Genomic DNA, 108,500 nt, shown 5'->3' on the forward strand with positions numbered 1-108,500 from the left:
CGCCCCGGCGCGGCGGGCGGCGGTGGCCGCGGTGAACGCGGCCGAGGGGGTCGAGGTTCTGGAGGTGGGGGTCGGCACCGGGCTGGCCCTGCCGCATTACCGCCCGGAAAAACGGATCACCGGCATCGACCTTTCCACCGACATGCTGGAGCGCGCCCGCGCGCGGGTGGCCCGCGAGGGGCTGGGCAATGTGCGCCAGCTGCTGGAGCTGGACGCCGAGGCGACCGGGTTCGAGGATCACCGCTTCGACATCGCGGTGGCGATGTTCGTGGCCTCCGTGGTGCCGAACCCGCGCCGGCTGGCGGCCGAGCTGCGGCGGGTGGTGCGGCCGGGCGGGCTGATCCTGTTCGTCAATCATTTCGCCGCCGAATCGGGGCCGATGGCGCTGGTCGAGCGGGCGCTGGCGCCGGCCTCGCGGGCGTTGGGATGGCACCCGGATTTCGCCATCGAGCGGCTGATCCCGGCGGAGCAGCGCAAGGCGGCGACGGCGGTGCCGATGTGGCCGTTCGGGCTGTTCCGGCTGGTCTCGCTGAGCAACCCTGATCCCGCATCGGTGCGGCCGGGTTAATCGCACAGATGGCTTGATCGCGCGATGCGTGTGTTATATCCCATTCGTTGAATGCGCGTGAACCGGGCGTAATCCGCTCCGTGTGCGCCATGGCTTGTTTTTCACCCAACTGACCTGGACGGTCGCGCTGAACGCGGCCCGAGCACACGGAATTGGCGGAGCTGATGAAACGATCCAATCAATATCTGTTCATGGGCCTGATCGGCCTCGCGGTGGCGATCGCCGCGACGCAGCCGGCCCTCGCCGACGCGAAGAACGCCGTGGGCTTTCCGGTTCACGCGCCGCGGCCGTGGGAGTGGTGGTTCCAGCCGGCGGCCAGCCCGATCCAGAAGAATATCGACTGGCTGATGCAGTTCGTGCTCTGGCTCATGGCGGGCGTGGTCGGGCTGGTCGGCCTGCTGCTGGGGATCGTGATCGTGCGGTTCCGTGCCTCCAAGAACCCGGTGGCCTCGACGACGACGCACAACACGCTGATCGAGGTGGTCTGGACGGTGGTGCCGGCGCTGCTGCTGATCGTGATCTTCGTGCCCTCGCTCAACCTGATCTACGAGCAGTCGAACTACAAGCATTCCTACATGACCGTGAAGGTGACCGGTCACCAGTGGTACTGGGAATACGACTACCCCACCGCCAAGGGGGTCGATTTCACCTCGTATCCGGTGCCGGACAACCAGATCAAGCCGGGGCAGATCGCGCGGCTCTCGGTCGATCATCCGCTGGTGGTGCCGGCGAACAAGAAGATCGTGTTCAAGATCACCAGCTCCGACGTGCTGCACTCGTTCTTCATCCCCTCGCTCGGCGTCCAGCGCTATGCGATTCCGGGGCAGTACTGGAAGCAGTGGACGCAGATCGACGCGCCGGGTGTATATTATGGAGAATGTAACCAGATCTGTGGCATGAACCACGATAACATGCCGATCGAGATCGTTGCGTTGCCGATGAAGGAATTTCAGGCGTGGCTGGCCGAGGCGAAAGCCGATGCCGCCCAGGGCAATGTGCCGCCGGTGCACAAGTATGAGGTGCTGGCCCTGAAGGCGGCGGCGCAGAAGGCGGCTTCGGCCGGCACCGCGGGGATCGCGCTGGCGAGCGCGGGCCCGGCGGAAACCACGCGATAAATCGTAGTCGGCGAATCAGGAGCATATGACAATGTCCGCGACCGCACTGCACGATGCCCATGGTGAGCATGCCCACCACCAGCCCGGCTTCTTCCGCCGCTGGGTGATGAGCACGAACCACAAGGATATCGGCACTCTCTACATCACCTGGGCGATCATCGCCGCGATCGAGGGGGGTGTCCTCTCGATGATCATGCGCGCGCAGCTCGCGCATCCGAACAATACGCTGGTCACCTCCGGCCAGGCGTGGAACGCGATCGTCACCGCGCACGGGCTGCTGATGATCTTCTTCTTCGTCATGCCGGCGCTGATCGGCGGGTTTGGCAACTGGATGGTGCCGATGATGATCGGCGCGCCGGACATGGCCTTCCCGCGGCTCAACAACATGAGCTTCTGGTTCCTGTTCATGGCGTTCATCTTCGTCAATCTCGGCTTGCTGGTCGGCGCCGGGTCGGGCGTGGGCTGGACGCTGTATCCGCCGCTCTCCGACATTACCTATCAGCCGGGCGTCGCGACCGACTTCACCCTGTTCTCGCTGCATCTGGCCGGTATTTCCTCGCTGCTGGGCGCGATCAACTTCATCGCCACCATCCTGAACATGCGCGCGCCGGGCATGACCATGCACAAGATGCCGCTGTTCGTGTGGTCGATGCTGGTGACGGCGTTCCTGCTGCTGCTGGCGATTCCGGTGCTGGCCGGCGCGATCACCATGCTGATCATGGACCGCAATTTCGGCACCTCGTTCTTCGAGCCGGCCGGCGGCGGCGACCCGGTGCTGTTCCAGCACCTGTTCTGGTTCTTCGGCCATCCTGAAGTTTACATCATGATCCTGCCGGCCTTCGGCGTGATCAGCCACGTGGTCTCGACCTTCTCGAAGAAGCCGATTTTCGGTTATCTGGGCATGGTCTACGCGATGGTGGCGATCGGGTTCGTCGGCTTCGTGGTCTGGGCGCATCACATGTTCGTCTCCGGCGTCTCGATGGACAGCAAAGTCTATTTCGAGGCGGCGACGCTGGTGATCGCGGTGCCGACGGGTGTGAAGGTGTTCTCGTGGATCGCGACGATGTGGGGCGGCTCGATCGAGCTGAAGACCCCGATGATCTGGGCGATCGGCTTCATCTTCATGTTCGTGCTCGGCGGTGCGACCGGCGTGGTGCTGGCCAATGCCGGCCTCGATACCGAGCTGCACAACACGTATTTCGTGATCGCGCACTTCCATTACGTGCTGTCGATGGGGTCGGTCTTCGCGATCTTCGCCGGGTTCTACTACTGGATCGGCAAGATGTACGGGCAGCCTTATCCGGAAGCGGCGGCGAAGCTGCATTTCTGGCTGTTCTTCATCGGCGTGAACCTGACCTTCTTCCCGCAGCATTTCCTTGGCCTCGCCGGGATGCCGCGCCGCTATCCGGATTATCCGGTGGCCTTCGCGGGGTGGAACTATGTCTCGTCGGTCGGGGCGATGATCTCGGGTGTGAGCACGCTGGTGTTCTTCTACATCCTGTTCAAGATCTTCACCGGCAAGCAGACCCTCGCCGCGAATTACTGGGGTGAGGGGGCGACGACCCTGGAGTGGACGGTGCCCTCGCCGGCGCCGCACCATACCTTCGAAGACGTTCCGGTGATCCGCTGACGCGGATCGCCCGGATCTGGCAGGGATTGCAGGGTCTCTCCGGCGGAGAGGCCCTCATCCTCGCGACACCGGCAATACCGGCCACGGCCATGCCGTGCCGGCAGGATTGATGGAATGAGCGATACGATCCTGCGGACCTCCGCTTCCGCCGCACCCGAACAAGCGCTGCTCGACCAGTCGATCCTCGGCGCGACGGCGGGGGACTGGCTGGCGCTGCTCAAGCCGCGGGTGCTGTATCTCGTGGTATATTCGGGTGCTGCGGGGCTGCTGGTCGCGCCGGGCGGGATCAACCCGGTGCTCGGCTTCACCGCGGTATTGTGCATCGCCATGGCCGCGGGTGCGGCCGGGGCGATCAACATGTGGTATGACCGCGACATCGACGCGGTGATGCGGCGGACGTCGCGCCGGCCGATCCCGGCCGGGCGGATCGCGCCGGAGGGAGCGCTGGCCTACGGGGTCGCGCTGTCGGCCCTCTCGGTCCTGCTCATGTGGCTGTCGACCAACCTGCTGGCGGCGATGCTGCTGGCCGGGTCGATCGCGTTCTACGTGTTCATCTACACGATGTGGCTGAAGCGGCGGACGCCGCAGAACATCGTGATCGGCGGGGCGGCGGGCGCGTTTCCGCCGCTGATCGGCTGGGCGGCGGTGACCGGACATGTCGCGCTGCTGCCGGTGGTGCTGTTCGCCATCATATTTTTCTGGACGCCGCCGCATTTCTGGGCGCTGTCGCTGTTCGCCTCGGGCGATTACGCCAACGCTGGCGTGCCGATGCTGCCGGTTGTGGCGGGGCAGAAGGCGACGCGGTTGGCGGTGATGCGCTACACGCTGTGGCTCGTGCCGCTCTCGCTGCTGCCCTATGTGCTGCACCTGACCGGGCCGGTCTATGGCGCGAGCGCCATGGTGCTCGGGCTGATGTTCGTCTGGCATGCGTGGCGGGTGCTGCGCGACCGGCAGGACGAGGCGGGCAACAGCCTGACTCGCGACGCGCCGGCCAAGGCGGCATTCAAGTTCTCCATCCTGTACCTGTTCCTGATGTTTGGCGCGCTGGTGGTGGACCACCTGATATGACCGAGCAGCGGCCGACCAGCAGCAGGGACTGGAGTCCGGAGGCGCGACAGGAATTCTATCGCCGCCGGCGGGGGCGGAACTGGGCATTGCTCGCCGCGCTCATCGCGCTGTGCGGGCTGCTTTACGCGGTGTCCGTGGTGAAACTGTATCACGCCGGGCAGATGTGGTGAAACATACCTGGGCCTTCGCGGCCGGCTTCTATCGGGAGAGAGTGTCTCATGAGCGCTGAAAGTCATACTGCCGAAGGGCAGATCGCGGGTCGGGTGCCCCACCCGTATCATCTGGTGGAGCCCAGCGTCTGGCCGCTGACCGGTGCGATGTCCGCCATCCTGATCGCGACGGGGATCATCTTCGTCGCGCATTTCAACGATTACTGGTTCCTGATCGCCGGCTTCCTCGGCGCGGTCAGCACGATGTTCGTCTGGTGGCGCGACGTGGTGCGCGAGAGCCGCACGCCGGGGCTGCACAAGCTCGTCACCCAGATCGGCCTGCGCTACGGCATGGCGCTGTTCATCTCCTCCGAGGTGATGTTCTTCGTCTCGTTCTTCTGGGCGTATTTCAACTTCTTCTTCTTCCCCGAGCACCAGGGCTACATGCACCAGGCGGTGTGGCCGCCGGCGCATGTCACGACGATCGATCCGTTCGCGGTGCCGCTGTTCAACACCATGGTCCTGCTGCTCTCCGGCACCACCATCACCTGGGCGCATCACGCGCTGATCGAGGGTGACCGGCGCGGGCTGATCCAGGGGCTCGGTGTGACCGTGCTGCTCGGCCTCGCCTTCCTTTGCGGGCAGACCTACGAATACACGCACTCGCCGTTCAATTTCTATCATGGCGGCATCTTCCCCTCGGTGTTCTTCATCGCCACCGGGTTCCACGGGTTCCACGTGATCGTCGGCACCACCTTCCTGATCGTGAATTTCTTCCGCGCGCTCAGGAACCAGTTCACCGTGAAGCGGCATTTCGGCTTCGAGGCCGCCGCGTGGTACTGGCATTTCGTTGACGTGGTGTGGCTGTTCCTGTTCGTCTGCATCTACTATTTCGGCCGCAGCGCCATTACCGCCGCCTGACGCATGACCGGTCAGGCTCTGCCGCGCGCGCGCTGGCGGCGCCTGATCGGGATGGGCGTGTTCAGCCTGGTGATGCTGGTCCTGCTCCTCGCCCTCGGCGTCTGGCAGGTGCATCGCTGGCATTACAAGGACCGCATCCAGCAGGAGATCCGCGCCGCCCAGCTGCGCGCGCCGGTGCCGCTCGGGCCGAAACCCTCGCCGTATGAGAAGGTCGCGCTGCGCGGCGCCTGGGTTTCCGGCAAGGTGGCGTTCTATGGCGACCAGATCCGCAATTCCCCGAAAGGCCCGTTGCAGGGCGGGCAGCTGATCGTCCCGTTCCGGGGCGAGGACGGGGTTGTCGTGCTGGTCGATCTCGGCTGGGTGCAGGGAAGGGCGCCGCACGCGGTGCCGCTGCCGGAGGGGAAGGCGGTGGTGTCGGGCTACGTGCAGGCGCCGCAGAAATTCGGGCCTTTCGCGCCGGCGCCGAACCTTGCGCGGATGGTGTTCTACAAGCTCGATCCCGCGGCGATCGGGGCGGCGTTCGGGTTTCACCGGGTCGCGCCGTTCACGCTGGTCGCGGTGGGGCCGAAGCCGGTGGCGGGCGGGCCGATTCCGGCGCCGAGCCTGCCGCTGCCGCCCAACAATTCCGAGCAATACGCGCTGACCTGGTTCGGCCTCGCGCTGGTCGTCGTGCTCGAATATATTTTCTATGTCCGTAAAGTGCTGCTGGAGCCCGCGTGAACGATCTGTCGGTGATGTCGGCGTATCAACGGCTGGAAGCCCGGTTCGGGCGGATGGCGGTGGTCGAGGAGGCGAGCGCGATGCTCGGCTGGGACCAGGCGGCGATGATGCCGGATGGCGGCGCGCCGGCGCGGGGCGACCAGCTCGCTACCCTCGCCGGGATTGCGCACGAGATGCTGGTCGCACCGCAGACCGGGGCCGATCTCGATGAAGCCGAGGCGGCGCCGCCGGCCGGAGAGCTGGCGCGGCGCAACCTCGCGCTGATGCGCCGCGCGCACCGGCGGGCCACGGTGCTGCCGGCCGCACTGGTCGAGGCGCTGGCGCGGGAATCGGCCGCTTGCGAGGCGGCCTGGCGCGGGGCGCGGCGGGAGGCGGATTTCGCCGCGGTGAAGGCGCCGCTCGCCCGGCTGCTCTCGCTGGTGCGCGAACAGGCGGCGGCGCTCTCCGGCGCGCTCGGGCTTTCGCCCTATGATGCGCTGATCGATTCCTACCAGCCGGGCGTGACCTCGGCGGAGATCGCACCGGTATTCGCGCGGTACGAGGCGTTCCTGCGGGAAAACCTGCCCGCCGCCGAGGCGCGGCAGCGCCGCGCGCCGGCACCGCCGCCGGGCGCACCGCCCTTTGCCGAGGCGGCGCAGGAGGCGCTGTGCCGCCAGCTCGCCGCGCAGGCGGGGCTCGATTTCAAGGCGGCGCGGCTCGACCGCTCGCTGCACCCGTTCTGCGGCGGCACGCCGAGCGACATCCGCATCACCACCCGTTATGACGAGGGCGATTTCGCCTCGGCGCTGATGGGCGTGCTGCACGAGACCGGGCACGGGCTGTACGAGGCCGGGTTACCCAGGGACTGGGCGCGCCAGCCGCTCGGGGCGGCGGCGGGGATGGCGGTGCATGAAAGCCAGTCGCTGATCGTCGAGTTGCAGGCGGCGCGGTCCGACGCGTTTCTCGGCTGGCTCGGGCCGCGCCTTGCCGAGGCCTTTGGACAGGCGGCGGCGGCGTTCGCGCCGGCGCGGCTGGCGGCACGGCTGCGGCGGGTCGAGCGGAGTTTCATCCGCGTCGAGGCCGACGAGATGACCTATCCCGCCCATGTGATCCTGCGCTTCCGGCTGGAGGCGGCGATGGTGGCGGGGGATCTCGCGGTGGCGGACCTGCCGGGGGCGTGGAACGAGGGGATGATGGCGCTGCTCGGCATCGTGCCGCCGGACGACGCCAAGGGGTGTTTGCAGGACATTCACTGGTATGCCGGGCTGTTCGGCTATTTTCCCTCCTACACGCTGGGGGCGATGGCGGCGGCGCAGCTGATGGGCGCGGCGCGGCGGGCGCGGCCGGAGATCGACACCGCGCTGGGCGAGGGGGATTTCACGCCGCTGCGCGACTGGCTGCGGGCGAATGTGCATGGGCACGGGGCGCGGTTCGGCTTCAACGAGCTGCTGGTGGAGGCGACCGGCAAGAGGCTGGACCCCACGGATTTCGAGGCGCATCTGCGGGCGCGCTATCTCGACTGAGGCGATCCCGTTCGGGATGTGACCATGCGGCGTCCCGCCGGGGGATATGACTATGCGGCGTCCCGCCGCAGGCCGGCCTTGAGCGAGGCGCGCGAGGTGGCGAGATGGGTTTCGAGACCCTGGCGGGCGCGCGACATGCTGCCGGCGCGCATGGCATCGAGCACGGCCAGATGTTCGGTGATGGCGATCGCGGTGCGCTCGATCTCGTGATGCCGGTCCCACTGGTAATGATAGTGGAACAGGAAGGACACGATGTCGTAGAAATCGTGGGCGAACCGGTTGTTGAGGAAGCCGATGATCCAGAGGTGGAAATCGCGGTCGAGCGCGGCGAATTCGGTGTAGCGGCGGGCGATGGCGGCCTCGATCTCGCGGTGGCGGAGGATCAGCGCCTCGGCTGCCTCGGCGATGGCCGGATCGCCGCCGCGGGGCATCCGCGCGATGGCGGCAAGCTCGATCAGCTCGCGCATGTCGGCCACCTCGGCGGCGAAACCGTCGTGAAATTCGCGCAGCACCCAGCCGCCGCGCGGCTGCTTGGCGATCAGGCCGAAGCGGGAGAAGCCGATCAGGAATTCGCGGACCGAGACGGTGCTGGCGTTGCTGTCGCGCGCCAGCTCGGCCTCGGAGAACATGTGGCCGGGCCGCCAGTCCCCGAGCAGGACGCGCTGCATGAAGACGCGCTCGATCTGGTCCTGCGGGCCGTCGGTCTCGGATTCGGCGTAGTAATCGGCGCGTTCCGGGCGGCGCAGCACTTCCAGCCCCTCGGCCCCGCGGGCGAGGATGCCCTGGGCGATCATCGCCTCGACGGCGGCGCGGACGGTGGTGCGGCTCACGCCGAAATGGCGGGCGAGGGCGCTGTCGGAGCCGAGCGAGGTGTCGCCGGTATCGAGTGTGGCGATATGATCGAGCAGGGCGTTGCTCGTTCGTTTCAGCAGCGTATTCGGTTTGGCCATCCCGCTCCGGCGTGTCCCCTGGTCGATGCGGCCGGCAGCGATGCCGCCGGCCGATCTGTCATGTGGTCGTAATTTATTTTGTGGCGAGCTTCGCCGCGTTGGCAAGCCCGGACTCGTAGATTCCGGAGATCGCCTTCACCGCGGTGGCGTTGTCCTCGCCCTTCTTCGGGTGGGCGGAGAGGTCGAGCCGGCGGAAATGACCGCTCCAGACCAGCTTCGTCTCGTCGGCGCCGAGGCGGTGGACCGAGATGGTCGAGACATAGTCGCGCACCGGCAGGATCTTCATGTTGTTGGCGGTGTGCTGGATCTCGTAGGTGTAGTTCGTATGTTTCGGGTTGTAGTGCAGGAGCTGCTCGGTCAGGACCGGGCCGCCGAGATCGAGATGGCGGACCGAGCCGGGGTGGTTGCCCTTGCTCGCCTTGCTGCCCTTGACCGCGGGAACCCAGGTGAGATCGCCGAAATTGTGGACGACCGACCAGACCTTCGCGGCCGGCGCCTTGATGACGACGCTGCGGGTGACGTGAAGGACGGGCGCCTTGGCCTGGGCCGGGCTGGCGGCGAAAGCGACGAGGGCGAGCGGCAGGCCGGCCAGGGCGGCGCGGCGGGCGATTGTGATTTTCAAGACATTCCTCCTGTTGACGGTCCGGTTGTCCCGGCCGTCACGATTTACACGCAGGCGTGAGCGAAAGCCATAGAGCATTGTCGGGTCGGTAAACGCCTGCGCGAACGGGGGCCTGCGCGCACTGATGCCTGCGCGCATTGGGGCCTGCAAGCATGGGGGCCTGCGCGCATTAGAGCATCATCCGATCAGATGGAATCGTCTGATCGGATAAAGATGCTCGACTTATCAATATGCTAGAGCACTACATCCGATCCAATCGGATCGGAAAGTGCTCTAGGCGGGGTGGATGTGCAAAATTCCGCGCCGCCCGGTATCCTCGCCGCGATACCCGTCCGCCGGACGGGATGGAGGCGCCCGGGGACATGACGTTCGAACAGTTGCGGATCTTCATTGCGGTGGCGGAGCGCGAGCATGTGACGCGGGCGGCCGAGGCGCTGGGGCTGACGCAGTCCGCCGCGTCGGGGGCGGTGGCGGCGCTGGAGCGGGAGTTCGGCACCAGGCTGTTTCACCGGGTCGGCCGCGGCATCGCGCTGACCGAGGCGGGGCATGTGTTCATTACCGAGGCGCGGGCGATCCTGAACCGGGCGGAGCAGGCGGCGCTGACGATGCGCGAGATCGCCGGGCTCGCGCGCGGGCGGCTCGCCATCAAGGCCAGCCAGACCATCGCCAATCATTTCCTGCCGCTGCGGCTCGTCGCGTTCCGCCATGCCTATCCGGGCGTCGGGCTTGCGGTGTCGATCGGCAATTCGGCCGAGGTGGCGCGGGCGATCCTGGAGGGGGATGCGGAGCTGGGCTTCGTCGAGGGGCCGGGCGAGACGCTGATCCAGCCAAGGCTCGCGGCCGAGCCGATCGCGCAGGACCGGCTGGTGATGGTGGTCGCGCCCGATCATCCCTGGGCGGGGCGGGGGACGCCGGACGCAGCCGCGCTGGCGGCGGGGAGCTGGGTGCTGCGGGAGGACGGCTCGGGCACGCGGGCGATGTTCTTCGAGGCGCTGGCCGGGCTCGGGATCGACCATGCGGCGGTGGATGTTGCGATCGAGCTGCCGGCGAACAATTCGGTGCTGACGGCGGTGAGCGGCGGGGCGGGGGCGACGATCCTGTCGGAGCTGGTCTGCGCCGATGCGCTGGCCGCGGGCAAGGTGGTCGAGGTGCCGGTGCAACTGCCGCGCCGGACCTATTTCGCGGTCCAGCACCAGGACCGCACCCGCACCCGGGCGGCGGCGGCGCTGCTCGCCTTGCTGCGCGAGGCCCCGCAGTAGCGGGGCGGCGGTAGCTTTGCCAGCCGCCGTGAGGCGGCGGTAGCTTTGCCCGCCGCCATAGGGCGGCGATAGTCTGGCGGCCGCAGGAGGGCGGAAATAGTCTGGCGGCCGCAGGACGGCGGCCGCGACTGACGCCGCTTCCGCCGCCCCCTTGTTTCAGGCGGCGTCCAGATCCTTCATCGTCTGCACGATGCGGCTGACCATGCCGTAGGCGATCGCCTCGTCGGCACCCATCCAGTAATTGCGGTCGGTGTCCTTTTCGACGCGGGCATAGTCCTGACCGGTCTCGCGGGCGATGATGCGGTTGATCCGCTCGCGCATCTTGATGATTTCGCGGGCCTCGATGTCGATATCGGTGGCCGGGCCGCGCACGCCGCCCATCGGCTGGTGCAGCAGGAAGCGGGTGTTGGGCAGGCAGAAGCGGCGGTCCTTGTGGCCGGCGAGATAGATCAGCGCGCCGGCGCTGGCGACCCAGCCGGTGCCGATGATGCGGACCGGGGCGGTGGCGTCGACGAAGCGGATCACGTCGTGGATCGTGTCGCCGCTCTCGACATGGCCGCCGGGGGAGTTCACGAAAACGTCGATTGGCTCGTCGCTCGCGCCGGCGAGAGCGAGGAGCTGGCCGGTGACGGCGCGGGCGATGCGGTCGTGGATCTCGCCGAAGATCAAGACCTTGCGCTGCTTGAACAGACGGTTCTCAAGCTCGCCGCCGCGGGAAGCGCGGGCGGTTTCCGGCGTTTCGGTCGCCGGCGCGTCCTTTTCCGGCGCGTCCTCGTCGTCTGCGCGGGGGCGATGCGGTTGCTGCTGTCGGGTGTCATGCCTGCTCCTCAAATCCGGTTACCTTATTGTGGTGTATGCGGCTTCCCCTGTCGAGACGACGGGCGGCGCAAGGCTGACGTCTTGACAGCGCGGCCCGCTCATGGTGCGAGCTTGGCAGGCCGGCTTCACGATTGTGGCATAATTGCCGCTTTGTAAGGATACGGTGCGACACAATATTTCCGAACATGGGGGGCCAGGATGGCGCCCGGTGTTGAACGAGGGGATGGACAATATGCGTCTTGCGGTTTTGAAGGAGCGCCTGCCGGGCGAGACCCGCGTCGCCGCCGTGCCGGATTCGATCAAGAAGCTGAAGGCACTCGGGCTTGACGTGGTGATCGAGGCAGGGGCCGGCGAGCGGGCTTCGGTGTCCGACGCGGCGCTGCGCGAGGCTGGCGCGGAGATCGCGCCGGATGCGGCTTCGGCGCTCAAGGGGGCCGGGATCGTGTTCACGGTGCAGCCGCCCGGCGACGAGATTCTGGCACAGATCGAGCGCGGCGCGCTGCTGGTCGGCACGCTCGGCGCGATGGGGAACCAGGAGCGGGTGCAGGCCTATGCCAAGGCCGGCGTCGATGCCTGCTCGATGGAGCTGCTGCCGCGCATCACCCGCGCGCAGTCGATGGACGTGCTGTCGAGCCAGGCGAATCTCGCCGGGTATCGCGCCGTGATCGAGGCGGCGGAGGCGTTTCCGCGCGGCTTCGCGATGATGATGACGGCGGCCGGCACGGTGCCGCCGGCGCGCGTGTTCGTGGTGGGCGCGGGGGTTGCCGGGTTGCAGGCGATCGCCACCGCCCGCCGGCTCGGCGCCATCGTCTCGGCGACCGATGTGCGGCCGGCGGCGAAGGAGGAGATCAAGTCGCTCGGTGCGACCTTCGTCGGCGTCGAGGACGAGGAGAGCAAGGCACAGACCGGCGCCTATGCCAAGGAGATGAGTGCGGAGTTCCGCGCCAAGCAGGCCGCGCTGATCGCCGAGACGGTGGCCAAGAACGACATCGTGATCTGCACCGCGCTGGTGATGGGCCGCAAGGCGCCGACCATCGTCACCGCCGATGCGGTGGCGAAGATGCGCATGGGCAGCGTGATCGTGGATATCGCGGCGGATGCCGGCGGCAATTGCGAGGCGACGGTGCCGGGCGAGCGGATCGTGACGGAGAACGGCGTGATCGTGCTCGGGCACAAGAACTGGCCGTCGCGGATCGGCGTCGCCGCCAGCACGCTCTATGCGCGCAATCTCTCGACCTTCCTCACCGGGTTCTGGGACAAGGAGGCCGGGCGGCCGAAACTGCCCGCCGATGACGACATCGTGAAGGGCGTCCTGCTCACGCGGGATGGCGCCATCGTCCATCCGAATTTCCAGCCGCAAGCCGCCGCCTAGGAGCCACATCATGACCCCTGCACAACTCGCGGACCAGGCCGCAGCCCTGGCCCACAAGGCCACGATCCTCGCCCAGAACGCCGCCGGCTTCGCCGCCCAGGCGGCGGCGCACGCGCCGCACGGCGCGCCGCTGATCGACCTGTTCGCCATTTTCGTGATGGCGGTGTTCGTCGGCTATTACGTGATCTGGAGCGTGACCCCGGCCCTGCACTCGCCGCTGCTGGCGGTGACCAACGCCATCTCGTCGGTGATCATCGTCGGCGCCATGCTCGCGACCGGGCTGAAGGGCGGCTATGCCGCGCATGCCTTCGGCTTCATCGCGGTGCTGCTCGCCAGCGTGAACATCGTGGGCGGCTTCCTCGTGACCCAGCGCATGCTGGCCATGTTCAAGAAAAAAGCGAAGTAAGGGCGGCGCGAAAATGAATTACGCAACTGATCCCGGGATCACGCTCGCCTATCTGGTGGCGGCCGTCCTGTTCATCCTCGCCCTGCGCGGGCTTTCGCATCCCGAGACCGCGCGGCGCGGCAACCTGCTCGGCATGGCCGGCATGGCGATCGCCGCGCTGGCGACGCTGGCGCATCCGGCGATGCTGCTCTCGGGCGTGGGGCTCATCGTGCTCGGCGTCGTCCTCGGCGGCGCGATCGGCGCCGTGGTGGCGCGGCGGGTCAACATGACCGCGCTGCCGCAGCTCGTCGCCGCGTTCCACTCGCTGGTGGGTCTTGCCGCCGTGTTCGTCGCCGCCTCGGCGCTGAACGCGCCGCAGAGCTTCGGCATCGGCACGCCGGGGCACCTGCATCTCGAAAGCCTGATCGAGATGTCGCTCGGCCTGTCGATCGGTGCGGTCACCTTCACCGGCGCGGTCATCGCGTTTGCCAAGCTCCAGGCGCTGATGAGCGGCGCGCCGATCAACTTCCCCGGCCAGCACAAGCTCAATCTCGGCCTCGGCATCCTGCTCGTGGTGCTGATCATCGCCTTCGTCGCCTCGGGCGGCTCGCAGGTGCTGTTCTGGATCATCGCGGCGCTGGCGCTGGCGCTCGGCGTGCTGCTGATCATCCCGATCGGCGGTGCGGACATGCCGGTGGTGATCTCGATGCTGAACTCCTATTCCGGCTGGGCGGCCGCGGGCATCGGCTTCACCATCAGCAATATCGCGCTGATCGTGACCGGCGCGCTGGTCGGCTCGTCGGGTGCGATTCTCTCCTACATCATGTGCAAGGGGATGAACCGCTCGATCATCAACGTGCTGCTCGGCGGCTTCGGCACCGATGCCGCCGCTGCCGCGGGCCCCGCGGGGGCTGCCGGCGACAAGGCGGTGAAGATCGGCTCGGCCGAGGATGCGAGCTTCATCATGAGCAACGCCTCGAAGGTGATCATTGTGCCGGGTTACGGCATGGCGGTGGCCCAGGCGCAGCACGCGGTGCGCGAGATGTCCGACCTGCTGAAGGGCGCGGGCGTCGAGGTGAAATACGCGATCCATCCGGTTGCCGGCCGCATGCCGGGGCACATGAACGTGCTGCTCGCCGAGGCGCAGGTGCCGTATGACGAGGTGTTCGAGCTCGAGGAGATCAACAACGAGTTCTCGACCGCCGACGTGGTCTATGTGATCGGCGCCAATGACGTGACCAACCCGGCGGCGAAGACCAATTCGGCGAGCCCGATCTATGGCATGCCGATCCTTGAGGTCGACAAGGCGAAGACGGTGCTGTTCGTCAAGCGCTCGATGGCCTCGGGTTATGCCGGCGTCGACAACGAGCTGTTCTTCCGCGACAACACAATGATGCTGTTCGGCGACGCGAAGAAGATGACCGAGGAGATCGTGCAGTCGCTCGGCAAGTAAGCCGGGCGAAGGCGGAGCGATCCGGCGGCGGGGCCACTGGCTCCGCCGCTTTCGTTTGGGGGGTGTTCTTGCCAGCGGCGGGAAATTCGGCCATAGGCGGGGGAGGTAAGGCCGTCGCGCTGCGAGTTTCGCACCGCGGCGCGTTTTTCGTTGATGGAGCGGGTTGCGATGTTTGACGCCCTGTCGGGCAAGCTCGGGGATGTTTTCGACCGGTTGCGCCGGCGCGGCGCGCTGTCCGAAAGCGATGTGATCGAGGCGATGCGGGATATCCGCCTCGCGTTGCTCGAAGCCGACGTCGCTTTGCCGGTGGTGCGGGATTTCATCGCCAAGGTGCGGTTGCAGGCGGTGGGCGCGGACGTGCTGCGGGCGGTCTCGCCGGGGCAGCAGGTCGTCAAGATCGTCAATGACGCGCTGGTCGACGCGCTCGGCGGCGAGGGGGCGGTGCCGCTCAACCTCAACGCGGCATCACCGATCCCGTTCCTGATGGTCGGGTTGCAGGGGTCGGGCAAGACCACGACCTCGGGCAAGATCGCGCTCCTGCTCAAGGAGAAGCAGCGCAAGAAGGTGCTGCTGGCGAGCCTCGATACCCAGCGCCCGGCGGCGCAGCTCCAGCTCGCGCAGCTGGCCGAGCGCGCCGGGGTGGCGAGCCTGCCGATCGTGCCGGGGGAGAATCCGGTAGAGATCGCGCGGCGGGCGATGGAGACCGGGCGGCGCGAAGTGTTCGACGTCGTCATCCTCGATACCGCCGGGCGGCTCGCGATCGACCAGGCGCTGATGGACGAGGTCAAGGCGATCCGCGACGTGACGGCGCCGGCGGAGACGCTGCTGGTGGTCGACGCGATGACCGGCCAGGACGCGCTCGCCACGGCGACGGCCTTCAACGAGGCGGTGAGCGTCACCGGCATCGTCATGACAAGGCTCGATGGCGACGCGCGCGGCGGCGCCGCGCTGTCGATGCGGGCGGTGACGGGCGCGCCGATCAAGCTGATGGGCATGGGCGAGAAGCTCGATGCGCTGGAGCCGTTCCATCCCGAGCGCATCGCCGGGCGCATCCTCGGCATGGGCGACATTGTCAGCCTGGTCGAGAAGGCGGCGGAAAACGTCGACCAGCAGAAGGCCGAACAGCTCGCCAAGAAGATGGCGCGCGGCAAGTTCGACCTCGAGGATTATGCCGAGCAGCTCAAGCAGATCACCAAGATGGGGTCGCTGTCGGGGATCATGGGCATGCTGCCCGGCGTGGGGAAGATCAAGCAGCAGCTCGCCGAGGCGGATCTCGACACTTCGATCCTGAAGCGGCAGGCGGCGATCATCGCCTCGATGACCAAGGCCGAGCGGGCCAATCCGGACATCATGAAGGCGAGCCGGAAAAAGCGCGTGGCGGCGGGTTCGGGCACCTCGGTGCAGGAGGTCAACCGGCTGCTCAAGCAGTTCGAGCAGATGAAGGACATGATGAAGCGGGCGCAGAAGCTGGGCCAGAAGGGCCTCGCGCGCGGCGGGCTGGCCGCGCTGCTGCCGCAGGGAGGCGGGCGCCGCCCGTTCTGAGATCGCGGGTGCTTGCCCGTTTCGGGATCGCGGGCTGCGGCTCGTTTTGAGACCGCGGGCTTCGGCCCTGACTGAAACCGCGGGCTTCGGCCCGGAGCGAAATAACGGGCTTCGGCCCGGACTGACACCACGGCGGCCGGGTTGGCCGCCACCGAGACTACTGACCAGGAGACAATGGAATGTCGTTGAAGATCAGACTGGCCCGCGCGGGTGCGAAGAAGCGGCCGTTCTACCATATCGTCGTCGCCGACTCGCGCAGCCCGCGCGATGGCAAGTTCATCGAGCGCATCGGCACCTACAACCCGATGCTGCCGGCCGATCACGAGGATCGCATCCGCCTCGTGACCGATCGCGTGACGCACTGGCTGAGCCAGGGCGCGCAGGCGACCGATCGCGTTGCCCGCTTCATCGGCAAGGCCGGCCTCGCGCCGATGCCGGCGTTCCGCGAGCAGCCGGTGCAGTCCGCGCCGAAGAAGAAGGCGCAGGAGCGCGCCGCCGAGCGCGCCAAGGCCGCCGAGGCCTGATCCAGCGGCCGAGCGATGGATGATCGCCTGATCCTGATGGGCGTGATCGGCCGGCCCCACGGTGTGCGCGGGGCCGTGCATGTCACCACCTATTCGCCGGACCCGGAGGGGCTGGCCGAGCTGCCGTTGCGCGATGAGCGCGGCCGGCGGGTCGGGCTCGCCTGGACCGGGGCGGGGATCGCGCGCGTCACCATCGGCGAGGGTGACGAGACCGCCGCGATCGCCGATCGCGATGCGGCGGCGAAGCTGACCAATCTCCGGCTCTATGTGCGCCGGGCCGACCTGCCGCCGCCCGAGGACGAGGACGAATTCTATTTCGCCGACCTCATCGGGCTGCATGCCGTCGCACCGGATGGCGCGGCACTCGGCACGATCCGCGCGGTGCATGATTTCGGCGCGGGGGCGAGCATCGAACTTTCCGACGGCTCGCTGCTGCCCTTCACCCGCGCGGTGGTGCCGGAGATCGACCTGCACGGCGGCCGCGCCGTGGTGGTGCGGCCGGCCGAGGTGGAGATGCGGGAATGAGCTTCCGCGCCACCATCATCACCCTGTTCCCCGAGATGTTTCCGGGGCCGCTCGGCCAGTCGCTGGCCGGACGCGCGCTGGAGACGGGAATCTGGGCGCTGGACTGCGTGAACCTGCGCGATTTCGGCCTCGGCCGGCATCGCGCGGTGGACGACACGCCGTTTGGCGGCGGCGCGGGCATGGTGCTGCGGCCGGACGTGCTGGATGCCGCGATCGGCCAGGCGCGGGACGGGCGGCCGCTATTGGCGCTTACCCCACGCGGCGCGCCGCTGACCCAGGCGCGCATCCGCCGGCTTGCCGAAGGGCCGGGTGCGGTATTGCTCTGCGGCCGGTTCGAGGGGTTCGACCAGCGCGCCCTCGATGCCAACGAGGCCGAGGAGATCAGCCTTGGCGATTTCGTGCTCTCGGGCGGCGAGATCGCGGCGCTCGCGCTGCTCGATGCGACCATCCGCCTGCTGCCGGGCGTGATGGGGGCGGCGGAGAGCGCCGAGGAGGAAAGCTTCTCGGAGGATACGCTGCTCGAATATCCGCATTATACCCGCCCTGCCGTGTGGCAGGGGCGGGCGGTGCCGGAGGCGCTGCTCTCCGGCCATCATGCCGCCATCGCCGCCTGGCGCCGCGCCGAGGCCGAGGCCGTGACCAGGCGGCGCAGACCAGATCTATGGGCCCGGCACATTGCCAGCCAGCCGGCTCTTCCGTAAATGAACTCCCCCGAAAGGATGCCAGACATGAACGTGATCCAGACCATCGACGCCGAGCAGATCGGCAAGCTCGCGGAAGCCCGCGCCGTGCCGGATTTCAAGCCGGGCGACAATCTCCGCGTCTCGGTCCGGGTGACCGAGGGTGAGCGCACCCGTATCCAGGCGTTCGAGGGCGTGTGCATCGCGCGGTCGAATCGCGGCATCAACTCGAACTTCACCGTGCGGAAGATTTCGTATGGCGAGGGCGTCGAGCGCGTGTTCCCGCTCTATTCGCCGAACGTGACCGAGATCGCCGTCACCCGCCGGGGCGTGGTGCGTCGGGCGAAGCTGTATTACCTGCGCGGCCGCCGCGGCAAGTCCGCCCGCATCGCCGAGGCCGCGCGCGAGACCAACGCCGGCTGATACGCGCCGGGGGAGCGCCAGGGGGCCTCACGCCCCCTGCCATCCCCGCCGGGCGGCGCGCCGCCCGCGCAGCACGGTTTCGGCCGGAGGGGCATCACGCGGGCGCCTCTGCGTCTGCCGTCCGATGCCGCTCTGACTGAAACCCCCAAGGTGTCAGGGCCCGCACGCTCATGCCTTGTGCGGAGCGGATATCCGGCCCGTGCCGACACCTGGAGCATCAAAATGATAGAGCACGTTCCGATCCAATCGGATCGGAACGTGCTCTAGACCCGGAGGACGCACGCATGGCTTCGACATTGTTCGACAAGATCTGGGCGGCGCATGTCGTCGATCGCATGCCCGACGGCACGGCGGTTCTCTATATCGACCGGCATCTCGTCCATGAGGTGACCAGCCCGCAGGCCTTCGAGGGGCTGCGGATGGCCGGGCGCAAGGTGCGGCGGGTGGATGCGACCATCGCGGTCGCCGATCACAACGTGCCGACCGAGGACCGCGCCGCCGGCATCGCCGAGCCGGAGAGCGCGTTGCAGGTCGCCACCCTCGAACAGAATGTCGCCGCCTTCGGCGTGCCCTATATCCCGGTGACCGACGCGCGGCAGGGCATCGTTCACGTGATCGGGCCGGAGCAGGGGATTTCGCTGCCGGGGATGACGATCGTCTGCGGCGATTCCCACACCTCGACCCATGGCGCGATGGGCGCGCTGGCCTTCGGCATCGGCACCTCCGAGGTCGAGCATGTGCTGGCGACGCAGACGCTGTTGCAGAAGCCGGCGAAGAACATGCTGGTGCGGGTGGATGGCACGCTGCCGCCGGGCTGCTCGGCGAAGGATATCGTGCTGGCGATCATCGGCGAGATCGGCACCGCCGGCGGCAACGGGCATGTGATCGAATATGCCGGCGCTGCGATCCGCGCGCTCGACATGGCCGGGCGGATGACCGTCTGCAACATGTCGATCGAGGCGGGGGCGCGGGCCGGGCTGATCGCGCCGGACGAGACGACGTTCGCGTATGTGCGCGGCCGGCCCTACGCGCCGAAGGGCGAGGCGCTGGAGCGGGCGATCGAATACTGGAAGACGCTCGTCTCCGACGAGGGCGCGCAGTACGACCGGGTGGTGACGATCGATGCGTCGACCCTCGTGCCGCAGGTGACCTGGGGGACCAGCCCGGAGACGGTGGTGCCGATCACCGGCCATGTGCCCGACCCCGCGGCCGAGCCGGATGCCGGCCGCCGGGCGCAGATGGAGCGGATGTTGCACTACATGGATCTCGCACCGGGGCAGGCGCTGAAGGGCACGAAGATCGACGCCGTGTTCATCGGCTCCTGCACCAATTCGCGGATCGAGGATTTGCGGGTGGCCGCCGGGATCGTGCGGGGCAGGCGGGTCGCCGGCCATGTGCGGGCCATGGTGGTGCCGGGTTCCGGCCTGGTGAAGGCTCAGGCCGAAGCCGAGGGCCTCGCCCAGGTGTTTCTCGATGCCGGGTTCGAATGGCGCGAGGCGGGGTGTTCGATGTGCCTTGGCATGAACCCCGACAAGCTGAAGCCCGGCGAGCGCTGCGCCAGCACCTCGAACCGGAATTTCGAGGGCCGGCAGGGGCCGGGCGGACGCACGCATCTGGTGTCGCCGGCGATGGCGGCGGCCTCGGCGATTACCGGCGCGCTCGCCGATCCACGGGAGATGGCATGATGGACAGGTTCGAACGGCTGGAGGCGGTCGCCGCCCCGCTCAGGATGGCGAATGTCGATACCGACAAGATCATCCCGGCGCGCTTCCTCAAGACGATCAAGCGCTCGGGGCTTGGCAAGCACGCCTTCGCCGGGCTGCGCTACAACGAGGATGGCAGCGAGAACCCGGATTTCGTGCTGAACCGCGAGCCCTACCGGCAGGCGCATATCCTTGTCGCCGGGGAGAATTTCGGCTGCGGCTCGTCGCGCGAGCACGCGCCCTGGGCGCTGCTGGATTTCGGCATCCGCTGCGTGATCGCGCCGAGCTTCGCCGACATTTTCTTCAACAACTGTTTCAAGAACGGCATCCTGCCGATCGTGCTGCCGCGCGAACAATGCGAGGCGCTGATGGAGGATGCGGAATCGGGGGCGAATGCGCGGATCATCGTCGATCTCGCGGCGCAGACCGTCTCGCGGCCGGATGGCGAGGCCTATGGTTTCGAGATCGATCCGTTCCGCAAGCGCTGCCTGCTGGAGGGGCTCGACGATATCGGCCTGACGCTGGAGAAGGCGCCCTCGATCGACGCTTATGAGGCGAAGCTGGACGGCGCGGCCTGGCGGCCGCGGATCGAGTCCGTCTGATCCGCCTGCCCGACCGGTGATACGCCGCACAGACCCCAAGGGAGAGACGACCATGATTGCGAACCGGAAATTGCTGCTCCTGCCGGGGGACGGCATCGGCCCCGAGGTGATGGCCGAAGCCCGCCGGGTGATCGACTGGCTGGCGCGCAGCGGCCGGGCGCGGTTCGAACTCGCCGAGGATCTCGTTGGCGGCGCCTCGATCGAGGTGACGGGCAAGCCGATCACCGCACCGGTGATCGGGCGGGCGCTGGAGGCGGATGCCGTGCTGTTCGGCGCCGTGGGCGGGCCGCAATGGGACAACCAGCCTTTCGACAACCGGCCGGAACTCGCCATTCTCGAATTGCGCAAGCAGCTCGGCCTGTTCGCCAATCTGCGCCCGGCGCCGGTGTTCGATGCGCTGATCGACGCGAGCCCGCTGAAGGCGGAGATCGTGCGCGGGCTCGATATCATGATCGTCCGGGAATCGACGGGCGGGATCTATTTCGGCGAGCCGCGCGGGGTCGAGACCCTGCCGGATGGCACCAAGCGCGGGATCAATACCGAGGTCTACACCACGCCGGAGATCGAGCGGGTGGCGCGGGTCGCTTTCGAGCTGGCGCGCAAGCGGCAGGGGCGGCTGACCAGCGTGGAGAAGGCGAACGTGATGGAATCCGGCCTGCTCTGGCGGCAGACGGTTGCGGCCCTCGGGGCAGCGGAGTATCCGGACGTGCAGCTCTCGCACATGTATGCCGATAATTGCGCGATGCAGCTGGCGAAGAATCCGCGCCAGTTCGACGTGATCGTGACCGGCAACCTGTTCGGCGACCTGCTCTCCGACCTCGCCTCGATGCTGACCGGCTCGCTCGGGATGCTGCCCTCGGCGACGCTCGGCGCGCCGGATGCGGCGGGACGGCGGCATGCACTCTACGAGCCGATCCACGGTTCGGCGCCGGATATCGCAGGCAAGGGCATCGCCAATCCGCTGGCGCAGATCCTCAGCCTCGCGATGCTGCTGCGCTATTCCTTCGACATGCAGGACGATGCGGCGGCGATCGAGGCGGCGGTGTCCAGCGTGCTGGCGAGCGGCATGCGCACCGCGGATATCGAGCAGAAGGGCACGGCGCGGATCGGCACCCGCACGATGGGCGACGCTGTGCTGCGCGAGCTGGACCGCATCGGCGGCTGAAGCAAGATCCGATCCTTCTGGATCGGAAAGTGCTCCAGGATCGGACCATGGAAAGGGGCGGCAGGAGATATCCTGCCGCCCCTTTTTCATGCCGTGCGCGTGCTGATAACCTGAGCATCCTGATCCGATCAGATGTCACCATCCGATCGGATCAGGCGCCAGTCAGTCGCCGGCCGCGGTGCGCGCGCTGATCGGCATGCGCGAGCGGGGGAGGATCGCCGGCTGGCGGATCGGCAGCGCGTGGAGCGTCTTGCCGGGAAGGGCGGCGATGACCGAGACCGAGACCGAGGCGAGATAGGGCAGGGACTGGGTCAGCAGCACCAGGCACCAGAGGCGGCATTCCGGGGTTGCCCAGTGATGGCTGAAGCCGACGCCGAGCAGCGCGCCCCAGGTGAGGGCGAGCAGGACCAGCTCTTCGCGCACCATGAACAGGCCCTGCACCAGAGCGGGGGCGTTTTCCATCTTGGCGGTGCGGATGAAGGGCAGGCGGTCGGTGAACAGGCCCTTCCAGACCGCCTTGCCGATGCTGTGCGAGAGCGCGAGGCCGGCGACGGCAGCCCCCAGCCGGTCCGCCCGGCCGCAGGGCACGCGGGCGGCGTAGAGCGCGAAGATCTGCACGATCTTGAAGGCGAACAGGCCGATCGAGGGCAGCATGAACAGGATGATCGGGAATTCGAAGCGCACCGGGTCGAGGATCAGCCCGGCCGACCAGGCGAGGCCGAGCAGCACGAAGGCAAGGCCCAGCGCATCGCCGATCCAGGGCAGCCAGCCGGTGACGAAGTGCCAGCGCTGGCCGATCGTCAGCGTGCGGTCGAACGGCGAGAGGAACGCCTTCCAGTGCTCGCGGGAAATCCGCATCGCGCCATAGGCCCAGCGGTAGCGCTGCTTGCGGAAGGCGTTGAAATCGTCCGGCATCACGCCGCGGCCGAAGCTGCGCTTGGAATAGACCGCCTCGAACCCCTTGCGGAACAGGCGCAGGCCAAGCTCGCTGTCTTCGGTGATGCACCATTCGGCCCAGCCGCCCTCGGCATCGAGCGCCGCCTTGCGGATCAGCGTCATCGTGCCGTGCTGGATGACGGCGTTGCGCTCGTTGCGGTTGACCATGCCGATATGGAAGAAGCCGGCATATTCCCAGAACATCATCCGCTTGAAGAGCGAGCCGTCATTGTCGCGGTAGTCCTGCGGCGACTGGGTGAAGCCCACTTTCGGGTCGGCGAAGGCGGGGACCATGCAGCGCAGCCAGTCGGGATCGACGATGTAGTCGGAGTCGATGACGCCGATGATCTCGGCGTCCGGCGCGGTTTCGCGCAGGGCGAAGTTCAGCGCGCCCGCCTTGTAGCCGGGATACTGGCCGAGGGTGAAGAAGCGGAACTGCTCGCCGAGCCGCGCGCAATGGGCGGCGACCGGCTCCCACACCGCGGGGTCCTTGGTGTTGTTGTCGATCACCAGCACCTCGAAATTCCCGTAGTCGAGGGCGGCGAGGGCGTTGAGCGTCTGCTTCACCATCTCGGGCGGCTCGTTGCAGATGGCGACGTGCAGCGAGACCTTGGGCAGTTTCGTGCCCTGGGGGGCGGGCACCGGCTCGTAATGGCGCAGCCGCACCCGGCCGAACAGGGTTTCCACCAGGTCGAAACTGTCGGCGACGAGCAGGACGAGCAGCAGCGCCTGGCCGGCGGCGAGCGTTGCCCAGACGGCGGCGGCGGACCAGGAGAGGTAGGTCTCGCCCATCGTCATCAGCAGCGCGGCGAGGGCGGCGCCGAAGCCCTGCACGAGGCCGGCGAACAGGAGCTTGCCCTGCCAGCGCAGATCGGGGCGGGTGCGGAGCATCAGCAGGGTGAGCAGGGCGCCGAGCAGGGTGGAGCCGAGCGCCCAGGCGAGCCAGGCGCGGTTCTGCTGCACCGGGCCGGAGAGCGACCATTTGGCCTGGCGGTTGAGCGACCACATGCCCCAATAGCCGGCGGCGCGGCCCTCGAAGCTGGTTTTCCAGGGCTGGTCGAACGCTTCCATCACGAAATAGTCGAGATGCTGCTTCTGCGCGATGTTGAAGAAGTCGCGCAGGAAGCGCGCCTGCAGGACGCGCGAGGCGCGGGCGGCGCCGATATCGATGCCGTCCGACGGCCAGCCGATCTCGCCGATGACGACCTTCTTGCCGGGGAAGCGTTTCTCGACCTCGTGCAGCCGCATCAGCGCGTAGTTCACCGCGTCCTTTTCCGGAACGCCCTCCCAGTAGGGGAGGAGATGCACGGTGATGAAATCGACCGATTTCGCAAGCTCGGGGTGGTGCAGCCAGACATGCCAGGGCTCGGCGGTGGAGACCGGCACGTGCACGCGCTGCTTGACGTATCGGATGTCGGCGGCGAGTTCGGGCACGGTGAGGTTGCGGCGCAGGATTACCTCGTTGCCGACCATGACGGACTTCACGTCGGCATTGGCGTTGGCGATCTTGACGACCTTCTTCAGCTCGGCCTCGTTGGCCTTGGTGTGCTGGTCGAGCCAGGCGCCGAGGGTGACGTTGAGGTGGTAGGGCGCGGCGAGGGCGGGGATCTGGCCGAGATCGCCCTCGACCGTGTAGGTGCGGATGTCGTGCGTGTGTTTCGCGACGAGGGCGAGGTCGCTGCGGATCTGGGCGACCGAGGGATAGACGCCGCTCTGCGGGCTCTGCCCGGCGCGGAAGGGCGAGAAGGCGAAGCCGCCGATCTCGCCGCGATAGGCGGGAATGTTGGTGGCCGGACGGTTGAGCATGGCCCATATGCCGAAGGCGGCAGCGCCGGTGGCGATGGCGGCGAGCCAGGCGCCGGCATGGCGCCATCCGCCGGCATTGCGGTGCGGGCTGGTGCGAGGCGGCAGGGGGCTGATCCGTGCGAGATGCGTCATGACCGATCGTCCGTTTGACCCGCGGAAAAAGTCCGCGTTGGGACGGGTTGTGATGGCGCAGTGCGGCAGCGCGTCGGCTGGAATATGGCCAAAGAAAGGCGTGTGGTTCGCGCCGCGCGTGTCGGCTATGCTGCGTTGGGGGAGATCGTTGCGGGGATAGCACCGGTTTTCCTTTCACCGGAACTGAAGGATCGCATGCACGTTATTGTTCTGGTTATAGTCTTGACCTTGCTGATCCTGCTGAACGCGGGATTCGCGCTGGCGGAGATGGCGCTGGTCTCGTCGCGCAAGGCGGCGCTGGCGCTGTTCGCGCGCAAGGGCGTGAGCGGTGCGGCGCGGGCCCGCGCGCTGGCGGAGACGCCGGAGCGTTTTCTGCCCACCGTCCAGGTCGGGATCACCGCGATCAGTGTGCTGACCGGCGTGGTGGGCGGCGCGCAGCTTGCCCAGTCGCTGGCGCCGGCGATCGCGCTGATCCGCCCGCTGGCGCCGCTGGCCAATACGCTGGCGCTGGCGATCACGGTAGTGGGGGTGACGCTGCTGACGCTGGTGTTCGGCGAGCTGGTGCCCAAGCAGCTGGCGCTGCGCAATGCCGAGCGGATCGCCTGTCTCGTCGCCTGGCCGATCGACATGTTCGCCCGCGCCGCCGCCCCGCTGGTCTGGCTGCTGGGCGTGACGTCGGATCTCGTGTTGCGGCTGTTCGGGCCGGTCGATCCGCATCGGCGGGCGATCAGCGAGGAGGAGCTGAAGGCGATCCTCGCCGAGGGGACCGAATCCGGCATGCTGGAATACGAGGAGCGGGACATGATGGAGCGGGTGATGCGGCTGGCCGACAAGCCGGTGCGCGCGATCATGACGCCGCGGCAGGACATCGCCTGGCTCGACCGGACGGCGCCGCGCGGGCAGGTGATCTCGGCGCTGAAGGCGGCGCCGCATTCGCGCTTCGTGGTCTGCGACCGCAGCATCGACAACGTGGTCGGCATCGTCCAGGCCAAGGACATTCTCGACCGGATGCTGGATGGCAAGGACATCTCGATCGCCACCGCGCTGCGCCAGCCGCTGGCGGTGCCGGACGCGGTCTCCGCGCTGGATGCGCTGGAGCGGCTGAAATCGGACCCGCTCGGGGTGGCGTTCGTGCTCGACGAGTATGGCAGTTTCGAGGGGATGGTGACGGTGGGCGACCTGCTGGAGGCGATCGTCGGTGATGTCGAGGAGGCGGCGTATGGCGAGGTCGGCGAGCCGGAGCCGGACCGCTACGAGCTGGACGGGCTGGAGCCGATCGACGAGGTGGCGCACCGGTTCGGGCTGGAGAACCTGCCGGCGCAGGGCTCGTATCACACGCTCGGGGGGTTCCTGCTGGCGCTGCTCAAGCGGGTGCCGCGGCAGGGCGACGCCATCGCCTATGGCGGCTGGCGGTTCGAGGTGCTGGGGATGAACGGACGGCGGGTCGAGCATGTCCGGATCAGCCGGGACCCGACAGCGGCGCCGTAGAGCACTTTCCGATCCTTTCGGATCGGACGTTGCTCTGAAATCCAGAATTTTAGAAGTTTGTTAAGGGCGCCGTGATAGGCTGATCGTCGGGGTCGTGGTGACGACCCTGCCTGGCGAAAGGAGCCCTGCCGATGTCGTCCGATCCTGTCATGTCGCCTGGCCACGCGGGTCGGGGAGCGCGGTTCGCATGATCGTCTGGGCGCTCGTCGTCGCGCTCGTCGCGGCGGGGGCGGTCGCGGTCGTGGGGCGGATGTGTACCGCGCGGATCGCGCGGCTCGCCGCCGCACTGCATGCGGTGGCACAGCACGCCGCCGAGGTGCAGCGGGACATGACGGCGCAGAACGGGCTCGACCGCAATATCGACGCGCTGCGGGCCCGGCTGGCCGAGCTGGGCGAGCCGCGGATCGAGGGGGAGTGCCTCTGGTTCGGCGACTACCGGATCAATGGCGATGACAATATCGTCGACGACATCAAGGCGCGGTTCGGCGGCACGGTGACGATCTTCATGCGCGACCTGCGGGTGGCGACCAATGTGCAGAAGCCGGAGGGCGGCCGCGCGGTCGGCACCAGGCTGGCGCCGGGGCCGATCCATGACGCGGTGCTGGGCAAGGGCATCACCTATCGCGGCGAGGCCGAGATTCTGGGCGAGAGATATTTCTCCATCTATGAGCCGGTGATCGCCGATCACGAGACGATCGCGGTCATTTATGTCGGCGTGAAGAAGCTCGCGGTGACGCAGGATCAGGCAAAGCGCCGGGCGGGGAGCTTCGCGCGCATGCGGGCCGACATCGAGGCGCTGAAGACGGTTCTCACCGCGCAGGTGACGACCGCGGGCGAGGCCGTCGCGCAGCGGCAGGAAGCCGACGATATCCGTCGCGCGCTCGATGCCGAGCGGGTGGACCGCGCCCGGCAGCAGGCGCAGGCGATCGCCGCACTCGGAGACGGGCTCGAACGCCTGGCCAGCGGCGACCTGCTGTTCCAGCTCAGCCGTCCGCTCGCCGCCGAGTATGAAAAGCTGCGCCACGATTTCAACGGCGCGATCCTGCAACTGCACGACGTGATGGCGATGATCGCGCGCAATGCCGATGCCGTGCGCTCGGGGGCGCATGAAATCACCGCCGCTTCCGACGATCTGGCGCGGCGGACCGAGCAGCAGGCGGCGACGCTGGAGCAGACCTCGGCGGCGCTGGAGCAGATCACCGCGACGGTGCGGCGCACCGCCGAGGGCACCAGCGCGGCGAAGAGGCTGATGGGGGATGCGCGGTCGGAAACCGATCACTCCGACGAGATCGTCCGCAAGGCGGTGCAGGCGATGGGCGCGATCGAGGCGTCGTCGCGCGAGATCGGGCAGATCAGCGGGCTGATCGACGAGATCGCGTTCCAGACCAACCTGCTCGCCCTCAATGCCGGGGTCGAGGCGGCGCGGGCGGGCGATGCGGGCCGCGGCTTCGCGGTGGTCGCCACCGAGGTGCGCGCCCTCGCCCAGCGCTCGGCGGCGGCGGCGCGGGAAATCCAGGGGCTGATCGCCACCTCCGATCGGGAAGTGTCGGCCGGCGTGCAGCTCGTGGGCGAGACCGGCTCGGCCTTGCAGCGCATCGCCAGGCAGGTTTCGGCGCTCGATGGGCTGGTCGCCGAGATCGCCGCGTCGTCGCAGGAACAATCCACCGGGCTTGCCGAGGTCAATCTCGCGGTCAACCAGATGGACCAGGTGACGCAGCAGAACGCGGCGATGGTGGAGGAAACCACGGCGGCGAGCCATGGCATGTCGTCCGAGGCGGCATCGCTGACCGAATTGCTGGGCCAGTTCAGCATCGCCGCGGATGCGAACGTGAAGCGTCTGCCGGCACGCGCGGCCTGAGCCGGGCGGCCCGGCGCGGCAGCACCCGGCCCGGCAGGACGCGGCCGGCAGCGCTCAGGCGTGGATCAGCGTGCCGATGCCGCCTTCGGTGAACAATTCGAGCAGGCAGGCATGGGGGACGCGGCCATCGACGATGGTGGCGCCCTTCACGCCATGGCGGACGGCGTCGATGCAGGTTTCGACCTTGGGGATCATGCCGCCGGAAATCGTGCCGTCGGCGCGCAGGGCGTCGATTTCGGGGATCGACAGGTCGGGGATCAGCGTGCCGTTGCGGTCGAGCACGCCGGCGACATCGGTCAGCATCAGCAGGCGGTTGGCGCCGAGCGCGCCGGCGATGGCGCCCGCGACCGTATCGGCGTTGATGTTGTAGGTCGCGCCGTCCTCGCCGACGCCGACGGGGGCGACAACGGGGATGAGCCCCGCACCGGTGAGCGCGTGGATCACCCGGACATCGACATGTTCCGGCTCGCCGACGAAGCCGAGATCGAGCGCGCGCTCGATCGCGCCCTCGGGGTCGCGCGTCGTCCGGGTCAGCTTGCGCGCACGGATCAGCCCGCCATCCTTGCCGCAGATGCCGACGGCCAGCGCGCCGGCCCGGTTGATCAGCCCGGCGACCATCTTGTTCACCGTGCCGGCGAGAACCATCTCGACCACCTCGACCATCGCCGCGTCGGTCACGCGCAGGCCATCGACGAAGGTGGACTGGATCGCCAGCCGCTTGAGCATGGCGTTGATCTGCGGCCCGCCGCCATGCACCACCACGGGGTTGATGCCGACCTGCTTGAGCAGGGCGATATCGCGCCCGAATTCCTCGGCGAGCGAGTCCTCGCCCATCGCGTGGCCGCCATATTTCACCACGATCGTCGCCCCGGCATAGCGGCGCAGATAGGGCAGAGCCAGGGCAACGATGCGGGCCTGTTCGGCGGCGTCGGCGTGGCGGTCGGAAATCGTCATGACGGCAGGATCTTCCCTTGCTGTTCCGGCGGTCCAGAGCGTCGTCCGGTCAGATCGAGCGAGCTGGCCGGATGAAGCGCTCCAGGGCGCTTTCCGATCCTTTCGGATCGGATGATGCTCTATGAAGGCGGGCGCGGGCGGTCAAGCCAGCAGGCCGTGGATCACCGCGCGCAGCTCGGCAATGCCGGCGCCGGTTTCGCCGGAGGTGACGAACACCTCGTTCAGCGCCGCGGGGTGACGCCGGGCGATCGCCTCGATGGTGGCGCGCTTGGCGGCGAGCGCCTCGGGCTTCATCTTGTCGGCCTTGGTCAGCACGACCTGGAAGGAGACGGCCGCCTGGTCGAGCAGTTCCATCACCGCGTGGTCGGCCGGCTTGTCCTCGATCCGCGCATCCATCAGCAGCAGCACGCGGCGCAGATTGGGCCGGCCGCGCAGATAGCGGAACATCAGGCCCTGCCAGTCCCGCTTCACCGCCTTGGGGGCGGCGGCGTAGCCATAGCCGGGCATGTCGACGATGGTCAGCGGACCCTCGCCGACGCGGAAGAAGTTGAGCTGGCGCGTGCGGCCGGGCGCCTGGGCGACGCGGGCGAGGGCGAGCTGGCCGGTGATCGCGTTGATCAGCGTCGACTTGCCGACATTCGAGCGGCCGGCGAGGGCGATCTCGATGCCTTCCGGCTCGGGAAGCCTCTCGGCGGTCTGCGCGGCGTGGAAGAACCGCGCCCCGCGGGCGAAGAGCTTCCGTCCTTCCTCGATCGCGTCGATCGCGTCGGTCGGGTCGGTTGCGTCGGTCGCCTGGCTCGCCTCGGGGGTTTCGCTCGCCTCGGGGGTTTGGGGTTCGTCCATGCGCGCGCTCAGCCCTTGGCGTTGGCGTTGGCGGCGGCGCGGGGGGCGGCGTTGGTGCTGCGCATGATCGTCCATTGCTGGATGATCGTGAGCGTGTTGTTCACGCAGTAATACAGCACGAGGCCGGCGGCGAAGCGGCCGAGCATGAAGGTGAAGATCACCGGCATGAACTGCATCATCTTCGCCTGGGTCGGGTCCGGCGGCGGCGGGTTCAGCTTCTGCTGGCCCCACATGGTGATGCCCATGATGATCGGCAGGATGCCGAGATGCAGGAAGGGCGAGAGCGTGCTCGGGTGGAACGGGATCAGGCCGAACAGGTTGAAGATGTTGGTCGGGTCTTCGGCCGAGAGATCGTGGATCCAGAGCGCGAAGGGCGCGTGGCGCATGCCGATCGAGATGAAGATGACCTTGTAGAGCGAGAAGAAGATCGGGATCTGCGGCAGCATCGGCAGGCAGCCGGCGGCGGGGTTGACGCCCTCGGCCTTGTAGAGCGCCATGATCTCCTTCTGCTGCTGCATCTGGTCGTCCTTGTAGCGCTCGCGCAGCGCCTGGACCTTCGGCGTGATCGCGCGCATCCGCGCCATCGAGCGGTAGGAGGTGCGGACCAGCGGGAACAGCACCAGCTTCAGCCCGATGGTGAAGACGATGATCGCCACACCCATGTTGCCGAACACGCCGGCGAGATAGTCGAGCGCGATGAAGATCGGCTTGGTGAGGAAGAAGAACCAGCCGAAATCGATCGCCCGCTCGAACAGGGGGATGCGATATTGCGTTTGGTAGTGGCTGAGGATGCTGAGCACCTTGGCGCCGGCGAAGACATGCGTCGTCGCCGAGGCGGTGGCGCCGGGGGCGGCGTCGAGCGGCTTGGCGGTCATGTAGTCGACCTGATAGGCGCCGTGATCGGTCTTGCCCGGGGTTGCGAGGTAGCGATAGGCGCCGATCGACTCGCGGCCCTGGCTCGGGACCAGCGCGGTCAGCCAGTATTTGCCGGTGATGCCGGCCCAGCCGCCGAGATTGGTGGTCTGGTAGGCGGTGCCGGGCGCCTCGCCGGCATTCGGGTGCTTGCCGCCGGATTTCACCCCCTCATAGCCCATCTCGTGCAGCGTGCCGTGGAACACGCCGATCGGGCCCTTGTGCAGGGTGAAGGAGCCGGGCTCCTGCGGCAGGAAGTCGCGGCGGATGCGCGACCAGGGATAGACCTCGACCGCGGCGCCGGAGTGGTTGATGGCGCGCTGCTGGACGGTGAACATGTATTGGCGGTCGACCGCGAGGAGAAGCTCGAAGGTGACGCCCGCGCCGTTATCCCAGGAGAGGGTGACCGGGTGGCTGGGCGAGAGATCGCCGCCGGAGCTTGTCCAGACCGTCTGCGGGCCGGGCACCTTGAGGCTGCTGCCGGGGGCGGCATCCCAGCCGAACTGCACGTAATAGGATTTCGCACTGCCGGCGCGGGCGAGCAGGCGCACCAGCGGCGAGGTTTTCTGCACCGTTTCGTGATAATGGGTCAGCACCAGATCATCGAGCCGGGCGCCGACAAGGCTCATCGAGCCCTTGAGCAGCGGGGTCGAGATCGCAAGGCGCGGGCCGGAGGCGGTCGCCGCGGTCGCCGTCCCGCCGGGGGTTGCGGCCGGGGCGGCTTGCTGCGGCGCCGGCACGCCGGGTCCAGTCTGGGTCCGGGCCGTCTGGGCCGTCTGCGTCTGGGCGGTGTGGGCGACCGCGTGGGGCGGGGCCTTTTTCGGCGGCGGCAGCACGTAGCTCGCGATGACCTGGAACAGCACGAGGATCACCAGAGAGATCGAAATCGCGTAGAGAAGCCGTCGGTTATCCATTCTGTTTCATCTCGTCGTGGTGAGGGGGCGGCGGCACGGGGTCGATCCCGCCCGGGTTCCAGGGATGGCAGCGCAGGATGCGCCGCGCGGCGAGGGCGGAGCCGCGCATCGCGCCGTGAACCGCGAGGGCTTCCATCGCATAGGCGCTGCAGGAAGGATAGAAGCGGCACTGTCCGCCCAGCACCGAGGACAGGGTGAGCTGGTAGGCGCGCACGCCGCCACGCAGCAGTTTCGTCGCCGGAGTCACGGTGCTGCGGCCGGGGCGGTGAGCGGGGGGAAGGCCGTGTCCAGCACCGCGCGGAAATCGGCCCTCAGGGTGGCGAAATCGATCTCGGCGGTGCCCTTGCGGGCGATCAGCACGATATCGGCACCGCTCAGCTTGCGGGCCAGCAATTCCTCGCACGCGAGGGCTCGCAGCCGGCGCCGGGCGCGGTTGCGGATCACCGCGTTGCCGACCTTGCGGCTCGCGGTCAGGCCGAGGCGGATGGGAGCGCCGGGCGTGGTACGCAGGATTTGCACGACAAAACCGGCGCGCGCCATCTTTCGCCCATGGCTCGCAGCGCGCAGGAAATCGGCACGCTGAGGCAGGGAGTGGAGGGGCGCGGCGCGCATGATCGTGACCAGTTCCCGGCCCGGCCGCGCAGGCAGGCGCGCGGCGCCGGGCGGACGCGAGGAAAAATCAGGCGGAAAGGCGCTTCCGACCCTTGGCGCGGCGATTCGCCAGGACCTTGCGGCCGCCGACGGTTTCCATCCGCGAGCGGAAGCCATGACGACGCTTGCGGACGAGCTTGGAGGGTTGGTAGGTGCGCTTCACGGTCTCAACTCCGATGATTGCCGTAGAGGCGATTGCCGAAGGCAAACGCCGGTTGGAATTCAGGAAACAGATAGGATGCCGCAATCCGTCGGGAGCGGCTTCCTGCTGGGGGCTTTCTTTAGGCATTGTGGGGGGCGGCGTCAACAAAGCCGGCAGCAGCCGGGGATAAAGATCGTCGCCCGCTTGCCCAACCCTGCTCCGACCGTGCAGATTGAGGCGATGAAAATCCCGGCCCGAAGTGTTTGCCGAACCGCGCTCGCCCTGCAAGGGGGCGGGTCGCACGGGGCCTATGCCTGGGGCGTGCTCGACGCGCTGCTGGCAACGGGCGAGACGTTCGATGCCGTCTGCGGCGTCTCGTCCGGGGCGATCCTCGGCACGATGGCGGTGCAGGGCCTCGTCCGCGGCGGGGCGGACGGCGCGCGTGCCGCGATGGCGCAGTTCTGGGACCGCGTGGTCGCCACCAACATGCTCGCACCGCTGACCTCGCATCTCGACCGCTGGCTGCCCGGCTTCGAGGCCGGCCGCGAATTCGGCAGCAACCTCGCGATGCAGGGGATCGCCACGGTCCTCAGCCTGTTCGGCCAGGCCTCGGTCAACCCGCTGGGGCAGAACCCGCTGCGCCCGATCCTCGCCGACCTGCTCGACCGCGAGGCGCTGCGCGCGCCGGCGGCGCCGCGCCTGTTCATCGCCGCGACCGCGGTGGAATCCGGCCGGCCCAGGATTTTCACCAATGACGACGTCACCGTGGACGCGCTGCTGGCCTCGTCCTGCCTGCCGACGCTGTTCCCGCCGGTGCTGATCGACGGTGTGGCGTATTGGGACGGGGCCTATTCGGGCAACCCGCCGCTCGGGCCGCTGCTGGAGCTGGCGCCGGAGCGGCTCGTGCTGATCCGCGCGCAGAGCCGGTTGCGGGCGGGGGTGCCGAGCCAGCCGGCGGATATTCTCAACCGGGTGCAGGAGCTGGCGTTCCAGACCGCGATCGACGCGGAGTGCGCGCTGCTGCCGGCGGATCTCGACTTCGTCGAATATCCCGCCGACCGGGCGCTGGCCGGGCTTTCGCCCGAATCCCGCGCCTATGCCGACCGCGCCTTTCTCGACCGGCTGTTCGAGGCCGGGCGCGCCGCCTTCCGCGCGGAGGCCGCCTGAGCGCGCTGCGCAACGTCTTCGGGCGCTGGATCGGCCATAGCCTGTCGGCGAGGCTGCTCTGGCTGACCGTGATCGTCACGCTGCTGACCGAGGTGATGATCCTGCTGCCCAGCCTCGGGCGGGAGCGCAGCGCGTGGCTGGTGAACCGGGTGACCGAGGCGCATCTGGCGGCGCTGACGGTGTCGGCGGCGCCGCACGGGGTTGTCGACCTGTCGACCCGCAACGAGTTGCTGCGGCTTTCGGGCACCGAGGCGATCCGCCTGGCGCAGGGGGGACGCAGCATCCTGGTCCTGCCGCCGCGCGGCACCGTTCACGCGGAAGGGGCGATCAACCTCGCGCATGAAACGCTGTTCGGCTCGGTGGTCCGGGCGATCGAGGTGCAGTTCGGCCTCGCGCCGCGCGACGTGCTGGTGACCGCGCCGAGCCCGCTGCAGCACGGGGTGATCGTGCAGATCGTGGTGCACAATCCGGTTCTCGCGGCGCATCTGTGGCGCTATGTCGAGCATATCGCGGCGCTGTCGGTGGCGATCGCGCTGCTGACGGGGCTGATGGTCTATCTGGTGCTCAACCGGATCCTGGTGCTGCCGATGCGGCGCCTGACCGAGAGCATCGCCCGTTTCCGCGAGGACCCGGAGCATGCGATGCCGCTGGCCGTGGCCGCGGGCGAACCGCTCAGGGGCGATGAAATCGCCATCGCCGCGCGCGAACTCGCGACGATGCAGACCGAGCTGCGCGCGGCGCTGTGGCGCAATGCGCGGCTGGCGGCGCTGGGCACGGCGGTGGCGAAGATCAGCCACGACCTGCGCAATATCCTCTCGACCGCCCTGCTCGTCGCCGACCGGCTTTCGGGCAGCGCCGATCCCGCGATCCGCAGCGGGGCGGCGACGCTGGTCGATGCGGTCGAGCGGGCGACGGACCTCGTCACCCATACGCTCGGCTTCGCCCGCGAGGGGCCGCCGCCGCTGCTGCGGGCGGCATGTCCGCTCGCGGCGCTGGTGGGCGAGGTGGCGGGGCAGACGCGCCTGCTGCACGAGGGGCTCGCGATCGAGATCGACGTGCCGGAGGATATCGCGCCGATGCTCGACCGCACGCAGATCCAGCGCGCGCTGCTCAACCTCATGCGCAATGCCGCCGAGGCGGGGGCCGCGCGGGTCGTCGTCGTCGGCCGCATCGAGGCCGGGCAGTTGCTGATCGAGATCGGCGATGACGGGCCGGGCCTGCCGGAGCGGGCGCGGGCCAATCTGTTCCGCCCGTTTACCGGCTCCGCCCGCAGCGGCGGGACCGGGCTTGGACTGGCCATCGCGCGCGATCTGGTCCGCGCGCATGGCGGCGAGCTGTCGCTGGTGGCGACCAGCGACCTGGGCACCCTGTTCCGTCTCGCGATCCCGCTCGAGCCGGCCTGATCGCGGCGCGTCGGCTCACCCGGTCAGATGACTCTATCTGCTCGGATGATGCTCTAGAAATGGACGGGCGGGAAGCTGCGCACCAGGCTGCCGGCGACGAGTTGCCAGCCATTCACCAGCACGAAGAAGATGATCTTGAACGGCATGGAAACCGCGGTGGGCGGCAGCATCATCATGCCGAGGCTCATCAGGATCGATGAGATCACGATGTCGATGACCATGAAGGGCAGGAAGATCATGAAGCCCATCTCGAAGCCGCGGCGCAGCTCGCCGACGACGAAGCCGGGGATCAGCACGCGCCAGGGCACGTCCTGCATGTTCGCCGGGGGTTTCACATGGGCGAGGGAGAGGAAGACCCGGATGTCGGCCGGGCGGGCATTGTCGGCCAGGAAGGTGTGGAACGGCGCGGCTGCCAGTTTCAGCCCCTCGATCGTGCCGACATCGCCCTGTGTCATTGGCAGGAGGCCGACATGCCAGGATTGGGCGAAGACCGGCGCCATCACGAAATAGGTCAGGAAGAGGGCGAGGCCGATCAGCACCGAGGTCGGCGGTGTGGTTTGCGTGCCGAGCGCGGTGCGCAGCAGGCTCAGGACGATGATAATCCGCGTGAAGGCGGTCAGCATCACCAGCAGGCTCGGCGCGAGCGAGAGGATCCCGATGAGCAGGATGAGCTGCACGAGCTTCGCGGTTTCGGGCGCGCTGCCGGAGCCGAGATGGAAATCGACCGATTGCGCGCTTGCGACATGCGGGAAGACCAGCAGCGCGAGGCCGACTCCGGCCAGCGACAGCAGGGCGAGGCGGAGGAGGCGCTGCATCATGGCGCGGGGCTGCCGGGCTCGGAGGAGGGGATGAGCTGGAACTGGTCGGTCCTCGGGCCGTTCAGTACCGCGAAGCGATGCCCGCCGAGGGTGACGATCGAGAGGGTCGTGCCGCGGCCCACACGGCAGGACAGGGTCTGGCCCGGCATGCCCCAGGACGCAGCGAGGCCGGCGAGCGCCGGGCCGGAGCGCAGCTTGCGCAGGAAGAAGGCGGCAATCGCGATCAGGAGCAGAACCGCCCCGAGCGCCATGACCACGCTGCCGATTTGTGCCATGCTCATCGCATGAAGGTCTCCGGATCCGATCGACCGGTTCGTCGCCTCGCCGAATTGGGAGGGGATGCGGTCTTGGCGGTGACATGACGGTAAAAAAGTTAATTTAATATTGATTTTAGGATCTTTGCGTCCGGGAAATAAAAAAATTACCGGCGCGTTTCCTTGACTGTTCGTTAAGCTTTGGCTGGCATTTTTCCGTTCGGGTTTCGGAGGGCAAAATGACCTTGAATCTACTCGGCCTTGCGGCCGACCGGCTGATGTATCTGGCACAGTCGCAATCCGTTCTGGCGGGCAATATCGCCAATACCGATACGCCAGGCTATGTGCCGAAGGCGCCGGTTGCCTTTTCGAACGTGCTGAACGGGAGCGGTAACCTGGCGATGGTCACGACCAGCGCCAATGACATCGCGCCATCGTCCAGCCAGTCCTTTTCCACCAGGGTCTCGACGGTTGCGGCGAAATCGCCGGACGGCAACGGCGTCTCGCTCGAAAGCCAGCTTGCGGCGATCGCCGGAAACCAGATCAACCAGCAATATGCAGTGAACATCTACAAGACCTACCTTGGAATGTTCGCGACTGCACTTGGCCCCAACCCGTAATCGGGGAATATCAGCATGAAATTCGGTACCACGCTGGACATTTCGGCGGCGGCTCTCTCCGCGCAGAATTCCCGCCTGCAGGTGATCGCGCAGAACCTCGCGAACGCCGACAGCACCAGCTCCACCCCTGGCGGCAACCCGTATCAGCGCAAGACGATCGCGTTTCAGGACGTCTATAGCCAGGCAGCCGGGACCAACGTCGTCCAGGTTGCCGCGATCAGCCGGGACAAGGCGCCGTTCCCGATGAAATACGATCCGTCCAACCCCGCGGCGAACGCGCAGGGCTACGTCAAGATGCCCAACGTCAACAGTCTCGTGGAGCTCATGGACATGCAGCAGGCGCAGCGGTCGTATGACGCCAATCTCTCGGTGATGAACGCGACGCGCGGCATGATGACCCGCACCCTGGGCCTGATCTGATGTCGGGCACCATCAGCGGGCTGGTCAGCCCCTCCAGCGCCCTTTCGGCCTATGGGCGCGTTGCCGGGCCGTCCTCGTCGGCCGGGCCGAGCTTCGGCGATTTTGTCTCCAATGTCGTGACCAGCGCCGTCCATCAAAGCGCCTCGACCGAACAGGCGGCAAATGCGGGGCTGCTGGGCAATGGCGATCTCACCCATGTCGTCGCCTCGGTGGCGCAGGCGCAGGTCGCGCTGCAGACCACCGTCGCGATCCGCGACCGGCTGATCACGGCGTATCAGTCGATCATGAACATGCCCATCTGACCATGCAGGCATCGCACCAGCGCGCGCGCCGGCCCGCCCCCGATGCCGGGCCGTGCCTGTGTCGCGCGGCACGCCGGAGGTGCCCGTGCAGGGCATGACCGATCCGGCGGTGATCACCACGCTGCACGCGGCGCTGGTGGTCGCGGCGAAACTCTCGGCGCCGCCTTTGCTGGCCTCGCTGGTTTCGGGCGTCGTCATCTCGCTGTTGCAGGCGGTGACCCAGATCAACGAGGCGACGATTTCGTTCCTGCCGAAGATCGCCGCCGTGGTCGGCACGCTGATGATCATGGGCGGGTTCCTGTTCAGCACGCTTGCGGCGTTCGCCCACCAGATCTTCAGCGCCATGATCCACGTGGGCTAGCGATGTTTCCGCATGACCTCGCCGACCTGATTTATGGCCCGCTGCTGGCGCTGATGCGGATTTCGAGCCTGGTGATGGCGGTGCCGTTCATGGGTGCCGGCTTCGCGCCGGCGCAGTTGCGCATCGGGCTGTCGGTGGCGCTGACCGCGATCATCGTTCCGCTGATCGGCGGCGCGATGCCGCATCTGCCGGCGTCGATTCTCGTCTTCGCGGTCGAGATCCTGCGGGAGGTCGTCATCGGCCTGTCGCTCGGCTGGCTGACCGGCGTGATCCTGCTGAGCCTGCCCGTCGCCGGGCAGATCATTTCCTACCAGATCGGCCTGTCGAGCGTGCTGCTGCCGAATTCGACGATCGGGCCGAACAGCACGCTCGTCGCCAACGCGATGGGATTGCTGCTGCCCGCGCTCGTCTTTGCCAGCGGTCTGTTCCTGCTGCCGGTGCTGGCGATCGTCCGTTCGTTCCGCACCCTGCCGCTGCCGGCCGGGATCGGCGATGCGCACCTGCCGTCGGCCGGCGTGCTGCTGGAATTCGCGGTGAAGGCGGTTTCGGCGGAATTCGTCACCGCGCTGCATCTCGCGGCGCCGTTTCTCTTCATCGGCATTGTCTGGCAGGCGGGGCTCGGCCTGATGTCGAAGGCGGCGCCGAATATCCAGATCTTCTTCATCGCAGCACCGCTGCAACTGCTCGGCGGCACGGCGCTGCTTGCCTTTCTCGCCTCGCCGATGATCTCGGTCTGGCATGACGCGACGCTGCCGATGCTGCAGGCCTATGCGAGCTGGTAGGCGCGCCGGCCGGGGGCGGTGGCGCGTGAGGTCATCCGGCGATGGATGAAGACAAGGAAAGTAAAACCGAAGCCGCCACGCCGATCCGGCTGTCAAAGGCGCTCGACGGTCATGGCCAGGGAACGTCGCGCGAGGTGGCTTCCCTCGCGGGCCTCGTGGTGGCGTTCGCCTTCACCAGCAGCCGGCTGCCAGACTCGGCCGATCATCTGGTGACGGTTCTCGCCTCGCTGTTCACCCGTGCCGCGACGATGGATGCCGGCGCTTCGCTCGGGCGGGCGACATCGGATGTGGCGATGGCGGCGGCGGGCATCGTGCTGCCGCTCGCCGCGACGATGGTGCTGGCGGCGGCGATCGTCACGCTGTTTCAGACCGGACTGCGGCTGAACACCTCGGCACTCGGGCTGAGCTTCGCGCGGCTGAACCCGATGACCGGGCTGACCCGGATGTTCGGCGCCCAGAGCCTCGGGTTCTCGGCGCAGACCATCCTCAAGCTCGTCGCGATCGGCGTTGCGCTCTACATCGTCATGGTCGATCGGCTGCGCGGGATCGAGACGCTGCTGGTCGGCTCGGACATGACCCTGGTCAGGGCGATTTTCGGCTCGATCGTGGCGATGCTCGGGGCTGTCGTCGTCATCCAGGCGATTGCCGGCGGGATCGATTTCGTCCTCACGCGGCGGCGCTTTGCCGATTCGGTGAAGATGACGCAACAGGAAATCAAGGACGAGCAAAAGGAGATGGAGGGCGATCCGCGCATCAAGGCGCGGATCAAGGCGGCGCAGAACGCGCTGGCCAAGCGGAGCCTGCAGGCGGCGATGGCGCGGGCGGCCGTGGTCGTCACCAATCCGACGCATTATGCCGTCGCCCTCGAATATCAGCCGGGGCAGGCCGAGGCGCCGAAGATCGTCGCCAAGGGGGTGGACGAGCAGGCCGCGCGCATCCGCGATCTTGCGCGCGACGCGCGGATTCCGATCGTGCCGAACCCGCCTCTCGCGCGCGCGCTGTTCCAGCAGGAGCTGGAATCCGAAATTCTGCCCGAGCATTACCGGACGGTCGCCGAGATCATCGCCTATATCTGGCGCCTCGCGGAGAAGCAGACGCAGCGTATCTGAGCGCCTCGGGACCTGGCGCGTGTCGGGCCGTAGGCGGTGGCCGACGGGAGCGGGATCAGCCGCGGCGGGCGTTGATCTCGAGGATGGCCAGCAGGGCTTCCGCCCGGGCGGAATCGGTTTTTGCTTCCAGCAGCGCCTGCTTTTCCGCCGGGCTGAAGGGGCAGGCCATGCAGAGCGTCACGATCAGGGCCTCGTCGGAAATCTCCTCGATCGCGTCCCAGTTCGCATCGATGCCGGTTGCCTCGAAATAGTGGCGCAGCGCCTCGACCAGCATGGCGCGGGTGACCGGCGCCTCGTCTCCTACTGGGTTGCCGGAGAGGGGATCGACATCGTCGCGGAAGGCCGAGACGTCGCCCTGGACGCGCCGGTAGCCGCGGCGCATCTCGGCTTCCTCGACGACCTCGAAGCGCATCAGCCCGGTGAGGGTGATGAGGTAGCGGCCGTCCTCGGTCTCGCTGAAGGCGGTGATCCGGCCGAGGCAGCCGATGCGGTGGAGGGCCGGGCCGCTTTCGGTGCGCGGCACATCCGGCAGGGGCTGGATCATGCCGAACAGGCGGCCGGCGCCCATCGCGTCGTCCACCATCGCGAGGTAGCGCGGCTCGAAGATGTTGAGCGGCAGCCGCCCGCCGGGAAACAGCACGGCGCCGGTGAGGGGAAACACCGGAAAGACCTCCGGGACCCCTTCCAGCCGCGCGTGTGCGCCTGACATGCCGAACAGCGAACTCAACTGAACAACAGTGCGGAAAGCTTCCGCCGGGCGGCCATCGTGTCGGCGTCGTCCACACCCCAGGCGTCGAAGAACTTGAGGAGTTGCAGCCGCGCGGCATCGTCGTTCCAGCCACGCTGGCGGCGCATGATGTCGAGCAGGGCCTCGGCGGCCTCGGTGCGGTTGCCGGTCGCGTTCAGCGCGACCGCGAGCGCGAGGCGGGCCGCGTGATCGTTTTCGTTCGAAGCGAGCTTCTGTTGCAGCTCGGCCAGTTGCCGGGCTGCGGCGCGGCCCTCCTGCGCCACCGACAGCGCCGTTTTCGCCGCGGCGATTTCGGCGTGATCGGCGAGGGCTGGCGGGATTTCGGCGAGGATGGCAGCAGCACGGTCGTCCGCGCCGAGGGCGATCAGGGCGCGAACCAGGCCGGCCCAGGCCTCGGGGCGGTTTTCATCCTCATCGAGGGCGGCGCCGAAGAGCGACGCGGCCTCCTCGGCCCGGTTTTGCTCCATGGCCGCGCGGGCCTGGGCGATCAGGTCCGCCGAGGGGGCGGAGGAGCCGGCGAGCTTGAGCAGGGCGTCGACGAAGCGGCGCACCTCGCTTTCCGGCAGCGCGCCCTGGAACAGGTCGGCGATCTGCCCCTGCCAGAAGGCGGCGACGGTGGGGACCGATTGCAGCGGCAGGCCGAGGCTGGCGAGTTGCTGGACGAGGGCGCGGTTCTCGTCGATGTCGATCTTGACCAGGCGGATGCGCCCGCCATAGGCGCGCACCACTTTTTCGAGCGTCGGCGTCAGGGTCTTGCAGGGGCCGCACCAGGTTGCCCAGAAATCGACCAGCACCGGCACCTTGCGCGATGCTTCGACGACATCGGCCATGAAGCTGGCCTGGCTGCCTTCGATGATCTGGGCGTCGGCGCCAATGGGGCGCTGCGCGTCGGAGTCTGTCAGATGGTCCATGGTCATGATCCGTTTCTATGTCTTCATAGATGATAGACAACGGCGCGGGTGCAAGCCAGTCGGACGCATGGATGGGTCGAGCCGGTCGCGGAAGCGGCGCGGAATGGCGCGCGCGGCGGGTCTGACCCGAGCTGTACGACCTTGGGTTACGGCGCGGCGCGGCTCAGGCCGGCGGCGTCGAGCGCCTTGAGATAGGCGGCCCAGCGCTGGGCGTGCTCGCGGCCGAGCCGGTGCAGGTAGTCCCACGAATAGATGCCGGTGGAATGGCCGTCATCGAAGGTGATCCGCACGGCGTAGTTGCCGTTCGGCTCCAGCTTGGCGATGCCGACGCCCTGCTTGCCGGCGACGAGCTGGCGCTCGGCCGGGCTGTGGCCCTGAACCTCGGCGCTCGGGCTCTCGACGCGGAGATATTCGGCATCGAGCGCGAAATGCGCGCCATCGGCGAAGCTGATCTCGAGGATCCGCTCGGCGCGGCGCAGGCGCAGCTCGGTGGGTTCGGGCGCGGTCATGGCTCGATCTGGCGGGCTTCGTCGACCAGCATGATCGGGATGCCGTCGCGGACCGGAAAGGCGAGGCCGGCGGTGGGGCTGATCAGCTCGGCGGCCTCGCGGTCGTAGATCAGCTTGCCCTTGGTCAGCGGGCAGACCAGCACTTCGAGAAGGCGAGGGTCGATCGGCGCGGTGTCGGCCATGAGGGCATCCCCTGGATATGGACCTGAAGGGGCGGGAGATGGCGGACCCGAAGAGACTCGAACTCCTAACCCCCAGATTCGTAGTCTGGTGCTCTATCCAGTTGAGCTACGGGTCCGCCGTGGGAGGCGCATTAGCGGATCGGCGGCGATCCCGCAACCCCATGGGACGGTTGTGCGCGCCGCATGACATGGCGGCGGGGCGGAAATCCGGTTTCGCGGCGGGGCGGGGCGTGCTAAGCCGCCGCAATGAGCGAGACAAGGACATTGGTGGTCGGCGCCGATCATGCCGGCTTCGAGCTGAAGGACCGGCTGGCGGACGCCGCGCGCAAGGCGGGGTGGGACGTGGTCGATTGCGGCACCAATTCGCCGGCGAGCGTCGATTATCCCGACATTGCCCATGCGGTGAGCGCGCGTGTCGAGGCCGGGGCGGCCCGGTTCGGGCTGCTCGTCTGCGGGTCGGGGATCGGGATGGCGATCGCGGCGAACCGGCATGCAGGCGTGCGCTGCGCCCAGGCCCACACCGCGACGGAGGCGCGCCTTTCGCGCCAGCACAACGATGCCAATATCCTTGCCCTGGGCGCGCGGCTGACCGGCGAAGTGGTCGCGCTCGAAGCCCTCGACGCGTTTCTGACCACCGAGTTCGAAGGCGGCCGTCACCAGAACAGGGTCGCCAAACTCAATCCGGAGCCGAAAGCATGAACGAGCAGAGCCCGATTGCGAACATCTCGCGCTTCTTCAACACCTCGCTGGCCGAGACCGATCCCGATCTCGCCGCCGCGATCGGGCGCGAGCTTGCCCGCCAGCAGGACGGCATCGAGCTGATCGCCTCCGAAAACATCGTCTCCCGCGCGGTGCTCGAAGCGCAGGGATCGGTGCTGACCAACAAATACGCCGAGGGCTATCCGGGCAAGCGCTATTATGGCGGCTGCTCTGCGGTGGACGTTGCCGAGGAGCTGGCGATCGAGCGGGCGAAGCAGCTGTTCGGCTGCACCTATGCCAATGTCCAGCCGCATTCGGGCGCGCAGGCGAACCAGGCGGTGTTCCTCGCGCTGCTGAACGCGGGCGACACGATCCTCGGCATGAGCCTCGCCGCCGGCGGGCATCTGACCCATGGCGCGGCGCCGAACCTGTCGGGCAAGTGGTTCAACGCCGTGCAGTACGGCGTCAAGCGCGAGGATGGCACGCTCGACTACGAGGAGCTGGAGCGTCTGGCCCGCGAGCACCGGCCGAAGCTGATCATCGCCGGCGGTTCGGCCTATCCGCGGTTCATCGATTTCGCCCGCATCCGCAAGGTGGCGGACGAGGTGGGCGCGTATTTCCTGGTCGACATGGCGCATTTCGCCGGGCTGGTCGCCGCGGGGATCTTCCCCTCGCCGGTGCCGCACGCGCACGTGGTGACCACGACGACGCACAAGACCCTGCGCGGGCCGCGCGGCGGCATGATCCTGTCGAACGACTCGGAGCTGGGCAAGAAGCTGAATTCGGCGGTGTTCCCCGGCTTGCAGGGCGGGCCGCTGATGCATGTCATCGCGGCGAAGGCGGTGGCGTTCGGCGAGGCGCTGCGCCCGGAATTCCGCGCCTATCAGAAGGCGCTGGCGGAGAATGCGCGGGTGCTGTCGGAAACGCTGGTCGAGGGTGGGCTCGACATCGTCACCGGCGGCACCGACTGCCATCTCGTGCTGGTCGACCTGCGGCCGAAGAACGTGACGGGCAAGGCGGCCGAGGCGACGCTGGAGCGGGCGCACATGACCGCCAACAAGAACGCGATCCCGTTCGACCCGGCCAAGCCGGCGGTGACCTCGGGCATTCGCCTCGGCACGCCGGCGGCGACGACGCGCGGGTTCGGGACCGAGGAGTTCCGCATGGTCGGCCGGTTCATCGTCGAGGTGCTGGACGGGCTTTCGGCCTCCAACGATGGCACGAACGATGCGGTCGAGGCGGCGGTCGGCGCCAAGGTGCTGGATCTCTGCGCCCGGTTCCCGATCTACCGGTGAATGCGCGGTGCGCTGCCCGTTCTGCGGTGAGGCCGACACCCAGGTGAAGGACAGCCGGCCGGCGGAAGATGGCACCGCCATCCGCCGCCGGCGCTTCTGCCCGCAATGCAGCCAGCGCTTCACCACCGTCGAGCGGGTGCAGCTGCGCGAGCTGGTGGTGATCAAGGCGGACCAGCGGCGGGTCGGCTTCGACCGCGACAAGCTCGCCCGCTCGATCCGCACCGCGCTGCGCAAGCGGCCGGTGGATGACGAGCGGATCGAGCGGATCGTCAATGGCATCGTCCGCAAGCTCGAAGCCTCGGGCGAGGCGGAAATTCCCTCGAGCGAGATCGGCGAGCTGGTGATGGACACGCTGAAGGAGGTCGACGCGGTGGCGTATGTGCGCTTCGCCTCGGTCTATCGCGATTTCCGCGAGACCAAGGATTTCAAGGCGTTCCTTGGCACGATGGACCAGCCGAAATAGGCATGGACGATCTGGCCCCGATGCGCTCCGCCCTCGCGCTGGCCCGGCGCGGCCTGGGCGAGACGGCGCCGAACCCGAGCGTCGGCTGCGTCATCCTGCGCGACGGATCGGTGGTCGGGCGCGGCCGTACGGCGCCGGGCGGGCGGCCGCACGCGGAAACCGAGGCGCTCGCCATGGCCGGGGACGCGGCGCGGGGGGCGACCGCCTATGTCACGCTCGAACCCTGCGCCCATCTTGGCCGGACCCCGCCTTGCGCGGATGCGCTGATCGCGGCGGGGATCGCGCGCGTCGTCATCGCCATGGCCGATCCCGATCCGCGGACCGATGGGGCGGGGATCGCGCGGCTGCGCGCCGCGGGGATCGAGGTGGTCGAGGGGGTCGGGGCGGCGGAGGCGGCGGAGATCAATGCAGGCTTCATCCTGCGCGTGCGCGCCGGGCGGCCGCTGGTGACGCTGAAGCTCGCGACCTCGCTCGACGGGCAGATCGCCACCCGGACCGGGGCGAGCCAGTGGATCACCGGGGCGGCGGCGCGCCAGCTTGGCCACGCGCTCCGGGGGACGCATGACGCGGTGATGGTCGGGGTGGGGACGGTGCTGGCCGACGACCCCGAACTGACCTGCCGGATCGAGGGATTTCGGACGACCCCGCTGGTGCGGGTGATCGTGGATTCGCATCTGCGGATCCCGCTCGATGGCCGGCTGGTGCGCGGGGCGGCGCGCGATCCGCTGTGGATCGTGCATCGCGACGGCGCCGATCCGGCGCGGCGGGCGGCGCTGCTGGCGCTGGGTGTGCGGCTGTTCGAGGTGCCGGCGGCGACGGTCGGCGTCGATCTCGGGGCGGCCCTCGCCGCGCTGGGGGGGGCGGGGTTGACCCGGGTGCTGGCCGAGGGCGGCGGCACTCTTGCGGCCGCGCTGATCCGCGCCGATCTGGTGGACCGGCTGGAATGGTTCACCGCGCCGATCGTGATCGGCGATGACGGGCTTGGCGCGGTGGCGGGGTACGGCATCGAGACGCCGGCGGCGGCGGCGCGGTTCGCGCGCGTGGGCGAAACGGATTGCGGCGGCGACCGCCGCGCGCGCTATCGGAGGGACTGAGCGATGTTCACCGGGATCATCACCGGGGTCGGCGCGGTGCGCGAGCTGCGGCCGGGCGGGGCCGCGACGGATACGCGGCTCGTGATCGGCGTGCCGGCGGATAACCCCGCCTGGGCCGGGATCGGCGAGGTGGCGCTCGGCGCGTCGATCGCGTGTTCGGGCTGCTGCCTTACCGTGATCGAGCGGGGGGCGGACTGGTTCGCCGTCGAGGTTTCGGGGGAGACGCTGTCGAAGACGACGCTCGGCACCTGGCGGGCGGGGACGGCGGTCAATCTCGAACGGGCGCTGCGGATGGGCGACGAGCTTGGCGGGCATGTCGTCTCCGGCCATGTCGACGGGCTGGGCGAGGTGGTCTCGACGCAACCGGAGGGCGGCTCGACAAGGTGGCGCTTCCGGGTGCCGCGCGACCTCGCCCGCTTCATCGCGCCGAAGGGCAGCGTTGCGGTCAATGGCGTGTCGCTCACGGTCAACGAGGTTGACGGGGCGGAATTCGGGGTGAACATCATCCCGCACACGGAAACGCATACCAGCTTCGCCACCCTGGCGGTGGGCGACGCGGTGAATATCGAAATCGACATGCTGGCGCGCTACGTGGCGCGGCTGGCGGAGGCAGGCTGATGGACCATCTGAAGAGCGCGTCGTTGCAGGAATATCTCGCCTCGGCCGAGGAGATCATCGAGGAGGCGCGGGCGGGGCGCATGTTCATCCTGGTGGATGACGAGGACCGCGAGAACGAGGGCGACCTCGTGATCCCGGCGCAGTTCGCCACACCGGATGCGGTGAATTTCATGGCCCGGCACGCGCGGGGGCTGATCTGCCTCGCGCTGACGCGGGCGCGCTGCGAGACGCTGGGGCTCAAGCTCATGGCGCAGTCCAACGGGTCGCGGCACGAGACCGCCTTCACCGTCTCGATCGAGGCGCGCGAGGGGGTGACGACGGGGATTTCCGCCGCCGACCGGGCGCGGACCGTCGCGGTCGCGATCAACCCGGAATGCGGGGCGGCGGATATCGTCACGCCGGGGCACATCTTCCCGCTGATGGCGCGCGACGGCGGCACGCTGGTGCGCACCGGGCATACCGAGGCGGCGGTGGATATCGCGCGGCTCGCCGGGCTGACGCCGGCCGGGGTGATCTGCGAGATCATGAACGATGACGGGACGATGGCGCGGCTGCCGGACCTCGTCTCCTTCGCGCAGTATCACAATCTCAAGCTCGGCACGATCGCCGACCTGATCGCCTATCGGCGGCGGATGGAGAAGCTGGTGCGGCGCGCGGGCGACGGGCTGATCACCGATGGCGCCGGGCAGCAATGGCGCAGCGTGGTCTATGAGAACACGATCGACCGGGTCGAGCATGTGGCCCTCGTCAAGGGCGATATCGCCGCCGACGAGCCGGTGCTGGTGCGGATGCACGCGGTCAGCACCATCGACGACATCCTGGGCGGCGACCATATCCGCGATCTCCGGCGGGCGATGGCGCAGATCGCGCAGTCCGGCCGGGGGGTCGTCGTGCTGATCCGCGAGGCGCGGCCGGATGCGGTGTCGTTGCGGTTGCAGCAGATCGTCGGCGGGGCGCGCACCGGGGCAGTGCTGCGCGACTATGGCGTGGGCGCGCAGATCCTCGCCGATCTCGGCGTGCGCGACATGGTCCTGCTGTCCAACCACAAGCGCGCCGTGGTCGGGCTTGAGGGGTATGGGCTGAACATCGTCGAACAACTGCCGATCGAGGAGCCCGCAAGATCATGAGCACCGCCGATGCCCCCGAAGCCGAGGTGCCCGATCTGCCGGGCCCGGCGCCGCGAATCCTGCTGATCCGCGCTCCTTATTATCGCAAAATCGTCGACGGGATGACCGAGGCGGCGATGATGCTGCTCGGCCGCGTCAATGCGACGGTCGAGACGGTGGACGTCGCCGGGGCGTTCGAGCTGCCGCAGGCGCTGGCCATAGCACTGCGCGGGCGGGTGCGGTTCGACGGGTTCGTGGCGCTTGGCTGCGTCGTGCGCGGGGAGACCGATCATTACCAGTTCATCTGCGATTCGGCGATGAACGGGCTGATGCAGGTGGCGGTCGACCATGCGGCACCGCTCGGGACGGCGCTGCTCACCGTCGATACGCTCGCGCAGGCGGCGGCGCGCTCGGCCGAGACGGGGTCGAACAAGGGGGCGGAGGCGGCCTCGGCCTGCCTGAAGCAGATCGCGCTCGCGCGGCGGATGGGCCTGGCATGAAGCCGGCCGGGAAAAGCGCGCGGCCGCGCACCCTGGCACGGGCCGCCGCGGTGCAGGCGCTCTATCAGTGCGAGCATGCCGGCGAGACGGCGGAGACGGTGATCGACCAGTTCGTCCGCCACCGCTTCGGGCGGATGGCCGGGCTGCTCGGCGCCGAGGAGAGCGAGGTGGCGCCGCCGGACGTGCCGCTGTTCTCGCGCATCGTCCGCACCGCGACGGCGCAGCAGGACATGGTCGATCCGCTGATTGCCGGCGTGCTGCCGGAGGCCTGGCCGATGCAGCGGCTCGACCCGGTGCTGCGGGCGCTGCTGCGCGCCGCCGGTGCGGAGCTGTGGATGACCGATGGGCCGCCGGCGCGCGTCGTCATCAACGAGTATCTCGACGTGGCGCACGGGTTTCTCGAAGGCGAGGCGGTGCAGATGGGCAATGCCGTGCTCGACCGGATTGCCCGCACGCTGCGGGAGGGCGAGTTCGCCGGCGAGGCGCGGGCGTGAGGTGAGCGGCGAGTTCGACCGCATCGCCCGGTATTTCGCGCCGCTCGCCGCGGCCGAGGGGCTGGGCCTTGCGGACGACGCGGCAGTGTGGACGCCGCCCGCCGGGCGCCAGGCCGTGCTGACGGTCGACCAGATGATCGAGGGCGTGCATTTCCTGCCCGACGATCCGCCCGATCTCGTCGCCCGCAAGCTGATGCGCCGCAACCTCTCCGACCTCGCCGCGATGGGGGCGCGGCCGGAGGGCTATCTGCTCGCCACGGCACTGCGGGCGGACACGCCGGAGGCCTGGCTCGCCGGGTTCGCCGCCGGGCTCGCCGCCGACCAGGCGGCGTTCGGCGCCCCGCTCTGGGGCGGCGACAGTTCCTCCACCCCCGGCCCGGTGACGACGGCGATCACCATGATTGGCAGTCTCGAACCCGGAACCGCGCTGCGGCGCGGCGGCGCGCTGCCGGGCGAGGCGATTTTCGTCACCGGCACGATCGGCGATGCGGTGCTCGGGCTGCAGGCGGCGCGCGGCGAGATCGGCGATCCGACGGGGGGGTTGCGGGCCCGCCGGCTGCTGCCCACGCCGCGCACCGGCCTGGCGCTGGCCGGGATCGCGACCGCCGCGATCGATGTGTCGGACGGGCTGGTGCAGGATCTCGGCCATGTGTGCAGGGCGTCGGGCTGTGGCGCGGTGATCGAGGCGGGGCTGGTGCCGCTGTCGGACGCGGCGCGGGCGGCGGGGCCGGGCTGGCGGGCGACGATCCTGACCGGGGGGGATGATTACGAATTGCTGATCGCCGCCCCGGCCGGGCTTCAGGCGGCGCTGGAGGCGGCCTGTGCGGACGTGCGGCTGACGCGGATCGGCCGGTTCGTGGCGGGGAAGCCGGATGTGGTTGTGGTCGACGAGGACGGAAGGCCGGTCCCGCTCGGGCGGGAAGGCTGGCAGCATTTCCAGAGCATCATCCGATCAGATGGAGCCATCTGATCGGATAAAGATGCTCGGCTTGTCAGTATGCTGGAGCATCATCCGATCAGATGGAGCCATCTGATCGGATAAAGATGCTCGGTTTGTCAGTATCCGAAACTTCAGGCCGGCGGGGCCTTGAAGGCGACGTCGCGCTTCAGGGAGAAGGGATCGCTCGGGTTGCGCTGCTCGAGGATGTCCTGCATCCGCAATTCGACCGTGCCGAGGATTTTCGGGTGGGTCAGGCAGTAGAAGCGGTTCTCCTCGATGCAGTCGAAGGTGCGGGCGGCGACATCGGCGGCGCCGAGGCGGCCCGAGGTCACGGCCTTGCGGGTCTGTTCATGGGCGAGTTGCTGGCTCGCGGTCGGCGGGGCGTCGTTGGCGAGTTCGGCCGGGCGGTTGCGCGACGCGTCCTTGATGCCGGTATCGACGAAGGCGGGGCAGAGCACGGTGACGCCGAGTTTGGCGCCGGCGATCCGCAGGTCCTGGAACAGGGTTTCCGACAATGCGACGACGCCGTGCTTGGAGACGTTGTAGACGCCCATCGTCTGGGCGGAGACCAGCCCGGCGACCGAGGCGGTGTTGACGATGTGGCCTTCCTCGCCATTCGCGATCATGCGGGGGACGAAGCAGCGCACGCCGTGGATCACGCCCCAGAGATTGACGCCGAGCACCCATTGCCAGTCGCGCACCGAGTGCTCCCAGAGCAGCCCGCCGCCGCCGACGCCGGCATTGTTGAACAGCAGGTGGGCGTTGCCGTAGCGCGCGAAGACGGTATCGGCGAAACGCTCCATCGCTTCAGCGTCGCTGACATCGAGGCGTTCGGTGAGCACCTCGGCGCCGGCGGCGCGCAGTTCGGCGGCGGTGGCCTCCAGCGCGTCGGCCTGGATGTCGGCCAGCGCGAGGCGCATGAAGCGGGAGGCGGCGATGCGGGCGAATTCGCGGCCGAAGCCGCTGCCCGCGCCGGTGATGACGGCAACCCGGTTGTTGAACTCTTTCATGGCAGGATCACGATCTTTCCGGTGACGCGGCGCGCCGCCATGTCGCGCAGGGCGTCGGCCGTCTCCTCCAGCGTGTAGGTTTTCGACACCAGCGGGCGGATCTCGCCGCGCGCCAGCATGGCGAACAGGTCTTCCATCATCCGGATCTGGTTCCCGGGTTCGCGGCGAGCGAACTCGCCCCAGAACACGCCGACCAGCGACGCGCCCTTGAGCAGCGGCAGGTTGAGCGGCAGGGACGGGATCGTGCCCTCGGCGAAGCCGATCACCAGATAGCGGCCGCGCCAGGCGATCGAGCGGAAGGCGGGCTCGGCGAGGCTGCCGCCGACGGGGTCGAAGATGACGTCCGGCCCCTTGCCGCCGGTATGTTCGCGGATCGCGGCGCGGAGGTCTTCGCTGGCGTAGTTGATCGTGGCGTCGGCGCCGTGGGCGCGGCAGAGTTCGAGCTTTGCCTCGGACGAGGCGGCGGCGATCACCCTCGCACCCTTGGCCTTGGCGATGTCCACCGCGGCGAGGCCGACGCCGCCGGCGGCACCGAGCACGAGGATCGTCTCGCCCGGCTTGATCTCGCCGCGATCGACCACGGCGTGGTGCGAGGTGCCGAAGGCGAGCAGCAGCCCGGCGGCGACCTCGAAGGAGACATTGTCAGGCACGGGCACGCAGCGATGCGCGTCGAGCGCGATCTTTTCCGCAAATCCGCCGGTCGAGCAGAGGGCGAGGACACGGTCGCCCGGCTTGTAGCCGGTGACGCCCTCGCCGACCGCCTCGATCTCCCCGGCGATTTCGGCGCCGGGGGTGAAGGGCAGTTCGGGCTGCACCTGGTACTTCTTCTGGATGATCAGCACGTCGGGGAAATTCACCCCGGCGGCGTGCACCCGGATCAGCACCTCGCCCGCCTGCGGGACGGGATCGGGCAGGTCGCGCAGGAGAAGCGTCTCCGGCCCGCCCCACGCCTCGCAGCGGATCGCGCGCATCAGGCCTGGCCCGGTTCCGACAGCCCGTCCGCGATCAGCACGTTCGGGTAGCCGCCGGTGCGCGCGGGGTCGGTGTTGCGGTAGCGGCGGTGTTCGAGCCGGGCGAGCTGGTCGCGATGCACTTCGTCCGGTCCGTCGGCGAGGCGCAGCGTGCGCTGGTGCGCATAGGCCGAGGAGAGCCAGGTGTCGGCGACGCCGCCGCCGCCGAAGGCCTGGATCGCCCAGTCGATCACCTTGCAGGCGACGTTGGGGGCGACGACCTTGATCATCGCGATCTCGGCGCGGGCTTCCTTGTTGCCCACCGTGTCCATCATCTGCGCGGCCTTGAGGGTGAGCAGGCGGGCCTGGTCGATCATGATGCGGCTTTCGGCGATGCGCTCGCGCCAGACGCTCTGCTCGATGACCGGCTTGCCGAAGGCGTTGCGGCTTTCGAGGCGGCGGACCATGCGCTCCAGCGCGCGCTCGGCGGCACCGATCGAGCGCATGCAGTGATGGATGCGTCCCGGCCCGAGGCGGCCTTGCGCGATCTCGAAGCCGCGGCCCTCGCCGAGCAGCATGTTGGTGGCGGGCACCCGCACCTTGTCGAAGATCATCTCGGCATGGCCGTGCGGCGCATCGACATCGCCGAACACCGGCAGGGCGCGCTTCATCGTGACACCCGGATGCGGGAAGGGCACCAGGATCATCGACTGGCGCTTGTAGGGGTCGGGGTTTTCCGGATCGGACTGGCCCATCACGATCAGGATGCGGCAGCGCGGGTCGGGCGCGCCGGAGGTCCACCATTTATGGCCGTCGATGACGTATTCGTCGCCCTCGCGGCGGATCGAGGTTTCGATGTTCTTCGCATCCGACGAGGCGACGCGCGGCTCGGTCATCGCGAAGGCGGAGCGGATCTCGCCGGCGAGCAGCGGCTTCAGCCAGGTCTCTCGCTGATCGGGTGTGCCGTAGCGGGTCAGCACTTCCATGTTGCCGGTATCGGGGGCGGAGCAGTTGAAGGCTTCCGGGCCGAAGGGCGAGCGGCCCATGATTTCGGCGAGCGGCGCGTATTCGACGTTGGTCAGCCCGGCGCCGTGCTCGGATTCGGGGAGGAACAGGTTCCACAGCCCCGCCGCCTTGGCCTTCTGCTTGATCTGCTGCAGCAGTTCCAGCGGCTTCCACTGGTCGGCCTGGGTGTGGGCGGTGTGGAACAGCGCCTGTTCGTTGGGGTAGATGTGCTCGGCCATGAAGTCGGCAACGCGCTGGCGCAGAGCCTCGGTCTTGGCGGAATAACGGAACTCCATGGTGGCATTTTCCTCGTGGTCTGATTCTGCTGGACGATCGATTTGACCCAACTGTGCGAGGTGCGCGCGGGTTATGCAAGTCCCCCAAGGGGCAGATCGGATACGGCCGGGATACTGCCGCTTGACAGGGCGCCGCCCGCCGCCGATTTTCCCGCCCGCTTCACAGGAGGGAACCGGATGAGCACGGAACACCAGCCGCGTCTTGTCGAGATGCTGCCGCAGCACAGGATCGACGAGGCGGCCCTGTTCGCCTATCTGGCCGCCCATGTCGACGGATTCGCCCCGCCGGCGACGATCCGCCAGTTCCAGGGCGGGCAGTCCAACCCGACCTACCTGATCGAGACGCCGGGGCGGAATTACGTGCTGCGGAAGAAGCCGCCGGGAACGCTGCTGCCCTCGGCGCACCAGATCGACCGCGAATATCGCATCCAGAGCGCGCTGGAGGGGACCGCGGTGCCGGTGGTGCCGATGCTGCATTACTGCACCGATCCCGCGGTGATCGGCACCGAGTTCTACGTGATGGGCCATGTCGCGGGGCGGGTGTTCCACGACGTGATGATGCCCGGCCTGGCGCCGGAGGAGCGCGGCGCGATCCACCGGCAAATCATCGAGACGATCGCAGCGCTGCACAAGGTGGATTACGAGGCGGTGGGGCTTGCCGGATTCGGCCGGCCGGACCATTACGTCGCCCGCCAGATCGAGCGCTGGACCAAGCAGTACGAGGCCTCGAAGACCGAGGATTTCGCGCCGATGGCGAACCTCATCGCCTGGCTGCGGGGCAATATTCCCGAGCGCGACGAGAGTTCCATCGTGCATGGCGATTTCCGCCTCGGCAACATGATGATCCACCCGAGCGAGCCGCGCATTCTCGCGGTGCTGGACTGGGAGCTTTCGACCATCGGCCATCCGCTCGCGGATCTCGCCTATTGCTGCATGTCGTATCACCTGCCGCCCGGTTCCGGCCCGGCGATGGCGGGGTATCAGGGGGTCGATCTCGCCGCGCTCGGGCTGATGAGCGAGGCGGATGCGCTGGAGCTGTATTGCCGGCGGACCGGGCGGGAGCGGATCGAGAACTGGCGGTTCTTCCTCGGCTTCTCGCTGTTCCGCTCGGCGGCGATCGTCGAGGGCGTGTATGCCCGCGCACTCGCCGGCAATGCGGCCGACCAGCGCGCCCACCGGATGCACGACGTGTTCCTGCAGGTCGCGAAGACCGGCTGGAACGTCGTGCGCGGCGACTGAAGGGGATGGATCGCGGCCCGCGCCGCCGCCTCGCGTAATCGTATCGGCGGCCCGGGATGCGACCGGCGCCGCCAGCAGAAGGAAGTCCGACACATGAAGCTGTTTCACTCCGTTGCCAGCCCGTATGTCCGCAAGGTGATGGCCTGCGCGATCGCCCGCGAGATCGACCAGCTTATCGAGCTGATCCCGACCAATCCGCATGAGAGCCCGGCGGCGCTGACCGCGAACAACCCGCTGTCGAAAGTGCCGTGCCTGGTGACCGACGAGGGGGTGGGGCTGTTCGATAGCCGGGTGATCTGTGAATATCTCGACCAGATCGGCGACGCGCTGCCGCTGTTTCCGGGTAGCGGGGCGGCCCGCTGGACCGCGTTGCGCTATCAGGCGATGGGCGATGGCATTCTCGACGCCGCCGTGGGCATCCGGATGGAGAGCCTGAAGCCGAAGGAAGCGGCGCGGGCGGCGTTCATGGAGCGGCAGATGCAGGCGATCGAGCGGACGCTCGCGGTGCTCGAACAGGACCCGCCGGGCAAGATGCTGGATATCGGCTCGATCGCGGTGGGCTGCGCGCTGGGCTATCTCGATTTCCGCCACGCCGGGTATGACTGGCGGAAATCCTGTCCGGTGCTGGCCGAGTGGTTTGCCGCCTTCGCGCGGGAGCCGGCCCTCGCGCGGACCGCGCCGCCGGCGGCCTGAGGCCAGGGTCCAGGCGGCCGGAGTTCAGGCGGCGACCCAGCGCGCCGCCAGCTTGCCCGCGCCATCCGGCGTGCCGATGGCGCGGCGATGGCCTTCTGGCCGCAGCCACAGGACATCATACAGCGCGGGGCTGAGGTGGCAGACGGCGAAATGCCGGGCGGCCTCTTCCATCGACAGGGTCAGATCGAGCCGGTCGGGCGCCGCTTCGGTGCCGGGCGGCAGTTGCGTGCGGTAGATCTGCCGCGCGCCTTCGGGCAGGGCGCGCCAGATGGCGTCTGCCTCCACATCGTCGTGATGCAGCGTCACCTCGCCTTCGATGCGGATTTGCAGCTTCGCGGCGTGGGAATAGGCGAGGAGTGCGGCCCGCCCGTCGCGGGCGAGTTCGGCGAATTTGGCGGAGCGCGCATCGGTGTGGAAGGTGATCTGCCCGGTCTGCGCCGCGCGGCCGCGCAGCACGACGCTGCGCAGGCGGGGCGCGCCGTCCGCCCCGGTGGTGGCGAGGCCGATCACGTGGAAATCGCTGCGCCGGTCGCGCACGCCGCGGGTCAGCCGGGCGAGCGAGGCGGCGATGAAATTGTCTGCCGGATGCAGGGCGGGGTCGGCGTCGTGCGCCGTGGCGGCTTGTGGGGCGGCTTGTGGGGCGGGTTCGGTCATGGGCGAAGATCTGGACCGTTTCGGGCGGATGAAAACCCCGGCGGGGCAAGAAGAAAGGCGGATGGGGGAGCCCCATCCGCCTTGGTCGTGCTCTGTCTTGTAGATAAGTGGAGCATCTTTATCCGATCGGATGATGCTCCAGCTGCGTGGTCCGGCCCGGAGGGGCCGGGTTGCGCGGTCAGTCGGCGCCGAAGACTTCGGGTTCGCCGGCGAGGATCGTCGCCTTGGCTTCTTCCGGATCGGGCGAGCCGGCATTCACCGCGATCTGGATGATGACCAGGCTGAAGACGATCAGGATGATCGACGCGACGAGGTTGGAGAACGTGCCGGTGCCGCCGGTCAGGTTCTTCGGGCCGAGATAGGTGATGAGCCACAGGCCGAAGAAATACGGCGCCAGCCACCACGCGCCGCGCCAGTGCAGGTTGCCGAGCCCTTCGCCCATCACCGCCTCGTAGCCGATATAGACGATCGCGAAGAGGAGGATGATGCCGAACAGGAAGTTGTCGGTCGAAGCACCGCTCCAGAACACGATGAAGTTCGAGATGATGAAGGCGAGGGTCGAGACCAGCGTGCCGCCGGGCAGCTGGTAGGGCCGCTTGTACTGCTCGACCGGCATGGTCTTGCGCAGGGTCAGCAGCACGATCGGGCCGGTGCCGTAGGAGAGCACCGAGGCCGAGGAGATGAAGCCGATGATCTTCTGCCAGGAGGGGAAGGGGAACATGAAGAAGACGCCGACGATCAGCGTCATGATCAGGCCGCCGATCGGCACGCCCACCTTGGAGAGTTTCGCGAAGGTCTGCCCGCCGATCAGCCCTTCCTGGCCGGTGGCGTAGACCACGCGCGATGTGGTGGTGAAGTAGATGATGCCGGTGCCGGCGGGCGAGACCACGCTGTCGATATAGAGCAGGATGGCGAGCCAGGTGGCGCCGATGATGGTGGCGAGGCCGGCGAACGGACCGGAGGCGCCGGCGAAGGTCAGCGCATCCCAGCCCTTGGCGAGGTCGGACGGGCGGAGCGCGCCGATGAAGGCGACCTGCAGGCCGACATAGAGCACCAGCGCGATCGCGACCGAGCCGACGATGGCGATCGGCAGGTTACGGCGCGGGTTGCTCGATTCGCCGGCGAGTTCCACCGCCTGGCGGAAGCCGAGATAGGCGAAGATGACGCCCGACGTGGCGACGGCGGAGAACACGCCGGCCGTGCCGTGCGGCGCGAAGCCGTGGGCGGAGAAGTTGCCGGGATGGAAGCCAGCGATGATCAGCACGATCACCGTCAGCGCCGGGACCGCGAGCTTCCACCAGGTCAGCGCGCTGTTGATGGTCAGCACGAGGCGAACCGCCAGCGCGTTGATCCCGGCGAAGACCAGCATCAGGATCAGCGAGGCGAAGAAGCCGAAGCCGGTCAGCACGCCGCCCTTGTCGACCAGGCCGGGGATGTAGTTGTTGCCATAGGTGATGACCGCGGAGGCCTCTGCCGGCGCCACGGAAACATAGCCGAGAAACACCACGAAGCTCATGATGACGGCCATCAGATTGCCGTGCGAGAGTTTCGGGAAGGCGATCACCGCTCCGCCGCGCGGGAAGGCGGTTGCCAGTTCGGCATAGACGAAGCCCAGCAGCAGCACCGCGACGCCGCCGATCAGCCAGGCGAAGATCGCCGCAGGACCGGCATCCTTGGCGGCGTGAAGCGGGCCGAACAGCCAGCTAGACCCGATGATGCCGCCCAGACTCGCGAAGAGCAGGCCGATGACGCCCGCGTCCCGCTTGAGCTTGACGCCAGATTTTCCACTCATTTTACGTGCCCCCATGACAGTTTATGAACAAACCCTAATGCAGTTTTGCATCGGAGGAAACCGTTCCGTGAAGCTGCCATGACAGAATCGGGGTTTACAACCTTGCCGCTAACCAGAGGGGGCAGGAAGCCTGTCCGACCTGTCGAAATCGGACGTAGCGTTCGATAATGCCCTGATCAGAGCATGTTCGTCGGTCCGGATGAATTCATCCGAAAGGATGATGGGCTCAGGTGTCCGCCGGTTCGCGGGCGGGGCGGCGACGCTGCGGGCGCAGGATCAGGACCATCGAGACGAACAGGGCGGCGAAGCCCATCGCATCGCCCCTCGTGAAGGACTCGGCGAGGACCAGCACGCCCATCAGCGTCGCGGTGGCGGGCAGCAGGGCGGTGAAGGTGCCGGCGATGCCGGCCTGGACCCGGCGCATGCCGTGATACCACAGGATCACGGCCAGCACGCTCGATGTCAGGCTGTTGACCAGCAGCAATCCGGCGATCGTCCAGGTGAAGTGGACCTGCCCGAAACTGGCGATGGCGAGCGGGGCGGTCATCGCGGCGCCGCAGGCCTGCATCCAGAACGTGGCCTGCATGACCGGCAGCAGGCCGGCGGCGCGGCGGGCGAACAGGGCGTATCCGGCCTCGCCGCAGACCGCACCGAAGATCAGCCCATCACCCAGCAGGCTGAAGCCGCCGCCGCCGCGCGCGAGGGCGGCGATGCCGACGCCCGCCAGCACCACCGCCGCCCATTGCAGCGGCCGCAGGTGTTCGCGCAGGAACAGCGCCGCGCCGAGCGCGATCACCGCCGGCAGGCTGGCGAGGACCAGCCCCGCCTGCACCGCGCCGGTGAGTTTCAGCCCGGCGACCATCATGCCGTTATAGAGCAGGGTGCCGCATGCCGCCTGCATGAACAGGATGGCCAGCGTGCGCGGCGCCGGCAGGCGGGGGGCGACCAGCGGGGCAAGGCAGAGTGTCGCGAAGCCCGTGCGCATGAACAGCAGCGGGAAGGTCGGCAGGTGCGCGGCCAGCAGCTTGAGCAGCACGACATTGCCGCCGACGATCACCATCGACGCGGCCAGTGCCGCATAGGCCGCGATCACGGCGAGAGGTCGCTGCGATAGGGGGATTGCTCGCCGAGCATCGCCATTTCCTCCTCCACCGCCGGGCGCTCGGCCTCGAGGAAGCGGCCGACGGCATCGCTGAGGCCGGGATGGCCGATCCAGTGCGCGGAGAAGGTGCGGCTCGGCAGGTAGCCGCGCTGGATCTTGTGCTGGCCCTGGGCGCCGGCCTCGACGCGGGCGAGGCCGGCGCCGATCGCGTAGTCGATCGCCTGGTAGTAGCAGAGTTCGAAATGCAGGAAGGGGACGTCTTCCACGGCACCCCAGTTGCGGCCGTAGAGCGCGTCCGGGCCACGCAGGTTGAGCGCGCCGGCGATCGGGCGGCCGGCGCGGAAGGCCATCATCACCACCACCGCATCGCCGAGGCGCTCGCCGAGCAGGGGGAAGAAGCGCTCGGTGAGGTAGGCGCCGCCCCATTTGCGGTCGACGGTGGAGAGGTAGAAATTGTAGAAGGCCGCCCATTCGCGCCGGCCCATCTCGCTGCCGCGCAGGGCGCGGATGTCGAGCCCGGCCTGGGCGTCGCGCCGTTCGCGGCGGATCGCCTTGCGCTTGCGCGAGGACAGGGCGGCGAGGAAATCCTCGAACCCTGCATAGCCGCGATTGTGCCAGTGATATTGCACGCCCATGCGCCGCAGCCAGCCGGCCTCGCCGAGCGCGTGCCACTCGGCCTCGGTGCAGAAGGTGGCGTGGATCGAGGAGCAGCCGAGCCGCTCGGCGGCGATCTCGAGGCCGCGGGCGAGCAGCGAGGGCGGCAGGGTTTCGGCCATCAGCAGGCGCGGGCCGGGCACCGGGCTGAACGGGGCGGCGACCTGCAGCTTCGGGTAGTAGCGCCCGCCGGCGCGCTCGAAGGCGTTGGCCCAGCCGTGATCGAACACGTATTCGCCGTAGGAATGGGCCTTCACATAGGTGGGGGCGGCGCCGAGCAGGCGGCCCGCGCCGTCGCGCAGCACCGCGTGCTGGGGATACCAGCCGCTGTCGCCGCCGACGGAGTCGCTGTCTTCCAGGGCGGAGAGGAAGGCGTGGCTGACGAAGGGGTTGCCGCCGGCCAGCGCATCCCAGTCCGGCGCCGGGATTTCGTGGATGCTCTGGTGCAGCGAGAGGGAGAGATCGTCCGCGGTGCCGTTCATGAATCCCGTTTGCGATGCGGGAGGGAGCGTCGCATCCCGCGTAATATTTACAAAATCATAGGTGGTGATGCGGCTTATGCAACCATCCGGCGGGCAGGGCGGAGTCCCGTTCGCGGCATTTCGGGCCGTGGCGCGAATTGCGCGCCGGCAGCCGGCGGGCCAGATAAAGGGGCATTCGCAAGGAGACAAAGATGGCCGAACGTCCCGTCCCGCTGCCCGCCGCCGCCCCGCGCCGCCTCGACGACTACCGGCCGCCGGCCTTTCTGGTCGATACGGTCGATCTCATCTTCGATCTCGATCCGGCGGCGACGCGGGTGCGCGCGCGCCTGACGCTGCGGCGCAACGCGGCGCACGGGGGTGCGGACGCACCGCTGGAACTCGACGGCGAGGGGCTCGACCTGCGATCGGTGCTGCTCGATGGCGAGGCGCTCGGTGCGAACCGCTACGCGCTCGGCGAGCATGGCCTCGTCATTCGCGACGTGCCGGACGAATTCACCCTCGATACCGAGGTGATCATCGCGCCGGAGCGCAATTCCGAGCTGTCGGGACTGTATGTTTCGGGCGGGGATTTCTTTACCCAGTGTGAGGCCGAGGGGTTCCGCCGCATCACCTTCTTCCCCGACCGGCCGGATGTGATGGCCCGCTACACGGCGACGCTGATCGCCGATCCGGCGCGCTGCCCGCTGCTGCTCTCCAACGGCAATCCGGCCGATCGCGGCAGCCTGCCGGACGGGCGGCACTGGGCGAAATGGGAGGATCCGCATCCCAAGCCGTCCTATCTGTTCGCGCTGGTCGCGGGCGACCTGGTTTCGGTTCATGACGCGTTCGTCACCCGGTCGGGGCGGCAGGTGCAGCTCGGCATCCATGTCCGCCGCGGCGACGAGGACAAGGTGGACCACGCGATGGCCTGCCTGAAGCGGGCGATGCGCTGGGACGAGGAGGCGTTCGGCCTCGAATACGATCTCGACATCTTCAATATCGCTGCCGTCTCCGACTTCAACATGGGGGCGATGGAGAACAAGGGGCTCAACATCTTCAACACCGCCCTCGTCCTCGCCCGGCCGGATACCGCGACGGATGCCGACTACCAGCGGATCGACCGGGTGATCGCGCATGAATATTTCCACAACTGGACCGGCGACCGGGTGACCTGCCGGGACTGGTTCCAGCTCTCGCTCAAGGAGGGGCTGACCGTCTTTCGCGACCAGGAATATGGCGCGGCGACGACCGATGCGGCGCTGTCGCGGATCGATGACGTCAAGATGCTGCGCGCCCGGCAATTCGCCGAGGATGGCGGGCCTCTGGCGCATCCGGTCCGCCCTGCCGCCTATCGCAAGATCGACAATTTCTACACCGCGACCGTCTATGAGAAGGGGGCGGAGGTGGTGCGGATGATCCGCACCATCATCGGGCATGAAGCGTTCCGCCGCGGCTTTGATCGTTATATCGCGCGCAACGACAATTCGGCGGCGACGATCGAGGATTTCGTCGCCGCGATGCGGGAGGAATCGGGGTTCGATTTTTCCCAGTTCATGCGCTGGTACGAGCAGGCGGGCACGCCGCAGCTGCGGTTCGAGGGCAAATACGACGCGGCGGCGCGGCGCTATACGCTCACGCTGCGGCAGATGACGGCGCCGACGCCGGGACAGGCGCAGAAGGAGCCGTTCCTGATCCCGGTGGCGATGGGGCTGATCGGGCCGGATGGGGCGGCGCTCGCAGCGCGGCTGGAGGGCGAGGCGGCGGCGCATGGCGGCACAAGGGTGCTGCTGCTGCGCGCGGCCGAGCAGTGTTTCGTGTTCGAGGAGGTCGCCTCCCCGCCGGTGCCCTCGCTGTTGCGCGGCTTCTCGGCGCCGGTGAAGCTCTCCGGGCACGGGGCGGCCGGGCTCGCCCTCCTTGCCGCGCACGATACCGACGGGTTCAGCCGCTGGGAGGCTGGGCAGGAATATGCGACGCGGGCGCTGCTCGACGCGATCGCCGCGGTTCAGCGCGGCGAGGCGGTCGGGACCGATCCGGCGCTGGTGGCGGCGATGGCGGCGGCCCTCGACCTCGCGCCGGAGTCGCCGGCGCTCGCGGCACGGATGCTGGCGCTGCCGGGCAGGGACGTGCTGGCGGACCGGATGGCGGTGATCGACCCGGATGCGATCCACGAGGCGCTGGAGACGAGCCGGGCGGCGATCGGCCGGGCGTTGCGGGACCGCTTCGCCGCGCTGTGCGGGGCGGAGGATGCGTCGGCGCCGTTCAGCCTCGATCCGGCGAGCATCGGGCGGCGGGCGCTCGGCAATGTCGCGCTGGCCTATCTGATGGCGGCGGACCCGGCGGCGGGGCTGGACGCGGCACAGCTTCGCTTCGAGACCGCGCCGACGATGACCGGGCGGCTCGGCGCGCTGGCGCTGCTTGCCGATACCGCGACGCCGGCGCGCGATGCGGCCCTCGCGGCGTTTCACGCGCGCTGGCGCGGCGATGCGCTGGTGGGCGACAAATGGTTCCGCATCCAGGCGATGGCGGCGGCGCCGGACACGCTGGACCGCGTCGAGGCGCTGACCCGGCACGCCGATTTCGACCTGCGCAACCCCAATCGCTTCCGCGCCCTGGTGCAGGCGTTCGGCGCGGGGAACCAGCGCTGGTTCCACGATGCGTCGGGGCGGGGTTATGCGCTGGTGGCGCGGATGATCGGCGAGGTGGACCGGGTGAACCGGCAGATCGCGGCGCGCTGCATCGATGTGTTCGCGAGCTGGCAGCGCTTCGATCCGGCGCGGCAGGCGCTGATGCGCGGCGCGCTGGATACGCTGCTCGCCGATCCCGCGCTGTCGGCCAATGCGCGGGAGATGGCCGAGCGGGCGCGGGCGGGGGCGTGAAGCCTCGCGGGCCGGACCGGCGATCCGGCCCGCGACATCGGGAAACTGAAGTTCAGCGCGCGGCGGCCAGCGCCTGATCGAGGTCGGCGATGATGTCCTCGATATGTTCGAGGCCGATCGACAGCCGGACATAGCCGGGCGTGACGCCGGTGGCCGCCTGCTCCTCGGCCGAGAGCTGGGAGTGGGTGGTGCTGGCGGGGTGGATGGCGAGGCTGCGGGCGTCGCCGATATTGGCGACGTGGTAGAACATCCGCAGCGCCTCGATGAATTTCCGCCCCGATGCGGCGCCGCCGGTCAGCTCGAAGCCGACCAGCGCGCCCCTGCCGCCGGTGAGGTAGGTTTCCGCCCGCCGCCGCGCCTCGCCGGTGGCGACGCCGGGGTGGATCACCCGCACCACGTCCGGATGGCTGGAGAGGAAATCGACGACCTTCTCGGCGTTCTCGCAATGCCGCGCGATGCGCAGCGGCAGCGTCTCCAGACCCTGGATGAGCTGGAAGGCGTTGAACGGCGAGAGGGCCGCACCCTCGTCGCGCAGGATCACGGTGCGGGCGCGGATGATGTAGGCGACCGGGCCGAGCGGCTTGACCGCCTCGACCCAGACGGCGCCGTGATAGGAGGGGTCGGGCGCGTTCAGCAGCGGCTGGCGGTCGGGCTGCGCCGCCCAGTCGAAATTGCCGGAATCGATGATCATCCCGCCGATCGAGGTGCCGTGGCCGCCGATATATTTGGTGGCGGAATAGACCACGATGGCGGCGCCGTGGTCGAAGGGACGGCAGAGCAGCGGTGCGGCGGTGTTGTCCATGATCAGCGGGATGCCGAGCGGGCGGCCGATCGCCGCGACCTCGGCGATGGGGAAGACCGCGAGCTTCGGGTTGGGCAGGGTTTCGGCGTAGTAGGCGCGGGTCTTGTCATCGGTCGCGCGGCGGAAATTCTCGGGGTCGGTCGGGTCGACGAAGCGGATCTCGATGCCCTGGTCGCGCAGCGTGTTGGCGAAGAGGTTCCAGGTGCCGCCGTAGAGATCGGTGGAGGCGACGACGTTTTCGCCCGCGCGGGTCAGCGTGCGGATCGCGCTCGCCGAGGCGGCCTGGCCGGAGGCGACGGCAAGGGCGGCGACCCCGCCCTCGATGGCGGCGAGGCGCTGCTCGAGCACATCCGTCGTCGGGTTCATGATGCGGGTATAGATGTTGCCGAGCTCGGAGAGCGCGAACAGGTTGGCGGCGTGTTCGGTGCTGTTGAACTGGTAGGAGGTGGTCTGGTGGATCGGCACCGCGACCGAGCCGGTCGTGGGGTCGGCGCGCCAGCCGGCGTGCAGGGCGAGGGTTTCCGGATGGTGGCTCTTGACCGTCATGGACTGTCTCCGTCGATGGCTCTGGTTTTCAGGGCACGTTCCGAGACTTTCGGTTCGGAGGTCGTGCCCTATCCTGTTGATTAACAGATCATGCCTGTCCCATCAGACGATTCAGTCCGACGGGGCGATGCTCTATCAGGCCTGACGCTAAGCCGCGGGCGGGTGGCGTGGCAAGAGTGGCCGTCGCGCGCGGCTTGCGGGGTTCAGCCGCGCACGCCGGCGAGCACGGCGAGCACGGCGTCGCCATAGCGCTCGATCTTGCTCGCGCCGATGCCGGGGACGGTCGCGAGGTCGCTGCGGTCGCGCGGGTGGGCGGCGGCGAGGGCGGCCAGTGTCGCGTCGTGGAAAATGACATAGGCGGGCACCTGCTGCGTCCGCGCGGTGTCGCGCCGCCATTCGCGCAGGGCGGCGAAGGCGGGGGAGTCGGTGGTGCCGTCCGGTGGGACGGGGCCGCGCCGGGTTGTCTTGCGCGTGCCGGCGGGGTCGCGGCGCAGGCGCAGCGATTCCTCGCCGCGCAGCACCGGGCGGGCGCGCGGGGTGGCGAACAGCGCGCCATGCGCGTCGTGATCGACCTCGATCAGTCCGGCGACGATCAGCTGGCGGAACACCGAGCCCCATTGACGGCGGTCGAGATCGGCGCCGACGCCGAAGGTGGGCAGGCGGTCATGGCCGAGCTGTTGGATCCGCTCGGTTCCGGTGCCGCGCAGGATGTCGATCAGGTGGCCGGCGCCGAAGCGCTGGCCGGTGCGCAGCATGGCGGAGAGCGCCTTGCGCGCGGCCTCGGTGCCGTCCCAGGTCTCGACCGGGAAGCGGCAATTGTCGCACTGGCCGCAATCGCGCGGATAGGCCTCGCCGAAATGGGCGAGGATCGCCCGCCGGCGGCAGCCCGCCGTTTCGCAGACGCCGAGCAGCGCGTCGAGCTTGGCGCGGCCGACGCGCTTGACCTCGTCCGGCGCATCGCCCTGGTCGATCATCCGCCGGCGCAGTGTTACGTCCTGCATGCCGTAGAGCATCAGGGTTTCGGCCGGCGCGCCGTCGCGCCCGGCGCGGCCGGTTTCCTGGTAATAGGCCTCGAGGCTCGACGGCAGGTCGAGATGCGCGACGAAGCGGATGTCCGGCTTGTCGATCCCCATGCCGAAGGCGATGGTGGCGACCAGGATCAGCCCTTCGTCGGCGAGGAAGGCGTCCTGGTTGCGGTTGCGCGTCTCGGCGGGGAGGCCGGCATGGTAGGGCAGGGCGCGCAGGCCCTGGCCGCAGAGCCAGGAGGCGGTGTCGTCCACCGCGGCGCGGCTGAGACAGTAGACGATCCCGCTCTCGCCCGGATGGGCGCGCAGGAAGCCGAGCAGCTGGCGCCGGGGCTCGGTTTTCGGGGCGATGGCGTAGGTGAGGTTCGGGCGGTCGAAGCTGGAGAGGAACAGGCGCGCGCCGCCGAGGCCGAGGCGGCGGGCGATGTCGTCCCTGGTCTGCGGGTCGGCCGTCGCGGTCAGGGCGATGCGCGGCACGCCGGGGAAGCGCGCGCCGATGGTGGCGAGCTGGAGATATTCCGGCCGGAAATCGTGCCCCCACTGGCTGACGCAATGGGCTTCGTCGATCGCGAACAGGGCGATCCGCACCGGTTCGAGCAGGGCGAGGAACTCCTCGGTGACCAGCCGCTCGGGGGCGACATAGAGCAGGTCCAGCTCGCCGGCGCGCAAGGCCCGGCGCACCTCCATCCGTTCCGCTGTGCTCTGGGTCGAATTGAACGAGGCCGCGCGGACGCCGAGCTGGCGGATCGCCTCGACCTGGTTGCGCATCAGCGCGATCAGCGGCGAGACCACGATGCCGACACCCGGCCGGCAGAGGGAGGGCAGCTGGTAGCAGACCGACTTGCCGCCGCCGGTCGGCATCAGCACCAGCGCGTCGTGGCCGGCGATCACATGTTCTACGACGTCGCGCTGGCTGCCGCGGAAGCCTCCATGGCCGAAGACGCGGCGCAGCACCGATTCGGGATCGGCGGCGGCGGGCGGCGGGACGGGGAGATCGATTCGCACGGGCGCAGGTGTAGGGCGCGCGCCGGGACCACGGCAATGGTGCCGCTCTGCAACACCATGAAACAAGCCGTCACAATATTGATCTCGATCAACGACCGCGCGTTTTGACCCTGATACCTCGGGCATCGTCACTGAATGAAAGTCAACGGGAGACTGCACATGAAAACCCGGTCACATCATGGTTCCTGGCGCCTGGCGGCTGCGGCTGGCATGGTCGCCGCGGCATCGCTGGCGGCGCCCAACGCCGCCTATGCCATTCCCGCCTTCGCGGCGCAGACCGGAGAGCCCTGCTCGGCCTGTCATATCGGCTTTCCGCAGCTGACCCCGTATGGGCGGGATTTCAAGCTCGAAGGCTATATCGCCGGCGGCATGTTCCCGACCTGGAAGAATTTCGCGGCGATGTCGCAGATCGGCTGGACCCAGCAGCACGACAAGGTGCCGGGCGGGTTGCAGCCGGGCTTCAAGTCGAACGACGCCTGGGCGGCGCAGCAGACCAGCCTGTTCTATGGCGGCGCGCTGGATTCGGCGATCGGGCTCGGCGCGTTCGTGCAGGTCACCTATGACGGCGTGGCCCGGCAATGGACCTGGGACAATACCGATATCCGCCTCGCCCGGCCGGGCCGGCTGTTCGGCCATACGCTGTTCTGGGGTGTGACGCTCAACAACAATCCGGGTGTCACCGATCTGTGGAACACGCCGCCAAGCTGGGGGTATCCCTATATCCCGTCGGGCCTTGCGAACGCGCCCGCCGCGGCGCAGCAGATCGCCTCGCTCGGACAGTCGGTCTATGGTGTGGGCCTCTATGGCGCGCTGAACGTGACGCCGGCGGACATGATCTATGCCGAGGCCGATCTCTACAAATCGCTGCCGCAGCGGCTGGGCTACGCGCTCGGCGCCGGGGGCGGGGTGAAGATCGACGGCGTCGCACCCTATGTGCGGCTCGCCGTCCAGCATCAATGGGGCAATTCCTCGATCGAGGTCGGCACCTACGCGCTGATGGACCGGACCTATCCGACCGGTGTGGCAAGCGGGCCGACGAACCGCTTCTTCGACATCGCCGCCGATTCCCAGTTCCAGTACATCACGCAGAACCAGGCCCTCTCGGTGCAGGCAAACTTCGTTCACGAATCGCAGGAATGGGCGCCGGGGGCTGCCAGCAACCGGGCCGACAGCCTCAATGTCGCGACGATCACGCTCTCGGACCTGATCTACCAGAAATACGGGATCACGGAATCGTTCAACACGATCTACGGCAATGCCGATGCGGGCGAATATACGAGCAGCGCAAATGGCAAGCCGAACAGCAACGCCTGGACGACGGAGCTGGACTATTATCCGTTCAACAATGGCGGGCCGAAATGGCTGCCGTGGCTGAACGCGAAAGTGTTCGTCGAAAACACGATTTATCCGGTGTTCAACGGCAGCGCCCGCAACTATGATGGCGCTGGAACAAACGCGCAGGCGAACGATACGCTCTTTGCGGGCGTGTGGCTGGCTTTCTGACGATCATAACGCACCCGCCCAGGGGGGCGGGTGCCCGACAGGAGAGACTGCACATGAAATCCTTTTCCATCCTTGCCCTGGCCGCCGGTGCCTTGAGCATCGCCGGGGCGCATGCGGCGAATGTCGCGCATGGCGAGGCGCTGTTTCAGGCCCAGTGCGCCGCCTGCCATAGCGCCAAGGCGGGGCAGAACGGGATCGGCCCGTCGCTTGCCGGGATCTATGGCGCCAAGGCGGCGGCGAGCACGGGGTTCCAGTTCTCACCGGCGCTGAAGAATTCCGGCATCGTCTGGAATGCGGACACGCTCTCGAAGTTCCTCGCCAACCCGCAGGCGGACGTGCCCGGGACCAAGATGCCCTATATGGGCATGCCGAATGCGGGGGATCGCGCCGACGTGGTCGCCTATCTCAAGACGCTGGGCGGCAAGTAGGGCGATTGCGGCAGGGCCTGGCCCTGCCGATCGGCCCATACCGTTGATCGGGCGGGTCTCATCCGGCGGGAGCGGATGAGGCCCTGTTCGTCGTTGGTGGGGGCGCTTCGCGCAGTCAGAGCATCATCCGATCAGATGGAATCATCTGATCGGATAAAGATGCTCTAGTTATCAACAAGATAGAGCACTACATCCGATCCGAAAGGATCGGAAAGTGCTCTAGATCGTGCGGACGCCGCGGGCGATGGCGGCAACACCGGTGCGCGAGACCTCGGCGAGGCCGAGCGGGCGCATCAGTTCGAGGAACGCGTCGAGCTTGTCGGTCGCGCCAGTGAGTTCGAAGACGAAGCTCTCGGTCGTCGCGTCGATCACGCGGGCGCGGAACGCGTCGGCGAGGCGCAGCGTCTCCAGCCGCTTCTCGCCGCCGCAGATCACCTTGATGAGGGCGAGTTCGCGGGCGATGTGCGGCCCTTCGGCGGAGAGGTCGGACACGCGGTACACCGGCACGAGGCGATCGAGCTGCGCCTTGATCTGCTGGATCACCAGCTCGGTGCCGGAGGTGACGACGGTGATGCGGCTCTTGCGCCGGTCATCCTCGACGGGGGCGACGGTCAGGCTGTCGATATTGTAGCCGCGGCCGGAAAACAGGCCGATGACGCGCGCGAGAACGCCGGACTCGTTCTCGACCAGCACGGAGATCGTGGCGGCGCGCATGGGTTCCTGGACGATGGCGTTCATGTCGGCTCTTTCAGGTTCGGTGTCTCGGGATCTCGGCGGCGATGGCGGGGCTCAGACGAGCACGAGCCCCTCATCGGTGATGCCGGCGGCGCTCGCCTCGTGTTCCGGCCCGAGGATCATCTCGTTGTGCGCCGCCCCCGAGGGGATCATCGGGAAGCAGTTCTCCGCGCGGTCGACATGGATGTCCGCGATCACCGGACGGTCGGTCGCCAGCATCTCGTCGATCACCCGGTCGAGATCGTCGATGCTCTCGGCGCGCAGGCCGACGGCGTGGAAGCTCTCGGCGAGGCGCACGAAATCGGGCAGGGCGGCGGAATAGCTCTCGGAATAGCGGCCGCCATGCAGCAATTCCTGCCACTGGCGCACCATGCCCATGTATTCGTTGTTGAGGATGAAGATCTTCACCGGCAGGCGGTATTGCGCGAGCGTGCCCATCTCCTGGATGTTCATCAGGATGCTGGCTTCGCCGGCGATGTCGATCACGAGTGCGTCGGGATGGGCGATCTGCACGCCCATCGCCGCGGGCAGGCCGTAGCCCATCGTGCCGAGGCCGCCCGAGGTCATCCAGCGGTTCGGCTTGTCGAAGCGGAAATGCTGGGCCGCCCACATCTGGTGCTGGCCCACCTCGGTCGTGACATAGGTCTCGCGGCCCTGGGTCTTTTCCCACAGCCGGCGGATGGCGTGCTGCGGCTTGATGATCGCACCTTTCTCGAAGCTCTGGGTGAAGCGCAGCGAATCCTTCTCGCGCCAGGTTTCGATCATGCGCCACCACTCGGCGAGCGCCGCACTGTCCTGCCGGGAGTCATCCTGCTTCCAGGCGGCGATGAGGGCGCGCAGCGCCTCGGTTGCGTCGGCGGCGATGGCGATGTCGACCACCACGTTCTTGTTGATGTTCGAGGGGTCGATGTCGATGTGGATTTTCTTCGCGTGCGGGGCGAAGGCGTTGAGCCGGCCGGTCACGCGGTCGTCGAACCGGGCGCCGATGTTCAGCATCACGTCGCAGCCATGCATCGCGAGGTTGGCCTCGTAGGTGCCGTGCATGCCGAGCATGCCGAGAAAGGCCGGGTTCGAGGCCGGGAAGGCGCCGAGGCCCATCAGCGTCGAGGTGACGGGGGCGCCGGTCAGCTTCGCGAACGCGACGATCAGTTCGGCCGAGTCCGGGCCGGAATTGATCAGCCCGCCGCCGCTGTAGATGATCGGCCGGCGCGCGCCCTTGAGCAGCTTCACCGCCGCGGCGATGCCGGCCGGATCGGGCTCGGTGCGCGGGCGGTAGGAGCGGTGCGGGCCTTCCGGCGCCTCGGTATAGGGTGCCGGGTTGATGAGGATGTCCTTTGGCAGGTCGATCAGCACCGGGCCGGGGCGGCCGGTCCGCGCGACGTGGAACGCCTCGTGCACGATGCGGGACAGGTCGTCCGAGCGCTTGACCAGGTAGTTGTGCTTGGTGGCCTGGCGGGTGATGCCCGTGGTGTCGGCTTCCTGGAAGGCGTCGTTGCCGATCAGGTGGGTCGGCACCTGGCCGGTGAGGCAGACGACGGGGATGCTGTCCATCAGCGCGTCGACCAGGCCGGTGACGGCGTTGGTGGCGCCGGGGCCGGAGGTGACGAGGACGACGCCGACCTTGCCGGTCGAGCGGGCATAGCCTTCCGCCGCGTGAACCGCCGCCTGCTCGTGCCGGACCAGGATGTGGCGGATCGCGTTCTGCTGGAAGAGCGCGTCGTAGATCGGCAGCACGGCACCGCCCGGATAGCCGAAAATGACCTCGACCCCCTGCGCCTTGAGCGCGCGGAGAAGGGTTTCGGCCCCGGAAGCAACGGATTTGTTCACGGCGTTGATATCCCCATCATGTGCGATCGCGTCGCAGGCCTAGCCCGGTCTGCTGCGCTGCGTCAACCCGGTGAATTAATAAATGAAATGATATTGCCGATCATGCTTTCAGAAAATTGCGCTGGATCGACAAATCTTGAACTGATCATATGCGTATCGCGCTCATCTGCCAGTTTCTGATGGCGGAACCAGGTGGCCTGGCGCTTGGTGTAGGCGGCGGTGGCGGCGATGGCGCGGGACGCCGCCTCGTCGAGGCTGATCGTGCCTGTGAGATGCGCCAGCAACTCCGGCACGCCGTGGGCGCGCAGGCCGGGCAGCGCGGGATCGGGGGCGCGGGCGGCGACGGCGGCCACTTCCGCCAGCGCGCCGGCGGCGAGCATTGCCTCGAAGCGCGCCGCGATCGCCGCGCGCAGCGCCTGGCGCGGCGGGTCGAGCAGGAGCAGCATGACGCGGTATCCGGCGAGCCGCTCGCGCGGTGCGGCGTGCCAGGCGGCGAGGCCGCGCCCGGTGCCGAGCAGCACCTCGGCGGCGCGGGCGAGGCGCTGGGGATCGCTCGGCCGCAGCTTCGATGCCGTTGCCGGGTCGCGCGCCGCAAGCCAGGCGTGGAGTGCTGCCGGGCCATCCGCCGCGAGCATCCCCCGCGCTTGCGCCCGCGCGTCTGGCCCCGGATCGGGGATCGGGGCGATGCCGTTGACCAGCGAGGAGAGATAGAGGCCGGTGCCGCCGCACAGGATCGGCAGTTCGGAGGCTGCGAGTTCCGCCAGCGCCCGGCCGCGCCACCAGGCGGCATCGACCGCCTCTTCCAGCCGGCGCACGCCGTAGAGCCGGTGCGGCGCCGCCGCTTCGTCGGCCACGCTCGGGCGGGCGGTGATGATCCGCCAGTCGGCGTAGCATTGCATCGCGTCGGCATTGATGATCGTGCCGCCGAAGCGCTGTGCTGCGGCGAGGGCGAGGGCCGACTTGCCGGAGGCGGTGGGCCCGGCTGCGATCAGCAGCGGCCTTGCCGGGGGGGCGGAACTTGCTCTAGGCGACTGGGTCATGAAATTCGTTCTGGTGCTGGTCGCGGCGCGCGACAAGGTGACGTTGACCGATACGATGGTGGCCCGCGTGCGCGGGCTGGCCGCCGGCGGCCAGCCATTGTGGCTTTCGCCCGGTGAGGCCGCCGAGATTCCCTGCATGGAGCCGCCGGATTTTGCGCTGGTGCGCGCGGCGCTCGACAATGCCCCGGTGGATGTGATGTGCGTCCGGGATCGCGGCCGGCGCAAGGCCGTGCTGGTCGCGGACATGGACAGCACGATCGTGACTTCGGAGACGCTCGACGAGCTGGCCGCCGAGGCGGGGGTGGGCGAGCGGGTCGCCGCGATCACCGCGCGCTCGATGGCGGGGGAGCTGGATTTCGCCGATGCGCTGCGCGAGCGCGTCGCCCTGCTGGAGGGGCTCGATGTCGCAGCACTCGAGCGCACCTGGCGGCGCACCGCGATCATGCCGGGCGCGCGCGCGCTGGTCGCGACGATGCGCGCGCATGGCGCGGTGACGGCGCTGGTCTCGGGCGGGTTCACCTGGTTCACCAGCCGGGTGGCGGCGGAGGTCGGGTTCGACACGCATCGCGCCAACGAGCTGCTCGATGATGGATCCCGGCTGATCGGCCGCGTCGCCGAGCCGGTGCTGGACCGCGACGCCAAGCGCACGGCGCTGCACGAGCTGGCGGCGACGCGCGGGGTGAAGCTGTCGGCGACGCTGGCGGTGGGCGACGGGGCGAACGATCTCGCGATGATCGCCGATGCCGGGCTGGGGGTGGCGTATCACGCCAAGCCGATCCTCGCCGAGGCGGCGGCGGTGCGCGTCGAGCATGGCGACCTGCGCGCGCTGCTCTTCGCCCAGGGCTATCCGGCCGCGTCGTTCAGGGCGTGAGGCTGAGCCGCGGGCGCTCGATCAGCGGGCAGCGATTCATCACCACGACGAGCCCGGCCGCGCGGGCGAGGGCGGCGGCATCCTCGTTCACCACGCCGAGCTGCATCCAGATCGTCGTCGCGCCAAGGCGGATCGCGTCGCGCACCGCCGGCAGCACCCGTTCGGAGGCGCGGAACAGCTCGACCATGTCGAGCGGGGCGGCATCGTCGAGCGAGGCGGCGACCTCTCGCCCGTGCAGCATGGTGCCGGCGAGGCCGGGATTGACCGGGGTGACGTCGTAGCCGAGGCGGAGCAGCGCGCCGAGCACCTCGTTCGAGGGGCGGGCCGGGTTGGCCGAGGCGCCGACCAGCGCGATCCGCCGCGTGTTCGTCAGGATGCGCGCGATCGTCGTATCGTCGAGCCCGTCGATGCTCATGAGTCGCCTCTGGTCTGCCGGTTGAGCCTCCTGTAAGCGCACGGATCATGCGCACCGCAAGACCCTATCTGATCTTTCTGCTCGGCCTGCTGAGCGTCGCCGCGTGGTATCTGCCGAACCGGCCGCGTGCCGGCGGCGTCGCCATGCCGGATGCGCGGTTCAACTCGGTGTCCTACGCGCCGTTCCGCAATGGCCAGTCGCCGCTGACGAAGACGTTCGCCTCGGCCGCCGAGGTGGAGCAGGATTTGCGGCTGATCGCGCGTCACGCCAGCGGCATCCGCACCTATTCCTCGATCGAGGGCGATTTCGACATCGGCGCGCTGGCGAAACAGGCGGGGCTGAAGGTCTGGGCCGGGATCTGGCTCGGGTCGAACCCGAAGGACAATGCGCGCGAGATGGCGGCCGGCATTGCCGCGGCGAACGCGCATCCGCACACGATCACCCGCGTGGTCGTCGGCAACGAGGTGCTGCTCCGGCGCGACCTGTCGGTGGGCGAGCTGATCCGCGACATCGATCATGTCCGCGCCCGGGTGAAGCAGCCGGTTGCCTATGCCGATGTCGCCAGCTTCTGGTTCGAGTTCCCGCAGGTGGCGAAGCATGTCGATGTCGTGATGATCCACCTGCTGCCGTACTGGCAGAACCATCCGGTGGGGGTGAACGCCGCGATCGCGCGGATCGGGCGGACCATCCGCAAGGCCGAGCGCGTCTTTCCGGGCAAGACGATCTCGGTGGGCGAGACCGGCTGGCCAAGCCGGGGGCGCTGGCGGGCGGATGCGGCGCCGTCGCGGGTCAACGAGGCGATCTTCCTGCGCCGTTTCGTCAGCCTCGCCGATCGCGCGCATGTCGATTACAACCTGATCGAGGCGTTCGACCAGCACTGGAAATACCACGACGAGGGGATCGCCGGCGCCAATTGGGGGATATGGTCCGCCGGGCGGACGCCGAAATTCCCGCTCGCCGGGCCGGTGGTGGAGATACCGCACTGGCCGCTTTATGCCGGGGCGGCCATCGCGCTGTCGGTGGTGTTTGCGCTGGTCGGCGGGGTGGCGGGCGCCTCGGGCCTCGCGCTCGCCTTCGGCCTCGGCAATGCGCTGGTCTATGCCTGGGCGATCACCCATCATGTGCTGTACGACGGATCCCTGCTGATCTGTGCCGCGGTGAACCTGCCGGCGCAGCTTGCCCTCGCACTCGCCGCCCTGCGCCGGGCGCGGCATGATAAGGTGGAGTTGCGGGCTGATGGGGCGGCGACGGTGCTGCTGTTGCGCGCGAGCCTGTTCGGCAAGGCGGGCCCGGGCGACTGGGGCAGGCATTTGTTCGACCACCTCTGGTTCCTGTTCGTGGTGGCCGTGACGATCGTGCAGGCGGGGCTGGTATTCGATCCGCGCTATCGGGATGCGCCGTTTCCGGCCTTTGCGGTGCTCATCGTGATCGCGGCCTGGCGGCTTGCGCGCGGCGATTTTCCGGCCGCGCGGAGCTGGCGGGACTGGCTGCCGAGCGCGCTGCTCGCCTCCGGCGCGGTGGCGAGTGCTGTCATCTCTGGCGTGTTGAACCTGGAGTTCATGCTCTGGAACGCGCTGATGCTGGTGGTCGCGGCACCGGGCCTGCTGGCGCTGCGGCGTGTGGGCTGGCGTATGGGCAGGTGAAAAGGAGCATCGTCCGGCCGGATGGCGTCACCCAGCCGGACGATGCGCCGAAGCTCATCGCATCGCGAGGCTTTCGTTGCCCGGCGGGATGATGAAGCAGGATTGATGGGTGCGCTTGAGATCGTTGCAGACCATCTTTGCGCTCCGCTGATCGAGCCCGGCGATCTGGGCGCGCCAGACGCGGCGGCGGCGGACGATTGTGCTGCCGACGCGGGCAATGCCGACGCGATGCTGGCTGCGCACGCGCAGGGCCTGACGCTTGGCGAGGCTGTAGCTATCGAACGCGCCGACCTGCGCGGTCCAGCCGGGGATCATGTCGCGCGTCACCCGTGTGCCATGCGTTGCGTGGGCGGTTGCGGCGGCGAGGCGCAGGTGATGCGTGGCCGGCCGGGCGAGATGGGCGAGCAGGGCCCGGGCCGGAGTTGGTGTTGCGACCGGGGCGATGGCCGGATGAGGCGTGGCGACCGGCCGGGAAGCCGGCATCGCCCTGGTGTTGGCGGCCACCACCAGCGCCGGTGCGCCGCCTTCGGCCGCGAACCCGGCATCGAGCAGATGGGCCATGTTGTCATAGGCCACGATCCAGGACGGGGCGTGCATTTCCACCCCGATCAGCATGTGGCCGTTGCGCACCGCGGCGGTGACGAGGTTGAACCGGGCGAGGTTGGTGAAGCCGGTCTTCATGCCGATCGCGCCGTTGTAGCGCTTGAGCATGCCATCGATATTGGGGATGATGCGGCCCTCGAAGCGGAAGCTCGGAACCGAGAAGAGGTAGCGGTATTGCGGATAGTCGAGCAGCAAATGGCGGGCGAGGATCGCCATGTCGTAGGCGTCGGTCACCTGGTTCGGATCGGGCAGGCCGGACGGGTTGCGGAAGACGCTGCGCTGCATGCCGATGGCGTGGGCGTGGGCCGTCATTTCGGCGGCGGCGCGGCGGATGCTGCCATTGCCGAGATACTGGCCGAGCGCGGTTGCCGCGTCATTGGCAGAGAGGGTGGTCATGCCCAGCATGGCCTGCCGAACGGTCACGGTCTGCCCGGCCACGAGATCGAGCTTCACCGGCTGGACCGAGGCCGCCGCGGCGCTGACCGGCAGCGCCGTGTTCATGTGCAGCCGGCCGTCCTTGAGCGCGGTGAAGGCGAGGTCGAGCGTCATGAGCTTGGTCAGGCTCGCGGGATAGCGGATGTTGTAGGCGTTGTTCTCGGAGATGATCTTGCCGGTGGCGGCGTCCATCACTACCCAGTCGATCCCAGGGGCGACCGGGCCGGACCCGGTGGCGGCGGCCGCGATCGGCATGGCGGCCGCGGTCCGGGTGACATGCCGGTAGGGACGGTGGTGATGCGCGTAGGCCATGGCCGCCGGTACGGCCAGCAGCGTCGCCGCGCAGGCGCCGCCAATGGTCATTCGCGCGCAGCGCTTCAGGACGATTCCCGCGCGATCGCGCAACCCGGCAAAACCCATATCGAACTCCCAAACATGAACGATACCTCATGCGTCGGATAAAATGATTTTGCCTCGCTGTCCAGTTTAAATAGTGAAATTAATAAAAAAGCCAAAGGGTTAATGGTTAATCTTGCGTTGATCGGGGCGGACGCCCGCGCCGCGCCGGATCGTTCCGACATCGAATGGTCATTGTGCGATGCACAAAAATGTTTGACTCTGCCGTTGAGAAGGCCTAGATCGGTGTTGTTGCACTGCACTATAAATGTGCGTGCGGGATATCTGGCCGTCGTGTTTCTGCCTGAAACGAGGTGACGACAGCCAAGGTTGGGTGCCGCGAGGCGCCGGCTATCGTTGCAACGGACTGACAAGGAGTGGATGACGATGACAACAAAGACAAAGGCTGCCGATACCGTCCAGAACACCGCCGAGGCGGCTGTCGAGGCGACGAAGGCCCAGGTCGCGGCAGGGTTCGAGAAGACCCTCGCTTCGGTCAAGGAAGGCATGGAAAACGCCGCGAAGGGTTTCGAGACCCAGCAGGCGAAGATGAAGGAGCAGGTTGTGAAGGCGATGAAGACCACCGAGGAGATGATGGCGTTCGGCCAGGGCAATTTCGAAGCGCTGGTGAAGGCGAGCCAGATTTTCGCCTCGGGCATGCAGGGCATCTCGAAGCAGATCGCCAGCACCACCCAGAGCTCGGTTGAAGAAACCGTTTCGATGACGAAGGCGCTTGCCGGCGTGAAGTCGGTCAAGGAAGCGGTCGACCTGCAGACCGGTTTCGCCCGTTCGCTGATGGAGAAGGCGGTTGCCGAGACCGGCCGCATCACCGATGCCTCGCTGAAGCTGACCGAGCAGACCATCGCGCCGCTGACCGCGCGCGTGACGCTCGCCGTCGAGAAGTTCGGCGCGTCCATCTGATCCAGATGACATGCCCCTGGACGCCCTGACGGGTTTCGGGGGCATGACAACGAAGCGATGCTGGCAGTGCCAGTGTCTGCGAGACGCCTGAAATCCGCTGGGTTTCAGGCGTTTTGCGTTGCGGAGCGTTGTCAGGGCGCGCTGGCGCGGACCACCAGAACGTGGAAGCTGCCCGGCTTGAACGCCCGCCTTGGATAGGTTTTTCCCGGCGCCGGCGGCAGCATCCCGACTTGCTTCGCTGTCGAGAGGTAGGCCGTCCTTGTTGTGGCGTCGAAGGTCAGGGTCCGGGCGCCCGGCGCGGTGCCGAGGCGCTGGATGACGCGGTATTCGTCCCCGGATCCATCCTTGGGCGATGCGCGCACGATGCTCAGCGTGCCGTCGATGCTCGGCGCCAGCACCAGCGCATCCCGCGCATCGTAGCGCACGGCGTCGGCGAACCCCGGCAGGGGCAGCGAGGCGACCACCTTCCCGCCACGCGCATCGACCACTGCCAGCACATCGTTGCGGCAGGACACGAACAGGCGCATGTCCGCCCGGTCGATCGCAAGGCCGGTCGGCCCGGTGCAGGCGGGGGCGACGTCGATCTCGCGCAGGATGGTCATCGCCCGCGGATCGATCACCGCGATCCGGTTGGCCGATTTGAGGTTGAGATACACGCGCCCGCGCCCGTCGGCGACGATGAATTCGGGATCGGCATGGAAGGGCAGGGAGCCGACGATCCGGCCGTTTGCCGGGTCGATCGCGAACAGCGTCTGGCTGACTTCGTTGGGCACGAGCACAAGCCGCGACGAGGGATCATAGGCAATGCCATCCGGCCCTCTGCCGACATCGATGGTGCGGATCGTGCGCAACGTCTTCAGGTCGAACATGGTCACCGTGCCGGCAATGCCGGCGGTGGCGAAGCCGTGGCCGAACCGCGGCGCCAGCGCGATGCCATGCGTCCCCCGGACATTGCCGATCGTGCCGATGCGACGTTGGGTGCGGGTGTCGATGACGTCGACCCGGTCGCCCTGGGCGGCGAAGATCCGATGCGCCGCGGGATCGGTTGCGAGGTAGTCCCATTTCACCGGGCCGGGCAGGGCGATCTGGCCGGCAACATGAAAGCGGGGTGTTGCGGCGCGTGCGAAGGGGGCGGCGCACAGGCCGGGCAGCAGGGCGAGGGCGAGGAGGCGCGGCTTGATCATGGAAGGTCCGTTCCAGTGTGGTGGAGCGTCGGCTTCCCCGATCGGCCGCGCGCGGGCAAGCCGTGTCGGCGGGATTTCATCGGAACGTCATGGCGACGACCGTGCGGTGACAGAGCGTCATCCGATCCGGATGGATCGGACCGCGCTCCAGCGCATGCGACGTCAGCGCTGGCAACGGGCTGGTCGCCGCCCTAAAATCGAGATTGGGAGGGGGGAGGCATTTTCTGAAATGAGTGGTCGGAGCGGCGGGATTCGAACCCACGACCCCCAGTCCCCCAGACTGATGCGCTACCAGGCTGCGCTACGCTCCGACAGGGGCGTCTTAGCAACTGATTCAGGGTGAGGCAATCGACCCGGGACGCTTATCTCGCCTCGAGCATCATCCGATCAGATGGAATCATCTGATCGGATAAAGATGCTCGGTTTGTCAGTATGATAGAGCACTACATCCGATCCAAAAGGATCGGAAAGTGCTCTAGGTTCTGTACCTATTGCCATGACTACGGGGCGTCTGATTCAAGTCTGTTCGGAGGACTTGGAACATGGCGGAACTTTTCTGGCTGAACAACACGCAATGGGCTGCGATCGAACCATTGCTGCCGAAGCTTGGCGGCAAGCCTCGGGTTGATGACCGCCGGGTGCTGAGCGGCATCCTGCATCGCTTTCGCGAGGGCTTGCGATGGCGAGCGCTTCCTGAGGCCTATGGGCCACGAACCACTGTGTTCAACCGGTTCAACCGCTGGAGCCAGCGTGGCCTCTGGCAGGAGATATTCGCGGCGCTTGTCGCCTGCGCGGATCCGCCGCGCATCGCCATGGTGGACAGCACCTCGGTTCGGGCACATCGCGCGGCCGCGGGCGGTAAAGGGGGGCGCAAAGCCAGGCCATCGGCCGGTCGAGGGGTGGACGGACGACCAAGATCCACGCCGTCGCAGATGAGCAGGGACGCATCGCCGCACTCCTCCTGACGCCAGGACAGGCCTCCGACATCAGCGGCGCGAGGGCGCTTCTGCCCACAATACCGCCACCAGAAGAGCTGATCGCCGACAAAGCCTACGACGCTGATGATCTTAGCACCTTCCTCACCCGCCAAGGCACCAGGCCGGTGATCTCGCCCATGCCCAACCGCCGCGCCATTCCGCCCTTCGACCCCGTCGCCTACAGAAAGCGCAATCTCATCGAACGCGCCTTCTGCAGGCTCAAGGACTGGCGCGCCATCGCCACACGATATGACAAAACCGCACGAAATTTCCTCGCTGGTATTTGCCTCGTCCTCGCCGTCACATCATGGATCAGTTGAGTCCAGAGCCTAGAGCATCATCCGATCAGATGGAATCATCTGATCGGATAAAGATGTTCTAATTATCAACAAGATAGAGCACGACATCCGATCCGGATGGATCGGTACGTGCTCTAAAGGCTGGCGCGCAGGGTTTCCAGCTCGTCGAGCACTGCGTGGATGGCGGCGCGCAGCACCGTGCCGGCGGCCCGGGCGCGTTCGAGCTGGCGGTCCGGCGCGGCGTCGGGCGGGGGGCCGGGTTGCGGGCGGGATGCGGCGGTGGCGAGGATCGGCAGTTCCGGCGACTCCTCGCCGGCATCGTCCGCCATGCCGGGCTCGGCAGTGGTGCGGCCGCGCTCGGCGGCGGAGGCTGCGCGTTCCTCGTCCGAGGCGGGCGGGATTTCGGCGTGCAGCAGCCCACCGCTCTCGCGGAGCAGGCGCTGGACCCCCTTGATCGTATAGCCCTGGGTGTAGAGCAGGTCGGCGATGCGTTGCAGCAGCACGACATCATCCGGACGGTAATAACGCCGGCCGCCGCCGCGCTTGAGGGGCTTGATGCGGGGAAACTTGGTTTCCCAGAAGCGCAGCACGTGCTGGGGCACATGAAGCTCGTCCGCCACCTCGCTGATGGTGCGGAACGCCTCGGCCGACTTGCGGACCCGGGCGCGGCCCTGGTCGTCCTGCCTGGTATCGTCGGGCGGCGTCTCGTCGGTCAAAACTGGCCTGCGGAGGCGGGGGATTTGCCGGTGTCAACGGCCTCGCGCAGGATCTGGCTGGGGCGGAAAACCAGCACGCGGCGCGGCAGGATCGGCACTTCGCGGCCGGTTTTCGGGTTGCGGCCGATGCGCCGCCCTTTCTGGCGCACGGAGAAGGTGCCGAAACCGCTGATCTTGATCGACTCGCCCTCGGCAAGGGCGCGCTTCATGCGGTCCAGCACTGCTTCGAGCAGCTCTGCGGATTCGTTGCGCGACAGTCCCACTGCCGCATAGATCGACTCAGCCAGTCCGGCGCGTGTCAACGTGCTCATTTTTCAAGATTAGCAAGAAAGGCAGCCGGGTCAACACGGAACCGCAATCGTCGCGGTCTCGGGCGGCAAGGCGGGGCGGTTCAGAAGCGGAACAGCGCCGATCCCCAGGTCAGTCCGCCGCCGAGCGCCTCGATCAGCACGAGATGGCCGGGCTTGATTCGTCCGTCGCGCACCGCCTCGTCGAGCGCCAGCGGGATGGAGGCGGCGGAGGTGTTGGCGTGGCGGTCGACCGTGACGACGACCTGTTCGGGCGCGAGGCCGAGCCGCTTTCCCATCGCATCGATGATGCGGCGATTGGCCTGGTGGGGAACCAGCCAGTCGATGTCCGATTGCGCGAGGCCGTTGGCGGCGAGCGCCTCGTCCACCGCGCCGGCGAGCTTGCTGACCGCGTGGCGGAAGACTTCCGAGCCCTTCATCACCAGGTGCTGGGGCCGGTCGGCCTGGCCGGTTGCGCCGTCGATATAGAGGATGTCGCCGTAGCGGCCATCCGAATGGATATGGGTGGAGATCAGCCCGCGATCGGCGTCGTCCTGTGCCGCGCGCAGCAGCACCGCGCCGGCGCCGTCGCCGAACAGGACGCAGGTGCCGCGGTCTTCCCAGTTGAGGATGCGGGAATAGACCTCGGTGCCGATCACCAGCACGCTGGCGCATTGGCCGGAGCGGATGAAGGCATCGGCCACCGAGACGGCGTAGACGAAGCCGGAGCAGGCGGCCGAGAGGTCGAACGCGAAGCCGCCGGTGATGCCGAGTGCCGCCTGGATGCTCACTGCGGTGGCGGGAAAGCCCTGATCCGGCGTCGAGGTCGCGACGATGATGGCATCGACCGTCTCGGGGGCGGCGCCGGCATAGGCCAGCGCCCGGCGCGCGGCCTCGGCGCCCATGAAGGTCGCGGTTTCATGCGGGGCGGCGAGGTGCCGCTGGCCGATGCCGGTGCGTTCGCGGATCCAGGAATCGGAGGTGTCGACCCGTTTGGCCAGTTCGTCGTTGGTGACGATGCGTTCCGGCAGGTAGCTGCCGACCCCTTCGAAAACGGTGCGTTTCATGTCGGTCAGCCGGATGTCACGGGTGTGGAGGAGGGGGTGCGGATGGCATCGCTGGCGAGGCGCTCGCGATCGACGTGGTGGGTCAGGTCGTCGCGGATACGGTCGTTGAAGCGGTTGACGATCATGTCCATCGCGACGTCGACGGCATGGGCGAAGCCCTCGGCATCGGCGCCGCCGTGGGATTTGACCACGACGCCGTTCAGCCCGAGCAGGACGGCGCCGTTGTAGCGCCGCGGGTCGAGCCATTCGCGCAGCCGCGACAGGCCGGGGCGGGCGAGGAGATAGGCGATGCGGGCGGCGATGTTGGCCGAGAAGATCCGCCGCAGCAGGTCGCCGACCAGGCGCAGCGCGCCCTCGCCGGTCTTGAGCGCGACATTGCCGGTGAAGCCGTCGGTCACGACGACGTCCACGGTGCCGCCGGCGATGTCGTGGCCCTCGATGAAGCCGTGGAACTGCGCGCCGATCGGGCTTTCGCGCAGCGCCTCGGCGGCGCGGCGCAGGGTTTCATCGCCCTTCATTTCCTCGGAGCCGACATTGAGCAGCCCGATCGTCGGGTGCGGCAGGCCGAGCACGGTGCGCGCGAACAACTCGCCCATGATGGCGAATTCGACGAGGTTGCGGGCGTCGCAGACGACATTGGCGCCGAGATCGAGCATCACCACGTCGCCGCGCGCCGAGGGGCCGATCGCGGCCATGGCGGGGCGGTCGATCCCGCTCATCGTCTTGAGGACGATCTTGGCGAGGGCGAGCATCGCGCCGGTATTGCCGGCCGAGATGACGCCCGCGGCCTCGCCATTGGCCACGGCATCGATCGCCCGGCGCAGCGAGGCGTCCCGCAGCCGCAGGGCGGCGGTGGGTTTCAGCTCGTTGGGGATGACTTCCGTGGTCGGGCGGATGGTGACCCGGTTGCGCAGGCGCTTGCTCAGCCGGACCAGCTCATCTAGCCGCGGCGCGTCGCCAAAGACCTCGAACCGGGCATTCGGATGGCGCTCGGCAGCGATGTCGAGCCCGGCGATGACCACGTCCGGCGCATGGTCGCCGCCCATCGCGTCGACCGCGAGGATCGGCGCTCCGGCGGCGGGCGCGCGGTCGGGTCCTTGCGGCGGATGCGGCATGGAGGAGGCGGAGTCGGAGGGGGATCCGGTCGTCATCGGCTGTGCGAAGGCACGGACGGTGGCGACAAGGTCACGGCCGGATCAGATCCGGACCGTGCCCTTGAGATCCTTGCCGGCGGCGACGACTTCACGCCCGTCATAATGGCCGCAATGGCCGCAGACATGGTGCGGACGCTTCAGCTCGCCGCAATTGCTGCACTCGGCATGAGCCTGCTGGCCCACGGCGTGGTGGCTGCGGCGCATGCCTTGGCGGGAGGGGGAGGTCTTGCGCTTGGGTACGGCCATGGGTCGCTCTCGGTTCTGTGCGTTTCGTCGCGAAAGGTCTCGGCGCGCCAGCAGGTGACGCCCCGTGGACCGGGGGGGATCGGAAAGCGGGCGTCTAGCAGAGAGAGGGGCGGAGGGCAAGATTGAAGGTGGCGGGGCGGTGCGGCCGGGATAAATCCGGCCGGTAGCAGTCCGGCCGGGATCAGTCCGGCCGGGGTCACTCCGGCCGGCGGAGTTTCGCGAGGGCGGCGAACGGGTGCGCCTGCGGTGCGGCGCCGGCATCGGGTGCTGCGGGCGGCTCCGCGCCGGGCCGGCGGGGATAGGGATCGAGCGCCAGGGCGAGCTGCTCGACGAGCAGGGCGCCGAGATCGGCCACCGTTCCCTCCAGCGCGACCTGGTCCGGCGCGTCGGGGTCCAGCATGTCGTCATCCTCCACCGGCGCGCCGTTGGTGACGAGCAGCAGCGCGGCGGTTTCGGCGATCGACTGGTCGACCGGTTCGAGCGACACGATGCAGGATTGCGTGACCTCGGCGGCAAGCTCCAGCCGCGCCTCGATCCGCGGTCCGCCGGCGCGGCGCAGGTGGAAGCTGCCCGACAGCGCGGCGATCGCGGGGATACCGAAGGCGGCGGCGATGGCGGCGCGTTCTGCGGCGCTGGTCTCGATCGTCACCGTTTCGGGATCGTCGCCGAGGCGGGCGAGGTCGAGGCGCCGGGTGAGGGGGGCGGGGGCTGCTTCAGTCATGTTAAAACAGTGCCGCATCTTGCACGGCGAGGGAAGCTCGCTCATAGAGCCTGAACCAGCCGCAACCCAAGGATCGAGCCGCGTGCGCAGATTGGCGATCAAGCTCCGCCCATTTCTCCCCTTGCTGATGCTGCCGGCACTTGCCGGCTGCGCCGTGTTTTCGGCGCAACCGCGCTATCGCGGCACCGCGGTGACCGAGGCGCAGCTCAAGCAGCTCACCCCCGGCGTTTCCACCGAGGCGGACGCCACCGCGCTGCTCGGCTCGCCGACGCTGCGGGAATCATTCAACGATCATGACTGGCTTTACGTGAGCCAGGTGACGAAGCCGCGCATCGGCCAGACCCTGGGCGTCGAGAAGCAGCAGGTCGTCGTGCTGGATTTCGGCGGCGGGGTGCTGAAATCGATCCGCCGGGTCGACAAGAAGCAGGCGCTGCACGTCGCGATGGCGGGTGGCAGAACGCACGCGCCGGGCGGCCATGCAGGTTTCCTGCAACAGCTTGTCGGCGGTGTCGGGCACTATAATCCTGGCCTGGGCGCCGGACAGTCCGGCGGCCTCGGCGGAGCGAGCGGATTCTGATCGCATGATCGGGCGGCGCGGCATTCTGGCCGGAACCGGAACCGTGGCGGCGCTGGCGATGGCCGGCACCGCCCGCGCCTCGACCTCGGTTCTCGGCATGGCGGGGCCCGTCACCCGTCTGCCGCCCGGATCGGAGGCGCCACAGCTGAACGACGTGGTGGCACCGGGATTGCAGCGGGACGTGCTGATCCGCTGGGGCGATCCCGTGCTGCCCGGTGCGCCGCCGTTTCGCCCGGGCAATGTCACGCTTTCGGCCGCCAGCCGGCAATTCGGCTGGGATGCGATCATCGCCGGGCTGGTGAAGATGCCGCCCGCCGACGATGGCGTGCGCCGGCTGCTGATGGTTCTCACCCATCCCGACGTGCAGATGCGCATGGCGTTTCCCGGCGGCAGCGGGCCGGCCATCGTCGCCGGCAAGATGCAGGGGGCGTCGGTCCTCAACCTCGCGGTGCAGAACGGGCGCTGGGTGGTGGTGGCCGGCGGCTACCAGTCCCGCCGCATCACCGACGGGACGCTGTGCCGCATCTCCGGGCCGGCCGCTGCCTCGATCGGGCAAACGGTGCAGGGTGTGCTGGCGCCGTCCATCGGCAGTGTGACGCCCTGGAACACGGTATTGCTGCCCGAAGGCCGCGCCGCGGGCTGGATCAAGCGGCTCGCCGGCCATGCGCCGGGCTTCGACAGCCCGGGCGTGGGCGCCGGCTTCGGCTGGGTGGTCGAGCTCGATGCGGCCAATCCGATGTCCTTCCCGGTCAAGCGCACCGCGCTCGGCCGGCTGCCCCGCGCGGGCGTTGCCTGCGGCCTCGCCGCCGATGGCAGCGCCGTCGTCTTCATGAGCGAGGACGGACCGATGGGGCGGCTGTTCCGCTTCAAGGGCGCCGCCCCTTCTGGCACCGGAGAGGGCGCGCTGGATGCCGGGACGCTCGCCGTTGCGGTGATCGATGGATCGCATATCGTCTGGCACGACCTGCCCGCGGGCCTGCCGACGCTGACCGCGACGGCTTCGGCCGGGCATCGCGAGTCCGGGTTCGATGCGCCGGCCGGCATGGCGATCGGTTCGGATGGCACGCTCTATTTGGCCTGCCGCGGCAATCCGGGACGAGGGATCAGCCAGATCAACCCGCTCAACCCGCGCGCCGGCAATGGCACAGGCCATCTGCTCGCCTTTGCGCCCGAGGGCGGCGATCCCGGGGCCAAGCGGTTTGCCGGGCGCGTCGTGCTGCTGGGCGGCAATCCGGCGCATGATTCCTCCGCGCGCTACGCGCCGGGTTCGACCGCCTGGCTGCGCGCCCCCTCGACCCTCGCTTTCGACGGGCGCGGCCGGCTGCTGATCGGCACCGACCAGCGCGGCGATGTGACCGACACTGCGGACGGGCTGTTCGCGATGCACTCGCAGGGCGGGCTCCATCTGCTCTACAGCGCGCCGGTTGGGGGGGCTGTGGGCGGTGCTGCTGCCGATCCGCAGGGGAAGACGCTGTTCACCGTCGCGCGGCATCCCGGCGCCACGCGCCAGGCCGATTTCGCCGATCCGGCGACGCGCTGGCCGACGGTGCAGCCCGGCATGCCGCCGCAGACCACGATGGTGTCGCTCACCCCGGGTTGACCCTGTCGCGGCCGGCGTACCTGAGGCCATGACGCTGACCATCACGACGAGGAGGGCTGGATGCTGAACACGACCGCGACCTTGAGGCTGAACGACCCGACGCTGCTGCGGGAAGCCAATTATATCGATGGAGCGTGGGTTCAGGCGGAGAGCGGCCGCACGCTCGATGTCCTCAACCCCGCGACGGGCGAACTGGTCGGCCGCGTGCCGGCGATGGGCGAGGCGGAGACCCGCCGCGCGATCGAGGCGGCTGGCCGGGCTCTGGCCGGCTGGCGGGCGATGCTCGCGAAGGAGCGTGCCGCGATCCTGCGCCGCCTCTACGAGCTGATGATGGCCAACCAGGACGATCTCGGCGCGATCATGACGGCCGAGCAGGGCAAGCCGCTGGCCGAGGCGAAGGGCGAGATCGCCTATGCCGCCGGCTTCATCGAGTGGTTCGCCGAGGAGGGGAAGCGGATTTACGGCGACACGATCCCGCAGAACGCTCCGGGCCGGCGGATCATCGTGCAGAAGCAGCCGATCGGCGTGTTTGCCGCGGTGACGCCGTGGAACTTCCCCTCGGCGATGATCACCCGCAAGGCCGGGCCGGGCTGGGCCGCTGGCTGCACCGGGGTGATCCGCCCGGCGAGCCAGACCCCGTTCTCCGCCCTCGCCCTTGCCGCCCTCGCCGAGCGCGCCGGCATGCCGGCCGGCGTGTGCAACATCATCACCGGGCCGTCCGGGCCGATGGGCGCCGAACTCACCGCCAACCCGATCGTGCGGAAATTCTCCTTCACCGGCAGCACCGAGGTCGGCGCGAAGCTGCTCGCCCAGTGCGCGCCGACGATCAAGAAGACATCGATGGAACTGGGCGGCAACGCGCCCTTCATCGTGTTCGACGACGCCGATCTCGACGCCGCGGTGAAGGGCGCTATCGATTCGAAATTCCGCAATGCCGGGCAGACCTGTGTGTGCGCCAACCGCATCCTGGTGCAGGACGGCGTGTTCGAGGCGTTTGCCGAGAAGCTGAAGGTCGCGGTCGAGGCGCTGAAGGTCGGCAACGGCATGGAGGCGGGCGTGACGCAGGGGCCGCTGATCAACCGCGAGGCGGTCGAGAAGGTGGAGACGCATATCGCCGATGCGGTCGCGGGCGGCGCGCGGATCGTCACCGGTGGCAGGCGCCATGAACTGGGCGGGAATTTCTTCACCCCGACCGTGATCGCCGATGTGAAGGGCGACGCGCTGATCTTCCGCGAGGAAACCTTCGGCCCGGTGGCCCCGCTGTTCCGCTTCAGCACCGAGGCGGAGGCGATCGCGATGGCGAACGACACCGAGTTCGGCCTCGCCAGCTATTTCTATGCCCGTGACGTGGGGCGCATCTTCCGCGTTGCCGAGGCGCTGGAATACGGCATTGTCGGCATCAACGAGGGCCTGATCTCGACCGAGGTCGCCCCCTTCGGCGGCGTCAAATCCTCGGGCCTCGGCCGCGAGGGATCGAAATACGGGATCGAGGATTATCTCGAGATCAAGTATCTGGCGCTCGGCGGCCTGGGCGGCTAAACGGGCGCTGCCAGGATGGGTGGCCGAGTGGTTTAAGGCAGCGGTCTTGAAAACCGCCATACGTGAAAGCGTATCGTGGGTTCGAATCCCACCCCATCCGCCAGTATTTCGAGAAAAATGCAGGCGCAATAAGCAACATTCAAAAATGACTATGTATATTGGATACACCCATCAGGATACATTCGAGGCGCGCATTTCCTAGGACGTCTATGGACGTCGCGCACCAATCGCGATAGCGCGTTTGAAACTCCCAAGGCATAGAGCGGATGTATCGAAAGGCGTTCTAAAAACCGCAGAATATATCTATAAGATATATAATATGACAGTAATACTGTCCTATTTTAATTTGTGTTTAGCCTAGAGAGGCGGTTTGCGCGGTTTCGGGCGATTGGCACCCCTTGCGGTTCCTGCGGTTCCTGCGGTTTTGAGGCTATGCTTGGAAAAAATGCAGGTATTTAGTCGAGTTGGTGGCCTCGAAAAACCGCAACCCACTTGCGGTTCCTTGCGGTTTTCTGCGGTTTTTCGGGTGATGCGCGGTCAATTCATGCCCTATGGCAATGCAATAGCCTTTATATGCCGGTTATCTATGCCTCATCCGCTATCTATGTCTCCCCTATTGGGTCGATAACTGGCGTGCAATCCGGCGCGCGGCGACCGCCCCATGACCGGCACCCGACCGGCGGCAGGATGCAGGGCGATGGCGCATTGACCGGCGCTCGATCTGGGGGCGGTTTCGGGCATCGTCGGCATGGAAGCCGGCGCCCGGCCTGCGGCCTCGCCCAGCCCGTCGCCAGGCGGTGACGGAAGCATTGACGATCCGCCGGCTGGGACGCCTCTACAGGCTCACGTATCGCCGCAGAGCGGCCCGCCACGCAGTGCGAGATAACCGGGCGGGTGCTGGCTGCACGCTGCGCTCTGACTGGCCGGTGCGGACTGCGGTGTCGGCGGTGAAGCGGTCGGCTTTGGCAGAGTCGCCAACTTGGCGACTCTGATCGTGGCCGCCCCCAATCGCGCCATGCTTCGTCTCGGGATGCAGCGCCTCGTAAGCCTCCTTGCGGCGCTGCACCTCGGTGCGGTCGATGCCGAGTTCGCGGGTGGCGGCATTGATGCCGGATGGCATTTGTTGAGGCGAACGACGGCGACCAGATGCATCAAGATGGCCGGCGCAAGTTGCGCCTTCCACCTTCTCACCTGTCAGCCTGACCCATTCCGCGATGTGCTCGCTGCGCTCAAGCGGCGTCAGTTCGGCGGGGACTTTTCCTCTCGTTTCCTTTAGGGATGCGGAAAACTACCCCCAGCCTCTACTCGAAACCCATTTCGCGGAGCATCTGCCGTGCTTCGATCAGGGCATATGACTTGTCCTTGCCGCTGATCCGGCGCTGCCGCACCTCGCCCATCTCCACCAGCTTGCGCCGGGCGTCCACCCGCTCCGATGGTCGCACAAGCGGGTTTTCGGCTACGCGGCGCAGTTCGGCAATCTCGGCGTCAGTCATGGACCTCTCCCGTGCGCGTATGGTTGTATCCCTTTGTTGCGTTTTCGTCACACTGTTGCGCCTTGCGGCTACGCTCAATGCGGTATCCTCGCACTCGATCCGAGCAGAATGAGCACTTTGCACCGAACTCACGCCATTGCGCCCGTTGAAAGCCGGCGCCCTTCATGGCGCGGCCAACTCCGAATCGTGTGACAGTGGAAAGTTGCGGCACCGTGCGGCACGCGGCAACGAGGCGGGCGGTGCTGATCTTGTTGTCTCCCAGAGCGGCGGCGGCTGCCACGGCCACCAGGGCGACCATCTCGATCTGATCCTCGGTCATGGCGTCAGGCATCGGGCAGCAGCCGTGCAGCGGCCACCAGCGGGCGCGCGGCGTCGATCATCTCATCCGTGCCCAGCTTCAACGCGGCGTCAACCGCCTTGGCGCCGGCATAGAGCTTGCGGCGGGCGGCGATCAGGTCATTCCTGCAGGCGGTGCGGACAACGTCGCCGCCGGCCTTGGCGGCCATTTTGGCGCGCAATGTTTCAGTCATCTGCAGGTCTCCGGTCTGCGGTGCCGCGTCACGCCTTCGTCTATATAGACGCGCGCGCACCGGTTAAGCGGTTCGGCACTCATCGTTGCCCCTCCGGCATTGGCGGCATGTATCCGCGCATCCGATTGTCAGGATTTCCGCGCCTTTCGCGCCATTGCTTATGCTTCCAGCCGGCGGCGGACAGGATCGCGCCGATCTCGGCGGGCGTGACGTGCCAAGACGGGAACGCGGCCCGGCAAGCGGCGTGAAGGGCAGGTGTCGCCACCCGCCCCTCGCCGGATGCAGCGGCCAAGGCGCGGGCCAGCAGCAGCACAATGGCGGCGTCGTCGATTGCGGTCATCGGCTCTTTTTCCGCCTCGGCGTGCGGATTCGCCCGGCCTTGGCCCCGGCAAGAAACCGGCGCCAGGCGCGGATGCTCTTTCGGCTGGGGGTGCGGTGCTTGCTTATAGGCCGTCCGCGTAGGCAGGCGAGCCAGCGGGCGAGACGCGCCCGTTAAAGCCCGTGGTGCCGCTCTGGTTGCGGTTCAGGGACGCGCCGAGGCCGCTTTTGACCGCCTTGGCGATATCGTGCGGGTTGGTGATGTGGACGCCGTGCACCAGCGCACCCACACCCGACCCATACGGCACCGCAGGCTGCCTGCCTGCCGTATCCCACGCCGGCAGCATGCCGTGTGGATGGTTGGCAATGTCGGTTGCCAGCGCGTGACCAGCGGATGCGAGGCCGCTGCCGATACTTCGGATCGGATGTTCGAGAAAGCCGTTGATCGTCCGCTCGAGCCCGAGCAGCCAGTGATTGAACTGCCTGAAGTCGTTGCCGAGGTCGTGGAAGACGGTCTTGATCCCGTTGAAGTTGGCGATGATCGCGCCGGTTCCGGTAGCAATTGCCGCCACCGCGCCCGCTATCGTCGCCGGGATGGCGCCGGCGGTTGCGAGGCCGACCAGCACGGCGCCCGTCCCGAGGCCCACCAGTGCCACGCCCAGACCGGCTATGCCGCCCACAATGTCGCGGACCATCGCCGGATGCACCTTCGACCATTTCGTCACGCCGGTTACGGCGCTGGTCATGGCGTTGAGGATGGCGATCGCCGGCTTGACCAACGGCGTGCCGAGGGCTTCCAGCAGGCTTGTCCATGCCCCCTCGAAGGCGTGCAGCGGCCCGGTCATGGAGGTCGCCATCTGGACGCCGTAGACCGACACGCGCCCGGCCTGCCGCATCTGCTTCTGCGTGCGGATGTAGGATAGCGCGTTCGTGATCATGTTCGCGACGAGACGCGAGCCGGTCTGGCTGCTGATCGTCTGATAGACCGCGGCGAGCAGGTTCTTCTTGCCGTGAACGCCGTGCGCTTCCAGCGTCGGCACCAGCACCTTCTGCGTCCAGGCGAACAAGCCTTGGCTGTAAAGGATCTTGGATCCTTTGAGCGCGCCGGGCTTGATGGCGGTCTGGAAGGTGTGCGGGATATGGATGAAACCGCCGGGCGCGACGAGGCCGTAACGCTTCATGTTGTAGGCATACATCCGGCTGATCGGACCGCCGGAAAGCGCCTTCATGACCATGCCGAAACCGCGACCGCCGGTCGGTCCCATCTGCTGCACGGCTTCCGCCATGCTGGACCACCAAGCGAAGCCGCTCATCATTTGCGACGCCGCGCCGGCGAGTTTCGTGGCCCGCATGATCTGGTTCGGCGTCAGCAGCTTGCCGGCGATGTTCTGCGCCTCGAGCGCGTAATTCAGGTTGCGCCCCAGCGCGCCGACCGAGAACGTCTTGCCGTCCGGGCCATACGTGCCGCCGCGCAGTTCGATGGCCTTCAGGAGTTCGCCCAGCGCGGTCGGACCACCCATGCCCCAGTTCGACAGGACGCCTTCGGCGCGGACGATCAGCGGCGCAGCGCGCACGGCCTCGGCGCTCGATCCCAGCACCGTGCGGCCCTTGGTGAGTGCGGCCAGCGCGTCGGACCAGTCCACGTTCGGCGTCCGCATGGATTGCGTGAACGCGGCATTGGTCAGGTCGCCGACATTGCGGGCCGAGACGCCCATCTGCTGCAGCCGGCTCTGGACGTTCGCCAGCCGGTTGCCGTAGGTGGCGAGGTCAGACGACGCCTTGAGGATCGCCATGCCGCCCAGCGCCGCCGCCGCGCCGATGGCGGCCATGCGGACGCCCTTGATCTGGCTGCTGACATACTTTGCCTGCTTGCCGAGGCCGATCATGTCCTTCGAGATCAGCTTGAGCACCGGGCCGACCGAATTGATCGCGGCTATCTCGATCCCGATTTTGTAACTTTTCAGCATCGGTCAGTTCCTTTCGACGCGACGGGGTGGCCCGGCGAGGAAATGGAGCAAACCTCGCCGGGCCGGGCGCGCTGGATAGGCGGCGCGGTCTCAGAATTCGGTGCCATCACCTACCGTCGCGTAGATCGTGCCGGAGCCGCCCGGCATGACGGCGCCGATCTGGTTGACGTAGGGCCCGGCAAAGATGCGTGCCCGCGTTCCACCCGCCACCGGCATATCGCTCTCGCTGGCGATCTGCGGCCCATTGCCGACGCGGACGAAGGCAAGCGAGGCCGTGGGGTTCGTCACCACCACCGTATCGCCCTTCGCCGGCAATGCCGTGCTCGCGCTGGTCGAGGTCGCGGCAATGGCGACCGTGCCGGCGGGATTGAACGGGTTGACGCTTCCAACGGTCATTCGGCGGCTTCCAGCAGCTTGCGGGCGGTATCCGGCAGGATCACGTCGCCCTCTGCGTCGAGATGCGCGGACCACGTGCGGCGCTCCGCGTCCGGGTTCGGATGCTCGGGGCTGAGAACGCCGTTGAACATCTCGGGGTTGGCCCCCGGCATGAAGCCCAGCCGGAGATTGACGCCACCGGCCATTGCCCGCCCGACCGCTTCAACGCCGGCACTGAAAGCCGCCTCGCCGTTTGCGAGCAGTCGCTTTGCCTCAACGATCATAGCCGCGCCTTCGATCCGCAGCTTGATCCCGGCAGCGAGAACAGGCTCCCAAGCGCGCTGCTCTGCGGTGCGGAGATCATCGCCGGCCTTCGTGACGGCGGCCTCGGCAGCGGCAACGCTTTCGCGCCGGAACAGGACGCTATCCTCGGCGGCGCGGATGGCGGCCTCGGCCTTCATGAGTTCGCCAGTGTCGATAGCCTCGCCTTCGGCGGCCCGCTGCACGAGGTTGGCGCGGGTGGCGCGGGCTGCGGCAACGGCGGCCTCGGCATCGCTGATTGCCGTGGTCGCGGTCGCAACCCGGCTGATCGCCGCCTGATAGGCTTCGCGCGCCCGCTGCGGCAGGCCTGCATCGCGGAGGTTGAGAATGTCCTGAAGGTCCATCTGATTTCCTTTCAACGGTCGAGCCCGAGACGCTTCAACGTGCCGTTCAGCGCATTTTCGTTCTGCCGGGCGGAATCAGTTGCTCGCTGGACGCGCTGAACGTGATCGAGGATCGCGGCAGAGACGATATCGCCCTCGCGCCCAGCCAGATCGCGAACGCCGATTTCCTCGGTCCATCCCGCATCGAAGCCGGCGCGCATCCGCCGCCGGTTCACGTGCTGTTCAAGCGGGGTCATCTCTGAAAACGGCTTGCCCATTTACTGCATTCCTATAGTCAACTTTTCAAATAATAGCAGAAATGGCGGATAGGAGACAAGAAATATTAAATATACTGTTCGGCATACGGTAGCATATTACTATGAATTACTATGGATCATAGACGATCATTATTTGAACCGGCTTGCGCACTACATCTGCACCGATTGCGCCGCAGGTGCCATCTCAACGATATACGGCGGACGTGGTTTCCGCCGCTATCGCTGATCCATTCCAGCAATAGGCTTGTTTATGTCAGTCGTCTGGGGATTTGGCGCCCGTCTTGGATACGTTTACGGGCGCCTGTATGCCGTCAGTGTGTCGGCTGGGCCGGCGTGACGCGCGGGTGACGGTCGCCCGGCGGCGGGAGGATCAATATTTGAGGCCGCTGCCCGAATACTGCACGCCAGGCTTGGGCCTGCTGGGTCGTTGTCTCGATCAGGGCGAGCGGCGCCGCGCCCGATACAGCGGCATTGACTGCGTTTCGATAATGCAGCGGTTCACCGCCCGTCGCGTGGATCACGGCACTGCGGGCCATCCGCCGCAGCCTTGGCGTGCATCGCCAGCCAGCCGGGCCGATGGGTGCATCGCCATCGTCACCAACGAGGATGACCAGCGGCCGCGCTGCCCGGTCGAGGGATTTGGGAAGCCCGGCGCCGGGCGTTACCTCGACAAGCTGGACCAGCCCCTCGGCTGCGGCTGCATAGAGCGGCAGGCGCCACGGCACGAGGCGCGAAGCAACCTCGATGACGCGGCTGAACTCGGCTTTTGTCCTTACCTGCATCATTGGATGAGTCCCCAGGCTTCACGCCTCGGGCTTCCGTCGAGCACCGTTCCGGCCGGCAGCCGCTCGATCCATCCGTGATCTTCGAGAATGGCAACGGCGCGCTTGGCATCGGCGGCCTGCCGCAGCCGGTTCGGCCCGGACTTGTAAAGCGCAGTGAGGTAAAGGCGCGGATCGGGCTGCGCCTTCCACCATGCGAGCAGTTCCGTCGCTGCGTCCAGCTCGGGATCGGGTGCAACCGTCTCGCCGAGGCGCAACTGTTCTGACGCATACCAGCTTGCCAGTGCGGCGCCGGCATCGAACGCTTCGGCGTCGATGTAGGTCTGGCCGGCGTATGCCGCGAGGATGCCCGCGAGACGTGAGGCGTGCTCAACCATCTTTGCGCCGAAACCACGGATTGAGGCGTATCGGCGCCCGTCCGCCAGGTCGCGCTCGGTTGCATCGTGAAACTGGATCAGGCGGCGTTCCGCCTCGACATTGAAGGGTAGCGGCTCGGGATCGAGGCCGTCCGATCCTTCGAGGCGCCGGGGCTGCTGGGCGAGCAGGTCGCCAAGGCGGCCGTTGTATTCGTCCAGGAACTCATCGAAGCCCGGTTCACGGTCACGCCATAGGCGGGTGCCGATAGTCGTTTCCGGTTCCGATATGAGCATACGGGCCAACAGCCCATTATCCCGCGCGCTGGCGTTTCCCAGCAGGATGCCGGCCACGGAACGCTGAACCGCAAGCGAGAGCGAGGCGCGGCGCCCTTGGGCAAAGGTCGATTTGCCCGCGCGAAGCCTTTTGATCGGTGAGCCGTCCCACAAGGTGTTGATCGTGGTCATCGTGCGAACGGCGGCATCTTCTGACATAGCATGACCGCCAAGGAACATGCCGCCCTCGGCCGAGAAGATCGCGGCGTAGGGCCTCAGCGTCAAAAGGTTAACCACCCCCTCAATCGTGCCTTCCTCGGCCGTGAGCATCGGCGGGGCCGGCGCCTTCGGTTCCGATCCGACATCGGCCAGCGCCCGCTCCGCAGCGGCGCGGCCGTCCTTGGCAGCCTTCCGCGCCTCGATCCGGGCGGCGTCGAAAGCCTCTTTGTCGCGGCTATAGGCTGCTTGCTCGGCTTCGTATTGAGCCGCCAGCGCGGCCTCAGCGCGGCGGATTGGCAGGCTGGCGATAAGGTCAACGCTCGTTTTTCGTTCGCCGGATTGAGCGATAGTAAGAAAGGCCGTCACCAGCGGGCGATTTCCGACGCTGGGGATCTCGACATCGTGGTGGATCGAGGTTGCGAACCCGGCAGCGGCGAGCACCGATGCAGCGCAGAGCGCGCCCGGCGCTTGCGTGCGGCGCTGGATCGCCTCGACGGCTGGGCGCAGGCTGAGGAGGGCGCCCATGGGGTAAGGCGCGGGGGGCGGCGTCTCGCGCCGGAGCGGGCGTTTCAACTCCGGTGGCGTGCTCGCCTTCGCGGCGGCATCGCGGGCTATCTGCTCGGCGTTGAAATGGTTCATGCTGCACCCCCGCGCGCCGATAGTGCCGATTTGAGAGTCGCCTCGATCTCGCGCCGTTCGAGGCCGGCGACGATGGCGGCGTGTGCCATCGCCTCCGCCACCTCGCCGGAGGACAGGCCGCCTGTCGTGGTCAGGCGCAACAACCCGTAAGTCTCGGCGTTCAACGTGGCGTTGCGGGTGCCAGGCGCGGCGCCGGCGACACGCTCGATTGCGCGCCGTAGGGCCGCCTCGGCATAGCGGCGGCTGCGGTGATCGCCGCCAGTCCAGGGGGCGGCAGGGGGCGGCGTCCAGGCCGGTTTCGGCGGCGGTACCAGCCAGTTAGGCCACTCGGCCAGCGGGCCGGCAGACAGGACAGGGAGGCCGGCGGCTGGCCACCAGATGCACGATCCCCCGTCCGCCCGGACGTCGATACCGGGCGCAATTGCCGCTACGCTGGAACGCAATCCGGGCCGGTGTTTGAACCACAGATGCAGCCCGCCGGAGCGGGTGCGATGCGTCCGGGTCGCGGGCAACTTGTCGCGGTTCGCGGCGAACCATTCGAGGCCGCCGGGCTTGTTGTCGATGTCGAGCGCGGCGATGCCGGAGCGTTCGCCGGTCGCGATCCCGATCAGGACGAATCCGTAATCGCGGTGCAGAGCGCGGATCGTGGTGGGATCGGTCGAGGCGGCAAGGTGACCGCGCGGGCAGCGAGGCGACTTGTCGTTGCCTACGGGGAAAACGGCGCGGCCGGCGGCGGCGAGGTCGAGCGCGGTGTCCAGCGAGGCCATTAGTTGCCCTCCCTGATCAGCCCAGCCAGCGCCTCGGCGATGCGGCGACAATGGCGGGCCTCGATGTCGGCGGCTGCGCGAAGAACACTGTCCCTCTCGCGCTTCGCCATGATCCAGTCCGCCCGGCTGGCGAGCGAGCGGGCGGCCCGGCGCAGATCAGCCTCGGGCATCTCAATTGTCAAAATGCGGCGGCGGGAACGGGTTTCGATGTCGTCGATGAGTCGGTCGTGCTGCCGGTCGGCAGCGGTTTTGCGGTCAACCATTTAGGGCATCCTTTCTGCCCGAAAAACCGCTTGCAGCCGAGCGCCGGCACGTCTATCTCTTGATCGCCGCCAAGCAATCCAAAGATTTCCGCGCCGCTCCGGAGCCAGTAGGTTTTCGGGGCGGTTTGCATTTTGGGGATCAGGCCGCGCTCTTGGGCAGGTTCTCAGCGAACCGGCGGAGGCTCTCAGCGGTGATGAACGTCGAGCGGCCCAGCTTGCGGACGTCGAACGTCCCGGCCTTCACCAACTCCCAGAACTTTGCGTGTCTGACGCCTAGGGCGGCCTGCGCCTCGGCTGGCCGGTAGAGAAGTTTTGTGTCAGTCGTCATTCCTTACTCCATACGGATGTTAATGGACTGACGATCCAGTTATCAGGTCGCGTATCGTACTGACAAAGTCCTTTTGCGGGAACAAAGCAGTTTTTTTCAGATTACTTCCCGCCTTGTTTTCTGCGCTTATCGCGTAACCAGTCGCTTCCGATTTCAATGCCCGCGAGTTCGCGCAAGGTTGCCTGAACAAACCGATTGAAGGGGGCTTTGGGCGCGTCTGTTGGTTCGACGCCGAACAAGTGAGCAAATGAAAGGCGAAAGTCTTCCAACGCGCCGTTAAGCCAATTTGGGCGAGGCTGGCCGCGCGCTCGGCCAGACATCGCAGATTGTCGCTTCGACCAATTTTCTAGATGGTCGAGCCGCCCAATTAGATCAAAACAGGGGTCTTGCTCGGCTGTTTCTGGCTGCTCTCGAACGTGCCGAGCGCATAAGTGCTTAAGCTCGCCAGCCAACTTTTTCATTTTCAGCCAGTCAGATTTCTTGAACGTGTCAGGACGAGGTTCAATCGCGTGAGCAAGTGAGAACATCACCATGTGCACATTGCGCCAAGCTGCTGCGGCCAGTTCGTCGGACACCGCAAGAGGCAGTCTAACTGCGGAGACGATGCGCGATTGCGCCTCAGCGTCTAGTTGGCGAAACCGTGGAGGTGGAACCTCCGCCCGGAATATTATTGTTCCATCCGCCTTAACGATTTCGGCAAATTGAGGCTCGGGCGGGGATTGCTCCCCGCCTTTTCTCTTGCCCCCGCTCATGCTGCCTGCTCGCCGGAGTTCATGCCCGCATCGTCGCAGAATTTCTGCCAGTTATCCCGCAACACGTCTGCCTCGGTTTCAACCGCATCCGCCAGCCAGCGCAGGGAGCGCAACCTGTATTCGTCGGGCGCGGCTGGAAGATTGGTCATGAACAACCGCAAGGCGCGGGCGGCATCCTGCATCCGGGTGGTGCTGTCCTCTACATCGGCAACGCGGATTTCAACCACGCTCTTGACGGGGCGCGTCATGCCAGCCCCCGAACATCGCGTGCGATCATCGTCGCCAGTTTTTGCTCGGGATACATTTCGTCGGCTGGGTTTTCCTTGTCGGGGCAGTATTCCGCAAAGCACCGCGCAACAGCCATCAGCCCAGCCGGCGTAGTGGCCCGATGCTGCACAATGGCGTCAACAAGCCGCCCTTGCGCGTCCTGCATTGGTTCGATGATGGCGTCCCGCTCGTCGTCGTCCGCGATGTAGTTCGCGCCGCCGGAGAAATAGGACAGATAAATCCGCTCTTGAGCCACAAACCGATCACAGAGCGCGATCAGCGCAGCGTCGGGGTTGCTGGCAGCGTTCGCCACGGCTGGGGCGGCAATGGCGGCAGCAGCGCCAGCCATCGCGGCCCGGATCGTGCTGCGCCGGTTCATGCCAGCCCCGCACGCGCCATCGCGCCTTCGAGGATCAAGCCGACAAGCCGTCGCTCGCTCTCATTCGCGGCCATCGCCGCCAAGTCGCGGGCGGCAGCATCGGCCCGGCGGGCCACGTCCAGCACCAGCACGCGGGGCCGGTTTTCATTCGCGGCGGTTTTTGTGGTATCTCTTTGGGCGGTCATCGTTTTGTCCTCCTACGGACCATTCAATCGAGGCCATCGCCCGGCGGTGCTGTAACACCGCCGGGCCACCTTTCGCCGGCATCCGGCCGGCACGGATCAGTCAGGCGCGGCGCATCGCCACCACCTTTTCAGATTCCTCGACCAGCCCGGCGCAGTAGTTCGCCCAGGCTTCCATCAATTGCCGGCGCTTCGCGAGAAGATCGCCGCGCTGGTAAGCCGCTTCGGTTCGATCCTTGTTGATGTGCGCCAGCGCAACCTCGGCGATCTCGCGCGGAAAGCTGGTCATCTCGGCGGCCCAATCGCGGAACGATGACCGCATCCCATGCGCCGTGTATCCCGGCCGCAGCACGGCAACGGCCTTTGCGATCGCAACGTCGGTCATGGGCTTGCCAGGTGCGCCGCCGGGGAAGATCAGCCCATCCCGGCGGGGGAAGCGTTCTGCCATCTCGCGCAATATCTCGACGGCGCGCGGTGCCAGCGGCACGCGGTGCTCGCGTTTCATCTTCATGCGCTCCTTCGGGATGATCCAGAGGGCAGCGTCGAAGTCGATCTCTTCCCATCGGGCGCCGCGCGCCTCTTTTGACCGGGTTGCGGTCAGGATTGCCAACTCCAGGCATCGCGCCGAACTTGCATCACGCGGCCGCAACTCGGCCATGAAGTCGGGAATTTCGCCATAGGGAAGCGCAGCGTGATGCTTGACCGCGCGCACCTTCGTTTTCGGTGCATAAATCTGGTCGAGAAACCCTTGCCACCGCGCCGGGTTGTCGCCGCTGCGCCAGCCGTGAACGGTCGCATAGGCCAGGACAGCCTCGACGCGGCCGCGCAACCGGCTCGCAGTCTCCGGCTTCACGGTCCAGATCGGATCGAGCACCCGGCGGACGTCGAGAAGGCTGATTTCTGAAACCGGCCGCTTGCCGATGAGCGGGCTGGCGTAGGTGGCGATTGTGTTCTCCCATTGCTGACGATGCTTCGCGTTTTTCCACTCGGCTCGATGCGCCTCGATGTAGGCAGCGGCGACGGCATCGAATGTTCTGGCAGTCTGCTCGGCGGCGAGGTGCTGGCGTTCGCGGCGCTGGGCGAGCGGATCGAAGCCGTCCCGCACCTGATTGCGTAGCTGCCGGGCAGCCTCGCGGGCTTCACTCAGGGATACATCACGCAGCGGCCCGAGGCTCATCCAGTGCTTCCGCCCGGCCATCGTGTAGCGGAACGCCCAGGACTTCGAGCCGTCAGCCCGAACCCGCAAATACAAACCGCCCCCATCGTGAAGGTTCCCCTCGCGGGTCGCGTTCGTAATTGCGAGAGCGTTCAAGCGTTTTGAGACGGTTTTGGGCATCGTCAGCACCCCGAACCGCACAAAACCGCAGAAAACCGCAACCGAACCGCAACCCGTTTGCGGTTTTGTTTGGCACCTAAGCCATTGATTTCATTGTTCCGATATTCAGGAACCGCAGAAACCGCAGAAACCGCAGGGGGTCTAGTGTCCGTGGTCGCTGGGCTCATCGCGTCAGACTCTCCGTCGAACCGCCCGGCTACATGCTCGGGCCTTCATGGATACACCATAATCCCGCACGTCCTAGGACGTCAATGGACGTCATAGGGCAATCTTCGGCTCTAATGCTGGGGCGATATCGGGGTTTCTCTAAGGTAGGATCACAAGGTAAGGCGGACACCCCATCCGCCAAACCTATATCCAGAGCCATCCGGCGCGATCCCATAAAATATTTTATATCAGTGCCTTAAACCAGATTACTGTCCACGCTCATCCGCCCTAATTTGGCTAAATCCGGAGTTTCCACGTGGGTGAGGTTGTGGGTAAGGTTCGGTCATGGCCCGAGTTGTCAACAAGCTGTCGCCGCCCAAGGTCGCCTAGCTGACCGCCCCCTGCCTCTAAAGCACGTTCCGATCCCTTGTTGCGGGTGTGTGCCGGCTTGGGTCGTATTCCGCCCCTTGGCCCCGATCGCGGAACGTTGCAAGATCGCATTGCCGGGACAGACCGGCTTTTTTCATGTCGGCCGGTCGTTCGCTGGCCCGGTTTCTTGCCGCGAAGGGGGCGGCTGCGTGCATGCTGACTGTCGATGAATGGACCATGCTTGGCACATGGGCCGCGCCAGCCATTTCAGCCCTCGGCTTCCTCCTGATCCGCAATCAGCTGAAGGGCGATCGCGAGGCGCTGGAGACACAGACGAGCTGGGAAATCTACAATGTCGGCGGGAGCATCCTGCAAACATTCATCAGCCACCCCGAATGCCGGCCGTATTTCTACGACGGCTTGCCCCTGCCGGAGGAGGAGCCGCTGCGCAGCAGGGTGCTGGCGGTGAACGAGCTGATCTGCGACCACATGGAGAACATCATCCTGCATCGCGACGCGATCGATGCGGAAACCTATCAGGTGTGGGTGGTGTACATGCAGGGGCTGTATAACCGCAGCCCGACGATGCGCTGGTTCCTGGCCATGGAGTGCGAGGGCTACCGCTATTCGCGCCAGTTGCTCGACCTGCTGGACGAAGGCTTGCGCAAGCAGGTGGGCCAGCAGGCCTGGCTTGTCGAACAGCGCGACATGGCGGCGGCGGCGGCGCGGGCATCGTCCGGCCGGAAGATGCGCTAATTATCAATGTGGCAGAGCACTGCATCCGATCCGAAAGGATCGGAAAGTGCTCTAGGTTCTGTACCTATTGCCATGACTACGGGGCGTCTGATTCAAGGTAACTATCCGGTGAAGGCTGCCTGTCGATGATGGAGTGATTCGCTCATAAATACGTTTGTAAGAGCGACGCTATGAGCGGGTGTTTGGATGGAGATCATCACGGGAATTGAGCGCCGGCGTCGCTGGCGTGATGAGGACAAGCTACGGATTGTTGCGGAAGCGGAAGCGCCTGGTGCGGTGTTTGCGGAAGTTGCGCGGCGGCATGACATATCGCGTGGTCAGCTATGGAACTGGCGCCGTCTGGTGCGTGCTGGCGAATTGAGTTTGGTTTCGGCACCTGCGCAATTCCTGCCGGTTCATATGGCGCCGGAGCTGTCGGCCGTTGCGATGATTGCGGGGCCTGAGGATACGGATCGGGCGTCTGTTGCGGCGCCGCGCAACCAGGGTCGGATCGAGGTTCGTCTGGCTGGCGGTACGCGGGTGGTGATCGAGGGCATGGTGGCGCCAGCGGTGGTCACGGCGACGCTGAAGGCTCTGGGATGATCCCTGTTGGAGCGCGTGTGTGGATTGCGCTGGGGCACACGGACATGCGCCGTGGCATGCAGGGTCTGGCGCTATTGGTCGAGCGAGGGTTGAAGCGGGATCCACACGGCGGGGATCTGTTCGTATTCCGTGGCAGGTCGGGCTCGCTGGTGAAGATCATCTGGCATGATGGTGTGGGGATGTCGCTGTATTCGAAGCGGCTGGAGAAGGGATATTTTCCGTGGCCGTCGGCGAAGGACGGGGTGGTTTCGTTGACGAGTTCGCAGCTGGCCTGCCTGCTGGAGGGAATTGACTGGCGCAATCCGCGCTACTCGTGGCGGCCGGCGAGTGCGGGGTAAAGGCGGTCAATTTTATCGGCAGCTTGGGATTTTCTGGCTTCAAATCTGCGATTTTCCATGATTCTCTCGGGGCGTGGAAACCTCTGGAACCACTCTTCCGAACGACGTCGAGGCGCTGAAAGCGCTGGTGCATTCGATGGCTCGCCGGGCCGACGAGGCCGAGGCCCGACTGGCCGATGCGCGTGCCCGGGAGAGTGCGACCGAGGCGTTGATCGCGCATCTGAAGCTGCAGATTGCCCGTCTGCGGCGCGAGCAATTTGGCGCCAGCGCCGAGCGCAGCCGTCGTCTGCTCGATCAGCTGGAATTACAGCTCGAGGATCTCGAGGCTGACGCCAGCGCAGATGGTCTGGCTGCCGAGGCTGCCGCGGCAAAGACGACGCGCGTTGGTGGTTTCGAGCGCAAGCGCCCGGCCAGAAAGCCCTTTCCCGAACACCTGCCGCGCGAGCGTGTGGTGATCGAGCCCCCTTGTGCCTGCCCTGCCTGTGGCAGCACCAGGCTGTCAAAGCTGGGCGAGGACATCACCGAGACGCTGGAGGTGATCCCGCGGCAGTGGAAGGTGATCCAGACGGTGCGGGAGAAATTTTCCTGCCGGGCCTGCGAGGCGGTCGCGCAGCCGCCGGCACCGTTCCATGTCGTTCCTTGCGGGTGGGCGGGGGCAAGCTTTCTCGCGATGCTTTTGTTCGAGAAGTATGGCCAGCACCAGCCGCTCAACCGCCAGGCCGAGCGCTTTGCCCGCGAGGGTGTTCCACTCAGTGTCTCGACCCTGGCCGATCAGGTCGGGGCGGCATGTCATGCGCTGATGCCGCTCTACCGGCTGATCGAAGCCCATGTTCATGATGCCGCGCGCCTGCATGGCGACGACACCACGGTGCCGGTCATGGCGCGCGGCAAGACCGATACGGCACGGCTATGGGTCTATGTGCGGGACGACCGGCCCTTCGGCGGCTCCGATCCCCCGGCGGCACTGTTCCATTATTCGCGGGACCGGCGCGGCGAGCATCCACAGGCCCATCTTGCCGGCTGGCCGGGTATCCTGCAGGCCGATGCCTATGGTGGCTATGGCGAACTATACAAAGATGGCCGCACACCTGCACCGGTGCGGGAGGCCGGCTGCCACGCTCATGCCCGACGGAAATTCTTCGAACTGGCCGATATCGCCGCGGCGGCGCGCAGGAAGAGCCGTGGGGGGCAAGCCGCCACGGTCTATCCGATCGCCATCGAGGCCGTGCGGCGGCTCGATGCCCTGTTCGAAGTCGAGCGCACCATCAACGGCAAATCGGCCGTCGAGCGGCTGGCTGTGCGGCGGGAACGCAGTGCGCCGCTGGTTGCCGAGCTCCATGCCTGGCTGAATGGTCAGGTCGCCAGGCTGTCGCGCCACCATGATCTTGCCAAGGCGATCAACTACATGCTCCGCCGCTGGGACGCCTTCACCCGCTTCCTCGAGGATGGCCGTGTCTGCCTCAGCAACAATGCCGCCGAACGCGCCCTGCGTTGCGTGCCGCTCGGCCGCAAGGCGTGGCTGTTCTGCGGCTCGGATCGCGGCGGTGAACGGGCCGCCATCCTCTACACCCTGATCCAGACCGCCCGCCTCAATAACGTCGATCCGCAAGCCTGGCTCGCCGACGTGCTCGCCAGGATCAACAATCAGCCCGCCAGCCGCCTCAACGAGTTGTTGCCATGGCACTGCGCCGGCAAAATCCCGGCACGTGCAGCGGAAGAGGTTGGATGTGTCTGAAGAGGCCGTGCTTCGGGAGAAGCTTCGCAAGATCGAGGCATTGTTCGCCGGAGCGGGAACGATCGGCGAACGCACAGCGGCCGAGGCCGCACTCGGGCGTGTTCAGGCCAGGCTGGCGGAACTTCAGGGCCGGGACAAAGCCATCGAAATGCAGTTTTCTCTGCGCGACCAATGGTCTCGCCGATTGTTCCTGGCGTTGTGCCGGCGCTATGGCCTGAAGCCATACCGCCTTTATCGGCAACGCCTGACCACCGTCATGCTGCGGGTACCGCAGGCTTTTGTCGATCAAGTGCTATGGCCAGAATTCCAGGAACTCAATGGCGCGTTGATGCAATACCTGAATGACGTCACAGATCGCGTCATCCGTGAAGAGGTTCATCGCGACACAAGTGAGGCAACCGAGATCGTCCAGGCCCTGCCTTCAAAATAATCAGACAGAACCAATCGCTACATCCCGCCTTCCCAAAAGCCAACAAAATAAAAGAACCGCGGCTTTCACCGGATGCTTACGAGCCAGCGTGGCCTCTGGCAGGAGATATTCGCGGCGCTTGTCGCCTGCGCGGATCCGCCGCGCATCGCCATGGTGGACAGCACCTCGGTTCGGGCACATCGCGCGGCCGCGGGCGGTAAAGGGGGGCGCAAAGCCAGGCCATCGGCCGGTCGAGGGGTGGACGGACGACTAAGATCCACGCCGTCGCAGATGAGCAGGGGCGCATCGCCGCACTCCTCCTGACGCCGGGACAGGCCTCCGACATCAGCGGCGCGAGGGCGCTTCTGCCTACAATACCGCCACCAGAAGAGCTGATCGCCGACAAGGCCTACGACGCCGATGACCTTAGAGCATCATCCGATCAGATGGAATCATCTGATCGGATAAAGATGCTCTAATTATCAACAAGATAGAGCACGACATCCGATCCGGATGGATCGGAACGTGCTCTAGCACCTTCCTCACCCGCCAAGGCACCAGGCCGGTGATCTCGCCCATGCCCAACCGCCGTGCCATTCCGCCCTTCGACCCCGTCGCCTACAGAAAGCGCAATCTCATCGAACGCGCCTTCTGCAGGCTCAAGGACTGGCGCGCCATCGCCACACGATATGACAAAACCGCACGAAATTTCCTCGCTGGTATTTGCCTTGTCCTCGCCGTCACATCTTGGATCAGTTGAGTCCAGAGCCTAGGCCGGCGGATAGCGCATCAGCGTGATCGGCTTGCCGACGTAGCTGTCCAGCTCGATGGTCTGCCAGCCCAGTCGTTCGTAGAGCGCGGCCTGGTCGGCGGTGTAGAGGTAGAACGGCACATCCAGCTTGCCGGCATAGTCCATCACGTGTTTGACCAGCGCGCCGCCGATGCCGCGGCGGCGCCATTGCGGCAGGACCAGCACGTTGGCCAGCCAGGGGCCGAGCGCCGGGCGGGTTGGCAGGTCGTGCGGCACGATGCTGGCGATGCCCACCAGTTCGCCGTCGATGCGGGCACCGAAGAATTTGGGAATGGTGACCGCTGCATCGCGCGAGCGCGCGATGTCCTGCTGGTTCTCCGCCCATGTCTCGTCCGACTCGAATCGCGCCCATTCCTGGTAGATCCATTCTGCGGCCAGTTCTGATTCGCGGCCTTCGCGGAGTACGGAAATGTCATGGTTGCTCATCGTGGTCTCCGTCACATTTCGCAGTCACTTTCAAGGATCATAGCTGCTGTCGGCCGGCGCAACAAAGACCGGCAATGACACCAAACCCGTCATCACGACCCGCGATACTCCCCCTGACCGGTCACAATCAGGGGAGCGTGTCGGCCGGGCGTTTGTCCTCGGCGCCGGCGCCCGTTCCGGAAGACGGCGGCGGTTCAGCGGGACAGTCCGTCGAGCCGGCCTTCGAGGGCGGCGGCGAGGATGCGGCGCAGGGCGGCGGCGTCGGCCGGGCGGGGGTTGTCCGGCGTGTTGGGATCGCGGAAGGCCTGCTCCGACAGCGCATCGAGCATCGGCGCGGTGACGCCGAGCGCGTCGACCGTGTGCGGGATGCCGAGCGTCTTTCGCAGGTCGATCACCCAGTCGCGGACGCCTTCGAACCCGCCTTCGATGCCGAGGCTGCGGGCGAGCTGCACGATTTTCGGCTCGATCGCATGGCGGTTGAATTCCAGCACGTAGGGCATCAGCACGGCGTTGGTCAGGCCGTGATGGGCGTGGCACTGCGCGCCGATCGGGTGGCTGAGCGAGTGGATCGCACCGAGGCCTTTCTGGAAGGCGGTCGCGCCCATCGAGGCGGCGGCGAGCATGGTGCCGCGGGCCGCAAGGTTGCGGCCATCGGTCGTCGCGGTGACGAGGCTGCCATGGATCAGCCGCATCCCCTCGACCGCGACGCCGTCCGCCATCGGGTGCCAGGCGTCGATGCAATAGGCTTCGAGATTGTGGGCGAGCGCGTCCATCCCGGTCCAGGCGGTCAGGGTCGCGGGCAGGCCGATGGTGAGTTCGGCGTCGAGCACGACGAGGCGCGGCAGCATCTGCGGGTGCAGCAGGATCACCTTGCGGGCGGACTGCTCGTCGGTGATGACCGAGGCGCGGCCGACTTCCGAGCCGGTGCCGGCGGTGGTCGGCACCGCGAGAATGGGCACCATTGGCCGGTCGAGCGCGGGGGCGGCGAGGGTGATCTCGAAATCCCAGAGCGGCCGGTCGGTCGCGGCGGCGAGGGCGATGGTCTTGCCGCAATCGAGCGCGCTGCCGCCGCCGATCGCGACGACGAGGTCCGCCTCATGCGCGCGGAAGGCGGCGACGCCGGCGGCGACGTCGCTCGCCAGCGGGTCGGGGTGGGTGCCGGTGAAGCGCGCGGTGGCGATGCCGGCGGCGGCGAAGCCGGCTTCCAGCGGCGCGAAGAAGGGTAGTTTCGCCACCTGCGCGTCGGAGACCAGCAGCGCGCGGCGGGCGCCGAGATCGCGCGCGCGGGCGGCGAGTTCGCCGATGCGGCCCGGCCCGGCCAGCACCTCGGTGGGGAAGCGCCAGGTTCCCTGCAGAATGGTCATCGCGGGTTACATCCTTTCAAAGCAGCGTGTGCGTTCCCAGTCGGTCACCGCGGCGGCGAAGGTCTCGACCTCGACCTCGGCCATCCTGGCGTAATGCGCGACCACCTGCTCGCCGAACGCCTCGCGCGCGAAGGCGCTGTGGCGCCAGAGGGCGAGGGCGTCGGAAAGCGTGCGGGGCACGCGCGGCAGGTCGCCATGATAGGCGTTGCCGGTGAAGGCCGGTTGCGGCGGCAGCCGGCGTTCCATGCCGTCGAGCCCGGCGGCGATCATGCCGGCGAGGGCGAGGTAGGGGTTCACGTCGCCGCCCGGCAGCCGGTTCTCGACGCGCAGCGACCGCCCGTGGCCGAGCACGCGGAAGGCGCAGGTGCGGTTGTCATGCCCCCAGACCAGGCCGGTCGGCGCGAAGCTGCCCACGGCGTAGCGCTTGTAGGAGTTGATGTTGGGCGCGAACAGGACTGACAACTCGGCGGCATGGGCGGCGAGGCCGGCGAGGAAATGGTCGAATTCCGGCGCGTGGCCCTCACCGGCAGCGAAGACCGGGCGGTTTGCCGCGTCGCGCAGGCTGAGATGGATGTGGCAGGAATTGCCCTCGCGCTCGTTGAACTTCGCCATGTAGGTGATGGCGTGGTCCTGCGACTGGGCGATCTCCTTCGCGGCTTCCTTGTAGATCACGTGGCCATCGGCGCATTCCAGCGCCGGGGCGTAGGCGAAGTTGATCTCGTGCTGGCCGAGATTGCACTCGCCCTTGGAATTCTCGACGCGGATGCCCGACGCTTCGAGCGCGTTGCGGATGGCGCGGATGACCCTTTCCACCTTGGCGGTGCCGAGGATCGAATAGTCGACATTGTAGAGATTGGCGGGATCGAGGTCGCGATACCCGCGCCGCATGCACTCCTCGTAGGTGTTGCGGAAGAGCATGAATTCGAGCTCGGTCGCGGCGAGGGCGGTCAGGCCGGCGGCGGCGAGGCGGTCGAGCTGGCGGCGCAGGATGCTGCGCGGGGCGACCGGCGCGGGGCTGCCGTCATGCAGCGCGATGTCGCAGAGCACGATCGCGGCGCCCTCCTGCCAGGCGGCGCGGCGCAGGGTCGAGAGATCGGGGCGGAAGACGAAATCGCCATAGCCGCGATCCCACGAGGCGAAATCGTAGCCGGAGACCGGCGTCATCTCGACATCGACGGCGAGCAGGTAGTTGCAGCCCTCCGAGGCGTCGGCCAGGACGTTGTCGAGGAAGAAGCGGGGCATCACCCGCTTGCCCTGCAGCCGTCCCTGCATGTCCGGCGCGGCCATCACGATCGTGTCGATCGCCCCGGCATCGACCGCGGCGCGCAACTCGTCGAGACTCATGCCGCCGGACGCGGTGATGGCTTGTGCAGCAAGATCGTTGTTCATGATCGCACCTCCCGGCGAAACATCGCACGGGGCCAGTGTGGCGTTCTTGACATTCGGCGACAAGCGGCTTGTGCGCGCGGGTTTGTGTTCAGATGTCAAAGCGGGCCGGGGCGGAATTTGCCACAGTCGGACCACTGCCGAATTTCGTTGCGCAACGGCCGCGCCGACCGGCATTCTGGCGCGGCACCGACGGATTGAAGGGGATCATGGGTCTGCCTGCCGCCGCGTCCGGATCGACCTCCTGCCATGTGCTCGCCGCCGCGGCGTCCGGGGTGACTTCGTTCATCCGCGATGCAGGGGCAGACCCGGACCTGGTGCTCGGCGAGGCGGGGTTCGACCCGCGCGACCTTGAAGATCCGCGCGCGACGGTGCCGCTCGCGCGCTATGTCGCGATGATGGAACGGGCGGCGGCGCGCAGCGGGGATTCGCATTTCGGCCTGCGCTTCGGCCAGCAATTCCAGCCCGAGGCGCTCGGGCTGATCGGCCAGCTCGCGCTGGCGGCGCCGGATGTCGGCACCGGGATTGCCGCCTTCGCGCGGCATTTCATCCAGCACCAGCAGAACACCGAAACCCGCCTCGCGCGGGAGGGACGCGCGCTGCGGCTGGAATACCGGATCGTCGATCCGCTGATCTGGTCGCGCCGGCAGGATGCCGAGCTGACGATGGGGATGTTCGCCAACCTGCTGCGGCGCGCGCTCGGCAGCGCGCTGGAGATCGAGGAGGTGTGGTTCGAGCATCCGGCGCCGGAACAGGCGCAGGCGCATGCGGCGGCGTTCGGCGCGCCGGTGTTCTTCGCCGCGCCGGCGAACGCGATCAGCTTTCGCGCGGCGGGGCTGGAGCGGCCGATGCCGGCGCGCGACCCGGCGCGCTTCGCCGCACTGGCCGAGGAGCTGCGCCGGATCGGCGGCGGCGGCGCGCCGCGCGACCTGCTCGGCGCGGTGACGAGCGAGATCCGCCGGAAGCTGCCCGAGGGGCCGGCCGGGATCGACCGCGTGGCCGCGAGCCTCGGCCTGCCGCGCTGGACGCTGCAGCGCCGCCTCGCCGAGCACGGACTCACCTATTCGGACTGCATCGACCAGGTGCGGGCGCGGCTCGCGCTGATGTATCTCGCCGAGCCGCATCTCTCGATCGCCACGATCGCCGAACTGCTCGGCTATTCCGAGGTGAGCGCCTTTTCGCGGGCCTGCCGCCGGCTGCACGGCGCCTCGCCCGAGGCGGTGCGGCGCAAGCTCGGTGCCCGCACGGCGCCCGACAGCACGACCGGGCGGGAAAGCCCGGCGCACACGGCCTGACGGTCAACATGGGAGACGGAGATGTCGAACGACCAGAATGAGGCGCGGATCCTCGCGGAGGATACCGCAACGCTGCACAAGATGGGCTATGCGCAGGAACTCTCGCGGCGCATGCACGGGTTTTCCAATTTCGCCATCGCCTTTTCGATCATCTGCATTCTTGCCGGCGGAATCACCTCGTTCCAGGCGGCGTTCTCGGCTGCCGGGCCGGGGGGCGTGTTCATCGGCTGGATCGTGGGGTCGATCTTCTCGATGGTGATCGCGCTGTCGATGGCGCAGATCGCCTCGGCCTACCCGACGGCGGGCGCGCTC

Annotated in this window: 120 protein-coding genes and 3 tRNA genes (2 of these 123 only partly in view); 63 read left to right on the forward strand and 60 right to left on the reverse strand. The window is 67.6% G+C overall.

What is annotated here, in order from left to right; genetic code table 11:
* The 8 genes from HUW10_RS12805 to HUW10_RS12840 all read left to right on the forward strand — a co-directional run.
* A protein-coding gene (locus HUW10_RS12805; RefSeq protein WP_174503864.1) for a class I SAM-dependent methyltransferase crosses the window boundary here: on the forward strand, window positions 1-568 show its 3' portion. 134 nt of this gene lie to the left of the window's left edge; 568 of the gene's 702 nt are visible here — the last part of the coding sequence; the start codon falls outside the window, past its left edge; it ends in the stop codon at window positions 566-568.
* Window positions 569-732: 164 nt separating this feature from the next.
* Window positions 733-1,683, forward strand: a complete 951-nt coding sequence (gene coxB / locus HUW10_RS12810) for a cytochrome c oxidase subunit II (protein WP_174503865.1) — start codon at window positions 733-735, stop codon at window positions 1,681-1,683.
* Window positions 1,684-1,714: 31 nt separating this feature from the next.
* Window positions 1,715-3,313 carry a cytochrome c oxidase subunit I gene (ctaD, locus tag HUW10_RS12815; protein WP_174503866.1) on the forward strand — a complete coding sequence of 533 codons (1,599 nt, stop codon included), beginning with the start codon at window positions 1,715-1,717 and terminating at the stop codon, window positions 3,311-3,313.
* A gap of 114 nt (window positions 3,314-3,427) precedes the next feature.
* Entirely contained in the window at window positions 3,428-4,381 is a 954-nt protein-coding gene (locus HUW10_RS12820) for a heme o synthase (RefSeq protein ID WP_174503867.1), read from the forward strand.
* Window positions 4,378-4,551 carry a hypothetical protein gene (locus HUW10_RS12825; RefSeq protein WP_174503868.1) on the forward strand — a complete coding sequence of 58 codons (174 nt, stop codon included), beginning with the start codon at window positions 4,378-4,380 and terminating at the stop codon, window positions 4,549-4,551. The genes HUW10_RS12820 and HUW10_RS12825 overlap by 4 nt, the downstream gene beginning before the upstream one ends.
* 48 nt (window positions 4,552-4,599) lie before the next feature.
* A complete protein-coding gene (locus HUW10_RS12830; protein ID WP_174503869.1) occupies window positions 4,600-5,451 on the forward strand; it encodes a cytochrome c oxidase subunit 3 in 852 nt (283 codons plus the stop codon).
* A 3-nt stretch (window positions 5,452-5,454) separates the two neighbouring features.
* Window positions 5,455-6,171, forward strand: a complete 717-nt coding sequence (locus HUW10_RS12835; protein ID WP_174503870.1) for an SURF1 family protein — start codon at window positions 5,455-5,457, stop codon at window positions 6,169-6,171.
* Window positions 6,172-6,185: 14 nt separating this feature from the next.
* Window positions 6,186-7,673 carry a carboxypeptidase M32 gene (locus tag HUW10_RS12840; protein WP_174504869.1) on the forward strand — a complete coding sequence of 496 codons (1,488 nt, stop codon included), beginning with the start codon at window positions 6,186-6,188 and terminating at the stop codon, window positions 7,671-7,673.
* 50 nt (window positions 7,674-7,723) lie between these two features.
* On the opposite strand, the gene HUW10_RS12845 is transcribed toward HUW10_RS12840, so the two are convergent.
* Together HUW10_RS12845 and HUW10_RS12850 are read right to left on the reverse strand one after the other, a co-directional pair.
* Entirely contained in the window at window positions 7,724-8,623 is a 900-nt protein-coding gene (locus tag HUW10_RS12845; RefSeq protein WP_174503871.1) for a GntR family transcriptional regulator, read from the reverse strand.
* 73 nt (window positions 8,624-8,696) lie between these two features.
* Window positions 8,697-9,245, reverse strand: coding sequence for an SRPBCC family protein (locus tag HUW10_RS12850; protein ID WP_174503872.1), 549 nt, complete (start codon window positions 9,243-9,245; stop codon window positions 8,697-8,699).
* Between the two features lie 362 nt (window positions 9,246-9,607).
* On the opposite strand from HUW10_RS12850, the gene HUW10_RS12855 reads away from it, so the two are divergent.
* Window positions 9,608-10,504 (forward strand): LysR family transcriptional regulator, encoded by an 897-nt coding sequence (locus tag HUW10_RS12855; RefSeq protein WP_174503873.1) that lies wholly within the window; start codon window positions 9,608-9,610, stop codon window positions 10,502-10,504.
* A gap of 156 nt (window positions 10,505-10,660) precedes the next feature.
* Here HUW10_RS12855 and HUW10_RS12860 read toward each other — a convergent pair whose 3' ends face one another.
* Window positions 10,661-11,335, reverse strand: coding sequence for an ATP-dependent Clp protease proteolytic subunit (locus HUW10_RS12860; RefSeq protein ID WP_174503874.1), 675 nt, complete (start codon window positions 11,333-11,335; stop codon window positions 10,661-10,663).
* A gap of 220 nt (window positions 11,336-11,555) precedes the next feature.
* Here HUW10_RS12860 and HUW10_RS12865 point away from each other — a divergent pair, with 220 nt between their 5' ends.
* From HUW10_RS12865 to leuB, 11 genes are all read left to right on the forward strand, one after another.
* A complete protein-coding gene (locus HUW10_RS12865) occupies window positions 11,556-12,695 on the forward strand; it encodes a Re/Si-specific NAD(P)(+) transhydrogenase subunit alpha (RefSeq protein WP_174503875.1) in 1,140 nt (379 codons plus the stop codon).
* Window positions 12,696-12,705: 10 nt separating this feature from the next.
* Window positions 12,706-13,101 carry an NAD(P) transhydrogenase subunit alpha gene (locus tag HUW10_RS12870; protein WP_174503876.1) on the forward strand — a complete coding sequence of 132 codons (396 nt, stop codon included), beginning with the start codon at window positions 12,706-12,708 and terminating at the stop codon, window positions 13,099-13,101.
* Window positions 13,102-13,114: 13 nt separating this feature from the next.
* Entirely contained in the window at window positions 13,115-14,533 is a 1,419-nt protein-coding gene (locus HUW10_RS12875) for an NAD(P)(+) transhydrogenase (Re/Si-specific) subunit beta (protein ID WP_174503877.1), read from the forward strand.
* 168 nt (window positions 14,534-14,701) lie between these two features.
* Window positions 14,702-16,075, forward strand: a complete 1,374-nt coding sequence (gene ffh / locus HUW10_RS12880; protein ID WP_174503878.1) for a signal recognition particle protein — start codon at window positions 14,702-14,704, stop codon at window positions 16,073-16,075.
* Window positions 16,076-16,254: 179 nt separating this feature from the next.
* Entirely contained in the window at window positions 16,255-16,599 is a 345-nt protein-coding gene (gene rpsP / locus HUW10_RS12885) for a 30S ribosomal protein S16 (protein WP_007421700.1), read from the forward strand.
* Between the two features lie 15 nt (window positions 16,600-16,614).
* Window positions 16,615-17,124 carry a ribosome maturation factor RimM gene (gene rimM / locus HUW10_RS12890; RefSeq protein WP_174503879.1) on the forward strand — a complete coding sequence of 170 codons (510 nt, stop codon included), beginning with the start codon at window positions 16,615-16,617 and terminating at the stop codon, window positions 17,122-17,124.
* Complete coding sequence (gene trmD, locus HUW10_RS12895) at window positions 17,121-17,825, forward strand: tRNA (guanosine(37)-N1)-methyltransferase TrmD (protein WP_174503880.1); 705 nt, start codon at window positions 17,121-17,123, stop codon at window positions 17,823-17,825. The genes rimM and trmD overlap by 4 nt, the downstream gene beginning before the upstream one ends.
* A 27-nt stretch (window positions 17,826-17,852) precedes the next feature.
* Entirely contained in the window at window positions 17,853-18,227 is a 375-nt protein-coding gene (gene rplS, locus HUW10_RS12900; protein ID WP_174503881.1) for a 50S ribosomal protein L19, read from the forward strand.
* A gap of 284 nt (window positions 18,228-18,511) precedes the next feature.
* A complete protein-coding gene (gene leuC / locus HUW10_RS12905; protein ID WP_174503882.1) occupies window positions 18,512-19,912 on the forward strand; it encodes a 3-isopropylmalate dehydratase large subunit in 1,401 nt (466 codons plus the stop codon).
* Window positions 19,912-20,532: a 3-isopropylmalate dehydratase small subunit gene (gene leuD, locus HUW10_RS12910; RefSeq protein WP_174504870.1), complete on the forward strand. Its 621-nt coding sequence runs from the start codon at window positions 19,912-19,914 to the stop codon at window positions 20,530-20,532. Before leuC ends, leuD begins: the two co-directional genes overlap by 1 nt.
* Window positions 20,533-20,584: 52 nt before the next feature.
* Entirely contained in the window at window positions 20,585-21,697 is a 1,113-nt protein-coding gene (gene leuB, locus HUW10_RS12915) for a 3-isopropylmalate dehydrogenase (RefSeq protein ID WP_174503883.1), read from the forward strand.
* Window positions 21,698-21,859: 162 nt separating this feature from the next.
* On the opposite strand, the gene HUW10_RS12920 is transcribed toward leuB, so the two are convergent.
* Complete coding sequence (locus tag HUW10_RS12920) at window positions 21,860-24,571, reverse strand: glycosyltransferase (protein WP_174503884.1); 2,712 nt, start codon at window positions 24,569-24,571, stop codon at window positions 21,860-21,862.
* 195 nt (window positions 24,572-24,766) lie between these two features.
* On the opposite strand from HUW10_RS12920, the gene HUW10_RS12925 reads away from it, so the two are divergent.
* Complete coding sequence (locus tag HUW10_RS12925; RefSeq protein WP_174503885.1) at window positions 24,767-26,059, forward strand: hemolysin family protein; 1,293 nt, start codon at window positions 24,767-24,769, stop codon at window positions 26,057-26,059.
* A gap of 187 nt (window positions 26,060-26,246) precedes the next feature.
* Window positions 26,247-27,917, forward strand: coding sequence for a methyl-accepting chemotaxis protein (locus HUW10_RS12930; RefSeq protein ID WP_236656377.1), 1,671 nt, complete (start codon window positions 26,247-26,249; stop codon window positions 27,915-27,917).
* Between the two features lie 54 nt (window positions 27,918-27,971).
* Here HUW10_RS12930 and argB read toward each other — a convergent pair whose 3' ends face one another.
* The 6 genes from argB to rpmH form a co-directional block, all read right to left on the reverse strand.
* A complete protein-coding gene (gene argB / locus HUW10_RS12935) occupies window positions 27,972-28,871 on the reverse strand; it encodes an acetylglutamate kinase (protein ID WP_174503886.1) in 900 nt (299 codons plus the stop codon).
* A 141-nt stretch (window positions 28,872-29,012) separates the two neighbouring features.
* Window positions 29,013-29,714 carry a ribosome biogenesis GTP-binding protein YihA/YsxC gene (gene yihA / locus HUW10_RS12940; RefSeq protein WP_236656378.1) on the reverse strand — a complete coding sequence of 234 codons (702 nt, stop codon included), beginning with the start codon at window positions 29,712-29,714 and terminating at the stop codon, window positions 29,013-29,015.
* Between the two features lie 8 nt (window positions 29,715-29,722).
* Complete coding sequence (gene yidC / locus HUW10_RS12945; RefSeq protein ID WP_174503887.1) at window positions 29,723-31,540, reverse strand: membrane protein insertase YidC; 1,818 nt, start codon at window positions 31,538-31,540, stop codon at window positions 29,723-29,725.
* Complete coding sequence (gene yidD / locus HUW10_RS12950) at window positions 31,533-31,787, reverse strand: membrane protein insertion efficiency factor YidD (protein ID WP_174503888.1); 255 nt, start codon at window positions 31,785-31,787, stop codon at window positions 31,533-31,535. The genes yidC and yidD overlap by 8 nt, the downstream gene beginning before the upstream one ends.
* On the reverse strand, window positions 31,784-32,152 hold the full coding sequence (rnpA, locus tag HUW10_RS12955; RefSeq protein ID WP_174503889.1) for a ribonuclease P protein component: 369 nt from the start codon (window positions 32,150-32,152) through the stop codon (window positions 31,784-31,786). The genes yidD and rnpA overlap by 4 nt, the downstream gene beginning before the upstream one ends.
* A gap of 67 nt (window positions 32,153-32,219) precedes the next feature.
* Window positions 32,220-32,354 carry a 50S ribosomal protein L34 gene (gene rpmH / locus HUW10_RS12960; protein WP_076454639.1) on the reverse strand — a complete coding sequence of 45 codons (135 nt, stop codon included), beginning with the start codon at window positions 32,352-32,354 and terminating at the stop codon, window positions 32,220-32,222.
* A gap of 183 nt (window positions 32,355-32,537) precedes the next feature.
* Between rpmH and HUW10_RS12965 the strand changes: the two genes are divergently transcribed.
* Window positions 32,538-33,500 (forward strand): patatin-like phospholipase family protein, encoded by a 963-nt coding sequence (locus HUW10_RS12965; RefSeq protein WP_236656379.1) that lies wholly within the window; start codon window positions 32,538-32,540, stop codon window positions 33,498-33,500.
* A gap of 68 nt (window positions 33,501-33,568) precedes the next feature.
* Entirely contained in the window at window positions 33,569-34,903 is a 1,335-nt protein-coding gene (locus HUW10_RS12970) for a HAMP domain-containing sensor histidine kinase (RefSeq protein WP_236656380.1), read from the forward strand.
* 53 nt (window positions 34,904-34,956) lie between these two features.
* Here HUW10_RS12970 and fliP read toward each other — a convergent pair whose 3' ends face one another.
* Together fliP and HUW10_RS12980 are read right to left on the reverse strand one after the other, a co-directional pair.
* Window positions 34,957-35,718, reverse strand: a complete 762-nt coding sequence (fliP, locus tag HUW10_RS12975) for a flagellar type III secretion system pore protein FliP (RefSeq protein WP_174504875.1) — start codon at window positions 35,716-35,718, stop codon at window positions 34,957-34,959.
* Window positions 35,718-36,002: a hypothetical protein gene (locus HUW10_RS12980; protein WP_174503890.1), complete on the reverse strand. Its 285-nt coding sequence runs from the start codon at window positions 36,000-36,002 to the stop codon at window positions 35,718-35,720. Before HUW10_RS12980 ends, fliP begins: the two co-directional genes overlap by 1 nt.
* Before the next feature lie 212 nt (window positions 36,003-36,214).
* Between HUW10_RS12980 and HUW10_RS12985 the strand changes: the two genes are divergently transcribed.
* The 6 genes from HUW10_RS12985 to HUW10_RS13010 are packed head-to-tail and all read left to right on the forward strand — an operon-like array spanning window position 36,215 to window position 39,569.
* Window positions 36,215-36,595, forward strand: a complete 381-nt coding sequence (locus HUW10_RS12985; RefSeq protein ID WP_174503891.1) for a flagellar basal body protein — start codon at window positions 36,215-36,217, stop codon at window positions 36,593-36,595.
* A 15-nt stretch (window positions 36,596-36,610) separates the two neighbouring features.
* Window positions 36,611-37,015: a flagellar basal body rod protein FlgC gene (gene flgC / locus HUW10_RS12990; protein WP_174503892.1), complete on the forward strand. Its 405-nt coding sequence runs from the start codon at window positions 36,611-36,613 to the stop codon at window positions 37,013-37,015.
* Window positions 37,015-37,317: a flagellar hook-basal body complex protein FliE gene (locus HUW10_RS12995; protein ID WP_174503893.1), complete on the forward strand. Its 303-nt coding sequence runs from the start codon at window positions 37,015-37,017 to the stop codon at window positions 37,315-37,317. Before flgC ends, HUW10_RS12995 begins: the two co-directional genes overlap by 1 nt.
* 52 nt (window positions 37,318-37,369) lie before the next feature.
* Entirely contained in the window at window positions 37,370-37,678 is a 309-nt protein-coding gene (locus HUW10_RS13000; RefSeq protein WP_236656381.1) for a flagellar biosynthetic protein FliQ, read from the forward strand.
* A gap of 2 nt (window positions 37,679-37,680) precedes the next feature.
* Window positions 37,681-38,460, forward strand: a complete 780-nt coding sequence (locus HUW10_RS13005) for a flagellar biosynthetic protein FliR (protein ID WP_174503894.1) — start codon at window positions 37,681-37,683, stop codon at window positions 38,458-38,460.
* Window positions 38,461-38,501: 41 nt separating this feature from the next.
* Window positions 38,502-39,569 (forward strand): flagellar biosynthesis protein FlhB, encoded by a 1,068-nt coding sequence (locus tag HUW10_RS13010; protein WP_174503895.1) that lies wholly within the window; start codon window positions 38,502-38,504, stop codon window positions 39,567-39,569.
* A gap of 55 nt (window positions 39,570-39,624) precedes the next feature.
* Here HUW10_RS13010 and HUW10_RS13015 read toward each other — a convergent pair whose 3' ends face one another.
* The 5 genes from HUW10_RS13015 to HUW10_RS13035 form a co-directional block, all read right to left on the reverse strand.
* Complete coding sequence (locus tag HUW10_RS13015) at window positions 39,625-40,278, reverse strand: LON peptidase substrate-binding domain-containing protein (protein WP_174503896.1); 654 nt, start codon at window positions 40,276-40,278, stop codon at window positions 39,625-39,627.
* A gap of 14 nt (window positions 40,279-40,292) precedes the next feature.
* Entirely contained in the window at window positions 40,293-41,228 is a 936-nt protein-coding gene (locus HUW10_RS13020) for a tetratricopeptide repeat protein (protein WP_174503897.1), read from the reverse strand.
* A gap of 146 nt (window positions 41,229-41,374) precedes the next feature.
* Window positions 41,375-41,737 (reverse strand): gamma-butyrobetaine hydroxylase-like domain-containing protein, encoded by a 363-nt coding sequence (locus tag HUW10_RS13025; RefSeq protein WP_174503898.1) that lies wholly within the window; start codon window positions 41,735-41,737, stop codon window positions 41,375-41,377.
* Window positions 41,734-41,919 carry a Trm112 family protein gene (locus HUW10_RS13030; RefSeq protein ID WP_174503899.1) on the reverse strand — a complete coding sequence of 62 codons (186 nt, stop codon included), beginning with the start codon at window positions 41,917-41,919 and terminating at the stop codon, window positions 41,734-41,736. The genes HUW10_RS13025 and HUW10_RS13030 overlap by 4 nt, the downstream gene beginning before the upstream one ends.
* A gap of 39 nt (window positions 41,920-41,958) precedes the next feature.
* Window positions 41,959-42,035, reverse strand: a tRNA-Arg gene (locus HUW10_RS13035).
* Between the two features lie 130 nt (window positions 42,036-42,165).
* On the opposite strand from HUW10_RS13035, the gene rpiB reads away from it, so the two are divergent.
* Genes rpiB through thiL form a run of 9 tightly spaced genes read left to right on the forward strand, consistent with a single transcriptional unit; the run spans window position 42,166 to window position 49,158 of the window.
* The gene (gene rpiB / locus HUW10_RS13040; RefSeq protein WP_174503900.1) at window positions 42,166-42,618 is read left to right on the forward strand and encodes a ribose 5-phosphate isomerase B; all 453 of its coding nucleotides are present in this window, start codon (window positions 42,166-42,168) and stop codon (window positions 42,616-42,618) included.
* Window positions 42,615-43,913 (forward strand): serine hydroxymethyltransferase, encoded by a 1,299-nt coding sequence (gene glyA / locus HUW10_RS13045; RefSeq protein ID WP_174503901.1) that lies wholly within the window; start codon window positions 42,615-42,617, stop codon window positions 43,911-43,913. The genes rpiB and glyA overlap by 4 nt, the downstream gene beginning before the upstream one ends.
* A 7-nt stretch (window positions 43,914-43,920) precedes the next feature.
* On the forward strand, window positions 43,921-44,376 hold the full coding sequence (nrdR, locus tag HUW10_RS13050) for a transcriptional regulator NrdR (protein ID WP_174503902.1): 456 nt from the start codon (window positions 43,921-43,923) through the stop codon (window positions 44,374-44,376).
* Window positions 44,377-44,378: 2 nt separating this feature from the next.
* Entirely contained in the window at window positions 44,379-45,470 is a 1,092-nt protein-coding gene (ribD, locus tag HUW10_RS13055; protein ID WP_174503903.1) for a bifunctional diaminohydroxyphosphoribosylaminopyrimidine deaminase/5-amino-6-(5-phosphoribosylamino)uracil reductase RibD, read from the forward strand.
* Between the two features lie 3 nt (window positions 45,471-45,473).
* Window positions 45,474-46,088, forward strand: a complete 615-nt coding sequence (locus tag HUW10_RS13060) for a riboflavin synthase (protein WP_174503904.1) — start codon at window positions 45,474-45,476, stop codon at window positions 46,086-46,088.
* Complete coding sequence (ribB, locus tag HUW10_RS13065; RefSeq protein ID WP_174503905.1) at window positions 46,088-47,215, forward strand: 3,4-dihydroxy-2-butanone-4-phosphate synthase; 1,128 nt, start codon at window positions 46,088-46,090, stop codon at window positions 47,213-47,215. Before HUW10_RS13060 ends, ribB begins: the two co-directional genes overlap by 1 nt.
* The gene (gene ribH, locus HUW10_RS13070) at window positions 47,212-47,694 is read left to right on the forward strand and encodes a 6,7-dimethyl-8-ribityllumazine synthase (protein ID WP_174503906.1); all 483 of its coding nucleotides are present in this window, start codon (window positions 47,212-47,214) and stop codon (window positions 47,692-47,694) included. Before ribB ends, ribH begins: the two co-directional genes overlap by 4 nt.
* The gene (gene nusB, locus HUW10_RS13075) at window positions 47,691-48,188 is read left to right on the forward strand and encodes a transcription antitermination factor NusB (RefSeq protein WP_174503907.1); all 498 of its coding nucleotides are present in this window, start codon (window positions 47,691-47,693) and stop codon (window positions 48,186-48,188) included. Before ribH ends, nusB begins: the two co-directional genes overlap by 4 nt.
* Before the next feature lies 1 nt (window position 48,189).
* A complete protein-coding gene (gene thiL, locus HUW10_RS13080) occupies window positions 48,190-49,158 on the forward strand; it encodes a thiamine-phosphate kinase (RefSeq protein WP_174503908.1) in 969 nt (322 codons plus the stop codon).
* A gap of 101 nt (window positions 49,159-49,259) precedes the next feature.
* Here thiL and HUW10_RS13085 read toward each other — a convergent pair whose 3' ends face one another.
* From HUW10_RS13085 to HUW10_RS13095, 3 genes are read right to left on the reverse strand one after another with little or no spacing between them, the layout of a single operon-like run.
* Complete coding sequence (locus tag HUW10_RS13085; RefSeq protein WP_174503909.1) at window positions 49,260-50,138, reverse strand: SDR family oxidoreductase; 879 nt, start codon at window positions 50,136-50,138, stop codon at window positions 49,260-49,262.
* Window positions 50,135-51,109: an NADPH:quinone oxidoreductase family protein gene (locus HUW10_RS13090; RefSeq protein WP_174503910.1), complete on the reverse strand. Its 975-nt coding sequence runs from the start codon at window positions 51,107-51,109 to the stop codon at window positions 50,135-50,137. Before HUW10_RS13090 ends, HUW10_RS13085 begins: the two co-directional genes overlap by 4 nt.
* Complete coding sequence (locus tag HUW10_RS13095; protein WP_174503911.1) at window positions 51,109-52,389, reverse strand: acyl-CoA dehydrogenase family protein; 1,281 nt, start codon at window positions 52,387-52,389, stop codon at window positions 51,109-51,111. The genes HUW10_RS13090 and HUW10_RS13095 overlap by 1 nt, the downstream gene beginning before the upstream one ends.
* 177 nt (window positions 52,390-52,566) lie before the next feature.
* On the opposite strand from HUW10_RS13095, the gene HUW10_RS13100 reads away from it, so the two are divergent.
* Window positions 52,567-53,628, forward strand: a complete 1,062-nt coding sequence (locus HUW10_RS13100; RefSeq protein WP_174503912.1) for a phosphotransferase — start codon at window positions 52,567-52,569, stop codon at window positions 53,626-53,628.
* 93 nt (window positions 53,629-53,721) lie between these two features.
* Complete coding sequence (locus HUW10_RS13105; RefSeq protein WP_174503913.1) at window positions 53,722-54,321, forward strand: glutathione S-transferase N-terminal domain-containing protein; 600 nt, start codon at window positions 53,722-53,724, stop codon at window positions 54,319-54,321.
* 24 nt (window positions 54,322-54,345) lie between these two features.
* On the opposite strand, the gene HUW10_RS13110 is transcribed toward HUW10_RS13105, so the two are convergent.
* The 4 genes from HUW10_RS13110 to HUW10_RS13125 all read right to left on the reverse strand — a co-directional run bounded on the left by HUW10_RS13110 (window position 54,346) and on the right by HUW10_RS13125 (window position 59,005).
* Window positions 54,346-54,975, reverse strand: coding sequence for a pyridoxamine 5'-phosphate oxidase family protein (locus tag HUW10_RS13110; protein ID WP_174503914.1), 630 nt, complete (start codon window positions 54,973-54,975; stop codon window positions 54,346-54,348).
* Between the two features lie 178 nt (window positions 54,976-55,153).
* On the reverse strand, window positions 55,154-56,767 hold the full coding sequence (locus HUW10_RS13115) for an APC family permease (protein WP_174503915.1): 1,614 nt from the start codon (window positions 56,765-56,767) through the stop codon (window positions 55,154-55,156).
* Between the two features lie 226 nt (window positions 56,768-56,993).
* On the reverse strand, window positions 56,994-57,860 hold the full coding sequence (locus HUW10_RS13120) for a DMT family transporter (RefSeq protein WP_174503916.1): 867 nt from the start codon (window positions 57,858-57,860) through the stop codon (window positions 56,994-56,996).
* A complete protein-coding gene (locus HUW10_RS13125) occupies window positions 57,857-59,005 on the reverse strand; it encodes a GNAT family N-acetyltransferase (protein WP_174503917.1) in 1,149 nt (382 codons plus the stop codon). Before HUW10_RS13125 ends, HUW10_RS13120 begins: the two co-directional genes overlap by 4 nt.
* 191 nt (window positions 59,006-59,196) lie before the next feature.
* Here HUW10_RS13125 and pepN point away from each other — a divergent pair, with 191 nt between their 5' ends.
* Complete coding sequence (pepN, locus tag HUW10_RS13130; RefSeq protein WP_174503918.1) at window positions 59,197-61,860, forward strand: aminopeptidase N; 2,664 nt, start codon at window positions 59,197-59,199, stop codon at window positions 61,858-61,860.
* Window positions 61,861-61,912: 52 nt separating this feature from the next.
* On the opposite strand, the gene HUW10_RS13135 is transcribed toward pepN, so the two are convergent.
* Both HUW10_RS13135 and recQ read right to left on the reverse strand, forming a co-directional pair.
* Window positions 61,913-63,208: an O-acetylhomoserine aminocarboxypropyltransferase/cysteine synthase family protein gene (locus tag HUW10_RS13135; protein ID WP_174503919.1), complete on the reverse strand. Its 1,296-nt coding sequence runs from the start codon at window positions 63,206-63,208 to the stop codon at window positions 61,913-61,915.
* Window positions 63,209-63,411: 203 nt separating this feature from the next.
* On the reverse strand, window positions 63,412-65,238 hold the full coding sequence (gene recQ, locus HUW10_RS13140; RefSeq protein ID WP_236656382.1) for a DNA helicase RecQ: 1,827 nt from the start codon (window positions 65,236-65,238) through the stop codon (window positions 63,412-63,414).
* A 159-nt stretch (window positions 65,239-65,397) separates the two neighbouring features.
* On the opposite strand from recQ, the gene HUW10_RS13145 reads away from it, so the two are divergent.
* Both HUW10_RS13145 and HUW10_RS13150 read left to right on the forward strand, forming a co-directional pair.
* Complete coding sequence (locus tag HUW10_RS13145) at window positions 65,398-66,741, forward strand: hypothetical protein (protein ID WP_174503921.1); 1,344 nt, start codon at window positions 65,398-65,400, stop codon at window positions 66,739-66,741.
* Between the two features lie 53 nt (window positions 66,742-66,794).
* Entirely contained in the window at window positions 66,795-67,169 is a 375-nt protein-coding gene (locus HUW10_RS13150; protein WP_174503922.1) for a c-type cytochrome, read from the forward strand.
* 219 nt (window positions 67,170-67,388) lie between these two features.
* Here the strand turns inward: HUW10_RS13150 and ilvN are convergent, their stop codons facing one another.
* The 3 genes from ilvN to miaA are packed head-to-tail and all read right to left on the reverse strand — an operon-like array spanning window position 67,389 to window position 70,771.
* A complete protein-coding gene (ilvN, locus tag HUW10_RS13155; RefSeq protein WP_174503923.1) occupies window positions 67,389-67,907 on the reverse strand; it encodes an acetolactate synthase small subunit in 519 nt (172 codons plus the stop codon).
* 51 nt (window positions 67,908-67,958) lie between these two features.
* Window positions 67,959-69,740, reverse strand: a complete 1,782-nt coding sequence (locus HUW10_RS13160) for an acetolactate synthase 3 large subunit (RefSeq protein ID WP_174504877.1) — start codon at window positions 69,738-69,740, stop codon at window positions 67,959-67,961.
* Window positions 69,741-69,793: 53 nt separating this feature from the next.
* On the reverse strand, window positions 69,794-70,771 hold the full coding sequence (gene miaA, locus HUW10_RS13165) for a tRNA (adenosine(37)-N6)-dimethylallyltransferase MiaA (protein WP_174503924.1): 978 nt from the start codon (window positions 70,769-70,771) through the stop codon (window positions 69,794-69,796).
* Here miaA and serB point away from each other — a divergent pair.
* Window positions 70,770-71,642: a phosphoserine phosphatase SerB gene (gene serB / locus HUW10_RS13170; RefSeq protein ID WP_174503925.1), complete on the forward strand. Its 873-nt coding sequence runs from the start codon at window positions 70,770-70,772 to the stop codon at window positions 71,640-71,642. The genes miaA and serB overlap by 2 nt on opposite strands.
* Here serB and HUW10_RS13175 read toward each other — a convergent pair.
* Window positions 71,632-72,057 (reverse strand): CoA-binding protein, encoded by a 426-nt coding sequence (locus tag HUW10_RS13175; protein WP_174503926.1) that lies wholly within the window; start codon window positions 72,055-72,057, stop codon window positions 71,632-71,634. The genes serB and HUW10_RS13175 overlap by 11 nt on opposite strands.
* Before the next feature lie 47 nt (window positions 72,058-72,104).
* On the opposite strand from HUW10_RS13175, the gene HUW10_RS13180 reads away from it, so the two are divergent.
* Window positions 72,105-73,700, forward strand: a complete 1,596-nt coding sequence (locus HUW10_RS13180; protein ID WP_174503927.1) for a glycoside hydrolase — start codon at window positions 72,105-72,107, stop codon at window positions 73,698-73,700.
* Window positions 73,701-73,754: 54 nt separating this feature from the next.
* On the opposite strand, the gene HUW10_RS13185 is transcribed toward HUW10_RS13180, so the two are convergent.
* Window positions 73,755-75,158, reverse strand: a complete 1,404-nt coding sequence (locus tag HUW10_RS13185; RefSeq protein WP_236656383.1) for a D-alanyl-D-alanine carboxypeptidase — start codon at window positions 75,156-75,158, stop codon at window positions 73,755-73,757.
* A 363-nt stretch (window positions 75,159-75,521) separates the two neighbouring features.
* Between HUW10_RS13185 and HUW10_RS13190 the strand changes: the two genes are divergently transcribed.
* A complete protein-coding gene (locus HUW10_RS13190) occupies window positions 75,522-76,055 on the forward strand; it encodes a phasin family protein (protein WP_174503928.1) in 534 nt (177 codons plus the stop codon).
* 131 nt (window positions 76,056-76,186) lie between these two features.
* Here HUW10_RS13190 and HUW10_RS13195 read toward each other — a convergent pair whose 3' ends face one another.
* Together HUW10_RS13195 and HUW10_RS13200 are read right to left on the reverse strand one after the other, a co-directional pair.
* Entirely contained in the window at window positions 76,187-77,239 is a 1,053-nt protein-coding gene (locus HUW10_RS13195; RefSeq protein ID WP_174503929.1) for a YncE family protein, read from the reverse strand.
* Window positions 77,240-77,473: 234 nt separating this feature from the next.
* A tRNA-Pro gene (locus HUW10_RS13200) sits at window positions 77,474-77,550 on the reverse strand.
* Window positions 77,551-77,781: 231 nt separating this feature from the next.
* Between HUW10_RS13200 and HUW10_RS13205 the strand changes: the two genes are divergently transcribed.
* A protein-coding gene (locus tag HUW10_RS13205; protein ID WP_371808630.1) for an IS5 family transposase occupies window positions 77,782-78,536 on the forward strand; the annotation gives its coding sequence in 2 pieces (ribosomal slippage) (window positions 77,782-78,102 and window positions 78,105-78,536; 753 coding nt in all).
* A 113-nt stretch (window positions 78,537-78,649) separates the two neighbouring features.
* On the opposite strand, the gene HUW10_RS13210 is transcribed toward HUW10_RS13205, so the two are convergent.
* The 6 genes from HUW10_RS13210 to HUW10_RS13235 form a co-directional block, all read right to left on the reverse strand.
* The gene (locus HUW10_RS13210; RefSeq protein WP_174503931.1) at window positions 78,650-79,231 is read right to left on the reverse strand and encodes a MerR family transcriptional regulator; all 582 of its coding nucleotides are present in this window, start codon (window positions 79,229-79,231) and stop codon (window positions 78,650-78,652) included.
* The gene (locus HUW10_RS13215; protein ID WP_174503932.1) at window positions 79,228-79,542 is read right to left on the reverse strand and encodes an integration host factor subunit alpha; all 315 of its coding nucleotides are present in this window, start codon (window positions 79,540-79,542) and stop codon (window positions 79,228-79,230) included. The genes HUW10_RS13210 and HUW10_RS13215 overlap by 4 nt, the downstream gene beginning before the upstream one ends.
* Window positions 79,543-79,622: 80 nt before the next feature.
* A complete protein-coding gene (locus HUW10_RS13220; protein WP_174503933.1) occupies window positions 79,623-80,585 on the reverse strand; it encodes a beta-ketoacyl-ACP synthase III in 963 nt (320 codons plus the stop codon).
* Between the two features lie 5 nt (window positions 80,586-80,590).
* Window positions 80,591-81,700, reverse strand: a complete 1,110-nt coding sequence (gene plsX / locus HUW10_RS13225; RefSeq protein ID WP_174504879.1) for a phosphate acyltransferase PlsX — start codon at window positions 81,698-81,700, stop codon at window positions 80,591-80,593.
* Between the two features lie 81 nt (window positions 81,701-81,781).
* The gene (gene rpmF / locus HUW10_RS13230; RefSeq protein ID WP_174503934.1) at window positions 81,782-81,985 is read right to left on the reverse strand and encodes a 50S ribosomal protein L32; all 204 of its coding nucleotides are present in this window, start codon (window positions 81,983-81,985) and stop codon (window positions 81,782-81,784) included.
* 196 nt (window positions 81,986-82,181) lie between these two features.
* Window positions 82,182-82,706, reverse strand: coding sequence for a DUF177 domain-containing protein (locus HUW10_RS13235; RefSeq protein WP_236656385.1), 525 nt, complete (start codon window positions 82,704-82,706; stop codon window positions 82,182-82,184).
* 82 nt (window positions 82,707-82,788) lie between these two features.
* Here HUW10_RS13235 and HUW10_RS13240 point away from each other — a divergent pair, with 82 nt between their 5' ends.
* The 5 genes from HUW10_RS13240 to HUW10_RS13260 all read left to right on the forward strand — a co-directional run bounded on the left by HUW10_RS13240 (window position 82,789) and on the right by HUW10_RS13260 (window position 87,698).
* Complete coding sequence (locus HUW10_RS13240) at window positions 82,789-83,283, forward strand: outer membrane protein assembly factor BamE (RefSeq protein WP_174503936.1); 495 nt, start codon at window positions 82,789-82,791, stop codon at window positions 83,281-83,283.
* Between the two features lie 4 nt (window positions 83,284-83,287).
* The gene (locus HUW10_RS13245; RefSeq protein ID WP_174503937.1) at window positions 83,288-84,883 is read left to right on the forward strand and encodes a PhoX family phosphatase; all 1,596 of its coding nucleotides are present in this window, start codon (window positions 83,288-83,290) and stop codon (window positions 84,881-84,883) included.
* 60 nt (window positions 84,884-84,943) lie between these two features.
* Window positions 84,944-86,422, forward strand: a complete 1,479-nt coding sequence (gene gabD, locus HUW10_RS13250; protein ID WP_174503938.1) for an NADP-dependent succinate-semialdehyde dehydrogenase — start codon at window positions 84,944-84,946, stop codon at window positions 86,420-86,422.
* Window positions 86,423-86,435: 13 nt separating this feature from the next.
* A tRNA-Ser gene (locus tag HUW10_RS13255) sits at window positions 86,436-86,525 on the forward strand.
* Between the two features lie 876 nt (window positions 86,526-87,401).
* Window positions 87,402-87,698 (forward strand): hypothetical protein, encoded by a 297-nt coding sequence (locus HUW10_RS13260; RefSeq protein ID WP_174503939.1) that lies wholly within the window; start codon window positions 87,402-87,404, stop codon window positions 87,696-87,698.
* A 25-nt stretch (window positions 87,699-87,723) separates the two neighbouring features.
* Here HUW10_RS13260 and HUW10_RS13265 read toward each other — a convergent pair whose 3' ends face one another.
* The 18 genes from HUW10_RS13265 to HUW10_RS13350 form a co-directional block, all read right to left on the reverse strand.
* Window positions 87,724-87,915: a hypothetical protein gene (locus HUW10_RS13265; RefSeq protein WP_174503940.1), complete on the reverse strand. Its 192-nt coding sequence runs from the start codon at window positions 87,913-87,915 to the stop codon at window positions 87,724-87,726.
* Window positions 87,908-88,234 (reverse strand): hypothetical protein, encoded by a 327-nt coding sequence (locus HUW10_RS13270; protein WP_155856377.1) that lies wholly within the window; start codon window positions 88,232-88,234, stop codon window positions 87,908-87,910. The genes HUW10_RS13265 and HUW10_RS13270 overlap by 8 nt, the downstream gene beginning before the upstream one ends.
* A 4-nt stretch (window positions 88,235-88,238) precedes the next feature.
* Window positions 88,239-88,445, reverse strand: a complete 207-nt coding sequence (locus HUW10_RS13275) for a hypothetical protein (RefSeq protein WP_155856378.1) — start codon at window positions 88,443-88,445, stop codon at window positions 88,239-88,241.
* 79 nt (window positions 88,446-88,524) lie between these two features.
* Window positions 88,525-88,785, reverse strand: coding sequence for a hypothetical protein (locus HUW10_RS13280; RefSeq protein WP_012039945.1), 261 nt, complete (start codon window positions 88,783-88,785; stop codon window positions 88,525-88,527).
* 103 nt (window positions 88,786-88,888) lie between these two features.
* A complete protein-coding gene (locus HUW10_RS13285; RefSeq protein ID WP_174503941.1) occupies window positions 88,889-90,673 on the reverse strand; it encodes a hypothetical protein in 1,785 nt (594 codons plus the stop codon).
* Window positions 90,674-90,820: 147 nt separating this feature from the next.
* A complete protein-coding gene (locus tag HUW10_RS13290) occupies window positions 90,821-91,126 on the reverse strand; it encodes a hypothetical protein (protein WP_174503942.1) in 306 nt (101 codons plus the stop codon).
* A complete protein-coding gene (locus tag HUW10_RS13295) occupies window positions 91,123-91,770 on the reverse strand; it encodes a hypothetical protein (protein ID WP_174503943.1) in 648 nt (215 codons plus the stop codon). The genes HUW10_RS13290 and HUW10_RS13295 overlap by 4 nt, the downstream gene beginning before the upstream one ends.
* Before the next feature lie 11 nt (window positions 91,771-91,781).
* Complete coding sequence (locus HUW10_RS13300; protein ID WP_174503944.1) at window positions 91,782-92,006, reverse strand: hypothetical protein; 225 nt, start codon at window positions 92,004-92,006, stop codon at window positions 91,782-91,784.
* Between the two features lie 332 nt (window positions 92,007-92,338).
* Window positions 92,339-92,812, reverse strand: a complete 474-nt coding sequence (locus HUW10_RS13305; protein ID WP_174503945.1) for a hypothetical protein — start codon at window positions 92,810-92,812, stop codon at window positions 92,339-92,341.
* Complete coding sequence (locus tag HUW10_RS13310; protein WP_174503946.1) at window positions 92,809-94,296, reverse strand: YfjI family protein; 1,488 nt, start codon at window positions 94,294-94,296, stop codon at window positions 92,809-92,811. Before HUW10_RS13310 ends, HUW10_RS13305 begins: the two co-directional genes overlap by 4 nt.
* Entirely contained in the window at window positions 94,293-95,063 is a 771-nt protein-coding gene (locus tag HUW10_RS13315) for a bifunctional DNA primase/polymerase (RefSeq protein ID WP_174503947.1), read from the reverse strand. The genes HUW10_RS13310 and HUW10_RS13315 overlap by 4 nt, the downstream gene beginning before the upstream one ends.
* A complete protein-coding gene (locus HUW10_RS13320; protein WP_174503948.1) occupies window positions 95,063-95,326 on the reverse strand; it encodes a hypothetical protein in 264 nt (87 codons plus the stop codon). The genes HUW10_RS13315 and HUW10_RS13320 overlap by 1 nt, the downstream gene beginning before the upstream one ends.
* Window positions 95,327-95,465: 139 nt before the next feature.
* A complete protein-coding gene (locus tag HUW10_RS13325) occupies window positions 95,466-95,654 on the reverse strand; it encodes an AlpA family transcriptional regulator (RefSeq protein ID WP_043509204.1) in 189 nt (62 codons plus the stop codon).
* A 101-nt stretch (window positions 95,655-95,755) separates the two neighbouring features.
* Window positions 95,756-96,406 (reverse strand): hypothetical protein, encoded by a 651-nt coding sequence (locus HUW10_RS13330; RefSeq protein ID WP_174503949.1) that lies wholly within the window; start codon window positions 96,404-96,406, stop codon window positions 95,756-95,758.
* The gene (locus tag HUW10_RS13335; protein WP_174503950.1) at window positions 96,403-96,654 is read right to left on the reverse strand and encodes a hypothetical protein; all 252 of its coding nucleotides are present in this window, start codon (window positions 96,652-96,654) and stop codon (window positions 96,403-96,405) included. The genes HUW10_RS13330 and HUW10_RS13335 overlap by 4 nt, the downstream gene beginning before the upstream one ends.
* Window positions 96,651-97,052: a hypothetical protein gene (locus tag HUW10_RS13340; protein ID WP_174503951.1), complete on the reverse strand. Its 402-nt coding sequence runs from the start codon at window positions 97,050-97,052 to the stop codon at window positions 96,651-96,653. The genes HUW10_RS13335 and HUW10_RS13340 overlap by 4 nt, the downstream gene beginning before the upstream one ends.
* Window positions 97,049-97,237, reverse strand: a complete 189-nt coding sequence (locus tag HUW10_RS13345) for a hypothetical protein (protein ID WP_174503952.1) — start codon at window positions 97,235-97,237, stop codon at window positions 97,049-97,051. The genes HUW10_RS13340 and HUW10_RS13345 overlap by 4 nt, the downstream gene beginning before the upstream one ends.
* 100 nt (window positions 97,238-97,337) lie before the next feature.
* Window positions 97,338-98,570: a site-specific integrase gene (locus tag HUW10_RS13350; RefSeq protein WP_174504880.1), complete on the reverse strand. Its 1,233-nt coding sequence runs from the start codon at window positions 98,568-98,570 to the stop codon at window positions 97,338-97,340.
* A 672-nt stretch (window positions 98,571-99,242) separates the two neighbouring features.
* Between HUW10_RS13350 and HUW10_RS13355 the strand changes: the two genes are divergently transcribed.
* From HUW10_RS13355 to HUW10_RS13390, 8 genes are all read left to right on the forward strand, one after another.
* Window positions 99,243-99,842, forward strand: coding sequence for a hypothetical protein (locus HUW10_RS13355; protein ID WP_174503953.1), 600 nt, complete (start codon window positions 99,243-99,245; stop codon window positions 99,840-99,842).
* A gap of 186 nt (window positions 99,843-100,028) precedes the next feature.
* Window positions 100,029-100,424: an IS66-like element accessory protein TnpA gene (gene tnpA, locus HUW10_RS13360; RefSeq protein ID WP_236656386.1), complete on the forward strand. Its 396-nt coding sequence runs from the start codon at window positions 100,029-100,031 to the stop codon at window positions 100,422-100,424.
* Entirely contained in the window at window positions 100,421-100,762 is a 342-nt protein-coding gene (gene tnpB, locus HUW10_RS13365; RefSeq protein ID WP_011941775.1) for an IS66 family insertion sequence element accessory protein TnpB, read from the forward strand. Before tnpA ends, tnpB begins: the two co-directional genes overlap by 4 nt.
* Before the next feature lie 73 nt (window positions 100,763-100,835).
* Window positions 100,836-102,497 carry an IS66 family transposase gene (gene tnpC, locus HUW10_RS13370; protein ID WP_174503954.1) on the forward strand — a complete coding sequence of 554 codons (1,662 nt, stop codon included), beginning with the start codon at window positions 100,836-100,838 and terminating at the stop codon, window positions 102,495-102,497.
* Window positions 102,490-102,927: a hypothetical protein gene (locus HUW10_RS13375; RefSeq protein ID WP_174503955.1), complete on the forward strand. Its 438-nt coding sequence runs from the start codon at window positions 102,490-102,492 to the stop codon at window positions 102,925-102,927. The genes tnpC and HUW10_RS13375 overlap by 8 nt, the downstream gene beginning before the upstream one ends.
* Window positions 102,928-102,999: 72 nt before the next feature.
* Window positions 103,000-103,230 (forward strand): hypothetical protein, encoded by a 231-nt coding sequence (locus HUW10_RS13380; protein WP_174503956.1) that lies wholly within the window; start codon window positions 103,000-103,002, stop codon window positions 103,228-103,230.
* Window positions 103,212-103,385 (forward strand): hypothetical protein, encoded by a 174-nt coding sequence (locus HUW10_RS18700; protein ID WP_371808646.1) that lies wholly within the window; start codon window positions 103,212-103,214, stop codon window positions 103,383-103,385. The genes HUW10_RS13380 and HUW10_RS18700 overlap by 19 nt, the downstream gene beginning before the upstream one ends.
* Before the next feature lie 98 nt (window positions 103,386-103,483).
* Window positions 103,484-103,666, forward strand: coding sequence for a transposase (locus HUW10_RS13390; protein WP_174503957.1), 183 nt, complete (start codon window positions 103,484-103,486; stop codon window positions 103,664-103,666).
* Window positions 103,667-103,675: 9 nt separating this feature from the next.
* On the opposite strand, the gene HUW10_RS13395 is transcribed toward HUW10_RS13390, so the two are convergent.
* From HUW10_RS13395 to HUW10_RS13405, 3 genes are all read right to left on the reverse strand, one after another.
* Entirely contained in the window at window positions 103,676-104,143 is a 468-nt protein-coding gene (locus HUW10_RS13395) for a GNAT family N-acetyltransferase (protein WP_174503958.1), read from the reverse strand.
* Between the two features lie 194 nt (window positions 104,144-104,337).
* Complete coding sequence (locus HUW10_RS13400; protein WP_174503959.1) at window positions 104,338-105,507, reverse strand: iron-containing alcohol dehydrogenase; 1,170 nt, start codon at window positions 105,505-105,507, stop codon at window positions 104,338-104,340.
* A gap of 6 nt (window positions 105,508-105,513) precedes the next feature.
* A complete protein-coding gene (locus tag HUW10_RS13405) occupies window positions 105,514-106,896 on the reverse strand; it encodes a glutamine synthetase family protein (protein WP_236656388.1) in 1,383 nt (460 codons plus the stop codon).
* A gap of 206 nt (window positions 106,897-107,102) precedes the next feature.
* On the opposite strand from HUW10_RS13405, the gene HUW10_RS13410 reads away from it, so the two are divergent.
* Both HUW10_RS13410 and HUW10_RS13415 read left to right on the forward strand, forming a co-directional pair.
* A complete protein-coding gene (locus tag HUW10_RS13410; RefSeq protein WP_236656389.1) occupies window positions 107,103-108,188 on the forward strand; it encodes an AraC family transcriptional regulator in 1,086 nt (361 codons plus the stop codon).
* Between the two features lie 21 nt (window positions 108,189-108,209).
* A protein-coding gene (locus tag HUW10_RS13415) for an amino acid permease (RefSeq protein WP_174503961.1) crosses the window boundary here: on the forward strand, window positions 108,210-108,500 show its beginning. It continues 1,260 nt past the right edge of the window; 291 of the gene's 1,551 nt are visible here — the first part of the coding sequence; it begins with the start codon at window positions 108,210-108,212; its stop codon lies beyond the right edge, outside the window.

Source organism: Acidiphilium sp. C61 (assembly GCF_905116885.1).
Lineage (GTDB): Bacteria > Pseudomonadota > Alphaproteobacteria > Acetobacterales > Acetobacteraceae > Acidiphilium.

Excerpts from the sequence above, each read along its gene's own strand:
- rpiB (WP_174503900.1), top strand. The coding sequence starts at position 42,166 with ATGAGCGAGACAAGGACATTGGTGGTCGGCGCCGATCATGCCGGCTTC.
- ribD (WP_174503903.1), top strand. The coding sequence starts at position 44,379 with ATGGACGATCTGGCCCCGATGCGCTCCGCCCTCGCGCTGGCCCGGCGC.
- HUW10_RS13220 (WP_174503933.1), bottom strand. The coding sequence starts at position 80,585 with ATGAAACGCACCGTTTTCGAAGGGGTCGGCAGCTACCTGCCGGAACGC.
- leuD (WP_174504870.1), top strand. The coding sequence starts at position 19,912 with ATGGACAGGTTCGAACGGCTGGAGGCGGTCGCCGCCCCGCTCAGGATG.
- pepN (WP_174503918.1), top strand. The coding sequence starts at position 59,197 with ATGGCCGAACGTCCCGTCCCGCTGCCCGCCGCCGCCCCGCGCCGCCTC.
- HUW10_RS12840 (WP_174504869.1), top strand. The coding sequence starts at position 6,186 with ATGTCGGCGTATCAACGGCTGGAAGCCCGGTTCGGGCGGATGGCGGTG.
- HUW10_RS12870 (WP_174503876.1), top strand. The coding sequence starts at position 12,706 with ATGACCCCTGCACAACTCGCGGACCAGGCCGCAGCCCTGGCCCACAAG.
- HUW10_RS13235 (WP_236656385.1), bottom strand. The coding sequence starts at position 82,706 with ATGACTGAAGCAGCCCCCGCCCCCCTCACCCGGCGCCTCGACCTCGCC.
- HUW10_RS13020 (WP_174503897.1), bottom strand. The coding sequence starts at position 41,228 with ATGGACCATCTGACAGACTCCGACGCGCAGCGCCCCATTGGCGCCGAC.
- HUW10_RS13320 (WP_174503948.1), bottom strand. The coding sequence starts at position 95,326 with ATGGTTGACCGCAAAACCGCTGCCGACCGGCAGCACGACCGACTCATC.
- HUW10_RS13355 (WP_174503953.1), top strand. The coding sequence starts at position 99,243 with ATGTCGGCCGGTCGTTCGCTGGCCCGGTTTCTTGCCGCGAAGGGGGCG.
- rimM (WP_174503879.1), top strand. The coding sequence starts at position 16,615 with ATGGATGATCGCCTGATCCTGATGGGCGTGATCGGCCGGCCCCACGGT.
- ribB (WP_174503905.1), top strand. The coding sequence starts at position 46,088 with ATGGACCATCTGAAGAGCGCGTCGTTGCAGGAATATCTCGCCTCGGCC.
- HUW10_RS13315 (WP_174503947.1), bottom strand. The coding sequence starts at position 95,063 with ATGGCCTCGCTGGACACCGCGCTCGACCTCGCCGCCGCCGGCCGCGCC.
- HUW10_RS13180 (WP_174503927.1), top strand. The coding sequence starts at position 72,105 with ATGCGCACCGCAAGACCCTATCTGATCTTTCTGCTCGGCCTGCTGAGC.
- yihA (WP_236656378.1), bottom strand. The coding sequence starts at position 29,714 with ATGGACGAACCCCAAACCCCCGAGGCGAGCGAAACCCCCGAGGCGAGC.
- gabD (WP_174503938.1), top strand. The coding sequence starts at position 84,944 with ATGCTGAACACGACCGCGACCTTGAGGCTGAACGACCCGACGCTGCTG.
- glyA (WP_174503901.1), top strand. The coding sequence starts at position 42,615 with ATGAACGAGCAGAGCCCGATTGCGAACATCTCGCGCTTCTTCAACACC.
- HUW10_RS13270 (WP_155856377.1), bottom strand. The coding sequence starts at position 88,234 with ATGACCGAGGATCAGATCGAGATGGTCGCCCTGGTGGCCGTGGCAGCC.
- ilvN (WP_174503923.1), bottom strand. The coding sequence starts at position 67,907 with ATGAACGCCATCGTCCAGGAACCCATGCGCGCCGCCACGATCTCCGTG.
- HUW10_RS13310 (WP_174503946.1), bottom strand. The coding sequence starts at position 94,296 with ATGAACCATTTCAACGCCGAGCAGATAGCCCGCGATGCCGCCGCGAAG.
- HUW10_RS13400 (WP_174503959.1), bottom strand. The coding sequence starts at position 105,507 with ATGACCATTCTGCAGGGAACCTGGCGCTTCCCCACCGAGGTGCTGGCC.
- HUW10_RS12930 (WP_236656377.1), top strand. The coding sequence starts at position 26,247 with ATGATCGTCTGGGCGCTCGTCGTCGCGCTCGTCGCGGCGGGGGCGGTC.
- HUW10_RS13185 (WP_236656383.1), bottom strand. The coding sequence starts at position 75,158 with ATGGGTTTTGCCGGGTTGCGCGATCGCGCGGGAATCGTCCTGAAGCGC.
- HUW10_RS13345 (WP_174503952.1), bottom strand. The coding sequence starts at position 97,237 with ATGACCGCCCAAAGAGATACCACAAAAACCGCCGCGAATGAAAACCGG.
- fliP (WP_174504875.1), bottom strand. The coding sequence starts at position 35,718 with ATGCAGCGCCTCCTCCGCCTCGCCCTGCTGTCGCTGGCCGGAGTCGGC.
- HUW10_RS13135 (WP_174503919.1), bottom strand. The coding sequence starts at position 63,208 with ATGACGGTCAAGAGCCACCATCCGGAAACCCTCGCCCTGCACGCCGGC.
- leuB (WP_174503883.1), top strand. The coding sequence starts at position 20,585 with ATGATTGCGAACCGGAAATTGCTGCTCCTGCCGGGGGACGGCATCGGC.
- argB (WP_174503886.1), bottom strand. The coding sequence starts at position 28,871 with ATGACGATTTCCGACCGCCACGCCGACGCCGCCGAACAGGCCCGCATC.
- HUW10_RS13325 (WP_043509204.1), bottom strand. The coding sequence starts at position 95,654 with ATGACGACTGACACAAAACTTCTCTACCGGCCAGCCGAGGCGCAGGCC.
- HUW10_RS13060 (WP_174503904.1), top strand. The coding sequence starts at position 45,474 with ATGTTCACCGGGATCATCACCGGGGTCGGCGCGGTGCGCGAGCTGCGG.
- rpmF (WP_174503934.1), bottom strand. The coding sequence starts at position 81,985 with ATGGCCGTACCCAAGCGCAAGACCTCCCCCTCCCGCCAAGGCATGCGC.
- HUW10_RS13275 (WP_155856378.1), bottom strand. The coding sequence starts at position 88,445 with ATGACTGAAACATTGCGCGCCAAAATGGCCGCCAAGGCCGGCGGCGAC.
- flgC (WP_174503892.1), top strand. The coding sequence starts at position 36,611 with ATGAAATTCGGTACCACGCTGGACATTTCGGCGGCGGCTCTCTCCGCG.
- HUW10_RS13015 (WP_174503896.1), bottom strand. The coding sequence starts at position 40,278 with ATGTCAGGCGCACACGCGCGGCTGGAAGGGGTCCCGGAGGTCTTTCCG.
- HUW10_RS13330 (WP_174503949.1), bottom strand. The coding sequence starts at position 96,406 with ATGAGCGGGGGCAAGAGAAAAGGCGGGGAGCAATCCCCGCCCGAGCCT.
- HUW10_RS13245 (WP_174503937.1), top strand. The coding sequence starts at position 83,288 with ATGATCGGGCGGCGCGGCATTCTGGCCGGAACCGGAACCGTGGCGGCG.
- HUW10_RS13295 (WP_174503943.1), bottom strand. The coding sequence starts at position 91,770 with ATGGACCTTCAGGACATTCTCAACCTCCGCGATGCAGGCCTGCCGCAG.
- coxB (WP_174503865.1), top strand. The coding sequence starts at position 733 with ATGAAACGATCCAATCAATATCTGTTCATGGGCCTGATCGGCCTCGCG.
- rplS (WP_174503881.1), top strand. The coding sequence starts at position 17,853 with ATGAACGTGATCCAGACCATCGACGCCGAGCAGATCGGCAAGCTCGCG.
- HUW10_RS13340 (WP_174503951.1), bottom strand. The coding sequence starts at position 97,052 with ATGAACCGGCGCAGCACGATCCGGGCCGCGATGGCTGGCGCTGCTGCC.
- yidC (WP_174503887.1), bottom strand. The coding sequence starts at position 31,540 with ATGGATAACCGACGGCTTCTCTACGCGATTTCGATCTCTCTGGTGATC.
- HUW10_RS12925 (WP_174503885.1), top strand. The coding sequence starts at position 24,767 with ATGCACGTTATTGTTCTGGTTATAGTCTTGACCTTGCTGATCCTGCTG.
- HUW10_RS13110 (WP_174503914.1), bottom strand. The coding sequence starts at position 54,975 with ATGACCGAACCCGCCCCACAAGCCGCCCCACAAGCCGCCACGGCGCAC.
- HUW10_RS12845 (WP_174503871.1), bottom strand. The coding sequence starts at position 8,623 with ATGGCCAAACCGAATACGCTGCTGAAACGAACGAGCAACGCCCTGCTC.
- serB (WP_174503925.1), top strand. The coding sequence starts at position 70,770 with ATGAAATTCGTTCTGGTGCTGGTCGCGGCGCGCGACAAGGTGACGTTG.
- HUW10_RS13105 (WP_174503913.1), top strand. The coding sequence starts at position 53,722 with ATGAAGCTGTTTCACTCCGTTGCCAGCCCGTATGTCCGCAAGGTGATG.
- tnpB (WP_011941775.1), top strand. The coding sequence starts at position 100,421 with ATGATCCCTGTTGGAGCGCGTGTGTGGATTGCGCTGGGGCACACGGAC.
- HUW10_RS12995 (WP_174503893.1), top strand. The coding sequence starts at position 37,015 with ATGTCGGGCACCATCAGCGGGCTGGTCAGCCCCTCCAGCGCCCTTTCG.
- HUW10_RS12980 (WP_174503890.1), bottom strand. The coding sequence starts at position 36,002 with ATGAGCATGGCACAAATCGGCAGCGTGGTCATGGCGCTCGGGGCGGTT.
- HUW10_RS13145 (WP_174503921.1), top strand. The coding sequence starts at position 65,398 with ATGAAAACCCGGTCACATCATGGTTCCTGGCGCCTGGCGGCTGCGGCT.
- HUW10_RS12825 (WP_174503868.1), top strand. The coding sequence starts at position 4,378 with ATGACCGAGCAGCGGCCGACCAGCAGCAGGGACTGGAGTCCGGAGGCG.
- plsX (WP_174504879.1), bottom strand. The coding sequence starts at position 81,700 with ATGCCGCATCCGCCGCAAGGACCCGACCGCGCGCCCGCCGCCGGAGCG.
- HUW10_RS12835 (WP_174503870.1), top strand. The coding sequence starts at position 5,455 with ATGACCGGTCAGGCTCTGCCGCGCGCGCGCTGGCGGCGCCTGATCGGG.
- HUW10_RS12865 (WP_174503875.1), top strand. The coding sequence starts at position 11,556 with ATGCGTCTTGCGGTTTTGAAGGAGCGCCTGCCGGGCGAGACCCGCGTC.
- HUW10_RS12985 (WP_174503891.1), top strand. The coding sequence starts at position 36,215 with ATGACCTTGAATCTACTCGGCCTTGCGGCCGACCGGCTGATGTATCTG.
- HUW10_RS13090 (WP_174503910.1), bottom strand. The coding sequence starts at position 51,109 with ATGCGCGCGATCCGCTGCGAGGCGTGGGGCGGGCCGGAGACGCTTCTC.
- HUW10_RS13380 (WP_174503956.1), top strand. The coding sequence starts at position 103,000 with ATGCTTACGAGCCAGCGTGGCCTCTGGCAGGAGATATTCGCGGCGCTT.
- HUW10_RS13390 (WP_174503957.1), top strand. The coding sequence starts at position 103,484 with ATGCCCAACCGCCGTGCCATTCCGCCCTTCGACCCCGTCGCCTACAGA.
- HUW10_RS13030 (WP_174503899.1), bottom strand. The coding sequence starts at position 41,919 with ATGGCCGACACCGCGCCGATCGACCCTCGCCTTCTCGAAGTGCTGGTC.
- ffh (WP_174503878.1), top strand. The coding sequence starts at position 14,702 with ATGTTTGACGCCCTGTCGGGCAAGCTCGGGGATGTTTTCGACCGGTTG.
- HUW10_RS13395 (WP_174503958.1), bottom strand. The coding sequence starts at position 104,143 with ATGAGCAACCATGACATTTCCGTACTCCGCGAAGGCCGCGAATCAGAA.
- HUW10_RS13100 (WP_174503912.1), top strand. The coding sequence starts at position 52,567 with ATGAGCACGGAACACCAGCCGCGTCTTGTCGAGATGCTGCCGCAGCAC.
- HUW10_RS13005 (WP_174503894.1), top strand. The coding sequence starts at position 37,681 with ATGTTTCCGCATGACCTCGCCGACCTGATTTATGGCCCGCTGCTGGCG.
- HUW10_RS13300 (WP_174503944.1), bottom strand. The coding sequence starts at position 92,006 with ATGACCCCGCTTGAACAGCACGTGAACCGGCGGCGGATGCGCGCCGGC.
- HUW10_RS13195 (WP_174503929.1), bottom strand. The coding sequence starts at position 77,239 with ATGATCAAGCCGCGCCTCCTCGCCCTCGCCCTGCTGCCCGGCCTGTGC.
- ribH (WP_174503906.1), top strand. The coding sequence starts at position 47,212 with ATGAGCACCGCCGATGCCCCCGAAGCCGAGGTGCCCGATCTGCCGGGC.
- leuC (WP_174503882.1), top strand. The coding sequence starts at position 18,512 with ATGGCTTCGACATTGTTCGACAAGATCTGGGCGGCGCATGTCGTCGAT.
- HUW10_RS13150 (WP_174503922.1), top strand. The coding sequence starts at position 66,795 with ATGAAATCCTTTTCCATCCTTGCCCTGGCCGCCGGTGCCTTGAGCATC.
- HUW10_RS13190 (WP_174503928.1), top strand. The coding sequence starts at position 75,522 with ATGACAACAAAGACAAAGGCTGCCGATACCGTCCAGAACACCGCCGAG.
- HUW10_RS13405 (WP_236656388.1), bottom strand. The coding sequence starts at position 106,896 with ATGAACAACGATCTTGCTGCACAAGCCATCACCGCGTCCGGCGGCATG.
- HUW10_RS13265 (WP_174503940.1), bottom strand. The coding sequence starts at position 87,915 with ATGACTGACGCCGAGATTGCCGAACTGCGCCGCGTAGCCGAAAACCCG.
- HUW10_RS12820 (WP_174503867.1), top strand. The coding sequence starts at position 3,428 with ATGAGCGATACGATCCTGCGGACCTCCGCTTCCGCCGCACCCGAACAA.
- trmD (WP_174503880.1), top strand. The coding sequence starts at position 17,121 with ATGAGCTTCCGCGCCACCATCATCACCCTGTTCCCCGAGATGTTTCCG.
- HUW10_RS13410 (WP_236656389.1), top strand. The coding sequence starts at position 107,103 with ATGGGTCTGCCTGCCGCCGCGTCCGGATCGACCTCCTGCCATGTGCTC.
- HUW10_RS12830 (WP_174503869.1), top strand. The coding sequence starts at position 4,600 with ATGAGCGCTGAAAGTCATACTGCCGAAGGGCAGATCGCGGGTCGGGTG.
- HUW10_RS13010 (WP_174503895.1), top strand. The coding sequence starts at position 38,502 with ATGGATGAAGACAAGGAAAGTAAAACCGAAGCCGCCACGCCGATCCGG.
- HUW10_RS13280 (WP_012039945.1), bottom strand. The coding sequence starts at position 88,785 with ATGACCGCAATCGACGACGCCGCCATTGTGCTGCTGCTGGCCCGCGCC.
- HUW10_RS13115 (WP_174503915.1), bottom strand. The coding sequence starts at position 56,767 with ATGAGTGGAAAATCTGGCGTCAAGCTCAAGCGGGACGCGGGCGTCATC.
- HUW10_RS13290 (WP_174503942.1), bottom strand. The coding sequence starts at position 91,126 with ATGACCGTTGGAAGCGTCAACCCGTTCAATCCCGCCGGCACGGTCGCC.
- rnpA (WP_174503889.1), bottom strand. The coding sequence starts at position 32,152 with ATGCGCGCCGCGCCCCTCCACTCCCTGCCTCAGCGTGCCGATTTCCTG.
- HUW10_RS13215 (WP_174503932.1), bottom strand. The coding sequence starts at position 79,542 with ATGAGCACGTTGACACGCGCCGGACTGGCTGAGTCGATCTATGCGGCA.
- HUW10_RS13025 (WP_174503898.1), bottom strand. The coding sequence starts at position 41,737 with ATGACCGCGCCCGAACCCACCGAGCTGCGCCTGCGCCGCGCCGAGCGG.
- HUW10_RS13085 (WP_174503909.1), bottom strand. The coding sequence starts at position 50,138 with ATGAAAGAGTTCAACAACCGGGTTGCCGTCATCACCGGCGCGGGCAGC.
- HUW10_RS13350 (WP_174504880.1), bottom strand. The coding sequence starts at position 98,570 with ATGCCCAAAACCGTCTCAAAACGCTTGAACGCTCTCGCAATTACGAAC.
- HUW10_RS13305 (WP_174503945.1), bottom strand. The coding sequence starts at position 92,812 with ATGATGCAGGTAAGGACAAAAGCCGAGTTCAGCCGCGTCATCGAGGTT.
- HUW10_RS13095 (WP_174503911.1), bottom strand. The coding sequence starts at position 52,389 with ATGGAGTTCCGTTATTCCGCCAAGACCGAGGCTCTGCGCCAGCGCGTT.
- rpsP (WP_007421700.1), top strand. The coding sequence starts at position 16,255 with ATGTCGTTGAAGATCAGACTGGCCCGCGCGGGTGCGAAGAAGCGGCCG.
- HUW10_RS13125 (WP_174503917.1), bottom strand. The coding sequence starts at position 59,005 with ATGAACGGCACCGCGGACGATCTCTCCCTCTCGCTGCACCAGAGCATC.
- HUW10_RS12920 (WP_174503884.1), bottom strand. The coding sequence starts at position 24,571 with ATGACGCATCTCGCACGGATCAGCCCCCTGCCGCCTCGCACCAGCCCG.
- HUW10_RS12855 (WP_174503873.1), top strand. The coding sequence starts at position 9,608 with ATGACGTTCGAACAGTTGCGGATCTTCATTGCGGTGGCGGAGCGCGAG.
- HUW10_RS13175 (WP_174503926.1), bottom strand. The coding sequence starts at position 72,057 with ATGAGCATCGACGGGCTCGACGATACGACGATCGCGCGCATCCTGACG.
- miaA (WP_174503924.1), bottom strand. The coding sequence starts at position 70,771 with ATGACCCAGTCGCCTAGAGCAAGTTCCGCCCCCCCGGCAAGGCCGCTG.
- HUW10_RS13335 (WP_174503950.1), bottom strand. The coding sequence starts at position 96,654 with ATGACGCGCCCCGTCAAGAGCGTGGTTGAAATCCGCGTTGCCGATGTA.
- nusB (WP_174503907.1), top strand. The coding sequence starts at position 47,691 with ATGAAGCCGGCCGGGAAAAGCGCGCGGCCGCGCACCCTGGCACGGGCC.
- tnpA (WP_236656386.1), top strand. The coding sequence starts at position 100,029 with ATGGAGATCATCACGGGAATTGAGCGCCGGCGTCGCTGGCGTGATGAG.
- ctaD (WP_174503866.1), top strand. The coding sequence starts at position 1,715 with ATGTCCGCGACCGCACTGCACGATGCCCATGGTGAGCATGCCCACCAC.
- HUW10_RS12875 (WP_174503877.1), top strand. The coding sequence starts at position 13,115 with ATGAATTACGCAACTGATCCCGGGATCACGCTCGCCTATCTGGTGGCG.